Consider the following 115,343-nt stretch of genomic DNA (forward strand, 5'->3'; position numbering starts at 1 on the left):
GTTGTAAATGAGCTGTTTTACTTATAAAAAGAAAAAGCCCCATCTAACGACAGAGCTAATTCATTTCCCCTCTTAAACTAAAACACCACTAAAAGTCTTTATATTTTTCTTGTTTTAATCGAATAACTGACGTGAAGATAGAAAATATAAAATATTTATACAAGCTTTTATCTATCTATTTACATGTCTCGTCAAAAAAATGTAGCAGTTCGTCAATAAAAAAGATAGGTTCATCAACTAAGAGAGGCATGTTACCCATCGTTTTTGCTTCTGCTATTTCAACCAGCGATCGAGCCAGTTAAAGAAGGTCCGATGCCAGAGCAAACCGTTCTGGGGCTTCAATATCCAGTGATTCTCATCGTGATAGAACAGAAATTCAGCCGGAATTCCTTTCATGATGGCACTGTTATAGGCAGCCATTCCCTGGGTGTAAGGAATGCGGTAATCGTTGGCACCATGAATAACCAGAATAGGCGTATCCCACTGTTCTACAAAGCGGTGAGGTGAAAACTCATACGAACGCTGTGCTGTTTTATTTTCCTTGTCCCAATAGGCACCGCCCAAATCCCAGTTCACAAACCACATTTCTTCGGTCGTTGAATACATCTGTTCGAAATTGAATATGCCGGCATGCGAAACAAAGGCTTTGAAACGCTTTTCGTGATGGCCGGCCAGATAGAATACCGAAAAGCCGCCATAACTTGCTCCAATGGCTCCCAGTCGGCTCTGATCAACATAAGGTTCTTCGGCTACTGCGTCGATGGCACTCAGGTAATCGCGGATGTTCTGACCACCGTAGTCCGTACTGATTTGCTCAAGCCACTCCATACCAAAACCGGGCAGACCCCGGCGATTGGGGGCCACAATGATGTAATCGTTGGCAGCCATCAGCTGAAAATTCCAGCGGTACGACCAAAACTGACTGACGGTACCCTGAGGCCCGCCCTGGCAATACAGCAAGGCAGGATATTGCTTGTTCTCGTCAAAGCCGGGAGGCAAAATGACCCAAACCAGCATGTCCTTTCCATCGGTGGTTTTTACCCAGCGCTTTTGAACTTCACCGGTTTCGAGCTGATCGAATATAGCCTGGTTTACCTGCGTTACGGCCTCATCGGTCCCCTGCCGAATGTCAACCAGATAAAGCTCATCGGGGTGCGACATCGATTGTTTGCGGGCCAACAAACCTTCGCCTGCCAGTTGAATCGATTTGTAATTGTGAATGCCATCGGTAATGCGTGTGATGTTTGAATTGCTTAACTCAACACGCCAGATTTCGTCGGTTGCCTTGATGTCGCTGATAAAATAAATGCTTTTCCCATCGGGTGCCCAGGTAATGCTGGCTGCACTCTCTTCGAAATGCTCAAAAAGATTCGTACGTTCGCCGCTTTCAACATCGGCAATCATCAGTCGTGCCTGGTCCGATTCATAGCCGTCGCGGGCCATGCTTTCCCATGCCAGCATACTGCCATCGGGTGAAAAAACAGGATGCATATCATAGCCCATTATGCCTTCGGTGAAATTGCTGGTTTCACCGCTTTTCACATGATAGAACCAAATATCCGAATTGGTTGAAAAGGCATAGTCCTTCCCGGTTTTCTTCTTACAGGTATAGGCAATGATGGTTCCATCGGGACTCCATGCCAATTGTTCCATTCCGCCAAAAGGTTCGGTTGGGCTATCGAAGCGTTCTCCGGGCATGATGTCGCTCGCATTATGGATTCCGCTTTCGGAATAATCGGCAACAAACAGGTGATTGTACTTGTAATCGTCCCAGCTGTCCCAGTGCCGGTACATCAAATCGCTTTCGAGTCGTGCATTGGCCTTGGGCAAATCGGGATACAAATCGTTCACTGTTTGGTCCAGTTTCACTTTTTTACTGAAAACCACCTTCGCGCCATCGGGTGAATACTTAAAACCGTTGATGCCGTCTTCGATGAAACTGATTTGTTTACGTTGGCTTCCATCGGGTTCCATTTCCCACAACTGACTGCTACCCGACTCGTCGCTCAGAAAAGCAATTTTTTTACCATCGGGGCGCCAAACAGCTCCGTTTTCATTGATGGCGGTATTGGTGATCCGGCTTGTTTCGCCCTTATTCAGGTCGTAAATATAAAGGTCCTTGTAGCCTTTATCTTCTTCCACTTTATAATAAGTCACTGCATACAGCACCTTCGACTGGTCAGGCGATACGGTTTCACCCCCAATGCGTCCAAGCTTCCAGAGCAGGTCGGGTGTAAGCCTTTTACTCCCGAGTTGCGGTACTTCGGGCGTATAGCCCTTTTCAGCCTCAGCAGGCTGTTCACATGATGTTAGCATAATAAAAAATGAGATTAACAAATAAAGGCCACTTCGTTTCATCAGCGTATATCTTTTTTGGTTATTCACTATTGAGCATAAAAGCCAGACAAATTTATTGTTTTTTACCAAAGTTAATATTCATCGTTTGCTAAGGCTATGAACATTGTGTCTTTCTTCCCTTTTTATCATGTTCGATGCGAATGCGTGCATCAACCGCCACAATCGAGTCGCCTTTGGCCAAAAGCGGGTTGATATCCATTTCCCTGATCTCGGTTGCAAAGCGGAGCATGCCCGACAGCCTCACCAGCAGTTCGGCATATACCGTTTTACTTACCGCCTCGGTGCCTCTAAAACCGTCGAGAATACGCCTAGCTCTCAGGTTTTTAATCATCGACATGGCCTCGTCCATACTGAGCGGTGCCAGGCCCGATGTAACATCCCGCAGGGCTTCAACAAAAATGCCTCCCAGGCCACAAAGCATAATGTGGCCGAAGGTGGGTTCATATTTGGCGCCGATAAAAAGCTCGGTACCCGATAGCATTTCGGCCATTAAAACCGAAGTGCAGCCCTCTATTTTCATCAGTCGCCTCAATTCACTTCGAACAGTTTCAAGCGATTTAATGTTCAAACTCACCCCGCCAACGTCGCTTTTATGTACCGGGCCAATTACTTTCATCACCAAAGGAAATCCAAGTTTCGAAGCCGCCTGTACCGCTTCTTCCTCTGTTTTCACCTCCAACTCGCGGGCAACAGGTATTCCGGCTGTTTTCAGCAGAAGCTGAACAACTTCGGGTGGCTGATAGCCATCACGGGTATGGTCGATGATCTTTCTCACTGCTTCCACATCCACTTCTTTTAAAAATTCGGAAGGTGGCGACGGAGGCGCTGTTTGATAAACCTTTGTAAGTGCTCTGCCCAGCAAAACTTCATCGGGAAAATTTACATTACCATGCGAAATAAAATAGGCCACATCTTCCTGTACATTCACCACCGAAGGCAGAATGGGATAGATGGGTTTACGGCAGGTTTTCATTTTCTTATCGAGGGTATTGTACACCTCCCGAACCGGGAAAAGCCCGGGGCTGCCATAAATAACAGCCATGGCGTCGATGTTGTCAAAATCGTTTTCACAGGCATCGATGATGGTTTCGAGTTGTTCGGCATTGCCCGTGGCCAGAAAGTCGATGGGATTCTCGACCGAAGAGCCGGGAAAGAGTTGCTGCTTTAACTTGTCCTTGGCAGCTGAATCAGGAATAGGCGGAATATGCAAGCCTCCGTCTTCCAAAGCATCGGTCAGCATCACGGCCGGTCCCCCTGCATGGGTGATAATGGCGATGTTACGACCCTGCAATAATTTAAGACTGAAAATACAGGCGACGGTGGTGAGTTCTTCCCTTCCGTAGCAACGAACAATGCCGGCTTTACGGAAAAGGGCCTCAACCGCCAGGTCGGAGCTGGCCATTGCACCGGTATGCGACGAAGCAGCCCGGCTGCCTGCTTCCGACGATCCGGCTTTGATGGCCGCAATGCGACAGCCTTTTCGGATGAGCGAGCGGGCATGAAACAGCAAACGATCGGGATTGCTGATATTTTCGATGTACAGTAGCTTTATTTTGGATGATTCAGCAGGATCGAAGGTTTCATCGAGATAGGCCAGCACATCTTCAATGCCATGCTGGGCCGAATTACCCACCGAAATCACTGAGTGAAACTGCAAGCCCTTGGGTATGGCCGATTCCATAATAAATACGGCAGTGGCTCCTGAACCCGAAATGAAATCAACACCTTCCTGACTCAACGATGGTACCGGCGTTGTAAATACACTGGCATGTTTTGGTGCCAGTACGCCAATGCAATTGGGCCCTATCAGGCAGGCCTCGTTGGCATCGGCAATCTCAACCATGGCTTTTTCAAGTGCTTCGCCCCTGGCTCCTTCTTCGCTAAAGCCAGCAGAAATAACGATGAAAGCCTTGATATTTTTTTCTTCTGCCAACACCTTCATGGCCTGCGGGCAATAGGCTGACGGAATGGCCAGGATGGCCAGATCGGCTCCCGGCACATCCTCCACACTTTGATAGCTCACAAGGCCCTGAACCAGTTCCGATTTGGGGTTTACCACCATCAGTTCGCCATCAAAATTGGTATCGAGCAGGTTTTTTATAATTTTACCGCCGGGTTTTTCAATGTTGTTCGATCCACCAACAACAACAATGCGGTCGGGATAAAAAAGTTGATCGTTGATCATTTCTGTCTAATTTTTTACCGAAAATAACCATTTTCAACCGAGGTGCTGATGACATTTAACAGGTGATGCAATTTGTACTTCGATACGAAACTGCCAATGAGCCAAATTGAAGATCAAAGAATCGTGGTGTGGTGTAAACACGACACCATGCTGCAAGCTGCCCTGCTCGATGCGGTGCACCTGTCCATTCAGCTCGAAAAGGAACTTTGTCTCTTCGGCAACTACCAGAACAGGAAACAGAAAAACAGACTGCAACAACGCATTTCAAGCTATGCCAGGGTTATCAAAAAGGATCTTCCCCAACTCGAAATTTCAAGCTTATTGCTCAAAGGCCAACTCGCTAACCTGGTAAAAGAACTCGGAGAGAATTACAATACCATTCTGTTCTGCAGTGGCACCCTGTTTGATCGCGAACTTTTAAAGGCTTTTTACCGTTCGGGTTTTCCGTTTTTCTTTTCCAAACAGCACCATACTGCCGGGCAGCGCTTTAAAAAAGTGGTGATTCCGATCGATTTCAGAAACAGCACCAAGGATGCTACCTTGTGGGGAAGCTACATGGGACGATTTAACCAATCAGACATCAGCCTGTATGTGGCCAACGACACGAAAGCTCCCGAACAACAACAAAGAGTAGACCGAATTGTGGCTTTTGTTCAGCGCTTCTACCGTCAGTTCAACTTCGGCTTCTGCTTTGAAACAGGCAACAAAAACAGCTGGGGCATTCATCGCGAAGCCATGGAAAAAACTAAACCCGATGAGCTGCTGATTTTTACCGGAAGCAGAAATGTGAGCCTGCCTGACCGCCTCATCGGGCCTTTCGAAAAACGAATCGTAAAAAAGGCAACATCGGCCGTATTGCTCATCAATCCGCAACAAGAGCTGTTTGTGCTTTGTAATTAAGGAACTCCCAATCAGCTACTGTACCCTTCACACTAATAAAACTCACTCATCAATAGAATGCATTATTTTATCACAACAGACTTGCTGTTTGTCATAAATAATCGACTACTGAAAGAAATCAAGCCCATGCCGGTCATTACTTGCTTCAGATAACCAAACATGTTTTGTACCTTAGCAGCTGATTGTAAAATTTCTCCTCTCCCCTGTTTTACAATATCACCCTTTAAAAAATGATCACTTCCCTGGTGGTCATTTTTGCTTTCAGTAACTTGTTTTGCTTTCTACTTAAATTCGAAGAGATAAAATTCGACACGCCGGTTTCTTTTCAGCTCGCTGCTGCTTTGCCCCAGGGCAGCCGGAAATGATTCTCCGAAGGCCATGGTATAAATGCGTTCCTTCCCGATCCCTTTCGACACGATGTAATCAACAATGGTGCGCAAACGGGCTTCCGAAAGCTCGGCGTTCAGTTCTTCGGATCCCCTGGGATCGGTATGACCAAAGAGCCACACATTCAATTCGGGATGTGCTTTCAGCATAGCAATCAACTCATCGACATGGCGACGCGAATAATCGGTAAGATAGCTTCCACCGCTTACAAAATGAACCGGCGCCACGTTGAATTCACGCCTCCATTCAGGGCTCAGGTGCTCAACCGGTCAGCCCTTGTTTCTAATGGCTCCCGGCTCATCAGGACACTCGTCGAAGGCATCTGAAATGCCGTCACAGTCGCGATCGGAAGGACAACCCGGACTGAGGGCCAGCGGATTAACAACAGCACTGCCCGTCGCCTGATTCACTGAAGGTGCTTCCGGACAACCAAAATGATCGACCGGCCCAGGTTCATCGGGGCAACGATCGATGTTGTTGGCAATGCCGTCGCCATCGGAGTCGAAAGCCATGCTTTGTCCGGGAGCGATGGAATAAATCTGTGGCGCACCCTGTCCTTCACCCGGATAAACAAAGAAAATATTTACTCCACCCGCAGGCAAAGCCTGATTCGCCGGAGCCGCTGCCTCTTCATGCTGCTTTTCAGCCAATGGGCAGCCTCCGTTCGATTTGGGACCAGCCTCGTCGGGACAACGATCGTTCTGATCGGCCAATCCATCGTTATCCCTGTCGGGGCAACCCTTGGTGGCAGTACCTCCGGCTTCATCGGGGCACTGATCCTGAAAATCAGGAATCCCGTCGCCATCGCCGTCAAGGGGACAGCCGCTTACATCCACTTCAACATTGGCTGGCGTATCGGGACACAGGTCCTGTTTGTCGCCCACCCCGTCGCGATCGCTGTCTTTAAAACTTCCCAGGGCAAACGACAAACCAATATTCATCTGAATGAACTGGTCTTTTGCCGCATCCAGCGTCGATCCGTCCATGCCTACCGCAGTCACCCACAGGTTACTCACATCGGCAAAGGCATCAATGTGATCGCTTAAACGAAGTCTGAAGCCTCCGCCCACCGAATAAATCCAGTCGTTAAGAGGCTGCTCATAATTCTCGTTGCTGTTCATGCTCAGTCCCCAGGTTTTGCCAAACATCTTTCCGGCTCCCAATTTGAAATAAGGTTTGAGTGCAGCATCTTCACGCAGGGTAACTCCGTTGGCCACTTTTAATTCAAGCAAACCCATAATGGTAAGCATATCGCCCTGCATGCTGTACAATTCTTCTTCGGGACCAAAAACGTGCAGGTAATTGTAAGCTCCACGTACACCAAAATTGGCCAGGGGTGAAAGATAACGACTGACATTGATTCCATAGCCTCCCTGCCATTGAGAGAAATCGCCGAACTGATCACCCAGTTCACCACGGTACTCTATGGATCCATAATCGATGTTTAAACCCCAGTTTTTGTCATAGTTTTGAGCACTTACAGTACCCAAAAACATAAGGCACATTCCGAAATAAACGATCAGTCGTATCATGCTTTCGTGTTTTAACAATACCAAAAATATTATTTTTTTCTATGTCAGCCACTTAATCAAACAATTAACCTATTAAAATCATCAATGTTTATTCAAAGCTGAACTTAGCAGGCCAGAGAATACCGGATCACTTCATATTTTTGGTGAACACCATGCATTTCTATTCATCCATTACACTTTTTTAGAATGGTTAATATCTTATAACTATTGATTCGAGGGAACTCAACTACAATGTAAACAAAGCTAAATATCTTTGCTAAATAGCATGCTGATTATGCTCGTTCCATCACATACACAACTGGCCAAATTAAGCTGTATTTATTAAAAAAATGCCACGCATGCCCGAATCCTATTCCGATTACCATCGGAATGCATTCGTGTTTATTTTATTATTCATTTGTAACTAAGTAGTAGCTCTACAAAACGTCCAGGAATCGAGACCCAGGTTTGTTATGTGCCTCCATGCAGACTCCAATGATCTTATAGCTATCAGTTTTATAAATTATACGAGTCATTCATATTCGTGTATTCGTGGCTTTAAACTCATTTTTTGTGTTTGATAATTTATAAAAATAAGTTCATCCACCCTAATCTTAATTTGATCCAAGATACTGCGGGCATTTTTTTGAGGCTTTTAAAAAATAGAAGTTAAATTTGCAGCCTGAAACAGGGGATAAAAAACCAATGGAGAAGAAATTATACATCGAAACCTATGGCTGCCAGATGAATGTGGCCGACAGTGAAGTAGTGGCTGCCGTGATGGCGGAAAAGGGTTATACCATTACCGACGATCAAAACGAAGCCGATGCCATTTTCATTAATACCTGCTCGGTACGCGACAATGCCGAACAACGCATTTGGGGCCGTCTCAGACTTTTCAATTCTTATAAAAAGAAGAAAAAAGACCTGCTGGTGGGTATGATTGGCTGCATGGCCGAGCGCCTGGCCGATGAGCTACTCGAACAAAAAGTGGTGGACCTGGTAGCTGGTCCCGATGCCTACCGCGACCTCCCCTACCTGATCGACAAAGCCCGCGAAGGCGAAGCAGCCATCAACGTGGAACTCAGCACCGTTGAAACCTACGACAGCCTGGTTCCCCAAAGGCTCGATCATGCTTCCATTTCGGGTTTTGTGTCCATTACCCGCGGATGCAATAATTTCTGCACCTATTGCATTGTGCCCTATACCCGCGGACGTGAGCGCAGCCGCGATCCGCACGACCTGCTCAACGAAGTGGCCAATCTGGCTGCCAGCGGCTATAAAGAGGTGACCCTGCTGGGCCAGAATGTCAATTCCTACAAATGGCAGCCCGAGGGAGAAAGCCGCCCCCTTCGCTTCCCCGACCTGTTAAAGCTGGTGGCCGAAAGCCAGCCTGACATGCGCGTACGTTTTACCACTTCACACCCCAAAGACCTGTCGGAACGCCTGTTGAAAACCATGGCAACTGTTCCCAACATCTGCCACCACATTCATCTGCCCGTTCAAAGCGGAAGTTCCAAAGTACTGAAAAGCATGAACCGCAAATACGACCGCGAATGGTACATGCGCCGCATTGAAGCCATCAGGGAAATATTGCCCGATTGCGGCATCAGCACCGACGTATTCTGCGGTTTTAGTGGCGAAAGCGAAGAAGATTTTCAGGAAACCCTGAGCCTGATGGAATGGGCCCGTTTCGATACCTCCTTCATGTTCAAGTATTCCGAACGACCGGGAACCTATGCTGCCAAGAACCTGCCCGACGATGTGCCGGAGGAAATCAAGTCGGAACGGCTTTCCCGCATGATTACGCTGCAAAACCGCCTCTCACTCGAGAGCAACCAGCACGACATTGGCAAAGTAGTAGAAGTACTGGTGGAAGGGACCTCGAAAAAATCGAAAAGCGAACTGGTTGGACGAACTCCGCAAAACAAGGTGGTGGTTTTTCCTGCATTGAAACACCAGAAAGGCGACCGGGTAATGGTGAAAATTGAACGCTGCACACAAACGACCTTGATAGGAAAGAGTCAGTAGTCATTGGGAAAAGTCAGAAGTCAGTAGGAAAAAGTCATTGGTCATTAGAAAAAGGAAAGGGGCATTGGTTAAAAGTATAGTAATTGGGCTTTTGTCCGCCCCATTCAACCTTATTCACCTTATTGTGATTGCTACATTCAATTCTCATCGCCTGATCAAATAAGGTTAAAACATACACTATTCCTCTGGCTACTAAGGTGAAAAAACAAAAATAAGGTTTTTAAGGATAATGTGCGATGAATCAATCCTTCAATAGAACTTAGAAAAAGGTCATTGGTGAACAATTCATCATTGAAACATAATTCCGCCCCATCCAACCTTATTTTTTGTGTCAACCTTAGTAGCCGGCAACATGACGATACAATCCAACCTTATTCACCTTATTGTGATTGCTACATTCAATTCTCATCGCCTGATCAAATAAGGTTAAAACATACACTATTCCTCTGGCTACTAAGGTGAAAAAACAAAAATAAGGTTTTTAAGGATAATGTGCGATGAAGGAATCCTTCAATAGAACTTAGAAAAAGGTCATTGGTGAACAATTCATCATTGAAACATAATTCCGCCCCATCCAACCTTATTTTTTGTGTCAACCTTAGTAGCAGGCTACTGGACTTTTTCGTAAAATATCCCTTACTTTGTTTGTCGGTAAGCCATACACTACCAGGCAACTAAGCATTATCTGTTTTCGCAAAGGCAGTGTAATTGCCACTCATTTTCGGTTCAGGCGCTTAATTTAAAAAACAATGAATCAAAACAGCAAAACCATGAAGACTTTGAAATATTATTTAACAGAAAACCTGCTTACCCCCGATCCATCGGATTACAGAGCACGGGTAGAACTTAGCCGGACTTATACAATGGAAGAGGTAAAAGCCGAAATGCTCAAACGCGGCACCTCGCTCACCATGACCGACATTAACGCCGTACTGACCCTGCTCGATCAGGTGCTAAGCGAACTGATAGCCGAAGGTTTACCATTTAAGCTGTCATTATGCAAAGGGGCACCATCCATCAGCGGGATTTTCGACAGTCCCGACGATGCCTTCGATTCAAAACGTCACCAGGTAAAATACAAGCTGCAACCCGGAGCACTGGTGCTCGAAGCCCTTAAAAAAATCAAAACAGAGAAGACCGTTGCTGACAAAAAAATGCCCCATATCGGGCAATTTAAGGATGTAAACAGCCAAACTGCCGACCATTTTATCAGTCCCGGGGGCATTGGCGAATTGCAGGGCAGCCTTCTTAAATTCGATGCCAATGATCCGGAACAGGGCATCCGCTTTTTGGCGGAGGATGGCAGCGAAACCAGGGTAAGCACTGTTGTGCTGAACAAACCTTCGAAACTAATTTTCATGATTCCACCCCTGGCTGCCGGTGAATATGAACTGGTACTGAGGGTGAAATTCAAAGACAGCAAACAGCTTCGCCAGGCCATTCTGCATAAGCGACTTACAGTAACAGCATAAGCAGCTAAGCAAGTGCAAGGCAGCCGTTCTGCGGTTCCGCACCGATGAAGCAATACAACACTTCCTCCGGGCAGGCACTGCTCCCGTACCCTGCATACATCGACGCCAATAAGCGGCGTACCTAAACGCCGATACCGGAGCTACTCTAACTCCGATACCGGCGTACATCAACGCTGACACCAGCGCTACACTAACTCCGATACCGGCGTACCTAAACGCTGATACCAGCGCTGCATTAACTCTGATACCGGCGTACCTAAACGCCGATACCAGCGCTACATCAACGCTGATTCCCCAAGCACCTAAACTCCCGTATCAAGCGTAACGCTATATGCTTTCACCTCCTCCAAAACTTGTGTTTCTGCGTGCTGATGAATTCGCGCATCGACCAGCCTGCTACCTGGTTCTACCATCACTTCGCCGGAAGGAGTATCACGAAATTATATCTACTATCCGAACGGAAAAGTTGACGAAATTTCCGAAACAATTGAAACAGGTCAAACAAATAAGGTTACTTTTGTATACGACAGTTATGGCCGTGTGAGCAGTAAAACGTATAACAATACCTATACCGAGGGGTATGTGTACAACAGCTATGGCTATCTCGACCAGGTTACTTTTAACGGCACAGTGGTATACGATGTTAGCACAATGAACACAAGGGGGCAAACAACGGCGGCCAGCATAGGCGGCACATCGGCTAGCTGGGGTTACAACGCCTACGGGCAGCTTACCTCATCGGCAGCTTCGGGGGTGCAGGGCTATAGTTATTCCCCAAACACAACGACAGGTAACATGACCAGTCGGACCAACTCTTTAAAATCTTTATCGGAAACCTTTTATTATGATAACCTTGACCGCTTGGGATCGGTTTCAGGTCCGGGCGGCAGCCTCAATATTGGGTACGACAGCATAAGCAATCTCATTTATAAAAGTGATGCAGGCTCTTTCTTTTACGATAATGGAAAGCCTTACCAGCTATCCAATGTGATTCCTCCTGCTAATTTTCCCGAAATTCCGCAAAATATAAACTATACTGCCTTCGGAAAAATAAGTTCAATTTCTGAAGGGGTCAATAGTGCAACATTTAAATATAATTCGGATAAACAGCGGGTTAAGATGTCGTTCACTACCAGTGGACCAGGTTTTTGGACAAAGTACTACTTTGGCAGCAGCTACGAAAAAGTAGTTGAGGCATATACGACCACCGAGTATATATGGATAGGCGGCAGCCCTTATACTGCTGTAGCGGTAGCTAAAATTGTAAATGGCGGTACCCCTCAGGTATGGGCTATATTTCGGGATCATTTAGGTACCATTACCCATTTGAAAAACGGCAGTACCATTTACGAGTACAGTTTTGATGCCTGGGGCCGGCGCCGTGACAAAGACAACTGGAGCTACACCCTTAGCGGCGAACCCGCCCTGTTTGCCAACCGCGGCTTTACCGGCCACGAACACCTGACAGAGTTTGGCCTGATTAACATGAACGGAAGGCTTTATGACCCACTTGTTGGCAGGTTCCTCTCGCCAGACAATTATGTCCAAAGTCCTGATTTTACCCAGAACTTTAACCGGTATGGGTATTGTTTGAACAACCCGCTGAGATATACTGACCCGGATGGGGATTGGTTTCTCATTGATGACGCTGCAGAATTTGTAATTGGCGGTACAATTAATCTTCTTATGAATGCAGATAAAGTTGATAATTTTTGGGAAGGTTTAGGCTACTTTGCATCAGGTGGAGCTGGCGCATGGGTTGCAATACAAAGTTTTGGTTTAGCAGCCCCTGCTGGTGCTGCAATTGCAAGTTTTGGAAATTCCATGTTAGAGACTAATTTTTTGACAGAGGAGAATAACTTCAGCTTAAAAAGCATTAATAACAAAGAATGGGGAACTATTGGAAAAAGTACAGTTATTGGTGCAGGTGCAGGTTTAATCGGAGGTTGGGCAGGAGACAAATTATCAAATGGATTAATTAACAAGTTTGGTATTAAAACAACTTTTTGGCAGAACGCAACTAAAAGTATGAGCTCTATGAGTATCGGTATGTCATTAGAATTCTATGCAAATTCTACCTGGATTGACGGAAATAAAATGTATTCAAAAGAAGCTTTTGGGCAATTGGGAATTGGATTTGGTTCTGGCTTAGTTGTTGGATTTGCCAACACTTACCTTGTTGAGAAATGGGCAAAGCCCGAATTAGAAAATTTTAATGGATTTTTAAGTGTTAAAAAAACACAAGTATGGAACAATATGAATAACTCATACAACCCATTAATAACACCTTATCCCTTAATCACACCTCCAGCACCTAAACCTATTTGGCTACCAAATTTTAATGATTAACAATAAGCAAATGAAAAAAAAAGGGTTTATTAAATCGAATTATAAGATATTGGTATTTATTGGTATTATTATCGTTGGTTATTTTATCAACAAATCAAGCCAAAGTATTGATGATGAGATAAAACAAAATGGAAAATACGCAATAGGTACTTTTAAAGAATTTTCGATGTCCTTTGGACATGCTGGAGGCAGGAGTTTGGAATATTTTTATTATGATAATGTAGGAAAATATGAAAATGGTTCAAATTCTAATATTTTTCCTGATAAAGAAAAACGTAAAACCATATTCGAAGGTGATCAATTCTTGGTATTGTATGATAATGACGGTAGCATGATATTCTTTGAATGTCCGATAAAAGACAGCACCGATTTTAAACGGTACGTAAAGGAGTTTGAGGAAAAACGCAAAAAACAGAACAAGTAAATACCAACCAGCCCCGCCCTAAAAGCGGGGCTGGTTTAAATTGTCCGACCCCGAAAAAACGGGGCAGGCTATGATTTTCTTGATTATTTGATTCGTATGATTAAATTTGAGAATGTAATTTTCAGCATTTGAACCAGTTCTAGTCGGGATATGCGTAAAGTTTGCAGCAGCTGGTGGTGATTTGCAATCACCGCCTTTCAGATTCAGGATTTGCAATCCTGTTTAAATGATTGCTTGATTTGCTTCGGGATTGCAAATCCCGAAGAGCCGGGGACTATAATGTGCCAACTATCAATTCATCTGCCAATTCATCATTGAAGCAAGGTTCCGACCCATCCAACCTTATTTTTTGTGTCAACCTTAGTAGCCGGTAACATGACGATACAATCCAACCTTATTCACCTTATTGTGATTGCTACATTCAATTCTCATCGCCAGATCAAATAAGGTTAAATCAAACACTATTCCTCTGGCTACTAAGGTGAAAAAAACAAAAATAAGGTTTTTAAGGATAATGTGCGATGAAGGAATCCTTCAATAGAACTTAGAAAAAGGTCATTGGTGAACGAATGCTGTGAATGACCGATCCGGAACTACAATGTGCCAACTATCAATTCATCTGCCAATTCATCATTGAAGCAAGGTTCCGACCCATCCAAGCTTATTTTTTGTGTCAACCTTAGTAGCCGGTAACATGACGATACAATCCAACCTTATTCACCTTATTGTGATTGCTACATTCAATTCTCATCGCCAGATCAAATAAGGTTAAATCAAACACTATTCCTCTGGCTACTAAGGTGAAAAAAACAAAAATAAGGTTTTTAAGGATAATGTGCGATGAAGGAATCCTTCAATAGAACTTAGAAAAAGGTCATTGGTGAACGAATGCTGTGAATGACCGATCGGGAACTACAATGTGCCAATTATTAATTCATCTGCCAATTCATCATTGAAGCAAGGTTCCGACCCATCCAACCTTATTTTTTGTGTCAACCTTAGTAGCCGGTAACATGACGATACAATCCAACCTTATTCACCTTATTGTGATTGCTACATTCAATTCTCATCGCCAGATCAAATAAGGTTAAATCAAACACTATTCCTCTGGCTACTAAGGTGAAAAAAACAAAAATAAGGTTTTTAAGGATAATGTGCGATGAAGGAATCCTTCAATAGAACTTAGAAAAAGGTCATTGGTGAACGAATGCTGTGAATGACCGATCCGGAACTACAATGTGCCAACCATCAATTTATTTGCTAATTCATCATTGAAGCATAATTCCGCCCCATTCAACCTTATTTTTTGTGTCAACCTTAGTAGCCGGCAACATGACGATACAATCCAAGCTTATTCACCTTATTGTGATTGCTACATTCAATTCTTATCGCCTGATCAAATAAGGTTAAATCAGATACTATTCCTCTGGCTACTAAGGTGAAAAAACAAAAATAAGGTTTTTAAGGATAATGTGCGATGAAGGAATCCTTCAATAGAACTTAGAAAAAGGTCATTGGTGAACGAATGCTGTGAATGACCGATCCGGAACTACAATGTGCCAACCATCAATTTATTTGCTAATTCATCATTGAAGCATAATTCCGCCCCATTCAACCTTATTTTTTGTGTCAACCTTAGTAGCCGGCAACATGACGATACAATCCAAGCTTATTCACCTTATTGTGATTGCTACATTCAATTCTTATCGCCTGATCAAATAAGGTTAAAACATACACTATTCCTCTGGCTACTAAGGTGAAAAAACAAAAATAAGGTTTTTAAGGATAATGTGCGATGAAGGAACCCCGTGCTAGTCGGGATATGCGTAAAGTTTGCAGCAGCTGGTGGTGATTTGCAATCACCGCCTTTCAGATTCAGGATTTGCAATCCTGTTTAAATGATTGCTTGCTTTGCTTCGGGATTGCAAATCCCGAAGAGCAGGATAAATATAAAGCAGCTTGCTTATCTTTGCGAAAAAAAAGATCATGGGACAACTCGTAGAAGAATTCAATGCTTACCGTTCGAAGATGAACGAAAAAATACTGGCCTCCGACAACAAGGTCATGAAACGCATTTACAGTCTCGACACCCTCACCTACCAGGAAGGAGCACTTTCAACCAGGGTTAAGGAAATGCTGGGTCTGGCCACCTCGATGGTACTGCGCTGCGACGACTGCATAAAATACCATTTGGAGAAATGCCACGAACAGGGCGTCACGACCGAAGAAGTATTCGAAATATTCGGCGTAGCCAACCTGGTTGGCGGAACGATTGTTATTCCACATACCCGCCGGGCGGTAGAATACTGGGAAGAACTGATGCAGTAAGGCAATACACCGGGCCGATTTTAGCCAATAAGCAAGCTGTATGCTAAAGCCGGCCTGTTGTCAATTGCTGTTTTGCATCGAAATCGTTAATTTAGGATCGAATTTAAAACCTGATTCATGCGAAACATCTTTATTCCTTTACTGGCGCTCGTTTTACTGACGGCATGCAGCGACCGGAGCAAACAAAAAACCGATGAAGCGGTCACCTTTGTGAGCTTTCCCGATTTCTTCAACTTTGATGTACCAGAACCCTGGCCCCGCTGGGACGATGCCGTCGACTTCTTTCTTGGCAAAGTAAAAGAAGAAGGGCCCGACTTTGTGATGATTGCCGGCGACCTGGTCAACGGTCACTGGTGGGACAGCCCGCAATGTGTCGAACAAATGGGCACCCTGTATTATTCGGGCTGGAAACGCCGAATGGATAAACACCAGCTCAAATATTACACCGCGGTTGGCGATCATGAGTTGGGCGATGATCCCTGGCCGGCCGAAAAACTGGAACTGGTTCCGCACCTTGAACAAACCTACGCCAGCCTGCTGAACATGCCACAAAACGGACCGGACAACAAAAAAGGACTGGCCTACTTTGTACGCGAAGGTGACCTGCTGATGATTACCGTTGAAACCTTCGAAGTAGTGGGCGATACCATGGTTGCCGATGTCCGCGGCGAACAACTGCAATGGTTCAAGCAGGTACTGAAAGAAAACAGCGATGCCCGCTTCATTGTGGTTCAGGGCCATGTCCCCATCTGGGGCGAGATCAGGGCCCGCTCGTCAAGCAGCATTATGTTGCACGACGGCAAGCAAAACGAATTCTATAAGTTAATGAAGGAATTTGGAGTTGACCTCTACCTTTGCGGCGAATTTCACGATGTGACCGTGCTCGAGTCGGACGGCATCTGGCAGGTGGTGCACGGATCATCGTGGGGACGCGAAATTGTCAATACACAGGATTACCTGGTGGCCAAGGTCAGCAACAACAAATTACATGTTGAATTAAAACGACTTTATATGGAAGTGGGCGACGGCTACATGTGGAACCTGCATAAAAACAAAGGCCCGCGTGAAGAAGTCAGGATTGCAGCGCAATCGCTCGAAAACGGCCCCGAAAGCACCGGTACCCTGGTGATTGAATACCTTAACGGGGAAAAACAAGTCACCGAAAAAACCGGCTATTTCGACTTATAACACATTACAAAGCACATAAAATAAAACCAAAATGAAAGAGAAAAGCATTGAATTATTAAACAAGGCTGTAGCTGATGAATTGGCTGCAGTACATCAGTACATGTATTTCCATTTCCACGCCGACGACCAGGGTTACGATCTGCTCGCCTCGCTGTTCAAACAAACGGCCATTCAGGAAATGATCCACATTGAATCACTGGCCGAGCGCATTCTTTTCCTCAAAGGAGAAGTTGAAATGACCGCAGCCGGCGAGGTACAAAAAATTCACGACGTAAAAGGCATGCTGCAAATGGCTGCCCAAATGGAAGAAGACAGTGCCAACGATTACAACATTTGGGCCAATGAATGTGCACAGAATGCCGATTCGGCCACCAAAAAGATTTTCGAAGCACTGGTCGAAGACGAAGAACGTCACTTCGACCGCTTTGATGTTGAACTCGATAATCTGGCTAAATTTGGTGACAATTACCTGGCCCTGCAATCGATCGAACGCAGTAAAAAAATGTCGGGCCACCCGGGTGCTGAATAAATAATTGAAGTACTATAGGAAACAAGGATGCATCGCCACGTATGAAGCATCCTTGTTTTCTTTTCAACTTTGTTCGGTAAATGACAAAGAGTTGGCAATGCTTTAAAAATCCTGCTCAAAACACTGATTACCAGATTGGGCTAAAGCCCAAATTCATAGATCAATATAAGGCACCCCGGGCTGAAGCCCGGGGCTATTGAAAACCCTATAAGCAGGGCTTTTAGCCCAATCTAAATAATTTTTACCGTACAACAATGTTTTCTTTTAACCCTTAACCTCAATTTTTCGGCAAGTGCAGGCAACTTCCGGGTACACTGCTTCGTCTGTATTGTGTAAAAACCAAAGCACCAACGAATGAAAAATACCCCAGGCAGATTGATCCGCAATCTCTTCCTCCTCTTCATTGGATTAACGCTGCTCCGACTGGTCAGTGGCTGCATTTTCCGTTGTTCCTGCCCCGAAACCGAAGTAGTCGACATCACTTACAACAAAGCCCTGATTAGCGGGATCGACAATTCCGACGGTTACACCTGGTACCACCAGCTGGCCGACAGCATTCCGGCCGGAGCCATTGGCTTCAACATTGTATTGTGCGACAGCAATTACTTCGAAAATCCAGCGTATTATTTCGTACAAAACAAGGCATATTTTCAACCCTTTATCAAAGGAGCTTATGCCATGCAGGAATGCATTTGCAATCAGTACGACTTCAAAGCCGAAGACGGGATCAGAACCCTTAGTATAAGCACCCGTTATGATTTCTCGGACGACTATCCTGCGGGAAGTGACCTCACCCACCTTTTGGTAGCACTGGTTCCCAATTACCCGGTCGACCTGCAGGGAATGTATTTATCTTTCGACGAGCTGCTTGAATGGCTTCAAAAGCTCGATGTGCTCGATTTGCCCGAAACCGAAATGGATCTCTTTTTAAAGGAAGCGCCCACCAACGACAGTCTTCAGTTGGTATTCAGTTTCGAATTCGACGATGCCTCCTGTTTGGCCGCCAGTTCTCCGGTAATTTATCCCATCAACTAATCCTTCTGAGCCATGTTGTACCAAAAAACCAAGCTCTTTCTCTTTCTTCTGGTATTCATCACCGTAGGCCAGCTGCATGCCCAAAGCATTGAAAAGTATGCTGTCGATTTGTTTTTTGGCGGACACGCCACCACCTTCGACCGCATCCCTTCCAATCAGCTCGATTTTATGAACTATGTGAATGCCTACGACGAGTACCTGGTCGATGAAGCCTACCTGGCCCTTTCAAGCCATTTTTGGCTACAAAACCAGTGGGAGCTTGATTTTAAGCTGGGTGTTGAAAGTGATTTGATTCCGGTAATTTTTGATTTGCGTGCCACCCGGGAGCTGACTTCCGGCCTGGGTTTAAACCTGGGGCTTGAACACCGTCCTTTTTTCATCAACAATGCCGAGAGCCATTACAGCAGTCTGGCCGAAAACTATACCATCAACAGTCATCCCTCGCTGGATTACAGTTATTTTCAGTTCAACCTTTTTCTTTTTGGTCCCTACACCGGTATCAACTATGCACTCGACTGGAAAAGGCTTCGCGTGCAGGCCGCCATCAATGCCGGTATCTTCTTTAATAATAAGAACCAGTTGAAAGTAGTTTTAAAGGAAAAGGAAGGAAATTACTTGTGGTCGGAAGAATATGCCCTCCGTTCAAGTCCTGGCCCGTGGGTGAATCCGGAGCTCAAACTGGCCTTTACCCTGCTCGATGGTGCAACCATGCAGTTGGGTGTGCGCATCGGTGCTTCGTATTTCATCAGCCGGCAGGCCCTGCCCTACGATTTTACACGTCGCGAATGGACTTACAACAACAGCGAAACGAGCTACCGCCAAATGCCATCGCACCTGCTGAAGCAGGCCGGTGTCGATTTTGGCCTGTTTATCCTGAAAAAGTAAAGCCCTTCCAAAACGAAAGGGCTTACTGTATTTTAATTTGAATTTTGCTTATTCCACAATGGCTTTCATGGCTGCCATGGCGCCGCGCAGCTTGGCTCCCACCACTTCAACCGGATGTTGTCTCAGTGATTTGTTCACAGCGATCAGCTCCTGATTGTCGACATGGGCATCTTTGCCTTCGTTGAAGTTCTTTCCAATCACCTCAACTGAAACCCCTTGCATGAAATCAGCCAGCAGGGGACGGGCTGCATGATCGAACAAATAACAGCCATACTCAGCGGTATCAGAAATCACACGGTTCATCTCGTACAACTTTTTACGGGCGATGGTATTGGCAATCAACGGAGTTTCGTGCAAGCTTTCGTAATAAGCCGATTCGGCTTTGATTCCCGACTCGGTCATTACTTCGAAGGCCAGCTCAACACCTGCTTTCACAAAGGCCACCATCAAAGTACCATGGTCGAAATACTCCTGTTCGCTGATGGGAGCTTCGGTGGCCGCTGTTTTTTCAAAGGCTGTTTCAGCCGTTGCAGCACGCCAGGTAAGCAGGTTCTTATCGTCGTTGGCCCAGTCTTCCATCATGGTCGATGAAAAATGGCCACTCATAATGTCGTCCATGTGTTTTTCGAACAGCGGACGCATGATGCTTTTCATTTCATCGGCCAGCTGATACGCTTCCACCTTGGCGGGATTGCTGAGGCGGTCCATCATGTTGGTGATACCACCCCATTTGAGGGCTTCGGTAATGGTTTCCCATCCGTACTGTACCAGTTTGGAAGCATAAGTGGCTTCAATGCCCTGCTCCACCATCTTGTCGAAACACAAAATGGAACCGGTTTGTAATACGCCGCACAGAATGGTTTGTTCGCCCATGAGGTCCGATTTTACTTCGGCCACAAATGATGAATGCAGCACGCCTGCACGATCGCCACCGGTACCGGCAGCATAGGCTTTTGCTATTTCGAGCCCGTCGCCGTTGGGATCGTTTTCGCGGTGAACGGCAATCAGGGTAGGAACACCAAAACCACGCAGGTATTCAGCCCGTACTTCCGATCCGGGCGATTTGGGTGCCACCATGATCACGGTAATGTCGTCGCGAATCTGCATGCCTTCTTCCACAATATTGAAACCGTGTGAATAAGCCAGGCACGAACCTTTTTTCATGAGGGGCATCACCTTTTGAATTACCGGTGAATGCTGTTTATCGGGAGTCAAATTCAGTACCAGATCAGCAGTAGGCAACAGTTCTTCAAAAGTTCCCACCTTGAAACCATTTTCGGTAGCCGAAATGTACGAAGCTCTTTTCTGTTCAATGGCTTCGGCTCTCAGTGCGTACGACACATCCAATCCGCTGTCGCGAAGGTTCAGTCCCTGGTTTAGTCCCTGGGCACCACAACCCAACACTACTATTTTTTTTCCTTTCAGGTAGTCAACACCATTGGCGAATTCACTCTGATCCATGAAGTCGCACTTTCCCAGCTGCTCTAACTGCAGGCGCAGGGGAATTGAATTGAAATAATTTGCCATTTTCTATCTTTTTATTTGTTCTTGTTTCAATTTGTAACTTTTCACTTTACAAAGCAAGTAAATTATAAGAAGAAAGCCCGGTAAAAATGCATCAATTTTAGGCATTTTTCATGGATTCCGCTTTCGGGCCTTTCAAATACTCCGGATAAAGCACCTTCAACAACAGCCATTTAAAATGGAAATACCAGCCGAATAAAAAGGCTTATTTAATAGATGCATTGCGGTAAGCCACCGGAGTTATCCCGGTTTCCCGTTTGAAGAAACGGGTAAAATAGCTCTGGTCGGGAAAGTTCATATGATGGGCAATTTCACTTACACTCAAACTGCTGTGAACCAACAATCGTTTAATCTCGAGCAATTGTTTTGCTTTGATAATTTCGTTGGATGTCTGGCCGGTAAGCTGCCTGATGGTTTGGGTGAGGTGATTGGGTGTTACCGCCAGCATGGCTGCAAAATTGGCCACTCCCAGATTGCTTTTAATGTGCTGTTCAACCAGCTGGTAGAATTTCTTTACCAGCAAATGCCCTTTCCCCTTGTTCTTCAAATGATCATCGACAGGGTAAACCGAAGCACAAAAGGTGAGCAGTAAATCAAGAATCGAGCGCAGCAATTCAAGCGAAACACTTTCTTCTTTTCCGCTTTCATCGATTCCTTTTAGAAATAATTGTCTTAAGAATTCAACATCTTTCTCCTCTGTGAGATGCACAGGAGGATTGGTTTGCTCAAGGGAATAAAAGAACGGGAATTCGATCAGACGGTTCTGATTGCTTTTATTGATCAGATAAAAATCAGGGGTAAAAATAAAGATGTAGCCGTAAATATCGTGCGAAAGCTTTAGCTTGTGCGCCTGCCCGGGTGATAGAAAGAACACACAGGGCGGCTCAATTTCGTACTCATTGTTATCGATTACATGCAGGCCCGAACCTTCGAGCAGAAAAAGCACCTCGAAGAAGTCGTGCCGGTGTGGATAACTCACCTGAAAATGACGTTTGGCATCGAATACTTCGATCTGGTATTGTTGCCCCACGCGTCCGGGCGAACTGAAGTTTTGCAGGCTGTATACTGGTATGTTTTTAATCATGATGAATTTACATGGTCCAGGGAGCTGCCTTCCTATCGAGCTCATCGCTCCAGCGGTATTGCAACTTAACAATCTGGTCAACAATGTCGTACGGCAGCGATTCAATGCTTTCGGATGCCATCAGAAACTCCTGTAAGTTTTCAGCCTTTGCCGTAGAACCAACAGTCGCTCTTACCTGCGAGAAACTGTGTGCAAAACGAACACAGAATTCGGTCCAGCTCCCCACTCCCGAACGTTCAAAAACAGGTGCCACTTCGGCTGCCCTTTTCTGCAGGTATTCCTTCCATGCAAAACCGGGTTCATCGCGCAGGCGGTGCACCGGTCCACCGGCAACCGTTCGCATGGCAACAATGGGTTCACTTTTTTCACGCAGTAAATCCCAAAGCTGATTGCTGGCAAAACGCTGCAGCGGATTGAGGTAGAAGATGAAGCCATCGATCAGTCCTTCGGTAAACCCGCGACTCAAGGCCTTGTAGGCGATGTCGGAAGTCCAGGGAAATACTTCAAGTACAAAGTGTTTTACTTTCCCCGATTTTTTAAGTTCTTCGAATGCCCTTACACTTTTTCCTCCCCGGGCAAAATCATTGGCCAGATCTCCACCAAGGCAGAGCTGTCCGAGATCCAGTGAATCGAGTCCCAGTGGATTCAAATTATGGTCGACATCGGCCAACAACTCTTCAATGCTTTGGCCTTCGAGCTTTACCAGTAATTCGGGAACTTTTCCCCGGTCGTTGTCAAAAGCCTGTCGGAGCACCTGCAATGCATCACCGTACATCCGGCTGGTATGAAACCACACCCCGGTATCGATGGCTGCCTTTGCAATTTCGACCCGTTCATCAAAAGGAATTGTTTCGTCACCCAACCGGGTCGTTCCATATACATAGGGAGAGATGTCGGTCAGCAGCACCGATTTTTCTGAGAAGTTCTGGACATTCATCGTATCTTGTTTTCGGTTATTGTTAGTCATACGCAAGGTGCGAACATAAAATTAATTAAAAAAAGAAAACATGACGTATAGCGGGGGACTGAATGTTATAAGTGTTTGAAGATACAAATTACTTTGGAATGAATAAAACGAGAACAGACAGGACTGCAAAACAAAACCACAGCACTGCTGACAAAAGGAGTTTAGCTGAGCAATAAGGACAAAGGGGCTGACAAGATAAAAATTGTAAGTTTAGTCGGATGAATCCATTATATTTAGGGCTGCAAGTGAACAGTAAAATTTTCAAAACCAAGCAAAGACCTGGCATTCATGAATCAAATTATTGCAACAAGCGACTGGATCATCATCGTTCTCTACCTGATCATCAGCATCGGCATCAGTATTTACTTATCGAAACGTGCAGGCATCAACACCGACAATTACTTTCTAAGTGGCCGTAAACTGCCATGGTACATTGCAGGAACCAGCATGGTGGCCACCACTTTTGCTGCCGATACCCCACTGGCAGTAACCGAACTGGTTTCGGAAAACGGCATAGCCGGCAACTGGCTGTGGTGGAACATGCTGCTTGGAGGCATGCTCACGGTTTTCTTTTTCGCACGCTTGTGGCGACGTGCCGGAATACTTACCGATGCTGAATTTGTTTCGATACGCTACGAAGGCAAGGCTGCTCGTTTTCTGCGGGGTTTCAGGGCCATTTACATTGGCATCGTAATGAATGTGGTGGTGATAGCCTGGGTGAACCTGGCCATGGTAAAAATATTGCAGGTCATCTTTCCCGACTTCACTTTTTTCGGAGCCACCAGTATCAATTTCCTGGGATTGGAGCTATCATCCCACCTGTTGCTGATGGCTTCCATCCTGCTTTTTGTGGCGGTCTATTCTTCGCTTTCAGGTTTAATGGGCGTTTCATTAACCGATTCTTTTCAGTTTGTAATGGCCATGACCGGCAGCATTGCACTGGCCGTCATCGCAGTGCGTCAGGTTGGCGGCATCGATGCGCTGAAAGCACAACTCAGTGATCAAAGCTGGTTGTTCGATTTTGTTCCGGTTCTGGATAAAGCGTCGTCGACCCCGTCGACTGGAGGTGGAGGTATACTCAAAATGGGCGTTACAGCCTTTGTGGCCTACCTGGGCGTACAGTGGTGGTCAAGCTGGTATCCGGGCGCCGAACCCGGTGGTGGCGGTTACATCGCCCAGCGCATGATGTCGGCCAAAGATGAAAAGCATTCACTCTTGGCCACCTTATGGTTTCAGATAGCTCACTACGCCCTGCGTCCGTGGCCCTGGGTGCTGGTAGCGCTGGCCACCCTGGTACTCTACCCCGACGAAGCCGACCGTGGTGCCACCTACGTGATGATGATCAGGGATTACCTGCCGTCGGGTTTGCTGGGACTCCTGCTGGCTGCATTTCTGGCTGCCTACATGTCGACCATAGCTTCGCAAACCGTATGGGGCACCTCGTACATCATTAACGATTTGTTCAGGCCCTTTATCAAAGCCGGCGCTTCGGAAAAATACTATGTAAAAATATCACGCATTACCACCTTCCTGCTGATCTTCTTTTCGATACTGCTAACTACCCAGTTCAGCAAAATCAGCGATGCCTGGAAATTTGTACTGGCCATGAGTGCAGGTATCGGACTGGTGCTGATCCTGCGCTGGTTCTGGTGGCGCATCAATGCCTGGAGTGAAATTTCGGCCATGCTGGCACCCTATCTGATTTTCCCGGTTTTAAAATACGGACTGGGACTCGACCCTATCGCCAGCGATTTTGAACTTTCGCTCATCATCATTGTGATTTGGTCGACTTTCGTTTGGCTGCTCGTCACCTTTCTGACCCGGCCCACCAGGGATGAAAAGCTCAAAGCCTTTTATAAAAAAGTACATCCGGGAGGATGGGGATGGAAACGCATTGCTGCCAAAATGCCCGAGGTGAAACACGACAGCGGCTACAAATACCTTTTTATGAATTGGATTTTAGGTTGTTTGCTGGTTATTTTCACCTTGTTTGGCTTCGGAAAGATGCTGTTTCACGAATATGCACGGGGTGGAATTTACCTTTTCATCGCCGCCATTTCGATCGTTTTCATCCTTTACAACATGAACCAACTGGGGTGGAGAAAATTGAAATAAACAGCTGTATTATTTTTACCTGTATTTGTGCATTCTTTTATTAAGCATCGCATACTATCAAATAATATGGATTAATTTTACGCAGGCTTAATTCACCAAAGACAATGCATCAAAACAGCGGTAAATACATCTTTTTAGTCTTGCTGATAAGTTATCTGCTTACGGTAAGCCATGTATTTTTCAGTGAAGTTGCTCATTGTTTGTCCCATCTGGTTGAGAACCTTTATGGCGATGAGCACCATCAGCCTCACCACCACATGCATGAGTCAGGTGATCATCATCATCATCTTATTGACACATTCAATAAAATTTTTGAAGAACAAAATGCTGATCATGAATCACAACAAGCGAAACAGCTACAATCAGAAACTGATAAATATTTAGTCTGCCTTTTTGCATTGTTGCCTGAGAATGTTTCTCGTGAAACTGCCTTACTAAAACGCGTGTTGAACCAACAGCAATATGATGCCTATATTTCACTCATTACGCCTCCTCCCAGAAAAACCTGCCTGATTCCATCCATATTATAGTTTCATCACAATTTTAATGCGTGCCAATCTGCTGTTTAAAAACAAACGATTCATTGAATTGGCACAAGCTACAAAGTAAAAAAAATGAAGAAATACCTATTTGCAGGCATGCTAATGCTACTTGCAACATTTGCTTATGCCCAACAATTATCTGGTTATATTTTTGACGAGTCCCAAATGGCAGTTGAGGGTGTTAACATACAAAACACCAGCCAGTCAACTCATACACACTCTAATGAAGAAGGCTATTTTTCGTTGGAAAAAATACAGCCCGGAGACTCCCTGCTATTCAGCCACACCTCATTTAAAACAAAGAAGATAGCCATTGCAAAGGCCGACACCCTGCTTCGAATAATGCTAGTTCAGAAACGCTTATCAATTAAAGAAATAAGCATTTCACCTGCCTTAAACGCCCTCACGGTTTTTAGTGATATTGACTTGCGCACGAGTCCGGTAAATTCATCACAGGAAATCCTGAGAAAAGTACCGGGACTGATAATAGGACAACACGCCGGAGGAGGCAAGGCTGAGCAAATTTTTCTCCGTGGTTTTGATACCGATCATGGAACCGATATCAACATTACTGTTGATGGCTTGCCTGTTAACATGGTTTCACATGCTCATGGACAGGGATATGCCGACTTGCACTTCATCATCCCGGAGCTAATCGATGAAATCGACTATGGCAAAGGCCCTTACTATGCAGGCAAAGGTAACCTTACCACTGCTGCTTATGTTGCATTTAAAACAAAAGAGCGCCTTAATGAAAGCGAGATAAAAACTGAAATAGGCCGTTTTGGCACAGCCCGCACCTTAGGAACATTCAATTTGCTCAACACACAACAACAATCGGCTTATCTGGCTTCTGAGTTATTGCTAAGCAACGGGCACTTTGAAAGTTCTCAAAACTTTAGCAGAATCAACATGGCAGGAAGGTATACTGCACATTTTAATGACAACGACAAGCTTTCTGTTGGCCTCTCACTCTTCAGAAGCCAATGGGATGCATCGGGACAAATCCCCCAGCGGGCAGTCGACAGCGGGCTGATCAGTCGCTTTGGTGCGATCGACGATACGGAAGGTGGCTTCACCGGACGTAAGAACCTCAATATTCAATACAATCGTTACCTGAATGATCAAAACTGGATCACCACTCAAATTTATCATACTACCTATGATTTTGAGCTGTATTCTAATTTTACCTTCTTCCTGAATGACCCTGTAAATGGTGATCAGATCAAACAAAAGGAAGCCAGGAAAATATCCGGATTCGAAAGCATTATCAACCGTCATTACAACAATACAATGTACCAGATGGCCATTGGAATGCGTAATGACGAAATTAATGGAAGCGAGCTATCACATACCCTTCATCGAAAGCTTATACTTGATCGGTTAAGTCTGGGTAATGTAAACGAAACCAACATTTTCACATATTTAAATGTAGAATTCAAAAAGGAGCGATGGTTGATCAATCCTTCGCTAAGATTTGACTGGTTTAACTTCATCTACACCAACCATCTGGCAGAAAGTTACAGTACTGAATCGCTTAGCAAAACCATAGTAAGTCCAAAGATTAACGTACTGTACAACCAATCAAACAGCTTGCAATGGTACTTTAAGGCTGGAAAAGGCTTTCACAGCAATGACACCAGGGTAGTAATTGCCCAAGATGGTCAATCGATTTTACCAGCAGCTTATGGCACCGATCTCGGTTTTATCTGGAAACCTTTACCAGGCATCTTGTTAAACACTGCACTGTGGCAACTATTCATGGAACAGGAATTCATTTATGTAGGCGATGAAGGAGTGGTTGAAGCCGGGGGGCGTACCAGCCGGGCTGGTCTTGACTTTGGCTTCAGAATACAGCTGCACCCTTCGGTGTTCATACAAAATGATATCAACTATGCTTACGCACGCAGCATCGACGAAGCTGATGGAGAAAACTACATCCCGTTGGCTCCCGATCTGACCATGACCGGCGGAATTAATTACCTTCCGCAAGGTAACAAAGGCTTCTTTGGAAGTTTACATTACCGGATGATTAACAAACGCCCCGCCAACGAAGACTATTCAATTGTTGCAAAAGGATACACCATTGTCGATTTTAACGGCGGATATCAATGGAATAGAATAAGAGCCGGACTGATCGTCAATAATTTATTAAATAGTGAATGGAATGAAACTCAGTTTGCCACTGAAACCAGACTGGCCAATGAAAATGAAGCTGTAGAAGAAATACACTTTATTCCGGGAACTCCATTCTCATGGCGAATAAGTCTTAGTTATATTTTTTAAGCCGTAACAGAGCGAAAGCTTACCAGCCGCTTATTTTTTTCGTCCCACAACCTGAGTTGCAATGACTTGAGTGCGGAGAAAAAGGTAAGCGGTTTTTCAATATGAAAGTCGCTGTTCTCCTTGTAACATCTTTCGAGATAATAATTAGGAATACGCGGGCTTAAATGATGAATATGGTGAAAGCCAATATTTCCGGTAAACCATTGCAGTACCTTCGGTAACTTAAGAAAAGAGCTTCCCTCGAGTGCCATGGTCTTATAGTCCCATTCTTCGCTTCGGGCCCATTTCACATCTTCGTACTGATGCTGTACATAAAAGAGCCAGGTTCCGTGTACTGCAGCAATGTATAAAACCGGAATTTGAATCAGCAGATAAGGCACCAACCCGATCCATAAGGACATACCTACTACCATGCCAACCAGTGCAAGGGTTGAAAGATGGGTGTAGAGCTTTTCTTTCGCCGGCCTGTCGCGACGAGGAAAACGAAACAAAACGGTAAACAGGAAAAAAGGAGCAATGATCAGCAATACCACCGGATTGCGGTAAATACGGTACCAAATGCGCTGGCCCTTCGACATGTTCCGGTATTCTTCAACCGTGAGTGTTTTCACATCGCCCACTCCGCGTTTATCGAGGTTTCCAACCGTTTGATGGTGAATCATGTGATCGTGGTGCCATTTATGATAAGGAGTAAAAACAAGCAGACCAAAAGGTACACCCACTATTTTACTCAAACGGGTTGACTTAAAAAAGGAACCGTGACCGCAGTCGTGAAAAATAATAAAGATACGTACAAGGAAACCCGCAGCAAAGACGGCCAATAACAGGGTTAACCAGTAAGATACGGCCAGTGAATAATACATGGCCACCCATAATCCCAAATAAGGAACCAGGGAATTAATTACCTGCCACCAACTGCGGATGGCTTTAGGTTGGTTGTACTTTTGTACAATTTGCATCCAGGAGCGACTGTTGCTCCGGGTGTCTGAAACATTTTTATTCATTCTCTATTCTAATATTAATACCATAACCATCCACATAAACAACATGAAAAGCAGGCTAATGTTGAAAAAAGAATTAAAAACACAGCTATTTAGAAAAGTGATCATCAGCCTGTCCTTACAAATGATTCTTTTTCTGACGACTACTCATAGAAAACCCCGCCAAAGCTGGCAGGGTTTTAACAATATATATGCTAAATAATTCAGTCTTCCTGCTTCGAAAGTACTGCATCGCGCTCTTTCAGAAATTCTGAAAGGCGTTCGATGGGTGAACGCGTAATGGCAATTCGTCCTGAACGAATGAACTGCATAACTTTAAACTGATTCAGATCGTCGAAAAAGGCCTGTGTTTCGTCTTTATGACCTGTTTTTTCGATCACGGTGTATTCTTTGGTGATCTCCAGTATACGTGCGTTGTGTTTTCTGATCAAGCCTTCTATCTGGTCACTTTCAGTAAGCGCCTCTGTCGAAACCTTGTAAAGCGCCACCTCCTGATAAATCATTTCATCGTTGGTGTGATAAAAGGCCTTAAGTACCTCTACCTGCTTTTCAATTTGCTGAACAATTTTGGCCACCAGCTCCGGCGTTGTATTGATTACAATGGTAAATTTGCTGATGCCCTTAATTGCCGACTCACTAACCGTCAAACTCTCAATGTTCACTTTCCGGCGGGTAAAAACGATGGTGATGCGGTTAAGCATTCCAATGTGGTTTTCGGTAAATGCCGATATGATATATTCCTGTTTCATTATTTTTATTTTTAGTTGTTTGAATAAGCATACAATGCCGACTCATTCAATCTTTTATTTTCAACTCACTAAACAGATAAGCTCAAAAACCGCCTGCTAACTTTTTCAGGCTTTCGGCCTTTCGAGCAAAATTTCGGAAACACTGGCTCCGGTTGGCACCATGGGAAATACATTGTCTTCTTTTTCCACAAGTACTTCAAGCACATAAGGTCCGTCGGTTTGTATCATTTCTTCGATGGCTTGTTCGAGCTCGCTTCCTTTCACCACCCTTTGGGCTGGAATACCAAAAGCACCTGACAACTTGATAAAATCGGGGTTCACCAGTTCGGTAAACGAATAGCGTTTGTCGAAGAACAATTCCTGCCACTGGCGAACCATTCCCAGGAAATTGTTATTCAGGATGACCACCTTCACCGGAATTTTCTCCTGTGCGATGGTTCCCAGCTCCTGCATGGTCATCTGAAAGCCACCATCACCGATAAAGGTTACCACGGTACGATCGGGGGCGCCCATCTGAGCTCCTACCGCCGCAGGCAGGCCAAATCCCATGGTTCCCAATCCGCCTGAAGTTACAACACTGCGGCTCTTGTTAAATTTGAAATACCGGGCCGCCACCATTTGATGCTGACCCACATCGCTAACACAAACGGCATTGCCATTGGTTTTTTCTGAAACGATGCGTACCGCTTCTCCCATCGATATTTTTCCGTTATTCCGGTAAATATCGCGTTCGATCACTTTTTGGTATTCGATTTCGTAAAATTCCTTGAATCGATTGACCCAATCCGTGTGTTTGTTTTCCTTAACAAGAGGAAGGAGTTTTTTCAAAACCCTTCTGGCATCGCCCACAACGGGATACTTTGTATCTACAATCTTATTGATTTCGGCCGGATCGACTTCGATGTGCATGATGTCGGCCTGTTTGGCATAAGCATTTACTTTTCCGGTAACCCGGTCGTCGAAACGCATGCCCAAACCAATCAACAGATCACATTCGTTGGTCAGCAAATTAGGTCCATAGTTTCCGTGCATACCCAACATGCCCACGTTCAAGGGATGATCGGATGGAAGTGCCGAATTACCCAGAAGGGTCCAGGCAGCGGGTATGCCTGTTTTTTCGAGGAAGCTTTTCAATTCTTCTTCGGCCTGAGACAAAATTACTCCCTGACCAATCAGCAGGAAAGGTTTTTTTGCCGCATTGATGGCTTTGGCAGCAGCTTCAATCTGTTGATCATCCATGGGATGGTAAGGAATGTAGCTTCTTATTTTTGTACATTTTTTGTATTCGAAATCGATTTCAGCAAACTGAGCATCTTTGGCAATGTCGATAAGAACCGGGCCGGGACGTCCGCTGCGTGCGATATAAAATGCTTTGGCCATGACCTCGGGAATTTCTTCAGCATTGGTAATCTGGAAATTCCATTTGGTTACAGGCATGCTGATGCCTACTATGTCTGACTCCTGGAAGGCATCGGTTCCCAGCAGCGGTGAGGCTACCTGACCGGTAATACACACCAGGGGTGTTGAATCGATCATGGCATCGGCAATTCCGGTGATGAGGTTGGTGGCACCGGGCCCCGAAGTAGCCATACAAACACCTACTTTGCCAGTTACACGGGCATAGCCCTGCGCTGCATGTACAGCACCCTGTTCGTGGCGGGTTAATACGTGCTTCAGTTTTTCACGATGATCATACAAGGCATCGTACACCGGCATGATTGCTCCTCCCGGATATCCAAATATGGTTTTAACTCCCTCTTCTAACAAAGAGCGAATCAGTGCTTCTGATCCTGTTACTTTTTCAGCCATACTATTTAATTTTTCTTTGTTGTTAACAATTTTGTTTTAATCGATCATACGAACAGCTCCTTTATCGGCCGAGCTCACCATGCTGGCATAAGCCTTTAGTGCTTTACTCACTATGCGCTCACGTTGTGGCTGATAGGCTCCTTCTCCCCTGGCTTCTTCTTTGATTCGCCGGGCAGCCAATTCTTCGTCGCTGATCAGCACATTTATTTTTCGTGCCGGAATATCAATCTCGATGGGATCACCGTTTTGCACCAGGGCAATGGCACCTCCTGCGGCTGCTTCGGGCGAGACATGCCCGATCGACAGTCCCGAGGTTCCTCCTGAGAAACGTCCGTCGGTTACCAGGGCACAAGCCTTATCAAGGCGAACAGCCTTAATGTAAGAGGTAGGATACAACATCTCCTGCATGCCGGGACCACCCTTAGGGCCTTCGTACAGAATAAATACCACATCGCCGGCCTGCACCTCATCACCGAGTATGCCATTCACTGCTGCTTCCTGGGAATGAAAAACCTTTGCCTTTCCATTGAAACGGAACACCGAAGGATCAACTCCGGCAGTTTTGACGATGCAGCCGTCGCTGGCAATGTTGCCAAACAAAACGGCGAGTCCTCCTTCAAGGTTATAAGCATGTTCCAAACTACGGATACAGCCATTCTGGCGGTCGGTATCCGCTTCGGTATAATAGCTTTCCTGCGATCCCATCACCAGGTTGGGACGGTTGCCGGGTGCAGCCAGATAACGCTGGCGCGCCTTATCGCTAACTGTACTTCGCATGATGTCGAACTCATCGAGGGCCTCTGCCAAAGTCTTCATGTCGGCACGTTTCGTTGTTGTGTCGAGCAATCCGGCCCGGTCGAGTTCACCCAGTATTCCCATGATTCCACCTGCCCGGTTAACATCTTCCATGTGATAGCTCGAACTCGGTGCTACCTTACAAATGTTTGGAATTTTCCGCGACAGCTCATCGATGTCCTTCATGGTGAAATCAACTCCTGCTTCGTGGGCAATGGCCAATAAATGCAGAATGGTGTTGGTGCTGCCTCCCATGCCAATATCAAGTGTCATGGCATTCATAAAGGCTTCGCGTGTTGCAATCGATCGGGGCAATACATCGCTGTTGCCTTCAAAGTAATAGGCCTCGGTCATTTTAACGATGAGTTCGGCCGCTTCTTCAAAAAGTTCTTTGCGTTTGGCATGTGTGGCCACAATGGAACCATTTCCTGGGAGTGCCATACCGATGGCCTCTGCCAGGCTGTTCATTGAGTTGGCCGTAAATAATCCCGAACACGATCCACAGGTTGGACAAGCATTTTGTTCAACACGGGTAATCTCCTCTTCCGAAACTTCGTCATCAACAGCCAGCACCATGGCGTCCACCAGGTCGTATTTATTGTCATCGACTTTACCGGCTTCCATTGGACCACCCGAAACAAAGATGGCCGGAATATTCAAACGCATGGCAGCCATCAGCATTCCGGGTGTAATTTTATCACAGTTCGAAATACAAACCATGGCATCCACCTTGTGGGCATTGCACATGTATTCAACACTGTCGGCAATCAAATCGCGCGAAGGAAGTGAATACAGCATGCCGTCGTGCCCCATGGCAATTCCATCGTCGATGGCGATGGTGTTGAACTCAGCGGCAAAACAGCCTGTTGCTTCGATATGTTTTTTCAGGGTCTGACCTACCTGATGCAGGTGAGCATGCCCGGGAACCATTTGGGTAAACGAGTTCACAACAGCAATAATGGGTCGCTGAAAATGTTCTTCCTTCATTCCATTGGCACGCCATAAGGCACGGGCTCCGGCCATCCGGCGGCCCTGGGTTGTGGTTGCACTTCGTAATTTACTCATCGTTCAAAAATCTTTTATAAATAAAAAAACCATCCTCGCTGTGAGAATGGTTCATCAAATATTTTTTTTGCTTACATACAAACCATTCTCATTTCATCGAAATGACGACCACGAGTACGACTAGAATGGAAATGTTATGTATGGTTTGCATTTGCTATCAAATTATGGGAACAAATGTAGAAATAATATTCATATTTCAAAACCTGAAGAAAAGTGAAAAGCACATTTCACTATAAAAATCACAATTTTCACAGGTTTTATGTTTCATTTTAAAACAAAACAGTCGATTCGTTTAAAAAATACTTAGCTTCTTCATCAAATGAAATAAACATCATTTAAGGAAGAATTTAAGCTATTGATTGTAAAATTTTGCAAATTCACATCATCAATACAAGCGATTTTTAACTTTATAGCACAAAGAGCCAACCATGGAATTACTCAATAGCAGTGAACTGTTTCCCTCGCAACCCAGAATGAAATATTTTGGAGGAGCAGCCTTTGCCCGCTTCATGATGCATCTGTTGAGGATGAAGAAAGTGAACCGACTCTATACCGAGTTGGCCAAAGAAAGCGGAATCGATTTCATCGACAAGCTCATCGAAACACTTGAACTTAAATTCACTTTCGACGAGCAACAACTGCAGCGAATTCCTGAAACAGGTCCCTTTATCATCGTTGCCAACCATCCTTTTGGCGGGCTCGACGGGATCCTGATGATAAAAATCATCAGGATCGTAAGACCTGACCTGAAAATACTGGCCAATGACTTTCTACAAAAAATAAAACCCTTGAATGAATTTTTCATTGGTGTTGAAGGAGATGACAAAGATGAAGCACACGACAGTGCCTATGCCTTATCGGCCGCACATCTTGAAGCAGGAAGTGCACTGGGGATTTTCCCTGCCGGCGAGGTATCGGGTTACGATCAGTACTACAATGTGATGGATAAAACCTGGCAGTATCCGGTGATTAAACTGATAAAAAACACGTCGGTGCCGGTTGTTCCTTTTTATTTCAGTGGTTCAAATTCGCGTTTGTTTAACCTCCTGGGCATGATCAATCCACGGCTTAAGATGGCCAAACTTCCCTCAGAGTTTTTCAGCCGGAAGAAAAAAGAGATTAGCATCAGCATTGGCCATCCCATCCGAAAAAACGAAATCGCCCAATTCAGCGACATTCACCAGCTGGGACGCTTTCTCAGGGCCAAAACCTATTGTTTGGGAGCAAGCCGCCACCTGGAAGTCCGTAAGTTTTTCAAAACCAATCCCATTAAAAAGAAAACGAAGGTTGAAGCACTGGCCGTCGCCATTGAGCGGGATCTTTTGTTACAAGAACTGGAAAAAATTAAGGCAGACTATGCGCTTTTCAGTATTAAGAATTACACCGTTTATTGCGCTCCCACTCGAATGATCCCCAACTTTTTAAATGAAATTGGTCGTTTAAGGGAGATCACTTTTCGAGAGGTGGGCGAAGGAACCAATCATGCCACCGATATTGATGAATACGACTTGTACTATCATCAGCTTTTTATCTGGGACAATGAAGAAAGTTGTGTTGTTGGGGCTTATCGTCTGGGGCTGGGCAATGAAATCATTCAGCAATACGGCATTCATGGTTTCTACATTAAAAGTCTTTTCCGTATTAAACCTGCCATGAAGGAGGTATTGAGTCAGTCGATCGAACTGGGCCGTTCGTTTGTAATTAAAGCCTATCAGCGCCGGCCACTCCCCTTGTTCCTCCTGTGGAAAGGCATTCTCTATTTCCTTTTGAAAAACCCCGAATACCGTTACCTCACCGGGCCGGTTAGTATCAGCAACAATTATTCCGACGTTTCGAAGGACAGCATCATCAGGTTCATCACCGCCAATTATTTCAACCACCAACTGGCTCGTTACATCCGGCCTCGCAAAGCCTATCAGTTTATCAGTGAAGATGAAAACATCAACCTGCTTCTTGAAAATGCCGGCAGCGACCTGAATAAGTTCGACCGCATTATTGGCGACATCGACAAGGTAAACAATGGCATTCCCGTGCTATTAAAAAAATACCTGAGCCTGAATGCCAGTATACTGGCCTTTAATGTCGATCCAAATTTCAACAATTGCCTCGACGGACTTATCATTCTCGATATTTACGATGTACCTCAAAACACCATTGAATCGTTATCGAAGGAAGTAAACGACGGATCGATACTCGAACGTTTCTATTCAAGCAGGGAATTAAACAGAAAAGAAGAACAATAAGCGGAGCTGACCGTTATTCTACATAATGTAAACCATAAAAACAAGCAATATGGAAACACCCAAAATTGCAGCAAAACAACCGGCAGCCGTCGAGCTTGAACCGGGAAAATATTTCTGGTGTGCCTGCGGGCAAAGTAAAAACCAGCCTTTTTGTGATGGTTCACACAAGGGAACTGAATTTACACCGCTACCCTTCGAGGTAAGCGAAAAGAAAACCTACTATTTGTGCCAGTGCAAACACAGCAACAACAAACCCTATTGCGACGGCACGCACAAAACACTTTAAGAAAAAGTCAGTAAGAAGGAAGAAGTCATTGGTCAAAAAGAAGGAAAAAGTCATTAAGTCATTGGCCATTAAGAAGGAAAGAGTCATCGGTTACCGATCCTCCTATTTTCTTAAATGACTTAATGACTTTTTCCTAAATGACTTAATGACTTCTTCCTCATCAGGCTTCCCTGAAATATTCTTTGGAAGCACTGCAGATGGGACATTTAAAATCGTCGGGGATGTCTTCAAAGGGTGTTCCCGGAGGAATGCCCATACTGGGCTCTCCTACTTCGGGGTCGTAAGTATAACCGCAAATAATACAAACAAACTCCGACGCGGCACCACCTGCATCCTTTTCTTCCTCTTTTGAATCTTCTTCTTCTTTCAACAAATCGGGATCGATGTAGGTAGGTGCATTTTTGGGCGCCAGCATTTTGTAATGCTCGTGGTAGTATTCGTAGGTTAATGGCGGCTGATCATTTAGCTGTTCGGCATGTTTCACCTCACTCACAAAGAGAATGTGCGTACCACAGTCGACTTCGTTCAGTACCTCGCATTCGAAAGCAGCGATGCACGATTCGGTAACAACAGGAATACCCAGTTGACCGGTTTTGTGCTCATGTTTTGAGAACTTGTCGATGGCGCGGGTCGACTGAAAGCCGAAATCGCCAATTATAGAGGTGTCGAGGTCTTTCTGCAAAACCGAAAGCGAAAACTTACCACTTTTCTGAATCAGTTCGGTGGTGAAATTTTCCTTGTTACTGCTAATGGCAATGGTTGAAGGACTGGAGGTGACCTGGAAGGCTGTATTCCCGGCATAACCGGCTTTTTTCCCTTCAAACTCAGTGGCTATAATGTACAATCCGTACGATAACTTGTGGAATGATTTAAAATCGATCATATTAGTAACTAGCTGGTTAATGATTAAATTTTCAATTTCAGTTTACAAAATACAAATTTAAGTGCTTGAAACAGGCAATTTCAATCGACAAACTTTCAATTATTATTTTCTGTTTTGAGTAGACGACGACCCTTCGATCAAATCATCCAGGGCCGACTCAATTGTTGGAAAACTAAATTCAAAGCCTTCATTCAGGAGGCGTTCGGGATATACTTTTTCACCGTTGATCATGATGTTGGCAGCCGCTCCATATAAAATTTTCAGTGCCCAGGCAGGTACCGTAAATATACCCGGTTTATTCAGGCGTTGCAGCAATGTTTTGGTAAAGTACTGATTGCTCACCCAATGGGGCGCAACCATGTTGTAAATGCCCTTTGCCTGTTTATTTTCAATAAAAAACTGTACTGCAGCCACCAGGTCGTCGATATGTACAAAAGACATGGCCTGCTTTCCGGAAGCAATTTTGCCACCCAGCCCTCGTTTGAATAGCGGTAAGGTTTGCCTGAGCAGGCCTCCTTCGAGTCCCAGCACCACCCCGATCCGCATGTTCACCAGCCGGGTATTGCTGTTGTTCAACTGATTGGCTTCGTGTTCCCATTGCTGAACCACCTGTGACAAAAAACCGTCCCCTGTTTCATAATCGTTTTCGGTCATCACCTTCTCCCCCTTGTCGGGATAAATTCCAATAGCCGATGCCGAAATGAGCAGTCGCTGGCGCTTCGAATTCATGCCATTCAGAATTGAAACAAGCCGACGGGTAGTATTTACACGGCTATCGAGAATTGACTGTTTGTTTCGCGTGGTCCAGCGTTGAATCACCGAAGCACCGGCCAGGTTAATGATTACATCGGCCGACATAATGACCCGTTCCCATGCTTCGTCTGAGACATCGCGCTTTAAACTCATCCAGACGGTCTTTTCGGGCCATAGTCCTGCTCTTAATTTAGATGCGATAAATCCGGACGCACCGGTAATTGCTATATTCATGCTGCATGTATTTCTAGTTGAAACCACAAGTTAAAAAGATTGTTCTCAAAAAGGGCCAAGATTAATCAAATTGTACCCAATGAGAATAATCATCGTGAAAAAAACAATATTTTGGTTTTTTGATTCTTTTTTTACGAAATTGAGTGCATGTTAATGAAAGCAACTATTATAAATGCCACATAAGGCTCTTTTGTAAAACACACTAAGGTAAAAAAGTTAACAGGCACGATGAATAGCTAAGGCATTCATGCAAAACAATATTCGATTTTTATAATTGAAGATGCAAGAAGCAAAAAAATCCTTCACCCATATTGTGGATCAGTTCCACCGCTGGCAAATCAACCACCTGGGCACCAAAAGGCTCATTATCATGCTGAGCATTGTTGTTGGAATCACTGCCGGATTTGTTGCCGTCATTATCAAGAATGCCGTAAAGCTGATGGAACGCCTGATGAATTTTCTATTCAATGAAACCGTTCATCATTATCTCTATTTCATTTTTCCCCTTCTGGGTATTGCCATCACAGTTGTGTTCATCAGATACATCCTCCGGAAACCAGTCCGACCCGGGATTCCCAATGTTCTTTATGGCATTTCAAAACGAAAAGGATTTATTAGTCGTCACAACCTTTTTTCTTCCATTGTAACTTCAGCCATCACAGTGGGTTTTGGCGGATCGGTAGGACTGGAAGGCCCCACGGTATCAACTGCATCAGCCTATGGTTCTTTCATCAGTCGTTTTTTCCGCCTTGAATACAAATACGTGGTACTGATGCTGGCCTGTGCTTGTGCCGGATCGATGGCTGCCATCTTTAAGGCGCCCATTGCCGGAATTGTTTTTGCCGTTGAGGTTATTATGATCGATTTGACCACTTTCTCGCTGATCCCCTTACTGCTGGCTTCATCGGCAGCTGTGCTCACCTCGTATCTATTCCTTGGAATGGATGTACTCTATCCCTTTGAAGTAAAGAGTGCGTTTGCAATGAACGAACTTCCCTGGTACATTCTGCTGGGCCTGGTTTCAGGCCTGGTTTCGGTCTATTTCTCGAAAACCTATACCGGAATCATCCGGCGTTTTCAGAAACTAAAGAAGAAGAACACCCGTTTGTTGCTTGGCGGGCTCACCATCGGGGTCATCATTTTTGTTTTTCCCTCATTGTATGGCGAGGGTTATCATTCGATCAATCAGGGGCTGGCAGGCGACATGAGCTACCTTTTTCACAACAGCCCGTTTGAAACGCTGCCACACAATACCTTAATTATTATTGTTCTGCTGGCCTTCATTGTTTTTTTTAAAGCCCTTGCCACATCGCTTACGATTGGTGCAGGAGGCGTTGGCGGCATTTTTGCCCCCACCCTCTTCATGGGAGTAAATACAGGACTGCTGTTTGCAAGCCTGATGGTGTACCTGTTCGATGTAGCGATTAATGTCAACAATTTTGCCCTTATCGGTATGGCTGGACTCATCACCGGGGTGTTGCATGCTCCGCTTACCGGTATTTTTCTGATAGCTGATATATCGGGCGGGTACAAACTATTTGTTCCCCTGATGATTACTGCAACCTTTTCCTACCTCACCGTCAGGGCTTTCAATAAAAATTCGATTTATACCTCAGAGCTGGCACAGCGAAAACAACTTTTCACCCATCATAAAGACAAACAGGTATTATCGATCATGAATGTTCCGGAATTACTCGAAACAGATTTTGTAATTTTAAAAGCTTCTGATAAATTGCGCCAGCTTATTGAAGCCATCTCGGTATCGCATCGTAATCTGTTTCCAATAGTTGATGAGCAGGGTATGATGACCGGCATGCTGAAACTTGACGATGTTCGCCATCTGATTTTTAAGCATGAACTGTACGACAAGATAACACTTAAAGAACTGATGTACATGCCAGAGCACTGGATTTCACCCCGAGACTCGATGGACCAGGTGGTCAAAAAATTTGAAGAAAGCGGCCGTTTCACCCTGGCTGTTATTAAGGATGGAAAGTATCTCGGTTTTATATCACGAGCCAAGGTATTTACGAATTACCGGAAACATGTAGCACATTTTTCGCACGATTAATGCTAAAAAAAGATGGCATACAAAGGACATTGGACAATAGACATTAGACTATAGATATTAGAAAACAGACCATAGATATTAGATATTGGAAGTTAGACATTAGCGCTTAGACTGATTGTATTATTTTGATCAACTGATTCCTGACACGTTCAACAACTTACTTTTAAACAAGTAACAGGCAATAAATTAAAGAAACACATGAGACTTTTGTTATCAAAAAAATAATTTTAACATAATTAATAAAATGAAACCAACATTATTAATCCTTGCTGCCGGGATGGGCAGTCGTTACGGAGGGTTGAAACAACTCGACGAAGTAGGTCCCAATGGAGAAGCCATCATCGACTATTCGTTGTACGATGCCATCAGAGCAGGATTCGGAAAAGTAGTCTTTATTATACGTCGTGATTTTGAGACTGCATTCAGAGCCCGCTTCGATGAAAAACTGGAGGGAAAAATTGAAGTTGAATATGTTTTTCAGGAGCTGAATGACCTTCCCGAAGGTTTTTCCATCCCCGAGGGACGTGCAAAACCATGGGGCACCGGTCATGCCATCAGAGCTGCCCGCAAGGCAATTAGCACACCTTTTGCTGCCATCAATGCCGACGATTTTTACGGGCAGGAAGCCTACCAAACCTGTGCCACTTTCTTAAAAGAACAGATTACCGAGAAGCTATACAGCATGGTTGGCTACCGTCTCGACCGCACCCTGTCAGAGAATGGCTCCGTTTCACGCGGGCTTTGCATTACCGATGCCGAAGCACACCTCGAAAATATTGAAGAGCTGACTAAAATTAGCACAAGCGAAGAAAAGATCGTTTACGAAAAAGATGAAAAACAATACAGTTTAAAGGGTGACGAAACGGTATCGATGAATTTCTGGGGCTTTCATCCTTCACTTTTTCAGCACCTTGAAGAAGGCTTCATCGATTTCCTTCAAAAAGAAGGCAAAGAAATGAAGTCGGAGTTTTACATCCCCATGCACATCGACGATCTCATTAAAGCTGAAAAGGTAAAAGTAAAAGTATTAAAGAGCAACGCCAGCTGGTTTGGAGTGACCTACCAGGAGGACAAACCTACAGTTATTGAGCGAATCAATCAGCTCACTCAAAAAGGCATTTATCCGTCAAAACTTTGGTAAGATACACAACAGGGCATCCATCAGGCTGCCCTGTTCTGTTTATCAAAAAGCGATGGTTAAAACAGATGCACCGGAACTGGCGTCCGCTTACACCTCATTTTAGTCGCAATTGAATCGCTTTTCTTTCTTCTTTAAAAATTTCGATACATTCTGACATCAGCTTTCTTCAAAACAATAATTTTTGTCATATTTGCGAATAAATTTGGGATACACTTAATTAAATTCAGAAACTGATGAAAGTTTTTAAATTTGGTGGTACTTCAGTAGGATCACCTGAAAATATGCGGTCGGTAATGCAAATAATAAGCGATGGCGAGCCTAAAGTTGTCGTGTTGTCGGCCATGTCGGGTACAACCAATGCCCTGGTTGAAATCAGCAATTATCTTTACGAAAAAAATACAGAGAAAGCCCGGGAAGCCATCACCGAACTTCGCTTAAAATACAACAAGGTTGTTGCCGAGCTATATAAAAGTGAAGATTTTAAGAAGAAGGGACAGGCAGTGGTTGACCAGCATTTTGAAACCCTTCTGGACCAATGCAGGGAGACTTTTGATCTGAACAACGAGCAAATAACGCTTGCCCAGGGCGAATTGATCTCAACTGCGCTGGTCACTTTCCTTTTACAGGAAAACGGATACCGGGCCGCACTGCTTCCGGCACTCGACTTTATGCGCATCGACGAAAACAAACAGGCCGATATGGCGGCCATCCAACAACTGGCACCTCCCGTTATTGAAAAAGCCGGCAAACAGGATATTTACATCACCCAGGGCTTTATCTGCCGCAATCACGAAGGAGCCATCGACAACCTGCAGCGCGGTGGAAGCGACTACACAGCCACCCTGCTTGGAACTGCTATACAGTCGGAAGAAGTACAAATATGGACCGATATTGACGGAATTCACAACAATGACCCGCGCTATGTCGAAAACACATCACGCATCGACAATCTGCTTTTTACCGAAGCAGCGGAGCTGGCCTACTTTGGTGCCAAAATACTGCACCCCTTAACAATATTGCCCGCTCGTACGGCCAACATTCCGGTACGACTTAAATACACCATGAAACCCGATGCCCCCGGCACCCTCATCTCGAACGATAAAACCATTTCGGGACTAAAAGCGGTAGCGGCAAAAGACGGGATTACTGCCATCAAAATCAGATCGGACAGAATGTTAATGGCCTATGGCTTTTTGCGCAGGGTTTTCGAGATCTTCGAAAAATACAAAACCGCCATCGACATGATTACCACTTCGGAGGTCGCCATCTCACTCACCATCGACAACGATACTTATATTAACCAAATTGAAGCCGAACTGAAAACCTATGGTGAAGTTGAAATTGATCGTGATCAAACCATTGTTTGCATTGTTGGCGACATGATTTCGGAAGAAAAAGTGTTCTCAAAACAAATTTTTGAAGCTCTCGAAGGAATTCCGGTACGCATGATCTCCTACGGTGGTAGCCGTTATAATGTGTCTGTATTAATCAACAACAAATACAAAAAGGAAACACTGCAACACCTAAGCAAACACCTGTTTCACAACTAAAATATCAGCATAACAGTAAAGCGCCCTTGTTACAATGGCGCTTTTTTATTTCCCACGCTTCAAACAATATGTTAATCAAACATTATCAGTGAGCCATCATTTAATTGATCTTTTGAAAAAAATGCGATAATAAATATTTGTAAAAAATATATTTTTTAAATTCACACCACCAATACTAACCACTTATTTAAACCGAGAGTATCACAATATCAATTAAGCGAAATAAACAACCGAACCAATACTACTATGAGCCAGATTTTAGGATTTATTTTGATTGTATTTGCAGTAATGTTTGCTGTATTCATTTCGAGCTACATTTTTTACCGCCGTTCAGTTGTATTAATCATGGGATTAATAGCAACCAACATTGCCGGATTAACTGCCATTTTTGCCTACATTATTGCCATCAAGGGGCTCAATCATCTGATATGGGTCATCCCTTCCATCGGACTTGTTTCGGTTTTTAATTTCTACATGATGTACCTGCATCTTAGTAAGCCGGTCGTTTCGTTAATGAACGACATTGTTGATAAGCTTTCGAACGGAATGCTCGATTTCAATTTTGACGACAAGGTACTGGCCAAGAAGAATGAATTTGGAGCAATTGCCAGGGCCCTGGCCAAAATGCGTAAACAGCTGATGCTGATTGTTTCTGAAATTCAAAAAATAACTTCCTTTATTGAATTATCATCGACACAGCAAAGTGAAGCTGCAATGGAAATTTCGTCGGGAGCCAGCGAACAGGCTTCATCGACCGAAGAGATTTCGGCCACGGTTGAAGAGATTTCGGCTGCCAATCACCAGAATACCGAAAATGCTCAGCAAACTGCTCAACTATCCAAAACGGCATCATTAAGCATGGGAGAAATGGGGCAGTCCATCGACAGAAATGTCAGGGCCATCAAGCACATTCTGGAAAAAATCAAGGTGATCAACGACATTGCTTATCAAACTAACCTACTTGCCTTAAATGCATCGGTTGAAGCGGCCAGGGCAGGCGATGCAGGAAAAGGATTTGCCGTGGTAGCCGGCGAAGTGAGAGCACTTGCCGAAAGCAGTAAGCAGGCCGCCGATGAGATCAAACAACTTTCGGATCTTACCATGAAAGAAACCAACGAATCGGCCGGATTTATCAAACAACTGATCAGCCAGATTGATTAAACAGCCGGACTGGTAGAGCAAATCAGTCTTGCCAACATCGAACAAACCAGCAGCACCGATCAGATCAACAATGCCATCCAGCAACTGAATCAGGTTTCGCAGCAAAATGCGGCTTCATCCGAAGAACTGGCTTCAGGCTCTGAAGAACTTTCGACCCAGGCAAAAAAGCTGGGCCAACTGATTACTTTCTTTAAAACCGACCGACACGAAGCAGCAAATGCCCGTGAGGAAGTGAATGCAGAGCGGTAGCCCTTAGCGTATAATACTTTGAAGTATGCTGCCCCTGGCATCGTCGGGAGGTACAATTCCCAGCACTTTGCAAAGGGTAGGCACAATGTCGGTCAGCTCAACGGGGTCATCATTCACCACAGGAACAATGTTGCGGCCGTAGAAAAGTAAGGGAACCCGGTTAACGGTGGAATAATCGACCTGGTGATAGCGGTAGGCCGGATACCAGCCTTCGTCGAGCACCAGCATAACATCGCCCGAACGCTGAACACTGTAGCTGTTTTCGAGTGCGAGAAAACGATGATTATTCAGGTTGCCCTGTTCAATTACATGTGCCGGCACAGCTGCCTTTACGCCGGTAAACTGGTTAAGAAAGGAAGCCACCTCGTGACGCAGGTCGTTCAACTTTACTCCTTTCCTTTCGATGAGCCGGTGGTTCAGATAAATTTGCTCTTCATTATAATGAGCAAGCCATTCACCTTCGCCATAAACAATATTCAAATAGGCTTTTAAAAGTGCCAGAGCACTTTGCGGATTGAACGCTCCTCCTTCAAAGTTAAACTCATCTTTCAACACATCAACCGGATAACCCGAAGTAGAAGCGGCCGTCATAAATACCAGGTAATTGTCTTTTCCCAGCCGTTGATCGAGGTAATTGAGCAAGGAGGCAATTTCGATATCGAGCCGAATATAACTTTCCTGCATTTCGACCGATTGAGGGATAAACCATTTATTGGCATAGTCGAGGCTTGAAAAGGTAATATTCAATAAGTCGGGGATTTCATCTGAACCCAGTTCTTCATGATCGATCAAATGAACGGCGAAATCGTGGAGCATCCGGTTGCCAAACGGAGTGGCCTTAATCAGTTCGAAAGGAAATTCCTGGTCTGCGGCAATGCGCTCAAGCTTATATGGAAAAGTATTCCAGCGCTTCCAGAAACCCTGTTCCAGAAGGTAATCATCGGCATAACCTGCCTTATAGCTACTTTCGGGGAGTAATAATTCCCAGTCGCGCTGAAGATAATCCGAAGCAAATTTTTTCTCATTAAACGAGACGACCCAATCGGGGAACTGATCAAGATAGTAGGACGATGAAATGAAGTTTCCGTTGGTTTTATCGTACCAGAATGCTGCATTGGCTGCATGTCCGGCTGCCAGAACAGCCGCTTCGGCATTCAGGGCCAGAGAATAAACCTTCGACTTAAAATTCGTTTGTTGCCTGAGCACATCACCAAGCGTAAGTTCCTTTAGTTTACGTGCCGATACGGCACCTTCGTCTGAATCGCTGCCAACGGTCAGGTAATAATCATCGCTCACGGCTTCGACCAACTGGTCGCTCACCTGCTTGTACCAGCGATTGCCAACAATGCCGTGCTGCGAAGGATAAGTGCCTGTGTACACCGAAGGCACCACTGTTGCTGCTTTGATATTATGAATGTCGATGCGTGCCTGGCTGAATACAGCACCTCCCTTTGCCAGTCGTTTAAAACCATCGTTCTGAAAACTGTCCCAGTAGCGATCAATATAGTCGGCTCGAAAATGCTCTACAGTAATTCCAATCACCAGTTTAGGAGTGTGATTATTAAAATTCTGCGCCTGCAGCACATTGAAAACTATAAGAGAAATAACCAAAATGGCAGCTGTTCTTCGCATAATCCTTATTTAAAGGCTCAAAAGTAAAAAATTGAATTGTTTGATAAACAAGAAATTATTATTATTTTTGCGCGCTCAATCCGCTGAATCCACGTAAGCGATTTATTTACCGGTCGATTACGCGGGTTGAAAAGAGAGAAATAATCGATTAATTAAATTTCTAAAAGGTAAATTTTTATGATTAACCAGTACGAAACTGTTTTTATCGCCACACCTGTATTGTCGGAAGCACAATTCAAGGAAGTGGTTGCTAAATTCAGCGGTCTTATTTCCGAAAACGGAGGTGAGATCATCCATGACGAAGATTGGGGCCTTAAAAAACTGGCATATCCCATTCAGAAAAAATCTACAGGCTTTTACCATTTGATTGAATTCAAAGCAGAAACTTCATTCATTCAAAAGCTGGAAACTATGTACCGTCGCGACGAGCGCATCATTCGTTTCCTTACTTTCCGTTTGGACAAGTATGCCAGTGAATACAGTGAGAAACGTCGGAAAAAAGTTAAAGCTAAAGCAGAGGAGAAATAATCATGGCATCAAATCAATCAGAAATCAGATACTTAACTCCGCCATCAGTGGAGATTAAAAAGAAAAAGTATTGTCGTTTCAAGAAGAATGGCATTAAATATGTCGACTACAAGGATCCTGAATTCCTGAAAAAGTTCCTCAACGAGCAGGGAAAAATTTTACCCCGCCGTATTACCGGTACCTCGTTGAAGTACCAGCGTAAAGTATCGCAGGCAGTGAAACGTGCACGTCACATTGCATTGCTGCCATACGTAACCGATTTAATGAAATAAAAAAGGAGGACTACAGATGGAAATCATACTGAAACAAGATGTCCAGAACCTTGGTTCGAAGGACGATTTAGTAAGCGTAAAAGACGGTTACGGACGTAATTATTTAATTCCGCAGGGTATGGCCATTATTGCAAGCGAATCGGCTAAAAAAGTACTCGCAGAAAATACCCGTCAGCGCGCACACAAGGAAGCTAAACTGAAAGCCGAAGCTCAGCAACTTGCTGAAAAACTGGCCGAAGTTAAAGTGACCATTGGTGCAAAAACAAGCACTACCGGAAAGATCTTTGGATCGGTTAACAACATTCAACTTGCTGAAGTTATTGCAGCTCAGGGAATCGAAATTGACCGTAAAAATATTACCATCTCCAAAGAAGGTGTTAAGGAAGTTGGCAAACACACTGCCAAAATTAAATTACACCGCGAAGTGGTAGTTGACTTCGAATTTGAAGTCGTATCAGAATAAAAGTATTCAAAACACTTTCGAACATTTTTTCAAACAAACATAAAATCCACCTCTCTCCGGGGGTGGATTTTTTATGTAAAAAAAGTCAGTGGTCATTGGTCATTAATGACTAACTTATTGACCAATGACTTAATGACTTTTTCCTTCTGACCTATTTTACTGCCACAGTTTCAATCTCGATCAAAACACCCAGTGGTAATTCTTTCACTGCAAAGGCTGCTCTTGCAGGCTGGTTTTCGGGATAATAGCGGGCATACACTTCGTTCATTGCCTTGAAATTGGCCATGTCGCTCAACAGGCAGGTCGATTTTACCACATCCGAAAAAGCATAGCCTGCTTCTTTCAATATGGCGGCTATATTTTTCATTACCTGTTCGCTTTGTCCTTCAATAGTGTTTGCCACCACTTTTCCGCTTGCAGGATCAATGGGCACCTGGCCCGAAATGTAAAGTGTTCCGTTTATTTCAACGGCCTGACTGTAGGGACCGACTGCCGCCGGCGCTTCACTGGTAAAAATTATTTTTTTCATGAGTGTTGTTGTTTAGTCAACTAGCGTTGCATTGTCAGTCAAAGATGCGAAAAATGCAAAACACATTTTAAAATAATACTCAAAAAATGAAAGGCACGATTAGAAATCGCGGTCGGATTTGTTCACCTTAAGGTCTTTCAACATCGAGGCATTGGCCCGCAAAGTAAAAGCATAATATTTGCCCTGTCCAATGGGCACAAAGTCGAACGACATGGTCCAGCAGTGCAGGTCGCGTACTATCGAAAACATGGTACGGGTCATCTTCATGGCGACCAGGTCAAAACCACTGTTAAAGGTAGTTTTCCACTTTGGAGTTAAGTCAAAGCCACCATTGATACTCACCGATTGTCTGAAAACCGCTTTTCCTGCATTGTTGGTATAGCCAAACGAATAATTGGCACTAACACGCCAGGGCATGTCAAAGGGAGTATAAGTAAGTGGAACAGGTGGTTCTCCCTCCTTCTCCTTCTTTTCAGTCTCCCCCTTTTTTTCCTGTAATTTCTTTTTTAGTTTATCCGAGCTGTAGTTAAAGCTAAATCCGGTACTTACCGAGGTAAGCCGGCCCAGTTTGGAAAGCCCCGTGGCTGTGGGCAAATTCCACATGTATTCGTCGTAGCGCCTGCCATTTTTATCGAGCGCATAAGGATCGAGCGTACCGGTAATGGTAATTGAATTGCCTGCAATTTTGGTGCGGGCCTGCAAACCAATGGTCGATAATTTCATCGAATCGGCAGCCAGGTTGTACGATCCGCTAAAACCCAGGTTATCGAAAATGGCCACCTTTTTGAATTTTTCGTTCGTCGTGGTATCGTTCACATTGGCCAGTTTCATTTCGATGTTGTTGTTTAAGCCAAAATTAATCGAACCGCTTTCGCCTGCGCCGGCAGCACGGTACATGGCATCTTCAAAAATATCGTAACGCTGGTAGCTCCCCAGCGAATCGATCTGCACCATCTCGTAAAAACCAAATTTTTCCTGAGCAAAATCGGGATGGTAGGAAAAGCCGATTCGCGGATCAATTTTATGCCGAATGGCCTTTAAGCGCCGGTTGGGATTTCGCATGGTGTACATACCATAAAGCGTTGTGGATGCACTTACCCCGTAATTGTAATTGTAATTACGCTTAAATGAACTTTTCTGATTTTCTTCAACATGGCCTTCAACCCAGTGCTGTATACCGGTTTGCGGGTCAGTCACAAAATACCCGTCGACCCAGTGCTTGGTGGTATAGCTAAAGTTCCAGCTTTCGCTGTAGTTAAACGATGGCACTACATTAATATGGTTGAACAACTGAAACGAAGGCAGGGTAATCGGGATGTTGTGTTTTACTCCTTTACGCCAGTCGGAATAAGGGGTAGTCAGTAATTGATCTTCCTTCACCTTAATACTGCTTTCAAACTGGGTACTGTACGAAAGTTTAAAGTCTTCATAGAAGCGTTTCTTCCCCACCCTGTTTTTCCGTCGGAAGGGATAAATGCTGTTCATATTAACATTTAATGAAGGAAGCGTAAGGCTGACGGTTGAGTCACGCGTATTCTGATTGGCCCTTATATTGGCAGATAAAGAGATGGGCAGGTTTTGAAAATTTTTTCGGTACGAAATGCTAGATGTTTTGCTGTTGGTCATGTAGCGGTCTGCGTCGGTGTACTCGTTTTCCCTGCTGTGTCCGCTTGATGAGAAATCGACGGAGGCCGAAAAAGTTTGGGTTGGATTGGCTTTCCCGTCCTGAGAATGATTCCAGCGGATGCTGTAGTTAGGTGTTACTGTTTGGTTAACACCCCGCTCTCCGGTCACCGAACGGCTGTAACTCAGTGCCAGTCCCCCTCCAAATTTGTAACGCAGTTTATAATTGGTATTCATGTTGAGCCCCCACTTCCCTTTTGAATACACATCGCCGGTAATTTTGAAATCGAAATAATCGCTGGCGGCCCAATAAAATCCACCATCACGCAAATAGAAACCATAACGACTTTCTTCACCATACGACGGAATAATCACCCCCGATGAATAGGATGAATTATTGGTAGGGATGTAGCCGTAGGGCAAAAATGGAAAGTAAATGGGAAAATCTTCGAGTACCAGGTACGAACGTCCGGTAATAATTGCCTTGTTGCGGATCACTTTTCCCTTCACCATTTTCAGGTAGAAATGCGGATGTTCGGCCGTGCAGGTCGAATACTTTCCATCGACCATGCAATACACATCCTTGTTCATCATTTTGGCTTTACCGCCACGCACCAGACCGTCCTGCTGCTCGGTAACCACATTCACCACAAAACCTTTTCCGGTAACGAAATTATAACGCAGCGATTCACAGTCAAATTCTTCGCTTCCTTCAGCAAAATGGGGTTTACCGGTGAGCTCACCGGTTGAATCGGGAAGACCGCTGGCAAAAATTTCTTTCTTTTCAAAGTTAACAGCAATGTAATCGGCCTGCAATTCGATGGTGCCATATTTTATATCGGCCTTACCATAAAGATGCACAATTTGTTGTCCATCCTCCATCGACACGGCCATCGAATCGAACGAGTTGTAATTAATGGGCGCATCAATCACAGGCTTTTGCGCAACATCGGTAGTATCCTCTTCGAGCAGGGTAAATGACTGTTCACGCACAATAGAATCGGACACCGCAGCGTTGTTTTGAGATAAGCCACTAAGTGTCAAAACCAAAAACAAAGAAATTATGTATATGTACCTGATAATCTTCAAGGGTTAAAGAATTAAGGCTCAAAAATAATGTAATTATCGTTATCGGTATTATCATTAAGAGGTTTTTCGCCCTTTCAAAGTTGCTTGATATAAAAATGTAATTTAGCTTTGTCGCGACTCATCTGTTAAACTATAACTTAAGCTGTTTATTATTGCATAAGCTCCAAAAAATGTTAAAAATATTTCAATTATTCCTAATCACCCTGATGCTGATTCCTCTTCAGCAGCTAGTGGCACAAGAAAAGCCCAATCAACTGAAGAAGGTAGTAATTGATGCGGGCCACGGAGGAAAAGATCCAGGTGCTTTGATCGGTAAGGTAAGAGAGAAACATATTGTACTTGATGTTGCCTTGCGTACCGGTGAGCTGATAAAAACACAGTTTCCACAGGTGGAAGTGCTGTACACCCGCGACAACGATGTTTTTGTCCCTCTGGCAGAACGGGCCGAAATTGCCAACAAGAGCAAAGCCGATCTTTTTATTTCGATTCATGTAAACTACTTCAAATCGGAACACATTTATGGATCTGAAACCTATATTCTGGGAAATCATCGCACAGAAGAAAACCTGAAAGTAGCCCAAATGGAGAACTCCGTCATTCTGCTCGAAGACGATTATAGCACCCGCTATGAAGGGTTTGATCCCAATTCGGCCGAATCGTACATCATGTTTGAACTGATACAAAACGAATTTTTGGAGCAAAGCCGTTTCTTTGCCGATCAGGTTCAACAAAGCTTTATCAGCACTGCACAACGCAAAAGTCGCGGAGTACGCCAGGCCGGCTTTCTTGTGCTCCGCAGAACCAGCATGCCATCGGTACTTGTCGAACTGGGTTTTATCAGCAACAAAAACGAACTGCAGTTTCTTATCAGCAATCAGGGAAGACAACAGATGGCTCAATCGATTGCCGATGCTTTTGCCCACTACAAAATGCGGGTTGATGCGCGCTCGGGTGTATTGCTAAGCAACACACAGGAAACAAGTACAGCAAGCCAACAAGCCCCGGCTGTCGAGACAGTACAACAACAAGTCAACACTCAGCCCATCCTGACCGAACAGCCTGTAAAACCTGCTTCAACCGACAACAATGACCTGCTTTCGCTCACGCAAAACGGAACCTGGTATTCGATTCAAATTATGGCCAGTAAAACCCGCCTGAATCCCGACCATCCGGTTTTTAAATCGGAAGTCCCTGTTTATGTATATAACGAAGATAATTGGTTCAAATATTGCAAAGGGCTGACAACTCATCTCGATGAAGCAAAAAAAATTCAGCAAAAACTCAAGCAGGAACATGGTGGTGCCATTTTAATTCGTTTAGTAAACGGGAAAAAGGATAAAGTTGTCAGCTACTAAAAAATGAATGCCGATATGTTCAACAACATAATTTCGACCTCTGCCTTGATGAGCTATATATGACTTATTGATTTTTCATTACTATGAACTCACCAATTAATTACCTTGTTAAAAACTTTGCAGATTCTTAAAAAATTGTTAAACGAATATTGATTAAAGAAAAAATCGCGAAAGATATTTATTACTGTATTGTAAACACACTGGGGAAAATGAACCAGACATTGGTCAGGAACAATTCTATTCAATTTATCGTTATTTGCATATCTAATATTTTTTATTTAGTATTGCAATGTATGTATTTTTGTTTTAAAGATTTATTATCCGCAGGTGTTTATTGCGAACAGGGTGAAGCGATGTCAAGCCTTTACAAAATAGATTGCCTATCAATCACTTAAAACTCCGAAGAACACATATCTTGTTGTATATCTGATAGATATATCAATCAACAAGAATTCAAAAAAAATCCCAACTGACTCACAAGTGCTTAAAAACAATCGTTAAAAAACAAGCGTAATTCAATTTTTTTTTCAGGTTTTTTTTCACACTTTTGTGTAAGCCTTACGGCTCACCCAAATTATTAATAACAGAACTTAAACTCAAATCACCCGTAATGAATAAGAATCATCACCAAATATGGAATGATTGTTTATCAGTTATCAGAGATAATGTTCAGCCAATCAGTTTCCGTACTTGGTTTGAGCCCATTAAACCATTAAAACTGGAAGGAAATATCTTAACCATCCAGGTTCCTAGTCCGTTTTTCTACGAATACCTCGAAGAGCAGTATATCGATATATTGAGAAAAACTTTAAGGAAGGTAATTGGCACCGAAGCCAAACTTGAGTACAACGTGGTAATGAGCGATCATCAGCAGCAAAACAACGCGCTTACCGTAAATTACCCAACCAACAACAACAGCAAACTGAACAACAGACCGGTATCGGTACCTGTGAGGAACGATGCCTTAACCATTAAGAACCCCTTTGTAATTCCGGGCATTCAAAAGTTGCACATCGACCCGCAACTAAAGAAAGACAATACCTTTGAAAATTTTGTAGAAGGAGAATGCAACCGGCTGGCTCGCTCGGCTGGCTATGCTGTGGCCCAAAACCCGGGTGGCACCGCTTTTAACCCGTTGATGATTTATGGAGACAGTGGCCTGGGGAAAACCCATTTGGCCCATGCAATCGGGATTGAAGTAAAAGAGCGCTACCCCGAGAAGGTAGTATTGTATGTCAATGCGAACAAATTCATCACACAATATTCAGAAGCAACACGTAACAACACCCGAAACGACTTCCTGCACTTCTATCAGATGATCGACGTGCTTATTATCGACGATGTTCAGGAATTTGCAGGAAAGGAGAAAACCCAGGAAACCTTTTTCCACATTTTTAACCACCTGCATCAACTCGGAAAGCAGCTGATCCTTACTTCCGATAAATCACCAATCGAAATCAAGGGAATTGAACAACGTTTGCTTTCGAGGTTCAAATGGGGGCTGACTACCGATTTGCAAAATCCGAGTTACGAAACCCGGCTGTCGATTCTCAAAAAGAAAACGTACAAAGACGGACTTAGCATGCCTGATGATGTTCTGGAGTACATTGCCCAAAACATCAGCACCAACGTAAGAGAGCTCGAAGGCGCACTCATCTCCTTACTGGCTCAGTCAACGCTGAACAAGAAAGCCATAACGGTTGACCTGGCCATCGAGCTGATCAACAAAATTGTAAAGCAAAGCAAACACGAAATCACCATCGACTACATCCAGAAAATCGTATGTGATTACTTCAAGATGCCAACCGATGCCCTTCAGTCGAAAACCCGAAAAAGAGAAATTGTACAGGCACGTCAAATTGCCATGTACTTTTCCAAAACCATGACCAAGTCCTCACTCGCTTCTATTGGAGCACAAATAGGTCACAAGGATCATGCAACCGTGTTGCACGCCTGTAAAACGGTGAACAACCTGATCGATACCGACAAACAGTTCAGGGGCGATCTGGAAGAAATAGAAAAGCGATTAAAAGTTTAAAAATACTACCACAAAGCAGGTCATCACGATCTGCTTTTTTTATCTTTAAGCATGATCTTTCTTTGGTTAAGCATACTGAGCTCAACAGGAATTTATTTCATCTTCAAAATAAGAGAAAGGCTAAAAGCCAGGCTGTTGGGAATTATTATCATCAACTACCTGGTGGCTGCAACACTGGGGCTGCTAAGCAGTAACACAGACCTGGCTGGAACACAGCTGCTTTCATCTGGCTGGCTTCCCATTGCCGGCATCATTGGTTTTCTGTTTGTAGTAATGTTTTTCCTCATCGGGCATTCAACTGCCAAGGCCGGCATGTCGCTAACCACCATTGCCACCCGCATGTCGATGATTTTTCCTATTTTCTTTTCACTTTTTCTATTCGACGAACAAATCAGCCTGTTGAAATTAGGTAAAATAGCCTTTACACTGGTAGCTGTTGCTTTGGCCATTTACCAGCCACCACGAAAAAACATCAAAACCCTGTACACCTTTCTACCGCTGATTCTGTTCATTGGTTCGGGCAGCGTCGACACTTTGGTTAAAACGGCGCAACATCGGTTTGTACCCGACCACCAGATACAGCTCTTTTCTTCGGTCCTGTTTGGCACCTCACTTTTGGCCTCGCTCCTTTTCATTCCCTTCACCCGCGAAAAGCTAAATATTTTTTCTTTCAGGAGTCTTCCACTGGGAATTGCCCTGGGTTTGGCTAACTTTGGATCGCTTTTCTTTTTAATGAAAGCACTCAATAATAGTGGTCTCGACAGTTCGCTCGTATTTGGTATTAACAATCTGGCCATTGTTTGCTTTTCGCTCTTGCTGGGTTTCTTCCTTTTCAAAGAACAGCTCAGTAAATTAAACCGAATCGGTGTTGTACTGTCCTTGATTGGCATCATCCTTTTAACTCAGTTGTAATGGAAATCAACGACACTTATAAAACCATAGGCAGCAATGCCGAAGGAATGTTCAAGGACAAGGGAAGCAAGTTTCTTGCCTATGCATTTCCGGTTGAAACAGAAGATGAAATAAAAGCACACCTTAACGAACTAAAGAAAGAACATTACAGTGCACGCCACCATTGTTATGCTTACCGCCTGGGCAAAGATGGCGAGCACTACCGGGCCAACGACGACGGTGAACCCTCGGGTACGGCAGGCAGGCCCATTCATGGCCAGTTGATGAGCCACGAACTGACCAACCTGCTGGTTGTTGTTGTCCGCTATTTTGGAGGCACCCTGCTGGGAGTAAGCGGTTTAATCAACGCATACAAAAATGCCACCATCGATGTACTGTCGAATGCCAAAATAATAGCAAAAATCGTTACCAACAGCTACCAGCTCCGGTTTGAATATCCGCTTCAAAACACGGTAATGCGCATCCTTAATGAATACCAGGTTGAAACACTTGAAGCAGAATACACCACCAACTGTCAACTAAAAATTGGCATACGATTGAAGCAGGAAGAAGAAGTTAGCAGCAAACTGGAAAAAATCGAGGGACTGATTGTCAAAAAGTTAGAAGACAACAATTGATAAACGCAGATCATTGTGAATGAATTGTTCAAAAATAATTGTGTTAAGATGCAAATTAGCATGGCATTGAATAGCTTTTATTCTTACTTTTAGACTTTAATGAAAAGAACGCAAACATTAGCACCAATTACATACCGGGTGTTGTGTATCAATACCCTGAAATTTCAATTGAGCAAAGCATTTAAACCAGCAGTGTAGTACTGTTGGTTTTTTTTATGACCAAAACCAAGCTCCTTTAAGGAGCAATAAATACACGACCTATGCATCCAAAGAACTTAATTTCAATTACCGATTTCAGCAAGGAAGATTACCTGCGAATCATGGAGCTTGCTGCCTGGTTTGAAGAAAACCCCAACCAAAACCTGCTTAACGGGAAGGTGGTTGCTTCGTTGTTTTTTGAGCCATCGACACGCACCCGCCTAAGCTTCGAGACAGCAATCAGCCGGCTGGGTGGACGAATTGTTGGCTTTAGCGACTCTTCTTCGTCGAGTGTTTCCAAAGGCGAAACACTGCACGACACCATCCGCATGGTGAGCAATTATGCCGACATGATTGTAATGCGCCATCCGCTCGAAGGAAGCGCACGTTATGCCAGCGAAGTATCGGACGTACCGGTAATCAATGCCGGCGACGGGGCCAACCAGCATCCCACCCAAACCTTGCTCGACATGTATTCCATTATGAAAACACAGGGCCGCCTCGACAACATCAACATTTTCATGGTGGGCGACCTGAAATATGGAAGAACAGTGCACTCGCTGCTGCAGGCACTTTCGGTTTTTGAAAATCCGATTTTCAATTTCATCGCTCCGCCCGAACTGGCCATGCCACGTGAATACAAGCAATTTCTTACCAAAAAGGGAATCAGGTATTTCGAACACAGTGAGTTCAACGACATCATTTCGGAAGCCGACATTATTTATATGACCCGTGTTCAGAAAGAACGGTTCAGCGATCCAATGGAATATGAAAAGGTGAAGAACGTTTACATTCTGAAGAATAAAATGCTGAAAAACACCAAGGATACCATGAAGATCCTTCATCCCCTGCCAAGGGTCAACGAGATTCACACCGATGTTGACACCAACCCAAAGGCCTACTACTTTACACAGGCGCTCAATGGGGTATTTACCCGACAGGCAATTATTTCACACATTATGGGACTCAAATAAAAAAGCGAATCATGGATAAAGCATTACAAGTTAGCGCCATCAAAGATGGAACCGTTATCGACCATATACCAGCCAGCCGGCTTTTCGACGTGATCACCATTCTCGAACTGGATAAGGGACAGGACATGATCACCTTTGGTACCAACCTCGACAGCAAGCAATTGGGACAAAAGGGAATTATTAAGGTAGCCAATCGTTTCTTTCAGGGAGATGAGATCGACAAGATTGCCCTTATTGCGCCACATGCCAAACTCAACACCATCAAAAACTATGAGGTAGTTGAAAAACGTGTGGTAGAAATTCCCGATGAAATTATAAGCATTGCCAGGTGTTTCAATCCAAAGTGCATTACCAACCACGAAGCAATTACCACCCGCTTCACCGTGCTTTCGGAACAGCCCATTGAGTTGAAATGCCAATACTGCGAGAAAATAACCAGTGAGGACGAGATCGTTATCAAATAGGTTTTCAATACAATGTTTATATTTTTGTGGCAAATACCAATAAATTGCAAAAATGAACATCGAAGAAATACTGAATAATGTTGACGAGCTGATCATTTCGGGAGAAAACCGGGATGAAGTGTTGCTGGCTATTTGTCAGCTACTCAAAAAAGAAGTTTACCATTACGACTGGGTTGGTTTCTATCTTTTAGACAAGGAAAGCCAGATTTTGCACCTTGGTCCTTATGTTGGAAAAGCCACCGATCATACTCAAATTCCTGTAGGAAAGGGCGTTTGCGGGCAGGTGGCCGAAAACAAGGAAACGATGATTGTGCAGGATGTAAGCCAAATGGACAACTACATTGCCTGCAGCCTTGATGTACAGAGTGAAATTGTTGCTCCGGTATTAAAAGACGGAACGTTTGTTGCCGAAATCGACATCGACTCCCATTCGGCCGCCCCCTTTACTGCTGCTGATCAGGAGCTGCTTGAGGCCATTGCCGAAAAAATAAGACATTTGTTTTAAGCAACTGAACACCAAAAAAAAGCCCTGGAGAAGATCTTGTTCCAGGGCTTTTTTTCATCGCGCACATTATTGGCATTTTGCCTTTAGCCACACCTTCATTTTATTGGCTCCACGATTATTCCACACATAATAAGGAATGGCCCGGAACTGCTCATGAGGGTTGGTAGCTTGGGCATTGAGTACTGTAACACCCCCGAGCAAACTCTCTTCAAGTGTAACAGCGAAAGATGTATGACAACTAAGTGACAATTGATCGATTTCAGGGTTATCCGCTCCTTCAACACAGTAAACAACAGGGCCGCGCTCGATGGCAATTTTTCCCCGGTTATCCTTCACTTTATCGTTGGCTTTCACTTTTCGCACCTCCATTGGAAGTTGGTATTCGATGACGTCGCCCATGTTCCACTGCCGTTTGATGACAGCATATCCATTTTCCTCAGTAAAACTGACTGACTCACCGTTCACTTTAAGCGAAAAATCATCATGCAGTTCATCGAGGTAGGTATACAAATCGCCAGAAACGGGCTGCTTGCCCAACCATGCCGGAACGCGCAGCCTGACTGCAAACTCATGCTCCGACGCCGGATTGACTGCTAGTTTAATCGTCCCCTCCCATGGGTAATTTGTACTCAGTTCTAGTTGTACGGGAATCCCATTGGGATTTACGGTAGTGGTGCTCTGCACAAACAGGTTAACGTAAACATTTCCGCTGTCTTGAGCATACACATAGCCAGGTATCGAAGGCATGAAGCGACACATATTCGACGGACAGCAGGAGCAGTCGAACCAGGGTTCACGGGTCAAGCTGCCTCCACTGTTGAAATGATAATGCATATCGCACTCGAGCGGATTGGGATAGAAAAAGGTTTTGCCATCAATCCCTACACCCGAAATCACCCCGTTGTACAAACTGCGCTCCAACACATCGATGTATTTTGATTCGCCATGAAGCAGGAACATACGATAATTCCAGTACACATTGGCTATGGCTGCGCAGGTTTCGTTATAAGCCGTGAGATTAGGCAACTCATAGTTTTCGCCAAAGGCTTCACCCTCGTGCCGCGAACCAATTCCGCCTGTAATATATAGCTTTTTATTTACCACATTTTCCCAAATTTTATCAACAGCATTTGTATAGGACGAATCGTTGAAAAGTGCTGCAATATCGGTCATTCCGGCATACATGTACGCTGCTCGCACCGCATGCCCGACTGCCTCCTCCTGCTGAATGACAGGGATATGATCCTGATTATAGGGCCCCCATGTTTCTCTGATGGAACTGTTACCACGGGTATCGAGAAAATATTTGGCTAAATCGAGGTATTCTTTTTTATGGGTTAACAGGTACAACTTGATCAGTCCGGTTTCAACAATTTGGTGACCCGGTACCTGTTCGAGTTGACCCTTACCAAAAACGCGAACCAGTAAATCGGCGTTTTTTGTTGCAATATCCAGTAAATTAGTTTTACCGGTGGCCCTGTAGTGAGCTGCAGCAGCCTCAAAAAGGTGTCCACTGTTGTAAAGCTCGTGACTGGTAGCCAGATTTTCCCACCTTTCGCCCGGAGGCGCCCACGATGCCGGAGATACAGTAGGGTCAATGGTTTTCCAGGTGGTAAGGTAACCGTCTTTCTCCTGCCCAGTTTTAATAATGGCAATGATGGAATCGACATAAGCATCCAGTTCTCGATCGGGATGAGTGCTTAAGGAATACGAGGCTCCTTCGATGATCTTGTACACATCGGTATCATCGAAAGGCATTTCACCTTTGGTTTTTCCTTCCATTACACCGCCAGCAATTAAGAAATTGTCCATGCGCCCCATTTCTTCACATTTGGCAAACGAAGCAGGTATGGTCACAGTGCGGTTGGTTTCGATTTTCGGCAACCAAAAATGATCGGTAATCTGAACCTCATTAAATGGAATACCACTGATGGCATAATCTGCCACATTCTTTTGCTCTGTTTTTTTTCCTGTACAACTCACTATGAGTAGCGACAGGCTTAATAATATCAGATAATAAATTCTCATTGCTTTTTAACACTTAAATTTATGTTGAAAGTAATTACATACTTATTTCATATATACAACGGTCATTTCCTCTGTGAATTGATGAAATAACCCTTGCTCTTACCGGCTTCCCTGTTACCTTTGAAAACATCAATTCAGCAAAGCCTTCCGAACAGTAACAAAGTGCAGGATACTTTACTTTTTCTCCGGGTTTCAATAATGGACAAACACAATAGGATTTATTCTCATCGGCCAGCAGAATTCCTTTTTCTTTTTGATAAGCTATTTTCCACCCCCATTCCTTTTCAATCAATTGATTAAATTCTTCAATATTTCCCTGGTAAGGCTCCAGAAACTGATCCATTTTCAACTGTTTGAAATGATTCACAGCACATCCCTTAATTAATTGACGCATTACTGCCTCATCGCCGATATCTTCAACATTTTTCAATAAAGTGGAAATCCATTGCCGGGTAATTTCAGTATCCTTGCTTTTCTCCTCATCCGTTTCTGGATGATTTGCCCTGATCAGTGCCGGGAAACCACAAAAGCATGCACCAGTCATACAAGCTTTCGTCAAAAACTCTTTCCGTGTAGACATAGGCTAGTAAATATAAATTCGTTTGTAACTTCGGCTGCTCTGATTGCAACACTGCAAAAGATAAACTCCTTTGTTCATACTGCTGGTTTCTATTACATAACTCCGATAAAATTGTCCTGTATGAATCAGCCGGCCGCTGATATCATATAAACCGAAAGTCGATACGTATGCTTCATTCACCACATCCAAAAGAATTTCACCCATTCGAACCCTGACAGAGAAACTGGATGCTTTGAAAGAAGGATCAAGATACGATTGTGTTGCCTCGGACTTTAACAGTCGCAGATAGAACACACCACCAGCATAGTTCCCAGCCCTGGCTCTGAAGCTTACCTTTATCATCTCCTTGTCGGCTAGCAAATGATCAGGTATTTCATATTCCACGTTGATGAAATCGTTCAACTGCCATTTTCCTGAGATGTTTTCACTTGCAATGATGCTGCCATCAACGAGGATATCGAAGCTGCGATTTCCCCATTCATTTCCCCAGTACCTCACCATCAGCAACAAACCGGTATGTCTGCCACTTGACATTTCGTAGCTGAAGTAGCCGCCATTGCGCGCATCACGATAATATTCATCATTGTGCACCCCGGTGTAGGTTTTATCTCCCTCCATGGCATGATCGGCATCGGGCTGCTGCTCTCCTGTTGCTACTTCGTCAACCGTACGACGATCGAGGGCCAGCTCATCCTGTTCTTCCTCTTCCAGTTCTTTTATCGTTTTCTCATATTCTTCGCGGCTTACCGACATCCAGTACATCATGTAACGTGCATCGTGAATGCGTGCAAAGGGCATCCACTCTATCGAGCGGTGTTCAGGCTGATCAGGGAACAATTCGGGTGCAGTAAATGTCAATGATTTACTTTCTACAGGTTTGAAGTAAGTGACAAGAGAATCACGATTGCCTTCGAGTACCGGTGCTTTATTCAGTGCTTCGAGTTCACCACCTGCAATATGTGCCCAGCGACCAGCATCGGCCACCAGTCCATCGAGCCCTTGGGTGCCTGTTTTAGCACCCATTAAAACCGGGCCATACAATAGTGCGATGTATTCGGGTACATTGGGCAATGTTTCATAAGTAAAACGCATGGGCAAGTCAATCGCAATGATGTCGCCTGCATTGAGAGTTCTATTCAGCATCACATACGATCCCGGTGAAGAAACAAGTTCCAGCTTTTCACCATTGATTGTAATTTGAAAATCAGCCTCTGCCACCCACGACGGATGGCGAACAAACAATTTAAGATCGTCACCATCGGCTTTTTGCACAAGCAATTGAGTTGATGCATCATCAGGAAAATTGCTGCTTTGTTCAATGACAAGTCCCCGCTCGCTCCAGTTCAGTTCCGAAGGAATGAAAAGATTGACAAAAAGGGAATCAGTTCCAAAATGCGAATAGATCATTTGATTATATTTTCCATGATTCTCCATACCACTTCCCACGCAGCACCACATGGCTTCATTTACATCGGAATAAACGCGGTAATGCCGAGGCCTTGCCGGGGTAAAGTAAACATATCCTCCATGATCGGGATGCTGGCTTGAAAGTATGTGATTGTAGAGTGCCCTTTCGTAATAGTCGGTATATTTTGCCTCGGGCTTCATGGCGAACAACATGGCTGTAAGTTTGAGCATGTTGTAGGTATTACACGTTTCGGGGCCCTCACGGCTGGTTACATAATCGGTACAGGCAGCAGCCGAAGGAAAATGTTCCTGTCGGCTGTTGCCCCCCAGTGCAAGTGATCGCTTATTAACAACTGTTTCCCAAAAGAATTCAGCTGCTTTGGCATAGTTTTCTGCCAACGGGTCGAGTTGTGCTATGCGTGCAAAGCCTACCACTTTTGGAATCTGAGTATTGGCATGCATGTTATTAAGATTGTCGATCCCGGCTGCCAATGAATCGAAAATCGATTGGTGGGTGAAACGTTTGGCGGCGTTTAAATATTTTGTGTCACCTGTCAAATGATAAGCATCGGCATAAACTTCGTTCATTCCACCAAATTCGGTATCGAGCATTTGCTGCATTTGCGCTTCAGACAGGCCAGAAATGATATCAATTCCCCAATCACATAATTCAAGATACATCTCTTTGGCCTGTTCATTGTTCGTGTATAACCAGGCATCGCGTAAACCCGCATAAGTTTTGTGCACATTGTACCAGGGCACCCATGCATTCCAATAACGCTGAAAATTCCCGTTTTTCACATCGGTCCAAAGTTGCCTGCTGTTGGAGACGCCACCAAGATAGCCGTTTCCATTAGCAATCTGACAACGCTTTAACTCTGCAAGCATGTAAACGAGCCGGTCATTGCAGTCCTTATTACCGGTATTGGCATAATTCATCGCCAGAGCCGAAAGATAGTGCCCGCCAACATGACCAGCCAGCCCATCCCAGTTTTCAAAACGCTGGCCTTTGGGATTAAGTCCGGCTTCGGTCAAAAAGGGTTCAAGCAGGCGATCGGTATCGTACTGCAGCAAAGTTTGGATATTCAGATCCATGGCATGTTTAAATTCCCCTTCCATAAGTAAAACAGCATCGGCTGAAAATTCATGCTCGTAAAGTATGTTTTGAGCCACGAGGCCGGATACCTGGAGAATAATGAAAAGCAACAGTAATGAATTCTTAAAAACTAAGCTCATAGCCGGATGATTATTTTCTAACGATTTTTTTTATTAAAAGAGTAACGCGATGCTCAAAACGAACCTCCCGCTACTCTCCTTTTTTCTGTGGAATTGAAATTAATAATTCAGTGTTATTTAACTAAAACCTTTTTCACCATTCCATTTGACTTAAGCAAATAAAGTCCATTTTCAAGTTGCTGATTATGCGGCATCTTTCTTCCACGGATATCATACACTTCGTATGTTTTTGCACCTTCAACTGAAATTATCCGGTTGTTGACTCCTATTTTGAGCTCATTGGCGAAATTTTCATCCACCGAGGTTTTTTCAAGCAGCGTTAAAGTAAAGTTATCGACTTTAAACCAGCCCCAACCTGATTGATCGGCTTCGGGAAATGAAAAGGCATGTTGCGACAAAGTTCCATTGGTTTTTACTCCCAATTTCAAAGTTCCGTCGCTTACTTCCGTTTCAACGGTACAGGTGAGGAAAGGGCCATTTTCGACTATACTCACTTCATGGCCGGCATAAGTAATCGTTTCGCCCAAATCGTTGGTTAAAACAGCAATATTGCCTTCAGAATAAGCCGATTCATCACCGTATAAAACACTACTGTTGTTGGCAAATATTCGCTGAGTGGTTAATCGTTGTCCGGGTGTGGCATTAGTAACCCCAACAGTAAAGTCGGCTGTAACACGATACATTCCGTTTTCGAGACCTGTTAACGTCTGAGTTATTGCCTCATCAGCAAACTCAGGATTCCACAAGCCGCAAATATTATTGCCATCCTTCGTTTCATCCCCATCGGTATTGATAAGATTCCAGACAACCACATCGGCACCTCCTTCGTAATCCCATCCTATTGCCATTGCATCAACATTGTCTTCAAAACTGGGATTAGCCAGCTGATGGGTCAAATCGGTTTGTGCAAACACACTAACAGAAGCGAGTATAACTAAACTCAACAACATGAGTAAAAATTTAAGTTTCATAATAAGTTTATTTAATGGTTCAATATTATTTTTTAAAATATAGCATCCCTTAATGCATTATAGATTAACGAAATGTACAAAATAATTGAATTGAAAGGACTCCGGTTTTCTGGCCGAAATCCTTTCGTACTACTATTCACTACGAAGAATTAATACCCGGGGTTTTGCGTCAGATTTGAATTGGTTTCAATGCGCCCCCTGGGTATGGGATAAATTGCACGGTAATCACCGTTGGGTGAATGCGAGAACCACGATTTGCTGGTGTAAACACCAAAACGGATCATGTCCTGCCGACGACGTCCTTCCTGGTTAAACTCCCAGCCCAATTCGTCGAGAAAACGGCCAAACTGGATATCGTCACCGCCTTCATTGGTGGTTTCAAGGTGGTTGCGTAAACCGTAATCGTAAACAGATCCCTGAAGTAGTTCATCGCCAGTAACTGTGGCTTTTGCCTGATCGTCGAATGCACGATTGCGTACCTGGGTAACCAATTCGGCAGCTCCATTGGCATCTCCCTTACGAAGAAGGCATTCAGCCTTCATCATTAATACATCGGCATAGCGAAACAAGGGAAAATCATTATTGAGGATATTTGATGATCCAAGGGCAATTTCAAATTTACCAAAGCGGTAACCATGGATTTCTTCTGATTTATCAATTCCAGGAACCTCATTGATAAAAGCAAGTGGCTGACCTTTTAAACTACCCATGGTACAATAGAGCGAATCGCCTTTCGAAGTGTACTGCTGACCCATGATGAAGTTTTCGGTGAGCCTTTTATCTGCCGGATCGAAAGTACTGACAAACTGCGGAATGGCACACATTCCGCCCCATGGAGTCATTTCCAAATCATAAGTAGCCTGGTTGGATGGCTGCAGGGTTTGCATGTGAATATCGAACTGGTTCCATTCACGGGTGTACTGATCGTCGATTGACAAACCAAAAATAATTTCCTTGGAAAACTGGTTTTCGGTAATAAACACATTCTTCTGATCTTCCTCGAGCCCCAGTCCGTTATCACCATTAATAATCGCATTGCATTGCTCTATACACTGGTTCCATTGAGGAGTTCCGCTGTAAACCTCTGCATTAAGATACATTTTTGCCAACAGCGTACGGGCAGCCCAGACATTAAAACGTCCATAGGTAATCATGTTGTTTTCAACAGGCAAATGCTCAAGACTTTCGGTGATTTCTTTTACAATAAAATCGTACACTTCCTTGCGGCTGCTTTGTCTTGGAAGGAAACCTTCAGGCACATTAAAGTCGGTCACGATGGGTACGTTGCCATAAACATCGCATAAAATGTAGTAGTAACTAGCACGAAGAACACGCAACTCGGCAATCACTTCATCGCGTGTTTCTGCAAGCGGAAGAAAACCAGATTCAATCTGATAAATCACCCGGTTACAATTTGAGATTCCGGCATAGGTCCGATCCCAGGTTTGATAAACATTGTCATCGTCGGTAGTAAAACGGTGCTCGTGAATACGGCGGAAAATACCACCATCGACCCAGCCATTCGGTCGGGCTGGAATTACAATCTGATCTGCACCTACTTCCTGTACCCTCCAATAGCCATTCCACAGGAGCATTATATTTCTCCAGTTTCCGTATGCAGAACCAACAATAGCCACAATGTCCTCTTCGGTAGGTTCAAACTGTTCGGCAATGATTTCGCTATAACTTTGATCGACCAGTTCTGTACATGACGAAAATACAATCATCATGGTCAGAATAAAAATCGATAATGTCTTTATATTGATAATTCTCTTCATGATCTTCATTGTTTTAGATTAGAAATTTACTTTAACACCAAAGGTAAAGGTCCTGGTTGTAGGATATTTATCACGGTCGTCGTTGCCGGGAGACAAACCTCCCCGGTTAACTTCGGGATCAATTCCCTGATAATTGGTCAGGATAAAGGTATTCAAGGTAGCGGCATATACCCGCACCGATTTCATGTACCTGATGTTGGGATCAAAAGTATAACCCAAGGTAACATTGTCGATTTTCCAATGATCTCCGTCTTCAATGTAGTAGGAGTTGTACTCAAGATCGACCTCCTCGCTCAGAACAGCTTTGTCAAAAACTTTTTCATAAGCCGATTCCAAGCGGTTGTATTGTATCGACATGGTGTTTTCAAGGTACATGCGTTCATAATTAAGTATTTGATAACCAAAAGCTCCCCGCATGGTAACACTAAGGTCGAAATTTTTATATTGAAGCGTATTGTTCCATCCTGCATAAAATTTTGGTAATCCGTTACCCAACACGTGCTTGTCTTCAAAAGCATGCTCAAATTCATCGTAAGGAACGGCTTCACCTTCCTGATTTTCGTAAATCCATTTTCCCTCTTCATCAATGTCGATCACTTTAAAACCATAGAAGTTTCCAATTTTATCGCCTACATCAACGCGGTGAGTAAAAGTTTGAATGGGTTCGCCGGTATAACCGGTGGTGAAATATTCCTGAGTTGCCTGATAAAGATCGTTTGACAGGCTGATGAGTCGGTTGCTGTTGATCGAGAAATTAAAGTTGCTCAACCAGCTAATATCTTTCTTACTTACCGGCATAATATTAATCAGGGCTTCAATCCCCTTGTTTTCCATTTTACCCACATTGGCACGCGTCGATGTTACCAGATTTGGAGGTACCGGAACAGTGTAGTCGTAAAGCAGACCATCGATAGTCCGGTTATACAGATCGACGCTACCACTCAGGCGGCTTTTAAACAAGGCAAAGTCGAGACCAATGTTGGTTTCCTGTTTTTCTTCCCAGCGAAGGTAAGGATTGGGGTTTCGGGTTGGAGCCAGTGTTTGTTTCCATTTTCCGTCGGAATAAACCGATCCGGTATAACCAATGGTGGCAACCCCAAGAAACTGATTACTTGGCTGTGTACCAGTAACACCATATCCTGCACGTAATTTCAATTCGTCGACAAAATCAACTTGCTCCATAAATGCTTCTTCATTGATTCGCCAGCCCAACGAAACAGCCGGGAAGGTTCCCCATGGATCCTGGGTTCCATACAACTGACTGGCCGCCTCATAACGTAAACTGGCCATCAACAAATACCTGTTATTGAAGGCATAATTCATTCGTCCGAAAAAACCAATCAGGTTGGTTTGAGTACGACTACTTCCAATGCCCGATGATGTGCCACCTTCTTTGATGCCAGTACCAATTTCAACATTGTCAGCACCAAATAAATCGGTAGGAAAATCCTGGTTGGTAATGGTCAGGTTGCTCCAGTCGTTATCCTGGTAGCTGTATCCTCCGAGCAGAGTGAAGCGATGATCACCAATTGACTTTGCGTATTCGGCAGTAAGATCAGTCAAACGATCGACCGACTCAACAGCATCAAGTGAAGCATAGCCATTTAAACCTGCCCGTTTGGTCGAGATATGATTTTTGGTTTCGTAAAATGTTCCTTTCGAATTGTACTTCGAATAGCTTATCAAGGCTTTAAGGGTCAGCCCATCAACAGGGTTAATCACAATGGTTCCGTTTACCCTTGACCACTGAGAGCGGGTAAGTCCGTCACTTTCTTCGATGCGCGCCATGGGATTGTCATAGTTGAAGGCACCTACATCTTCAAGCCAGTCACCATTTTCATCCCTGAGAGGAGATGTTGGATTGTAAATCAGTGCCTGACGATAGGTATAGCTTGTACTTGATACATTCGAATGCGTGATATTACGTGACAGTAGACCAAAATTCAGTTTTACCAAACCATCGAATAAAGTATGGTTCACATCGGTACGTGCAAAGAAACTCCGCTTGTCGGTTTTCAGAAAAATACCTTCGGTATTGTTGTAGTTCACCGAAGCCAAATAGTTCGTCAGATGATTTCCACCCCTCACGGTTAAATTGTGAACGTGACTTAAGGGAGTACGGGTAATCTCGTCAAGCCAGTTGGTGCTGGCTCCCAAATCGTAGGATTCATGACGGATACCATCGGCGATTTGCTGACGATAATCATCGGCATCGAGCATGTCGAGCTGATTCGCAATGGTTTGTACATTGGTATAGCCTGAATATTCAACGGTGGCATCGTATACTCCGCTGGCACGCTTGGTAGCAATCAGGATTACCCCGTTGGTCCCGCGTGTTCCGTAAATCGCTGCGGCCGAACCATCCTTCAATACATCAATCGATTCAATGTCCTCGGGAGCTACTGAGTTAAAATCGCCGGGAACACCATCGATCAAAACCAGCGGATTACTGCTGGTTCCGAAAAGGGTGGTATTTCCCCTGAGGCTGATGGCTGTATTCGACAAGGGATCGCCACTTGACGAGGTAATGGTTAAACCTGCTACCTTACCCTGAATCAACTGACCAATGTCTTTTACACCACCTTTGACAAAATCGTCGGCTTTTACTGATGAAACAGCGCTGGTTACATCCACTTTTTTCATGGTTCCATAACCAATGGCAACAATTTCTTCTAAACCGATCACGTCGTCGAGCAAAGCCACGTTAATTTCAGACTGACTTGCCAGTACTTCCTTTGATTGCATTCCCATAAAGGAGAAAACCAGGATCGAATTGTCAGTCAAATCGTTCAAACGATAGCGCCCATCGGTATCGGTAATGGTACCTGTTGTTGTACCTTTCACAATCACTGTTGCCCCGGCAATAGGCTCATCAAGAATATTCGTTACCTGACCGTAAACACTTCTTACGGTTGGCTGCTGAACAGCAAAATCGCCCAGTTGATTAGATAACACAATGTGCTTGCCCTCTACAACATACCTCACATCGGTACCTCTGAATAGATCTTCAAGCACCATATAGATGTTTTGATTCTCTGCATTAATATTCACCTTACGGTCAACATCAATCAATTCACTGTTATAGAAGAAATTAAATTCCGATTTCTGCTCAATCTCGTGCAATACATCCGCAACACTTGCTTCAGAGAAATCGAGAGAAATCCTTGTCTTTTGTGCATAGGCATCGATGGCATACACCTGACTAATGGTTAGCAGAAAAATTAGAGCAAAGGCTTTCATAGTCATCAGAATTTTTCGGTTTTGCATAATCATGCATAACCGCTTAGGTTCCAACTTTTTTTTCATAGTTTTGTAATATTAAATTAGACTTGTGCTTATACATTTAAGCATTTTATTTACAACTGAGGATGTTGCCGCATCCTCAGTTTTTTTTTAGGTTTATCGGTCGACGGTATTAATTTTAATAAGCATTCTTTTATAGTTGTCATTGTTGTCTTTTTCGGGTATCATGGGCTCAAATGTAATTGGAGTTGTGAGCTCAATGCAATAAAGAATCTGGCGTAAATCTTCGCCTTCGAACGTACCTGTAAATGAATAGGACTTTCTTAAGCTTTGGTCGTATTCAAACGATACGTTGTACCATCTTTCTAGTTTCTGAATCATATCACCAAGCTGATCGTTCTTGAAAATGATCTTTCCATCTTTCCAGGCAACATATTTTTCAGGATCGACTGATACAACATTCATCTTTCTGTTTTTCAAATCGAAGCGTGCAAGTTCATTCGGCTTAAGTGAAGTAAGCATTGGTGCATCATTTTCCTTTTTAAGGTAGAGGTCAACACTCCCTTCGGTTAGCAATACTTCCTGCTGTTTATCGCCCTGATATGCAACAACATTGAACGCTGTCCCTGTAGCTTCAATCAGCAACTCACCGGCTTCTACCCTGAATGGCTTTTGCTTGTCTTCGGCCACTTCAAAATAAACCTCTCCACTTATCTCAAGTCGGCGTTCATCAGCGCTAAAAGCTGCCGGATATTTCAACAACGAATTACCATTCATCCAGACTTTGGTCCCGTCGGGTAAGGTGAACGTCGAACGCAGTGTCGGAGGTGTTGTCAACTCATTATATACCACTGGTTGAACATTCTGTTCACCGATCATATTCTGGGCAAGAATAAAAAAGAGTAGCGGCAGAAATAGTATTGCTGCTACCCTTTGAAAAATTGCACTCCATTTTCTAATCTGATTTACCTTCCTATATTTAATTTTTTTTAGGGCTGCCTCCGAATCGATTGACTCCATTTGCTTCAATAATACAATTTTCTCATCAAGCATTTTTGTAAACCCTTTCAACTCCACAGACTCACTTCCCTGACTATCTGCATATTCCATTCCCATTCTCTTTTCTGCTTAAATTTTTTAATTACCAGCGTTCTATCATCTATAATTAAGACGAGAAAAAGTGATTTAATACGTACAACTATTTTAAATTTTGGATAGTAGTTAAATAAAAGGTAGCTTCTTCAGGCCGAAAACAAAAGCAGTTCAATAAAAAGTGATGGAAGATAGGGAGAAAGATATTTCCGCATGAGTTTCAAGGCATTGCCAATTTGCTTCTCAACGGTCCTTTGCGATAATCCTTTCCTTTCAGCAATTTCAGCAGCTTTTAAACCTTCTAAACGGTTCATAACAAATATCTCCCTGCAAGCTGGCGGTAGCTTTTCGATGGCCATGTTGATCAGTTCTTTCAGTTCGGCTTCTACCAGTAAGGACTGTGGATTTAATGGTACCTCTTTATCAGCTTTGCTTTCATCTTCTTTGATACCATTTCTGTTTTCCCTACGCAGATAATCAATGCAACGGTTTCGTAAGGCCGAAAATAAATAAGCTTTCAATGAAGTACTAATGGTGATTTGAGTGCGTCGAGTCCAAATTTTGAAAAAGATGTCCTGAACCAGGTCTTCAGCCAGAGTTCTGCTCTTGGTGTATTTCATGGCAAACACCACCATGCCCGAATAGTAATAATGAAAAATGTAATCGTATATTTTCACATTACCTTCGATTAAACCTTCAATCAGAATCTGTTCGTGCGTGCCTGTTATCATTTCGGATAAACAATATGCTGGTTCACTTTAGCCGCATACGACCATATTTTAAACACAAGCATTGTAAGCAAATTTGCTAAATTTTTTTACAAAATAAGGATAATATGGTTTCCTCTGGTAGATTATTGTGTTTATAAAAAAAAAAGATTGTGCACCATTCCGGCTTTTTACACAAGCAAATAAGGGGATTGCAACGTGCTTGCAATCCCCTTATTATCATTTTTTTTGATCTATTATTACCTGATCCGGTCGACCGATCGTACAAGGGCTTCATCTTTTCCAATTGCCCTGATGGCAAGGTACTCGAGTATGGCAGCCACCACCGGAAATACCATGGCCATTTCGAAGCCAAAGGTTCCATCTCCGATTTCTTTTAGTGAGGAATGCACAAAAAACCAGCCCACTGCCACCATACCAAACATCAGCAAAATGTTGTAGGTGGCTATTCTCATCTGGCGCACCCGCTTTTTATAGCTGAAAATGATGATTATTTGCAAGAGCTCGATAATTCCAAGCAGCGCCATCAAGGGCCAGCCATTAACAATCGTTTCTCCGCTTTGGCTGGCAAATACCCCTTTGATATTAAACACGTAAAGGTTGGTATCGGAAGCAATCTGCCCCAAAGGCAACCATGCCATAAATCCCAGCAGTATCAGTGCCAGCGCCAGGTATACTGTTTGAATGCGTTGAATCATTGGATTAAATTTTATGCAAAAATAATTGAATCATGAAAGCTTCCAAGGTTTCAATATGCATTTGGGCTTAGTTATTCCCTAAAATTAACGGCAAACCGTCTTCTCCGCCGCCAACTACTACCACTTTTGCGTTGGGCGATGCGGCCAGTTCAAGGGTTGCATCAATCCCTTTTTGCTTCAATATGTTGGTAGTCAGGCTTCGGCTGATGATCTCGTTGTAATCGGAAATACCCTGTGCTTCGATGCGCTTACGTTCGGCTTCGCTTCTTTCGCGGTCGAGCCGGAACTGATATGCCAATGCTTCCTGTTCCTGCTTCAGTTTGTTCTCGATGGCACCTTTAATTTGCTCAGGCAGGTTGATCGAACGAATCAACAATGCACGCATCTGGATATTGTTTTCCTCCAAAACCTTGCCGGTTTCATCAATGATCGATTTTTCAACTTCATTGCGTTTGGTCGAATAAATTTCTTCGGCAGTATAACGACCGGTTACCCGCCTTACCGACGAACGCACCTCGGGAATAACCAGGTTATTGACATAGGCCCCCCTAAACTGCTCGTGCAGGTAACCGACGCGATCGGGGATGGGCAGAAAACGTACCGTGATGTCCATGATGACCGACAAACCGCTTTTATCCAGCACATCCATTCGTTCCTCACGCTGTTGTTCGGCTACTTCGTACTTAATGACCCGGTTCCATGGAGCAATGATATGAAAACCCGGTTCAAAAACACGATCTTTATCAAGACCAACACTAAAGGGTTTAAACGTTACTGCCCGTTCAGTTTCACGAAGAATGATGAAGGTACGATTACCAAATACCAGTAATAAAATCAGGGCTGCTACCCCGATTACAATTGCAATTGTTTTTTTGTTATCCATAATTTAAATATTTATTCCTTTTAAAATTATTTCATTTTCAGGCCACTATTAAGTTATATTTTTCTCATTAACTCCTTGTCACATAAAGTAGAAGTCTGATTATTTTCTATGGTTCATCCATGCGTATCAATGAACTAAACCCGTTTTGAATATGATCGTAATAAAGCACTCCATTGATATGATCGATTTCGTGTTGAAAAATTACAGCAGTGAAGCCTGAAATTTCTTCATTTTGTTTGTTGCCCTGCTCGTCGGTATATTCGAGTACAATGCTTTGTGCCCGTTCCACCATTCCCCGGTAGTGAGGAATACTAAGGCAGCCTTCCCTGCCTGATATAATACTGTCGCCATAAGCAAGAATTTCCGGGTTGATGTAAAACCCGAAAGGTTCACCTGCTTTGTCAAGTCGCTGAACAGCTATCAGGCGAACACTTACACCCACTTGCGGTGCCGCAATGCCAACACCACGATTGAGCGAATCATTCACGGTTGCGAGCATTCTTGACTTAAGTAAGCTAAAGGTCTCACTGTCGAGGTGTCGTTTTTTTAAACGCCTTGCATCCTGCCTCAGCAAAAGTGAATCGCCGGTATTATCGATGATAAACAGCCTCAGCATTTCATCGGCTGCACCTGCATTGATCAGCTGATATTCATTGGCTTTAAATCCTTGCCTGTTGCATCCTGCAGCGATAAAAAGAATGAATAGTAAAAACAGTAGGGAATTGCTTGCTCTTTTCATGTTTTTAATTTTACCAAAATTAGTTCAAATAATCCCGCTAAACAAAAAGCCTCAACGCTTTCGGTGCTAAACATTCAAATTAATTGAGTACCATGTTAACAATCGGGCGTATGAATGGTTTTTGTACCTTTGATGTCCATTAAGATTAAATTAAAAATAAAAAATATGATTCAAGCTTCAGAATTAATAATCAATCCCGACGGATCAATTTTTCACCTTCACCTGAAACCCGGACAAATTGCCGACACAATTTTACTGGTTGGAGATCAGGGACGTGTTGACATGATTGCCTCCTTTTTCGACGAAATTGAACACGAAGTACAAAACAGGGAGTTCAAAACAGTTACCGGCTGGTACAACGAAAGACATCTTTCGGTACTTTCTACAGGAATAGGAACCGACAATATCGACATCGTGGTGAATGAGCTCGATGCGCTGGTAAACATCGACTTTAATACCCGCCAGCCCAAAGACATGCTCACATCACTGAATCTGCTTCGAATTGGCACATCGGGTAGCTTGCAGGCAGCAATTCCGCTCAACTCCTATGTCGTTTCGGAGCTGTCGATCGGATTTGACGGCTTACTGAATTTTTACGATGGCCGCGACATTGTGTCCGACAATGAATTTGAGCAACTCTTTATGCAACACATGCAATGGAACAAAAAGCTTGCTCACCCTTATGTAGTCAGTTGTTCCGAAACGCTTTTAAATGAAATTGACGGGGAAGAAATCATACGCGGTATCAACATTTCATCGCCTGGTTTTTATGGTCCGCAGGGAAGAGTACTGCGTTTGCCACTGATCGATGCACAACTGAATGAAAAAATAGCCAGCTTCGATTTTATTGGAAAGAAAATTACCAATTACGAGATGGAAAGTTCTGCGATTTATGGCTTGTCGAAACTTTTGGGGCATGAAGCCCTCACCGTTTGTCTGATCATTGCCAACAGGCCGTTGGGTAAAGCCAATCAGCAATACCATCCCGAAATGAAGCAACTTGTAAAATACCTGCTCGACCGCTTGGCCGAGGCATAAAAAAAAGGGGCTTCGGCCCCTTTTTTTTATGCAAAATTTTGCCTTATACTATTTCGAATAACTCATTTTTCATCTTCCTCACCTTGGCTGCAAACTGTGTTTCATCATCTGCTGAACGATAGCCCACTGCTGCAACTACTGCTGCTGACAAGCCTTTTTCGTTTAGGCCAAGAATTTCGTTGTAGGCCGCTGCATCAAAGCCTTCCATCGGACAGGCATCAATTTTAAGCTCGGCACTTGCAGTCAGCAAATTAGCCAGTGCAATGTAGGTTTGCTTCGACGTCCATACCTGAAGATCGTCTTCAGAACGACTGGTCAGACTGTTTTTAAGAAAATCGGCATAGGGTTGCAGACTTTCACTGCCAATGCCTTTTACGCCTGCATTCAATGCAATGAATTCATCGATTACCTGATCATTGATCTGCTTGTAGTTACAGAACACAAACAAGTGTGAGCTATCGGTAATCTGAGGCTGATTCCACGAAGCTGCTTTCAGTTGCTCTCTCACAGCTTCATCTTCAACAACAAGCACTTTATAAGCCTGTAAACCATACGACGAAGCCGATAAACGCACGGCTTCCATAATCTGTTCCAGTTCGTTTTGACTTACTTTCCTTGAAGTATCGAATTTTTTGGTGGCATAACGCCATTGTAAATTTTTTATTAGTTCCATCTAAATTATTTTTTCAGGGTGATCAATTATTAATGGTACAAAAATAGCGGGTCTAAAGATTTCCCGCCATGGAAGAATCCAAATAAAAGATGTCATTATCCGTTATTTTATCCTTTGTAAAAAAAAAGACCATCCGGAGCGGACAGTCTTTTCTGTATCGTTGATAAAAATTTACTTGGCGTAACTCACAGCACGGGTTTCCCTGATTACGGTTATTTTCACCTGACCGGGGTAAGTCATCTCGTCCTGAATTTTCTTGGCAATATCGTAGGAAAGTTGTTCGGCTTCGACATCCGAAATCTTTTCACTTCCCACAATGACCCTTAGTTCACGACCTGCCTGGATGGCGTACGTTTTGGTTACTCCGGGATATGACAGCGCCAGATTTTCAAGCTCATTGAGGCGCTTAATGTACGATTCAACCGCTTCGCGACGGGCACCGGGACGGGCGCCTGAGATGGCATCACAAACCTGCACGATTGGTGCCAGCAGGGTTTGCATCTCTACTTCTTCGTGGTGCGAACCAATGGCGTTGCAAATGTCGGGCTTCTCCTTGTATTTTTCGGCCAGTTTCATACCAAGCACTGCGTGTGGCAATTCCGGCTCGTCGTCGGGTACTTTTCCTATATCGTGGAGCAAACCGGCGCGCTTGGCTTTCTTTGCGTTCAGTCCAAGCTCCGAAGCCATAATGGCACAAAGGTTGGCAGTTTCGCGTGAGTGCTGCAGCAGGTTTTGACCATACGATGAACGGTATTTCATTTTTCCAACCAAACGAACCAGTTCGGGGTGCATTCCATGAATACCCAGGTCGATACAGGTACGCTTACCGGTTTCAATAATTTCTTCTTCAATTTGCTTGCTTACCTTGTTCACCACTTCTTCAATGCGGGCAGGGTGAATGCGTCCGTCGGTTACCAGCTGATGCAATGCCAGGCGGGCAATTTCACGACGTACGGGGTCGAAAGCCGAAAGCACGATGGCTTCGGGCGTATCATCAACAATGATTTCGACACCGGTAGCTGCTTCCAGAGCGCGGATATTTCTACCTTCACGACCAATGATACGGCCTTTGATTTCGTCGTTTTCGATGTTGAAAATTGTTACTGCATTTTCGATGGCTGTTTCGGAAGCTACCCGCTGTATCGATTTTACAATGACTTTTTTGGCTTCGCGGTTGGCATTCAGTTTGGCTTCGTCCATGATTTCCTGAATGTAGGACATGGCTTCCGACTGGGCTTCATTTTTCAGCGATTCAACCAGTTGGGCTTTGGCTTCTTCGGCCGACAAACCCGAAATGGTTTCGAGCTGCTCAACCTGCTGACGATGCATTTTTTCCAGTTCTTCGCTTTTCTGTTCCACCACTTCCAACTGATGCTTCAGGTTTTCGCGAATGATGTCGATTTCTCTTTTCTCGGTTTCAAAATCCTTTGTCTTGCGATTCAGTTCATCTTTACGCTGTAAATAGGCTGTTTCCTTTTGTTTCAAACGGGTTTCAACAACAGCCAGTTTGTTGTTTTTTTCGTTGATGTACTTTTCGTGTTCCGACTTTAACTGAAGAAATTTCTCTTTAGCCTGGAGAATTTTGTCCTTTTTTAATACTTCGGCTTCGGCTTCGGCCTCTCTCCGCATTTTCTGCTTCTTTCCTTTCAAGGCCCTGTCCCATACCAGATACGATATTGGGAAACCTGCAATGAAGGCAGCAATTATTAATATATATGTCCATTCCATTGTTTAATAATTAAGTTGATAAAAAAAATCCGCAAACTAACCCAGCTGTATGCTATACAAACAGCAAAAAGTCAAGATGCGGCGATTTATAATATTTTTTAGAACGTCAAATTTTTGTCAGGTAGCGGGTCAGTTCCTGATTAATGTCTTCAATCTGCTGTATGGCCGGGTCAATTGCTTTTTGCTCCGTCAAGTCGAGCAGTTCTATTACAAACTGCAGGGTGGCCATTGCCATGAAATCCTGGTATTCTTTTCCCGCATAACGCTGCTGATATTGCAGAATCCGCTCGTTGATAATTTTAGCGGCCTTACGTATCTTTTCTTCCTCACTACGTTTTATCCTTATCGGATATCGCCTTTCGGCGATCATGATGTTTATTGTAAACATTTCATCCATAGCATCCCGTTTATTGGTTTAAAAGGGCGATGCATTTGTCGACCTCACGAATGATTTTGTTGATTTTAAGTTTTGCCGCCTGATGATCAGGATCGCCTTCGGCCAAAACTTTTGCCACCTTCAAATTTTCATATCGCTTATTCAGTGCCTCGTATTCTGTTTCGTACGATGCCAACCGGAGTTCAAGGCCTTTTTTTTCATCCCTTAGCTGCTCCAGTTCATCTTTACATTGTTCAAGGCCATCGATTAAACGCCTGATGTTCTGTTTTAGTTCATTAATCAGGTGCTGATCTTTCTCTGTCATTACAGGATGATTTCTGCACAAAAATAACATTTTTAACAAATTGTGAAAACAAGTGAGCCCTTTTGATACTTGTAATTGCTAAAGGAAATCGTAATTTGGCATTTTATTTTTTGAAGAACACCACATGAAAATTTTATCCGTTTTATTAATTGTGCTTACATGCAAGATGATAGCAAGTGGACAGGAACCCGAATTTGCATCACCGGTAAATATTCCAATAGTTTTGAACGGAAATTTTGGAGAACTCCGTTCGAATCATTTTCATGCCGGGATTGATATTAAAACCAATGGAAGAACCGGATTACCCATCTTTAGCATTGACGACGGTTATGTATCAAGAATTGTGGTGGCGCCAACAGGTTACGGGCGTGCCATTTACCTTAATCACCCCTCGGGTTACACTTCGGTATATGCTCACCTTGAGGCATTTGCCCCGGCCATTGAGGAATGGGTAAGGGCTCAGCAATATGAGAAGGAACAATTCAAAGTGAATCTATTTCCACCTTCAACACTTTTTGAAATAAAGAAAGGACAAGAAATTGCACTTTCGGGCAACAGTGGCAGCTCGGCCGGCCCTCATCTTCATTTCGAACTACGCAAAACGGCCAGTGAAAATCCGGTCAATCCACTGTTTTTCAATTTTCAGATAGAGGACAAGGTGAAACCGGTGGCAGAGCATCTCTTTGTTTACCCTGTTGGCGATTCAAGTCATGTTGAAGGAAAAACAACAGGTCGAATGCAAATACCACTGGTATTTTACGGCGGATCGTATCACCTCAAAGGCATGCAGTCGATAGGGCTTTACGGCAAAACAGGCTTCGGTGTTGATGCCATCGATTATATCGACAACAACTGGATCAAATGTGGAATTTATCAGCTTGAATACTGGGTCGACAACCAGCTGATCAATGCTTTTGAGCTCGATGAGCTCAGTTACAGCACCATGCGTTATCTCAACAGTCATATTGACTATGCAGCCTGGGTAGAACAACGCAGGCGCATTCACAAAACCTACATCGATCCGGGGAACCAGCTCGACATTTACCGCCAGACTTACAATGGCGGATTGTTTAATTTCGACGATGGGGAACGACACAAAGTGCAAATCATACTTTACGACGTAAGCATGAATGCTTCCACCATTGAGTTTTATGTCGAATCGACCAGGCCCCTTAAACACCCTGCTCCAACCGGAACCCGTTTCAGCTATTATACATCGAACCACTTCGAAACAGACAATATTCGTCTCGATTTGCCAGTCAACGCACTCTATACCGACATCGACTTTCAATATCAAAAAGGACTGGTTCCCGAAGGGGCATTGTCGGCACTGCACCGGGTTCACAATAGCACCACAGCGCTGCATTTACCAGCCGAACTAAGCATAAAAGCAGAAAACATCCCCGGGCATCTTGAATCAAAAGTGCTAATTGCTTCTTTCGACATTCCTACAAAAAAATACAGTAGTTGGGGGGGGCAATTTGAAGAGGGCTGGGTTAAGACCTCCACCCGTAATTTTGGTGATGTATGTGTTGTTGCCGACACCATTGCCCCTCAGGTAAGATCGCTTAGCATAAAAAACAATACTTTGCTTGAGGCGGACCGGATTCGTTTTAAGATTGATGACGAACTTTCAGGAATCAGAAGCTACCAGGGAACCATCGATGGCCAATGGGTATTATTTGAATACGATGCGAAACGCGACTTGTTGTTTTATCAGTTCGACGAGAAAATAAAGAAGGGTAAAAACCACAAATTGAGGCTCGTAGTTGCAGATGAAAAAGAAAACACCAACACATTTTCCGCATCATTCTACTATTGATTGGATCTTAAAACATTCTTTTAAAAAACAATCAAAAAGCAGAATGGCCACCATGAAGCTAGCCAGCGTTAAAGAACTTCATTCCCGCTTTGAGTTTATTGGCGAGTAGGGCCAGTTCATCTGCATTCGCTGCTAATTCTTCCGATGAAGCTGCATTTTGTTGTGCCACCTGATTCAGGTTTTGAAGGGCATTGTTAATCTGATCGGTACCATTGCTTTGCTCAAGGCTGGCTGAACTGATCTGACCAATAAGCATCGATGTTTGTTCTATTTCATCAAGGAGGGTTTTAACAAATTCATTGGCTTGCTGATTTTTACTGATGGTGAGTTCCGACAGGCCATGAATGATTTCAGCTTCCACCCTGCTGTCTTCGGCCAGCATCTTAACCTGATTGGCCACCACTGCAAAGCCTCTGCCTTCTGCTCCCGCACGGGCAGCTTCTACCGAGGCATTCAACGACAGGATATTGGTTTGGTAGGCAATTTCGTTAACCACCCCAATTTTTTCGATAATGTCACTGACCGATTTCAAACTTTCTGACGATACTTTTTCCAGCTGGATCATGCGCTCAACCACGGTTTTCATGATACCGGCTGTTTCTCCGGCATTTTCACTGTTTTGATGGGTGGTTGAAGCAATCTCCTCAACGGTGGCCGATATCTCCTGGGTTGATGATGCCTGTTCGCTTGCACTTGACGAAATCGACAAGGCCGCATCGTTTTGCTGAGCCGATGACAAGACAATCTCCCTTGATATTTCATTGATATGACTGGTTGCCTTCTTTAATTCGTGCTGCATATTGAGCATGGCCAAAGCAATTGCTCCGAACTCATTCTGACGATTGATTAAACGGCTATCGAACTCGAAGTTGAGATTTCCCTGTGCCATATTCCCAACGATGTCTCTTTTAAGCAGTTGAAATGGCAGGCTTAATTCACGGTGCATCACATAAAAATTGACGATGGTTATACCGCCCAGGGCAGGGAGCACCCACAAAAGCTGATCGATACCCTTTGATGCGATGATGTAAGTAAAGATGGCAGTAAGCCCGGCCATATTGTTTGCAATCACCCCTGCAATAATGACAATTGATTTTTTATAAAACAGAAGACTTCCAACAAAAACTGTAAACATCACAGCAATTACAATCAATGAAAAATGCAATACTGAAATCATAGCGAAACAGGTTTAATTAGTCAGGTTTGGTTTCGACAGTATTCCCATGCAACAAATGGCAGAAAACCAGCTGTACAAAAGATTTTCAAGATAAGAAAAAAGAGCTTACAGTTATAAAAAAAATTAAGAAGTAACGAAGTATAACTAAAAACAAATGAAAAGCTGTACTGCCTATTGCCTTCAAAACTGAATTCACTGGAACTTAAGGTAAAATATAGAAAATAAAAAAACCCTGTCTTTCAAAAAAAACAGGGCTGTTATCATTAACAAAAGAATTGTTAGCGACGAATTTTTTCCTTGATACGGGCTTTTTTACCTGTAAGTTTGCGGAAATAATAAATACGGGCACGACGTACTTTACCTACTTTGTTAATTTCAATCTCCTCGATAAAAGGAGATGACAGCGGGAAAATACGTTCAACACCAACGTTACCCGACATTTTACGTACTGTAAAAGTAGCGCTTACACCGCTTCCCTTGGTTTGAATCACTACACCACGGAAATTCTGAATACGTTCTTTGTTTCCTTCTTTAATTTTGTAGTGAACAGTAATGGTATCACCCGAATTAAAAGCAGGATGTTGTTTTGCTTCTTCGTTTGCAAAAGCGTTTTCTGCAATTTTAATAGCATCCATCATCAACAGTTTTATTTGTTTCTATGCGCAATATTACCTGATAGCTATGTTAGTAAGAGATTGCGACTACCTTCTTCTTAAAGGCGCGGCAAAAGTAGAAATTTTTTTCCACACCATAAAATATTGCCTTTAAAAAAACTTCTAAAACCGAAGGCAGTGTCCTTCTTTCTTATTTTAGTGTGCTGCTTCTCCGGTAACTTTCAATTTTTCACCATTTTGCTTCACAACACTGCGGTACCACTCCTGCGGATACCCCGGCTGATCGGGGCTGGCTGGCATTCCGGTTTCTGTTCGTACAAAACGACCATTTTCCTCCTTCATTACATTTCCGTCTTTGTACTTAACGAGCAGGTATTGTGCCAGTTCTTTCCAGCGTTTTACTGTATTATCTCCGGCGTTAACTGAATAGTCGGTCAGAAAATCAATGGCCAGCTCACGGTTTCCACTTTCCCATAATGCCAGGGCTGCCGCGTCAACTGCCGGTATTTTTTTGATAAAGTCACCTTCGAGTTCCTGTTGCAGCTCAACAACATCCTTAATCATGTCGTCGTAGCGCAGGTAGGCAAAATTAGTTACCATATTAAAGGTCCAGAAAGCAGAAGTTTCACTGTAGGTAAGTAAATCGCCGTTGCCTACTGCAAACGATTCAGGCACCTCGGTAATCCCACAATACATCGGAACGTAACAGGTGCTGTATGTATCATCGACACCAAACCAAAGGATGCCGCCAATGGGATCGGGTAAAGAACCACGACTTTGCGTAACAAACGAAAAACCTGTTTGCTGGGTTGAAATTGCTCTTTCATTAACGTACTCCACTGAATCGACAGTGAACGTCATCGGGCGCCAGCGATAAGGCAGCAAATGCGGACCTGCACCCAGGTCGGTGGTCATATCCATGGGCGTTCCTTCATAATGATCGCGCATCATTCCCATCACATCGGCCACGCTCACTTTTCCATCGGGTTTAATCCAAAGGGGCATACGGTTGGTGGCAAAGCCATGTTCTCCGTATTCAACTTTTCCCATGGCATAGTCGGTGTATTGATCCATTCCGCCAGTTACCTTCCGGAACCCTGCCCAAACACGGGCATCGCAAAAACGTGCTGCACCAAAATCAACAGGAGCATATACATCTGAGAAACTAAAATCCTTATTCAGTCCGTCGAACCAGCCCTTGCGGTGAGCAAATGAAATAACGTCCTTTGAATAGATGCAATTTTGCGGGTCGTTAAGCGGAAAAGTAGTAATACGTGCCTGGTTGGCATGTCCGCTGATGTAGCCATCGGGGATACGGCGTGCAACCCACACGGCACCTTTTTCACCTTCACCTTTTCCAATCATTTCTAAAATCCAAACTTCTTCGGGATCGGAAAGTGAGAACGATTCACCCGAGCTGTAATATCCATATTTTTCAACGAGTCCGGTCATCACTTCAATGGCTTCGCGGGCCGTTTTTGCTCTTTGCAAGGTAATGTATATCAAACTACCATAGTCCATTATTGCCCCGGCCTGGCTTGAAAGCTCCTTGCGACCACCAAAGGTGGTTTCGGCTATTGCCAGCTGGTGTTCATTCATATTTCCCACAACACTGTAGGTATGAGGCACCTGTTCAATTTGTCCGAGGTATTTACCGGTATCCCACTCATAAACATCGAGCATCGATCCGATCGGATGATCAGCTGCCGGTGTAAAGTACAACTCGCCATATAAAACATGGGAATCAGCCGCATAGGTAATCATGGTTGAACCATCGGAAGAGGCGCCCCTGGTTACTAAAAAATTGGTACATGCCAGGCTGTAAACCACCGTGGCGAACAGTAAAACTGTTGTCAGAACTTGTTTTCTCATATTGAATTTTCTTGTCGTGTAAACGGATTAAACTTGCTTCTGTGCAACAAAAATAATAAAACTAATGAATTCACTTTCAAAAGTGAAAGCAGCTATTCATTATCCGCTTTCAACTGTTGAAACACCTTGTGAATTAAATTGAAAGTGTTTTCAATATCGTGATCGAGCCCAACCGAGAACCTGACAAGACCTGCTGATAAGCCCATCTCTTTCTGAACTTCTGGAGGAATTTCCGATGAGGTGCTTTTCCCTGAACAACTGAAGAGCGTTTTAAAATATCCAAGACTTACTGCGAGATAACCCACCCCTGCATTTTGCATTTCCTGCATAAACAGATCAGCTCTTTCAGTTGTTTCCAAATCAATGGTCAACATGCCACCAAAACCAAAATCCTTATTCATCAGCTTTTTATGCAATGTATGTTGCGGATGGCTTTCCAAACCGGGATAACGCGTTGCAAGGCCCATGCTTTCAAGGCGGCTTGCCAAAAAAGCTGCGTTTCGGCTATGTTGTTGCATTCGAATATGCAAGGTGTGTATATTCTTTAAAATCGACGATGAACGTAACGGATCGAGAACCGGTCCCAGCAACATCGCTGTTCCATCATTCACATTCGACAAATCCTCAATGAATTGATTATTGCCACAAATTGCACCGGCCACGCAATCGTTTTTCCCATTAATAAATTTGGTCATACTATAAACAACCACATCGGCACCTAAAATAGCCGGAGAGAATATCATCGGGGTAAAAGTATTGTCGACAACCAGCTTAATATCATGCTCATGAGCCAGCGCCGACAACTCAGGTACATCGGCTACCTGAAGCAAAGGATTTGTAAGCATTTCAGTATAGATAACCCTGGTATTCGATTTGATTTCTGCCTTAACACTTTCAAGATTGCTTATATCCACAAAACTTACTTCAATATTAAAACGAGGCAACCAGTTTTTCAGAAAAGCATAGGTTCCGCCATAGCTTGTTATACTGGTTATTATGTGGTCGCCGCTTTTACAAAGTTGCAATAAGGTGCAGGTAATGGCAGCCATTCCCGACGAGGTAATCCATGCGGTTTCTGTATTTTCCATGGCCGCCAGCGCTTCGGCCAGGTATTTATTGGTCGGATTCCAGTGACGTGAATACAAAAAGCACCCCTCGGTATGCCCGTGAAAAGTTTCTTCCATATCGTGAGCATGCATGAAGGTGTAGGTCGACGAGTCGGTAATGGAAGGATTTACGCCTCCAAACTCGCCAAATTGTTTTAGAAACTGCACATTTGATGCCGGATCATGTTTCATAGTTTTATCAGTTTTAAAGTTCATGAACAAGTTAATCCTACATTGCCGGCATAAAAATGATATTTGTTGGCATGTCATTTCATGAACTAAAACAAAGTTTAACACATCCGGGGGAAGCAACAAGCTTCATTGGATGCAAAAAATGCACCCCTCAATAATCAAAATCACCCCATATACGATACAAATACCGCAGAAATAATGCATCAAGCATACTATTTTTGCATCTTTCTGTGCTAACAGCAACTTTGAAACTGATCAAACAAAAGGATGCCGTCAGCTTTGAAAACAAAAGCCGAAACAATCGGTGCTTCATTCATTTTTAACAACAACTATTTATGGCAAAGCATTTCGACTTACCCGTTTTAAAAAAAGTATTTAAACTCCAAAGATTCAGTACGACTGTATTCCTTATGGCTTTTATTGCGCTTTCGTGCAGTACCGCCGAAGAAAAAGCGCCAGAAGATACAAGCTACAGGTTTGATCCCCGCTATGAATCAAGCATCGACAGCCTGATTGCACAAATGACCCTCGACGAAAAAGTTGGCATGTTGCATGGAACAGGAATGTTTGTGTCGGGTGGTGTCGAAAGGCTGGGAATACCTGAGTTTCATTACACCGACGGCCCCAACGGCGTGCGTGAGGAGCTCGAAAGACACTCATGGAATCCGCTCAATCTGGCCGACGACTCAGCTACCTTTTTCCCAAGCGGTTCGGCCCTGGCAGCCACATGGAACAAGGAACTTGCAAGAAAATACGGTGAAGCACTGGGACTCGAAACCAGAGCACGAGATAAAGACATGATCCTGGGACCTGCTGTGAACATTATGCGTACACCCATTGGTGGACGGACTTTTGAATACTTTTCTGAAGATCCCTATCTTAATTCCCAAATCACGGTTGAATATGTGCGTGGTGTTCAAAGTAAGGACGTTGCGGTATGCGTAAAACATTTTGCAGCCAACAATCAGGAATTTGAACGCAACAGTGTGAGCATTGAAGTGAGCGAAAGAGCCCTCAGGGAAATTTATCTTCCGGCATACAAGGCTGCTGTGCACGACGCCGACGCCATGGGCATGATGGGCGCCTACAACCGCTTCAGAGGAGAATATCTCTGCCAGAACGATTACCTGAACAATCAGGTACTTAAAGGCGAATTTGGATTTCAGGGAATGATCGTGAGCGACTGGGGAGCCACCCACAACACGGTAACCGCAGCCCTGGGCGGTCTCGACGTGGAAATGGGCACCCATACCATCGATCAGAACTACGATCAGAACTTCCTCGGGCATCCCTTGCGTGATTCGGTGCTGGCCGGTGTGGTTCCCATGTCGGTAATCGACGATAAGGTAAAACGAATTCTAAGAGTCAGCCTCAATTTGAATAAAATGGAAGGCGAAAGAGTGCAAGGAGAACTGGTTTCTCCACGCACCACTCAAACGGCCTACGATGTGGCCTCGGAAGCCATCGTGCTTTTGAAAAACGACAAGCAGCTTTTGCCTCTGCGACAGGACAAAATTGAAAGTATCGCCGTAATTGGCTTCAATGCCGACCGCTCGCAGGCTAAAGGTGGATTTACTGCCGGTGTAAAACCTAAATACGAAATTAGCCCACTCGAAGGCTTACAAAACAAACTGGGCAAATCGGTTCAAATCAATTATGCCCTGGGTTACCGGCAAATGTTTGAAGAAAAAGGAAACTGGCGTACACCGGCAGTAAAAACGCCCGACGAACAGTTAATCGACGAAGCAGTTGAAGCCGCCATGCGTTCGGATGTGGCGGTGATTTTTGCCGGTAATACACGTGAAATTGAGACCGAAACCCTCGATCGTGCTTCGCTCGACCTGCCTTTCGGCCAGGATGAACTGATCAGGGCGGTGGCGGCAGCCAATCCAAATACAATCGTTGTCGTAGTTGCCGGTGCTCCAGTTAATCTCAATGTTTCAAAGAACCTGGTACCTGCCATTTTATACGGATGGTTCAATGGCTCAGAAGCCGGTACTGCCATTGCCGACGTACTGTTTGGCGACGTGGTACCTTCGGGAAAGCTGCCTTTCACCATCCCCGAGAAACTGAGCGATGTGGGTGTTCATGCACTCGATGCTTATCCTGGTGCAAACGGGGTAATGGAATACAAAGAAGGCATACTGGTTGGTTACCGCTGGTTCGATACCAAAAATATCAGTCCGGCTTATCCTTTTGGCCACGGTCTCTCCTATGCCAATTTTAGCTACAACAATCTGAAGCTGAATGCAGCTGACTTTACTGCCTCCGATCGCATCGAACTAAGCCTTACACTTAAAAACGAAAGTGCTTACGATGCCAAAGAAGTCGTTCAGTGTTATGTTCGTCATAACAACAGCCAGATCATGCGGGCCGATAAGGAGTTAAAAGCTTTCGGGAAGGTGATGATACCAGCCGGGGGTAAAAAGAATGTCGAATTGTCATTCGACGCTAGCGACCTTGCCTACTACGACGAAACAGCAGGCAGCTGGGTGCTTGAACCCGGCACATACACCCTGATGACAGGCAGCTCTTCGCGCGATTTACGTGCTGAAGCAACATTTACAATTCAATAAGAGAATCAACTATTCTAGAGAAAGCGACAATGGAATGCAGCTTCCATTGTCGCTTTTTTTGCTTTAATAGCTTAATGAAAAGACTTCTTTTCCCAACTTTTTATTCAAATGGAAAACAATTTGGCTTTGCTAATTGTATTTTTCTTTTATATTTGAAGAAAGCTGAAAACGGACAACAGCGCATGCTGTTTTGCTAATACAAAGTTAACCAGCCCTTAATATAGAAATGAAACATACAATGTAGCTTTGAAGCGTGAATAACAAACCACAACATATCGCCTTTTTCGACATCGATAAAACCATTTTGAAGATCAACAGTGGTGAGGCTTTAATACGCCAGGCCTATCGTCGTGGACTGATGAACACACTTGGCATGATTAAAGCAGTTTATGCTGCAATTCAATATAAATTCGAGCTCAGGGACACCCATCAGATCATCAGTAAAATGGGAAGCTGGCTGAATGGTTTATCCGAAGACACCTTCAATAAAATATCAAAAGAAATATTTCATACCGAGTTATTGCCCAATATCAGGCCCAACATCATCAAGGAAATAAAGCGGCTGAAGCAACAGGGCACCGAAGTGGTCATACTGTCATCGGCCATTCAGTCAATATGCATGCCCCTGGGTAAGCATCTTAATGTAGATGAAGTGATATGCACCGAACTGGAAGTGATCGATGGTGTATACACCGGCAAACCTGTTGGAAGATATTGTTTCAGAGATGAAAAGCTTAAACGGCTCACCGAATTTTGTCGGCGTAAAAATTATCAGCTCAAGGATGCTGCCTATTATGCCGATTCAATCGATGACCTTCCGGCCCTCGAGAAAGTGGGTTTCCCGGTGTGCATTGCTCCTGATAAAAAACTCAAACGGATTGCACTGAATAAGGGCTGGCTCATTCACTTGTGGTAAACTTCATTCTGGTAATCAAACAGGTCACAGGCTGTCAGCTTATCTTAGAAGCATTCAATATTAGCTTACTGATGTAAAACAGTGAACAGCTTATGTTCAAATACTGATTTTAGTACTATTTATTCAGTCGTTTTATCGTTAAATTAGGGGCAATTTTTATAACCCTTAAAAAGCAGGACGATGGCGTTGATTTCGAAGGATAAAATGTTTTCAAAGCGATGGTTACGCGATTATTTTTTCATTGTTACGGGAGCCTTTATTCTGGCAGCAGGATTTGTGTACTTTATTACACCGCATAAAATTGTTCCCGGAGGTGTTTATGGTATTGCCATTGTAGTTCATTACCTTTCGAAAGGCTTTTTTTCCTTCTGGCCCGAGGGTATTCCCATTGGCTTGTTCGGATTGATACTGAATATACCACTTACCTGGGCAGGTATCAAAATACTGGGTCCCCGTTTTGGTGTCAAAACAATTACAGGTTTTGTGCTCACTTCGGTATTTATGGATGGTATTACCTACCTGCGTCCCGACAGTAGTTTGCCGCTGGTAGATGATGTACTGCTCTCGTGCGTTTTTGGTGGCGTCTTGCTTGGTTTCGGTCTGGGACTGATTTTTAAATCGAGAGCTACCTCGGGAGGTTCTGACATCATTGCCATGATCATTGCCAAATTCACCAACCTGCAGTTAGGGCAATTAATGATTTACGTCGATTCGGCAATTGTATTGCTGGGCTTGCTGGCTTTTCAGGATTGGAAGATTCCGCTTTATTCATGGCTGGTTATTTACATTACCGGACGCGCCATCGACCTGACCCTCGAAGGAGGCAACTATCACAAGGCGCTTTTCATCATATCGAATGAACATGAAAAAATAAAACACAAAATACTGGTTGATCTTGAACGGGGTGGCACCTACTTTTCGGGTAAAGGAATGTACACCAACGAAGAAAAGCAAATTATTTACACGGTGGTGAGCCGTCGTGAGGTAGCCATACTGGAGCAATACATCCACTCCATCGACGAAAATGCATTCATTACTGTAATGGATACCCGCGAAATACTGGGTGAAGGCTTTCAATCACTTAATCAAAAAGTAGAATCATAATGCAACGAATCACACTGATCATATTACTGATAATTACTACAGTTACAGCTCCTGCTCAAAAAGTGGGGCTGGTGCTCAGTGGCGGCGGGGCTAAAGGACTGGCCCATATCGGTTTGATAAAAGTGCTCGAAGAACATAACATTCCCATTGACTATGTTGCCGGAACATCGATTGGTGCCATCATTGCAGGGCTATATGCTTCGGGCATGAGCCCCGAAGAAATGATAGAACTGTTTAACTCAGACGACTTCAGGCTATGGTCAACCGGCCGGATGGACAAGGATGATCTCTATTACTTTAAACGCAACGATGAACATCCCGAATGGCTGAAGGTTGATATTACAAAGAAAGAAGACGGAGTAAAACTGATTTTGCCCATTAACATTGTTCCCGAGCGACAAATGGATTTCGCCTTCATGCAACTAACAGCCCAGACATCGGCCGTATGCCAGGGCGATTTCGACCAACTGTTTGTTCCTTTCCGTTGTGTTTCAACCGACATTTATCACAACAAGGCAGTCATTCATCGCCATGGTGATGTAGGTGAAGCCATCAGGGCCTCGATGACCTTTCCGCTGGTGTACAAACCCATAGAGAAAGACGGCGTTCTGCTCTTCGATGGCGGTATTGTTAATAATTTTCCGACCGACATCATGCAGGAAGACTTCAATCCCGATTTCATCATTGGTCATAAAGTGGCTGCGGCCTGGGATAAACCCGACGCAGAAGATATTTTCAGTCAGATTGAGGCCATGGTAACCCAGATAACCAACTACGAAATCGCCGATTCGGTGGGCATTTTACTTGAAACCGAACTCAACGATGTAAGCCTGTTGGACTTTGCCAAGGTCAATTACATTTACACGCGCGGTATCGAAACAGCACTAGGAAGTATCGATTCAATAGAAAACAAGGTACAACGGAGGATTAGCAAGGAAGAAGTTGATCAAGGTCGTAAAGAATTCATTATGAGAAAGCCTGAACTGATATTCAACAACATTCAGGTAGAAGGCATAACCGACAATTCACAGCGCCGGTACATCATCGAGTCAATAAAATCGAAAGAACGCCTGATTGACATTGAAAAACTAAAAGATTCCTACTTCAAACTAACGGCCGATGATCAGATAAAATCAATTCAGCCGCTGGCATTTTACAACCGGCAAACAGGCTACTTCGATCTGCACATGAAGGTTGAGCCCCGAAAACCGCTCGATGTTGAATTTGGAGGCCACCTTTCGACCCGTTCAAACACCTTTGGTTATTTACAGGCCAATTATAAAACATTTAAAAACAGGGCCTATAAATTATCGAGCAACCTCTACTTTGGAAGGTTCTACAACTCATTTATGCTGGGTGGCCGAATCGACTCTCCTACCCGGCGTCCCTTCTATATTTCAGGTTATTTTACGCTCAATATCTGGGATTATTTTGCCACCAGTACCGATTTAATATTTACAGACATTCGGCCTTCGTACCTGCGCCAAACCGAAAGTAACTTCAAATTCGAAGCGGGTATGCCCTACACCAAAACAGGCCTGATCGACGTTGGAGTTGCCCAGTCGAGTTCGTTCGATGAGTATTACCAAACCAGGGTATTCAATGAAAGCGACGAACTGGATGCAACCACTTTCAAGGCTTATTCAGCGCATATCAGGATTGACAAAAAAAATTACGACTTTAAACAGTACCCCACCGAAGGAGGAAGGAAATTATTTACCATGCGCTACATCACCGGAACTGAAGATTTTAATCCGGGCACCACTGCCCCCGTTCCCGAGCGCATGTCGCAACGACACAATTATTTTCAGATAGAAGCACTGTACGATCAATATTATTCACTGTCGAAATACACTACCGTGGGAATAATGGCACAAGCCATCATCAACAACAACACCTTGTTGAGCAACTACACCTCGTCCTTACTGAATGCCCCTGCATTCACTCCTACCCCTAACAGCAAATCGATGTTCATTGAACATTACAGGGCCAATCAGTTTTTTGCTGCCGGTGGAAAATTTATTTATAAATACAACGACAACCTGCACTTCAGAAGCGAGTTATACACCTTCTTCCCAATTCAAAGCCTGCTGGCACAACCCTTGAACCGGGTCAGTTATTCTGAGGAAATTTTTCCCAAAATACATCTCATGAGCATGGGTGCTGCCGTTTTTCACACACGCTTGGGACCTCTGAGTATTGAAATGAATTATTATGACAAACCCGGACAAAAATGGTTTTTTTCGGTCAACATGGGCTTCATGTTGTTCAACCAACGTGCTTTTTAACCCATCGGTAAATTTCTGCTAAAAACATAACTATGCAATACACATCTCTAAAACCAGGCTTACTGTTGATCGCATTGGGCTTATTTTTTACCATCAAAACAGCAGCACAACTACCGGACACTAATGCAACTGAAATTATTTTCCGGGGCGATTTCAACGACGATTTTGGAAGTGAGAACTGGAAGAAGAACTGGGGTATCGAATGGCTACAGGGAACTGAAAGAAGCAGCATTGTATACGATGAAAAGTTGAAAAAAAGCGTACTAAAAGTCGCTTATCCGCAAACGGGAGTCGGTCCGGGGGAAAGCGGAGCACAATTTCCGCTGGTTTTTAGAAATTTGCCCGGAATTACAGAAGGACACTTTCAGGAACTGTATTTACGTTACTATCTCCAGTTTGAACCAGGTTTTGATTTCAGGCTGGGCGGCAAGCTTCCGGGTTTAATGGGTGGCGGTGATTCGTGGTCCCGTTCGGGTGGCGATCAGCCCGATGGAACCAATGGCTGGACTTTAAGACTGATGTGGCGCAAACAGGGTCAACTGGTTGTTTATGCCTATTTACCCAAAAGCAGCAATGGAAACTATGGCAGTGAAACCTGGGGCCAGGATCTCGATCTTGACTTTGCAGCCAGACCGGGAGAATGGATTTGCATTGAACAATATATAAACACAGGCACTCCCGGTAACGACGACGGAAGACTGAAAGTATGGATTAACGGAAACCTGCAGTTGAACAGAAATGACATTTGTTTTCGCCATACAGCAAACCATAACGGACTAATTGGCGGATGCTATTTCTCCACCTTTCATGGCGGTAATACCCCCGACTGGGGACCGTTGCATAACAGTTATGCCCGCTTTTCAAACTTTCATATTGCTAAAACACCTTTAAAGTGCAAACAAGAATAGCAGCTTAACGTTTGCGAAAGCAACGAATCCAGTCAATATCCAGGCGGTGTGGTAAATTGCCTGTTTCTTTAATTACTTCCGTTTCGATACGTAAACCCAGCGGTGTATGCGGAATATAAGAAGTAGTGGAACCCATCACCTTATTGTTAACACTCCATTCAAGTTTCTCGGGTGTCCATGTCAGTGCAACAATCATGTATCCTTTCGATGGTGTTTTCAGTTTAACGGGGTCGAAGGATTTTGAAAGCTGATCGGTTACAACAACGCCACCCTGCACTGCATTTGCCTGGGCTGTATAAATACGAATACAGGTTGTTTCATCTTCATCGACCAGCGAAACAGAGCTGATTACCCCCTTTATTTTAGATGCTTTCACTTTCACCTCAAAGTGCCCGTATTCCTGTTGAAATCCTTTTAGCGAATGCAACAAGCCCGTCGCATAGGAAAAACGCCTTGGAACAAAACCAAACTGTTCATCCCAATACAGGCCGTCAACGCTTTCCTGTTTGGTTTCAAGGGTCAGTATGCCATTTTCCAGGTCAAAATTGTCATCATAATTCGCGTAATGAAGCTGGTCATTCATACTGAAATTCCTGCCGGGGCCTTTACTGGCTACTGGAGATACAAAAGACCAGATGGGATCGAACGATTCGAATTGCTCTTCGAATGTTAGTTCCCATTCTCTGAAGAATTTGAAATCGTCGGTATCGTTATAATTCAGATAAAGTTGAATCTCCTGGTCAGCCTCAAGCGTTTTAAACTCTGAGAGCTCTTTAAAATCGTCCGTCTTTTCATAGCGCGTCGCATCCTCGAGATAGGCTTTGCGCTCTTTAAATTTTTCAGATTCAATCTCTTCTTTCAGGTCGTTGTACTGATTCAGAAGGTAGGAATCATCCATTCGTAAATAATTCTGATAGGCTCGCGAACGTTGAAAGCGATGCATGAAAATAAGATCGTCCGATTTTCTAAGGCTTTCATACTTTGACTTCTTTGCAAAAGCATCGCTTTGTTCCCAACTTTCGGCAAATTCCTTGTCCCGCTTCTTACGTTGTTTGAAAGCTTTTTTTGCAGCCTTGAAAGTACCCCGTTTTACATACTGTTCCAACTCCTTAAATTCTTCAACAAGGCCTTGTTTTTGAATCGATTGAAAGCGTGAAAGATCGGCCCCGGCCAACACCTGAAAGTAAAGTTTTATTTTACGGTTTTTATTCAGTTTCTGGTATTGTTTCAGCAGTTTTTCTTCGGGCGATCCTTTAAAGCGAAGCGCTTCTATTTCGTCTTTCGTTTTCTGAAATGGTTTCGATTCTACCTTTTCCTTTAAACTGAGATAGCGTTTCAGTTTCTCCGATTTTTCAACCTGCAGATAAAGCTGATAGTCGCGCCACAACTTTTCGTACTGCTGCTCAATGGTTTCTGTATCTTTCAATCTGGCCATGAAATCGATTTAAGTGAAGATTTTCTAAAAATAAGAAATTGTACGATTACATTGGCAAAGGAAGAAAATATTGATTAAAAAAATTGGCAAATGCAAAATAACAGGCAGTAATTTTGCATTTGCCAACAGCTGCTTGTTTTATTTCAACAGGTCGTTCACTGCATGCACTAAAAATAGATAACTCATCGACATGGGAATTACATATTCGTTTTCACCCCACAGGAATGGCCAGTCCTCTTTATTTTCGGGGAAATCTGGTGGTAAGATCAACACACCGGGAACCACTCCGCCTGCAATGAATGAATAATCGGCCCGATTCATTCCATAAGCCACCTTCTTCGATACCGTTCCAATGCCTGACACAAAAGACAGGTTGGATGCCGGGTGACAACCCAGAATATAATTCAGCCCGTCGAACACCGCCTCGTTTGAAACCAGATCGGGATAAGCCTTGTGCAGCAGATAGTTATTAATGGCATAGCCCATAACAGCACCATTGCCAGCCCAGCCTCCACGGGTAATCGGCACATTAAACGGATTATCAAATTCAGGTTGATTCTCCATCCAGGTCACCACCTTGTTTCTTAACGCTTCATTGAATTGTTCATCCATTTTCGGTCTTGCTTTTACAAAGAGCGAAGCATAGCGGGAGTAGGCATCGCTTTGTTCTGACAATACTTCCCGGATATAAGGCTGGTACTTATCATCTCCGGTAGCAAGCAGCAATTCAATCGCCGCTTTCAGCTTTTCATGTGTGAGTTCGCCGCCGGTAGTGTTTCCCACATGAAACAGATCGGGTTCCTTGCTTCCTTCTTCTTCCCATACACTACGGGCAAGGCGTAAACACTCGGCTGCCAGGGTATCGTTATACCCGGCCAATACGCGGCTTGCTGCGGCAAGTGCTGCGGCCGAACCATAATTGAGCGGAGTTGACCGGCTGGTAAACGCCCAGCGATCGTCAAACTTCCCACTTTCGAAACCATTGCTTTCATTTTCACCCAGCTCAGGATTATAAATCAGGTTATCGGTCATGGTGATGGCATCGCCCAAATGGGTATACTGAGAAATATCGCCTACAATGATACCTGGAATGGCATGACCGCACGAATGATATTGAGCGACCAATGCCAGCACACCATGTTCAATTTGCTGGAGAAGGTCAGCCTTTCCGTCGGGATGATGCAGATCGACATAGCGGGTGCTTTGGTCAACCAGTGTTTGATCCCGGTCAATTTTAAAATGCTCCCAGGCATCTACCATGGTTGATATGGTATGATAATGAGTTTGAGTACGAATATCGTAGTCGCCCGCATCGAACCATCCGCCAACATTTAAACCTGGAATATGTTCGCCCGGTTGATAAGGGGTATCGGTGGTTGGTCCTTGTGCGTAAAGATCAAAATGAGTGTGATTTACAGGAGCCTGCAGGGCATCGTCCATGTGCGATAATCCGTGCCAGACCCTGTAGGCTTCATTCACCATCATGTGGTCCATTTGCACCGGCAGGTAAATGTCGAGCGCAGGTTGCCACGCGTCCAGGTAGATATCGTCTGCAATTCTGAAAGGAGTTGTAATGCTTTCTTCAAGCTTAATACAATATAAACCGGAGCTTGTTACTTCGCTGAAATCGAAAGTTCCGTAACGGTAACGCAAATAGCTGCCGGCATCGGTGAGCATCGCTTTTTTTACAAGAATTCTTGTTCCACTGGCATCAATCTGATACAATTCAGCTTCCTTTTCAAGGTGATCGCTGGCATCCAATTCTACCCTGGCGACTTTTTTCTGTGCCGGATGATAGCCCAGCTGCGAATATGCGATCATGGGTTTTCGCATCCATCCCTCAATTGAGTTGGCCGTGATTGTCCAGCGAATTACTTCACCCGATAATCCCGAAGGAATCAGGCTGCGAACAACATACCATCCGTTTTGCGCTTTATTACGGCCATCGAAGAGCATGAGTTCTCCTTTTTCAGCTTCAATAGTCACCCTGCGTTCGTCATCTTCGGGAGCCAGTACAAGCCTGCGACCATTTGCCAGCGAGAGTGCTTCTGTCAGTCCTTCATCATTAATTTTCATTGGCCCCGACGGATAGAGGGGAAAAGCTCCAGGTTTGTCATCGGCTAAATAAGTCTTTTCGAAATAGGCTGCCGGAAGAAATTCCATATTGAAACCGGCTTTCCCAACCAGCTGTTCAGGAAGCGCCTGATCGATCAGAACCGAAACAATCAATTGCTCACCCTTTGCTTCTGAACGGATGGTATAGGCAAAGTTGTGCTCGGGATATTCAAGCCTGGCTTCAATTACTCCCTTTTCACGATCGACCTTCCTTTCGATAAAGCGTGGAACCGGATCCCATTGTTCGGGTGTTGGCATCATTCGCACATCACCATTGGTTACCGTTCGTACTCCGTGATGGATTAATTCGACACCGCTCGTTTTTTCATCACCAAAAAGTCCGTTATACCAGTTGGTAAAAACCAAAAAGTTAACACCTTCAACCTGATAATACTCTTTTTCGTTTAGCACAAGGCCTTTGCTATCGGTCTCCCGGGCCGATACGCACAAAGTGCCCAAAAAAAACACCAATAGCATTAAGATGCTCATTTTAAAAAACTCCTTCATTCGTTCTCCTTTTAAATTATTGAACACGGGCACTTTCTGGTGGTCCCAGGTAAGTGTATTTGTTATAGTCACTATTGCTTAAAACCAACTTCTGGATGACCACTCCCGGATCAATCATCCAAACCTTCAGGGTATGATTACCCGGAGTATCGATTGTAAGCTTGCAGCCAGTGTAAAGGGTATTGTTACGCAATGCTTCTTCCCCGTCGCGGAAAGAAAATTTTTCGTGCATATTAAGAACAACGGGCTCCTGATCATCGATCGACACAGCAAATTCAAGCCCTTCATCGTTGTAAATATTCAGTGTTGGCGACAAATGCGTCTTCAATTCATAAACACCACTGTTACGGGTAAATACATCGTATTCAAGCACAGCCTGGTCAAGGTCGGAAGCATAGTCAGGCAACAAATTAACCGGCACCGGATGCATGGCTCCGAGCGTACGTCCCAAACCAGGAATCAGCTCCCATTGTGCATTACTTCCATTTGTATTTCGTGAAAAATTGGGTGCTTCGATTGCAATGTATCCGTTACTCTCAACAAAGCCCTTCATTGCATTCAATTCATCATCGGCAGGATTGTATACTGTGGCAAGTACGGGGAGTGTATTTCCCTGATCATCGCTGACCTCGATCAGCGAATTCACGGTACCTTTGGGAGCAGCAGCCCAATCAATTGTAACGATTACCTCAGACTGCTCTTTCACTTCACCGCTGCCGGGGTTCAGTTTGATCCATCCGTCATCGGCCTTTACCGTAAAATTAAAAGGCATGGCACCCCTATTGAAAACCTCGATGGTATATTGTTGCCGGTTAAAACAGTCGAACTCGGGCAGTACGGCCCTTCCTCCTTCACCGGGGATCCATCGTTCCGATCCAGAAACGGAAAGCCCCATCGCTGCTTCGTTGGGAAGTCGGATGGTTTTTACCTCGGGCATATAATTTTTATCGGGCTGCTGCCAATAGGTATAGCCAATGTGGGTTTGATTCATCATGTTATTCCATTTTCCGCCAGCCAGTTCGGTATGATAATATTGAGTGATGGCCGCATCGCGATCAAACAAGGCCTTTACCTTATCGGCATAGGTATTGGCGGTGGCTCTGCCCTGTTTGGCATAGTAACGGTTTTTGGCAGCTGCCACGTACATCTCATTCAGATTCGAACAGGCCTCAATGGGATGAAGTACCAGCTGGTAATAAGCATCGGCATATTTTTCAGGTAATTTTTTACCCAGTACGTATGCTTCGGTATAAAGCTGGGTGTATTCCTTTACATAGTTTTGGGCCTCGTTAAAATGAACCAGACTGTAGGTGCCGGGTTCAAGCAACTCGGGCTTCCGGCGACCATTAAACTTGGTATATTTCTTCATAAATTCTGCAATCAGTGCTGCATTCTCGGCACCAAACTGTTCGCCCGACCAATTGATGGCGTATTGTTCCAGGTCGTTGGCGCTGATTTTCTCGGGATTCCATGCGAAATCGAGCCAAAAAGTAATGGGATATTCCATTGGTTTCAGATCGCCCACGTTCACCAGCCAAAGTTCTTTCACACCATGCTGGTAAGCCAGATTCATCTGCTCCCACACACGAGGAATCGGACTGGTATTTAACCACTTGTAACTTCTCGGACCTCCAACATAATCGAAATGATAGTAAATACCATAGCCCCCCGAACGAATGGCTGAACCAGGCTTGGGCAGTTTCCGGATATTACCCCAGTTATCGTCGCAAAGGAGCAGGGTCACATCATCGGGAACCCGCATGCCCTTATCGTAATACTCCTGTACCTCTTTATAAAGGGCCCACATTTGTGGTGTTTTTACCTTTGCTTCTCCCCTTACTTCTTCAATAATTTTGCGCTGATCGGCCACAATGCGCTCAAGCAGGGCTATGTTGGTTTCCTCGCTCATGGCCATATCACCATCGCCACGCATGCCCATATTAATTACCACCTCACGTTCTCCAATCCGCTCAATACCTTCGCGCCAGAACTGACGCAATTCTTCAGCATTGCTTTCGTAGTTCCATGCCCCCTTGTCCGTTTTGGCTTTCCATTCGGCATGTGCCCGATCCATGGGTTCGTGGTGCGAGGTTCCCATCACAATGCCCATCTCATGTGCCAATTGACGGTTCATGGGATCGTCGGTATTAAAACTGGCCCACCACATGGCCGGCCACATATAATTACCCTTGAGCCGCAACATCAGTTCAAACACCTTTTCATAAAACTGATGATTGAATCCTCCGTATTTTTCTACAGCCCAACGTCCAAGTGCCGGTTCTTCATCATTCAGAAAAATACCCCGGTATTTTACTTTCGGCTCACCCAGGTCGAATCGTCCTTCCTTAATAAAAATATGCTCATGTTGGTCGACAGGTACATCGGCCCACCAATACCACGGTGAAACACCCATTTGCCTTGAAATATCGAAAAGTCCGTAATAAACTCCCCTTTTATCGCTACCGGTAACAACCAGGGCACTTTCAACGCCTTCGAACGGATTTTGCACCACCTCGATAAGCGAGTTTTCCCATTTTCCCTTAATTTCAGCCACATCCAGCTTACCAGCTTCAATTAGTTTTTTAATCAGCGAACTTTTCTCAAGCGACCCGACAATTACCAGGTGTTTTCCGACTGGTACTTCATCGGCAAGAACGGTTGGCCGAACACCGCTAACCATCTCAACATCCTTGCTAAAATAGGACAGAATGCGTGGTAAGCCGGCTTCATCACTGCTATCGTATATCACCGTAGCAGCCTTGCCTTCCTCAACCAGCGGAAAACCTGAAACTCCTGCTTCAGTGATCACATAGTTGTTATCAAACATTTGAAGTGTTCCTGTATTGCTTTCATCGCCAGCTGAGGGACGCATACATGACATCATCAGCACAGTGATTGCGATGAAGGTGATTGGCAGGTAATCTTTCACGGAAAGTTGTAAATAATTCATTTCTGATTTTTTTATCATCGGTTTTTATTCCGGAAGCAAAGCGATTCTTGCTCCTGGAACCAGAAACAAAATAACGAAATGGAAATGAAACAAAAGGGGTAAATTTTTGGTATTCGGAGGTAATATTTTGCCCATAGCAGGCCTGACTGCTGGTTTTTGACGACTAATAAAACAAATGCCCCCCTGCCTTCTTTCAAATCAAAAAATAAGAACAACAAAAATCTACTTCCAACTTGGCCAGCGTATCGATTGATAAATATCAACTCAAATAAAGAGATAAGTCAGTCAGCCACTTGCGATATTTTTCAAATTAGATTAAACCTCATCGAAGTTTATGTGTTTTCCTGTAAATCGTTTTTTTCTGATTAAAAAAAATATACTTTTGGTCTTCACTAATAAATAAGCGTCTGTGTTTCTAATTGGAATAATGTCATCACCTTTGCTTTACCTGCTGATAGCTTTTGCCTATTTGCTGGTATTTAGCACCGGTTTTTTCTCTGAATCAGGAGAAGATGCAGGAAAAGATGAGCTTGCTTCCAATATAATTAATTATGAGACACTTGATACGGGAGAGGTCGAACTTGAAGCGGATGACCGGCTTGTACATTTTATGGATTTTACTGAAAAGACAGAGATTAAGCAAAACGAGTCAACTGTCCAAAATGACAAGTCCGGTACCAATAAACTGATCGCACCAAACTATTCTCCCCCCATTTATTCCGAACACCCATCTTTTGCAAAATACACTTCTGAACTTTTTAACAGACCACCTCCTGCCATCGTAGCCTAAGCAAAGGGCAGCAATTCATCAAATTCATCAAACTGGTTTTTATACATCTTGCAAAAGAAAATTATGATTGGCTTAATAGGCATTAGTTATAAGACTGCACCCATAGAAAAAAGGGAACAATTTTCATTTTCACAGGACGAAATTTTACCATTTGCCGATTTTCTGCAAAAGGAAACCGGAATTTCTGATCTGGTATTGCTTTCAACCTGCAACCGAACAGAGCTCTATATTTCACAAACTTCGCTCGACAGGCTTAGCGCCAGCGAAAGAATTGTAGAAGCCATTAAGAAATTCAAAGGTGCTGAAGGACAATGCTCCCGCTATTTCTATCATAAATTTGACCTGGAGGCTGTAAAGCATTTATTCAAGGTAGCCTCCGGCCTCGAATCAATGATTATCGGTGAAGATCAAATTATAGGACAACTTAAAGATGCCTATGTTTATTGTACCGAAAACGCTCTTACCGATGCTGTATTGATGCGACTTTTCCAGAAATCGTTTGAAGCCGGAAAACGTGCGCGAACCGAAACCGGTATCAAGCTGGGCAACCTTTCGGTTAGCAGTACCGCTGTAGAGTTGTGTTTACAGGAAATGGGCTGTCTCAACGATAAGTCGGTATTGGTGGTCGGTGCCGGAGATACAGGCAGTCTTACCCTTCAGAACATGTACAAAAGAGGAATTGGGGCTTCAACCATCATCAACCGATCAGCCTCAAAAGCTCAAATTCTGGCCGAGAAGTTCAACTCAAAAGTTTCATCCTTTCTAAAACTCGACAAGGAGCTGAAGTATCACGATGTGGTGGTAGTGGCTACCAGGGCACCTCATTATGTAATTACCAGGAAGATGGTGGAGAAAGCAAGGCAGCAAAGCGGAAAACCAGTAATAATGATTGATCTTTCGGTACCACGGAACATCGATCCTGAAATAGCTCAGGTTGAAGGTGTAAAAATGTATGCAGTTGATGACATGCAGAAAGTAATCAGCGAAAATACCGAAAAACGAAAAGAAGCCGCCCAAAAAGCAGAAGCAATAATTGAAGAGGTGGCCAACGAATTCAACGACTGGATGATTAGTCGCTCATTGCGTCCGGCCATTAAAGTGATATCCAACAACCTGGAAGGAGTTTATCGTCAGGAGCTCGAAAGCTTTAAGAACATCGATTCGGAAGAAATTAAGCATGCAGTCGACGAATACACCAAACACATTGTACAGCGATATACCCGTTTGCTGATTAAAAATCTGAAAGACCTAACCGATAACGGTAGAAATACCGATTCGCTGCACATCATCAACGAGCTGTTTAAACTCGAAGACAACAACAGGCGCAAATAGCCGCCTGATGATCGACGAGTAAGAGCTGGGGGATGTAGTGTAATTCAAACCGAAAACGGCCATTGGAGTGTTTTGGCACAGGTATTCACTCACCCCTCATTTAGTGCGGTTGCAAGTGCAATGGCTACTCACTGAACCCTATTTTCAGCTAAGTTACAACACGACCAGGTTACTACATTAAAGAATTTACTTCTAAATATAAGAGATGAAAAAACAAATCATAATTGGAACCCGCGGAAGCCAGCTGGCCTTATACCAGGCCGAGAAAGTAAAATCGGAGCTTGAAGCTGCCCACCCGTCACTTCATGTTGAAATAAAAATAATACACACCAAAGGTGATAAAATATTGGATGTCGCCCTATCAAAGATTGGGGACAAAGGTTTATTTACCAAAGAAATTGAAGAAGCACTTTTAAACGGGGAAGCCGACCTGGCCGTTCACAGTTTGAAGGATTTACCCACTACACTACCCGAAAGTTTAATGCTGGGAGCCGTGCTTGAGCGTGGTGAGTTTCGCGATGCGCTGGTAAGCCGTAATGGCAAGAAACTGGACCAACTCACAGCCAATGACGTGGTCGCCACTTCGAGTTTGCGTCGTCAATCGGCCCTGCTCAACCAAATCCCTTCCTTACAAATAAAAGACATCAGGGGCAATGTACAAACCCGCCTTCGCAAAATGGACGAAGGATATTGTGATGCCATGATTATGGCTGCTGCCGGACTTCAACGCCTGGGACTCGAACACTACATTAGTGAAATTATTGATCCCAAAGTGGTAATGCCGGCTGTGGCACAGGGAGCGATCGCCATCGAGGTACGTGAAAACGATGAGGAAATCATGCAACTGATCCAAAAAATCAATCATCAGCCTACCTGGAATTCCATTCTTGCTGAACGTGCATTCTTACGCACACTCGAAGGTGGCTGTCAGGTACCCCTGGGTTGCTACAGCGAAACCAACGGCGACGAAATCACCCTTTACGGCTTTGTGGCTTCGGTCGATGGCAACGAAATGGTAAAGGATTACCACAGTGGCAGTATCACCAGTCCTGAAAACTGTGGCAAAGAATTGGCCAACAAATTGATCGAACGTGGTGCAAAAAGCATTTTGAATCAAATCAAAAAAAATAACAGTGGGACACAGTCTGCAAAATAAAGTACTCATTTCAACCCGCCCGCTGGGGCAAAATACCGAATTGAAAAATCTGCTTGAGAAAGAAGGAGCTGTTCTGCTTGAAATGCCTACCATCAAAATAGAAAGTGCACAGCTGAAAGGTTCAGAAAAAGCGATTCTTAAGGAGTTGCGTCAATTTACATGGATTGTATTTACCAGCCCCAACGGGATCCATTTCTTTTTTAAGCAGATTAAAATGATTAATGGGAATTATCGACTCCCCGCCTCGATAAAAATAGCAGTGGTTGGCACAAAATCGAAAAGTGTGCTTTTAAGCTATGGATACGAAACATGCATTGACAACAGTGGAAATACCGGATTTGAACTGGCCAATGAGCTGTTACCAGCCATCAACAATAGCGACCACATCCTGTTTCCCGAAGGCAACATTGCACGTGGCACCATTGCTAAAATACTTTCTCAAAAAGCAAAATGCACCTCACTGGTGGTATACAATAACCAGCAACCTGAATCGGTCAACACGGATATTCTGAACAGGGTCCTTGAGAACAATTACGATTACATCATTGTCACCAGTCCGTCGGGAATTAAGCATCTGCTAATGCTGCTTCCTCCTGAATTCAAGCCAAAACAACTTCGCCTTATCAGCATTGGCACCACAACAAGCGATGAGGCCCTTTCGCTGGGAATTGTACCACTTAGCACGGCTAAAATGTCGAATGCTTTTGGTATTTTTGAAGCTATACAACAAATCGAAAAGGTGTAATTAAGAAATAAGCAACAATCAGTTAACCAAAAAATACAAGAATATGGCTTTTCCAACAACACGACTCAGAAGATTGCGCACTTCGCCGGTTACCCGTAACCTGATGCGCGAAACCATACTTACCCGCGACGACTTAATCATGCCGCTGTTTGTTTGTCCGGGAACGGAAGTTGAAAACAAAATCAGCAGCATGCCGGGCAACTCGCAATTGTCGGTCGATCTGTTGGTGGAAAAAACCAAGGCCCTTTACGACAAAGGCATCCAGGCAGTGCTCCTGTTCGGAATTCCTGAACACAAGGACGAACACGGGCTGGTGGCCTGCGAGCACAACGGCATAGTGCAGCAAGCCGTCAGAGCCTTGAAAAAAGAAGTCCCCGGTATGTACCTCATTGCCGATGTGTGCAATTGCGAGTACACCACCCACGGCCATTGCGGCACCATTGTGAACAACGATGTTCACAACGATCTTACGCTCGAAACGCTGGCCAAACAATCGGTTTCACTGGCGCAGGAAGGGGTCGACATGGTGGCTCCCAGCGATATGATGGACGGACGCGTGGGTGCCATCCGTAAAGCACTCGATGGCAGTGGTTTTTACAATACGCCCATCATGGCTTACTCGGCCAAATATGCTTCGGCTTTTTACGGTCCCTTCCGCGAAGCAGCCGAAAGTGCCCCAAAATTCGGCGACCGCAAAACCTATCAGATGGATCCCGCCAACAGCAACGAAGCCATGCGCGAAGTAATGGCCGACATTGAAGAAGGTGCCGACATTGTGATGGTGAAGCCCGCATTGAGTTATCTCGACATCATTCACAGGGTTCGTACCGAATTCAACATGCCGGTTTGCGCCTACAATGTGAGTGGTGAATATTCGATGGTAAAGGCAGCCGCTGCAAAAGGCTGGATCGACGAAGAGCGGATCACCCTCGAAATCCTTACCTCCATTAAACGTGCCGGCAGCGACATGATCATCAGCTATCATTCGCAGGATGTAGTAGATAAATTGTAAGCCTTGCCCACCGCCTCCACAAGAGGGGAATGTACAACTGAAACCTGGAAGTTTTATATTCTATAAAGAAAAAGTGAAAACAATCAAATCAATTACAGATTAATAAAATTTGGGGTAATTTTATGGAAATGCAAATTTGACAAATGGCAAATGCAAGTTACAATAGCACACTCGAGTTAATCAAATCAGAAATACAATCTGCCAAATTTCAAGTTGTTAAATCAATCACAAGGGAACACATCGGTCTCTATTGGAGAATTGGAAAGATAATTATGGAGAAACAACAAGAACAAGGCTGGGGAAAATCTGTTGTGGAGAGAATCTCGAAAGATTTGCAAAGTAATTATTCCGAGAGTAGCGGATATTCAGCAAGAAATTTGTGGGATATGCGACGATTTTATGCCAGGTATGCAACAAATGAAATACTGCGACAGCTTGTCGCAGAAATTCCATGGGGTCAAAATTTGTTAATACTCACAAAAATTAAAGATGACAAAGAGGCCGAATTCTATATAAATGCCACACGCGAATACGGATGGAGTAGAAATGTATTGTTAAATCAAATAAAATCGAAGGCTTATCAAAGAACACTATTCGGAAATAAGTCCCATAACTTCAAAACAGCATTGCCTGAATATTTATCGGAGCAAGCCGACGAAGCGCTAAAAAGTGAATATAACCTTGAATTTTTAGGACTAAAGGAAGGGGTTAAAGAAAGCGAGTTGGAAAACAAAATGATAGCAAAAATCCGTGACGTCATTATGGAATTTGGAGCAGGTTTTGCTTTTCTTGGTAATCAATACAAAATAAAATTAAGCAAGAAAGAATATTTTATCGACCTGCTATTTTTTCACCGAAAATTACAATGTTTGGTTGCAGTTGAATTAAAAATTGGAGAATTTAAACCTGAATATGCCGGAAAATTAAATTTTTATCTGGAAGTTCTAGACAATACTGAAAGAACTGAAAATGAAAATCCATCCATAGGTATTTTGCTCTGTGCTGAAAAAGATTCGTTGGAAGTAGAATATGCGCTTCGAACTACGAATAAACCAATTGGAGTTGCAGAATATCAACTAACAAAGGACTTGCCATCAGCGTATAAAAAATATTTGCCTGATGATAAATTGATTATGAAAAGGATTAAAGAATAGACAATAAAATATCATTCGAATGAATAGCTATAAAAAAAGTATACAAGCTTTCGCCGAAGCTCAAAAACACATCCCAGGCGGAGTGAATTCACCCGTTCGGTCTTTTAAAAGTGTGAATGCCACACCACCGTTTATCGCCAGCGCTGCCGGTTCAACGGTGAGCGACATCGATGACAATACCTACATCGACTATGTAGGCTCGTGGGGACCCATGATATTGGGACATGCCCACCCCGATGTGGTAAAAGCCATTGCCGAAACAGCAGCCAAAGGCGCCAGCTTTGGAGCCCCTACCCTGCTCGAAACCGAAATGGCCTTGCAAATCAAAAAAATGGTCCCATCGATCGACTCGGTTCGCATGGTGAACTCGGGAACCGAAGCCACCATGAGCGCCGTGCGTCTGGCCCGTGGCTACACCGGCCGCGACCTGATCGTCAAGTTTGAAGGCTGCTACCACGGGCATCACGACAGCTTCCTGATCAAAGCCGGATCGGGTGCACTTACCCTTGGGCAGCCCAACTCACCGGGCGTTCCAAAAGGCATTGCTGCCGGAACCCTTACCGCCAAATACAACGACCTGGAAACCGTTCGTCAGTTGTTCGAGAAACATGGCGAAAACCTGGCTGCCGTTATTCTTGAGCCGGTAACCGGGAACATGGGCGTTATTCTGCCAAGCAAAGAATTCATCACCGGCCTGCGCGATTTATGTACAAAATACGGAACCGTACTCATCTTCGATGAGGTGATGACCGGCTTTCGCCTGGCCAAAGGCGGTGCACAGGAAATATTGGGAATCAAACCAGACCTCAGCACTTTCGGAAAAATCATTGGCGGTGGTCTGCCAGTGGGTGCCTATGGTGGCAAGCAGGAAATCATGGACCAACTGGCCCCCAAAGGACCGGTTTACCAGGCAGGGACCCTGTCGGGCAATCCGCTGGCCATGGCTGCCGGATTGACTACCCTGAAAATTCTGGATGAAACACCGGACTTTTACGCTTTGCTGGAAGAAAAATCAGCCAGGCTTGAAAAAGGCTTGCTGGACGCGCTCAAAACCAGTGATGTTCCCGGGGTCATTAACCGTGTAGGTTCCATGTTTACCCTCTTCTTTACCGAAGAAGAAAGCGTGAATTCGTTCGACGATGTATGCAAATGCAACAATGATCACTTTGTAAGTTTCTTCCAATCGTCGCTCGATGCGGGTATTTACCTGGCACCATCGCAGTTCGAAGCCGGCTTTATGTCCATTGCCCACAGCAATGCCGATATTGACCGAACCATTGAAGCATCGCATCAGGCATTCAAAGCCTTATCATAGCCATTAGCAGAAAGCATTACCGACCAATTCGAAATAATGTCTTTCCTATTCATACAAAAGCTCTGGCCAATGACTCTTTGACTTATTGACTTAACTTTTTGACTTAATGACTTTTTTAATATGGATTCAATACTCTTAAATACCCTCAAGGGGAAAAGTACCAGCCGGCCACCCATGTGGTTTATGCGCCAGGCAGGTCGCGTACTGCCTTCGTACCTGAAAATCAAAGAAGACTACACCTTCTGGCAAATGATGAAGAACCCCGAAATAGCGGCCAAAGTGACGCTGTTGCCCATTTACGACCTGGGCACCGATGCAGCCATCCTCTTTTCCGACATTCTGGTGATTCCTTATGCCATGGGCATGGGCCTCGATTTCAAAGACGAAGGACCTGTATTTGAAAAACCGCTGGCTTTCAGGGAAAACCCGCTGAAGGATTTGCATCCCGATCCGTCGAAACTGAATTACATTTACGATGTTTGCGACGAAATTATCAGAACACGCCCCGACAACATTCCGCTGATTGGTTTCTGCGGCGCACCACTCACAGTCCTGCTTTTTATGTTGCAGGGTTTGGGCCGCAAGGGCGAGTTCCCCGATGCCACCAAATTCATTTACGAAAACCTGGAAACCACCCAACAACTGGTCGACGAAATTACCGACCTTTCCATCACCTATGCGTTGGGACAAATCGAACACGGGGTAGAAGTCTTCCAGTTGTTCGACACGCACGCAGGACTGATTCCCTTTGATCTGTATCAAATGCTATTCATGCCGGCTACCAAAAAAATATATGCAGCCATTCGGGGAAAAGGTGTCCCCTTTATTTTCTTTCCCAAGGGAATCGGAGCAGGCATTGCCGAAATCAAGCCCGACAGTTGCGACTACCTGAGCATCGACTGGCAAACGCCCATCCAACTAGCGCGCAAACTGGTACATCCCAAGATTGGCCTACAGGGGAATGTTGATCCACGCCTCCTGTTTGCACCACAAAACGAAATTGAGAAACAACTTCAGCCACTGGTAGAATTTGGTAAAGAAAACCACAACTGGATCTTCAACCTGGGTCATGGTTTTATGCCCGGATTGCCCTACGAGAACGCCAAATTCCTGGCCGACTGGGTGAAAGCCACCGACTGGGGACGCTAAAATTTGAGCCTTAAGAATGGAAATGAATGGTGATCCTTCGTGTTGTACTTTGTGTCCCTTTGTGGTAAAAGTTAACCACTAAGCACACTAAGGATTCACAAAGTCTCTCGAAGCAATTCATTTGAAAAACAATATAGAAGATGATTACTAAAGAATTACTGGAAAAATACAACATACCGGTCCCCCGGTATACCAGCTATCCGCCGGCCAATTTCTTTACGGAAGAATACAGTTCTGAGCAATACGAGAAAGCTGTGCGGGAATCCAACCAATGGAGTCCCGATTACATTTCGTTCTACTTTCACGTGCCTTTCTGTAAAAAGCTGTGCTATTTCTGCGGATGCAATTCCTACGGCATGCGCAAACTCGATGCGGTGGATTACTACATGAAGGCCATGATCAAGGAGCTTGAAATGGTCATCAGCCGCCTCGACAAGAACCGACTGGTTTCGCAGATCCATTACGGCGGAGGTACCCCAAATGCAGTTCCCGAAAAGTACCTGCAGGAAATCAACCAGCTCATCTTCGACAATTTCAAATTCATTGACAATCCCGAAATAGCCATTGAGTGCAATCCGGCCTATTTGGATGAAAAGCAAATTGTGGAATTAAAAAAGGCCGGTTTCAACCGCTTCAGCCTGGGCATACAGGATTTCAAACAGGATGTACTCACAGCGGTCAACCGCGAAGAACCCTTCATGGAACTGGGAAAGATCATCGACTTGCTGAAAGCCGATGCCCCCGATTTGAAGGTGAACCTCGATTTCATTTACGGCTTACCCAAACAAACGGCCGAGAGCTTTGCAAAAACCATGGAGATGGCTGCTGCCTTGAAACCCGACCGCCTGGTCACTTTCTCCTACGCCCACGTTCCGTGGGTGAGCAAAATTCAGAAGAAACTGGAAATTCACGGTCTGCCCGAAAACAACGAAAAGGTCAAGATGAACGAAGAAGCGCTCCGCGTGATGACCGAAAACGGTTACGAGCCCATTGGCATGGACCATTACGCCCTGCCCGACGACGAGTTGTGTGTGGCTCAGCGCGAACACCATCTGCACCGCAATTTTCAGGGCTACTGCACCCGTCGTACCACCGGCCAGGTATATGCCTGCGGGGTAACCGGCATCAGTCAGCTCGCAAAGGTGTATGCCCAGAATACCAAATCGATCGATGGCTACATCGATGCCATTAACCGCAACGAGTTTGCCACCGTGAAAGGTTACGAATTAACCAACGACCAGGTACTGGTGCGCGAAGCCATTACCGAACTGATGTGCAACCACCGCATTGTGTGGGACGATTTGGCCAAAAAACTGAATGTTCCCAGCGAACAGCTGAAAGCCGCCATGGCCAGCCGGCCCGAAAAAATGGAAGACCTGGCCAAAGATGGCATCATCGACCTTGAAAACGGGAACATCCTGATGAACACCGATGGTGCCCTTTTCCTGCGCAACGTAGCTGCTGCCCTCGATCCGCTCTTTGGAACTGCCGGAAAGAATTTTTCAAAACCGGTGTAAAACAGTTAATCTGGAAAGTGATGAAGCTGTCTCAATAGGCACTCTGTGTTACTCTGCGACTTCTCTGTGGTCCTCAGTGTAAATCGTATTTTATTGTTACACAGAGGACCACAGAGAACACCCAGAGAGCCACGGAGAGAAAACTTAATTAATTGACTTTTGAAATAAAACCATCACTCATCCATTAAACAAAAAATCCACGCACAATGAGAAACCACTTCCCCCTATTCAACCTGCTCCTTGCCTTTGCAACATTGAGCGCTTGTTCGGCCGTTGAATTGAAAGTACCTGCCAATTCAGAGGCCATTCACTACATGGGTCGCATTGAGCACAGCGATACCGCATCGGTGTTTTTCTGGTCGGGCACTTCGGCCGAAATCAACTTTGAAGGCACTTCAGTAAAAGCCATTTTACAGGATGAAAGGGGTGAAAACTATTACAATGCCATTGTGGATGGCGACAGTGTGATCATGATTCGCACCACAGCCGGCAAGGAAAGTATTACCCTGGTTGACAAGCTGCCGGAAGGAAAGCACAGCATTCAGCTTTTTAAAAGAACCGAATTCGACCGGGGCAAGACCTGGTTTTACGGTTTTGAGCTGAACCCCGGCGCCAGACTGCTTCCTTCGTCACCCAAAAGTGAACGCAGCATTGAGTTTTACGGCAACTCCATTACCTGTGGTTATGCGGTGGAAGATACAAGCGGCAAAGACCGCCCCGACAGCATTTATACCAACAACTACCTGAGCTATGCTGCCATTACGGCAAGGCATTACGAAGCAGAATATCACTGCATTTCAAAAAGTGGCATTGGGATCACCATCAGCTGGTTTCCCTACATCATGCCCGACATCTACAACCGGCTCGACCCGCAGGATGCCAGCAGTACCTGGGACTTCTCGCGCTTCAGCCCCGATGTGCTGGTGATCCACCTGTTGCAAAACGACTCGTGGCTGGTGAACATGCCCGAACACGAATCGTTCAAACATTTCTTCGGAACTGAAAAACCTTCAGAGGAATTCATCATTTCGGCCTATCGGAATTTTGTGAGCCAGCTCAGAACACATTATCCGGCAGCACAAATCATCTGCACCATGGGCGGCATGGATGCCACACGCGAAGGATCGCCCTGGCCCGGTTATGTCGAAACAGCTGTGAAGCAGTTGAACGATCCGAAGATTTTTACTTATTTCATGCCTTACAAAAATACAGGAGGACATCCCTCGAAAGCAGAACAGGAAGTGATGGCCGAAGGACTAATTCAGTATATTGACGAAAATATTCAATGGTAGGTAGAACATGAAAACGATTCAAAAAGACGTCATCATCATCGGAGCTGGTTTAACCGGACTCACGCTGGCATTTTATTTAAGAAAAGCCGGAAAATCGGTAGCGCTAATTGAAAAAGCCGCTCGTACAGGCGGAGTCATCCAGTCGCATACCGAAGAAGGATTTCTGTTTGAATCGGGGCCCAATACCGGGGTGCTTTCCTACCCCGAAGTGGTGGAATTGTTTGACGACCTGAATGGAAAAGCCCAACTCATCACAGCCGATCCCGAGGCCAAGCGCCGCCTGATCTGGAAAGGGAAACAATGGCATGCCATTCCCTCGGGCCCAATTTCTGCTATCACTACTCCTCTATTCACCTTTGGCGATAAAATTAGGGTGTTGGGTGAACCCTGGCGCAAAGCGGGCACCAATCCCATGGAAAACCTGTCGGATTTTGTGAAGCGCCGCCTGGGAAAAAGCTTTTTGGATTATGTGGTCGACCCCTTTGTTTCGGGCGTATATGCCGGCAACACAGACTACCTGATTCCCAAATATGCCCTGCCCAAACTCTACAATCTGGAACAGGAATACGGCAGCTTTATCAAAGGCAGCATGGCCAAGGCGAAGGAAAAGAAAAACAATCCACGCTTGCAGAAAGCCACCAAGGAAGTTTATTCCGCTGAAGGGGGCTTGCAACAACTCACCGATGCCATGACCGAATTGATCGGGCAGGAGAATTTCTGGCTGGAAGCCGATCAAACCAGCATCCAGCCCGCTGAGAAAGGCTACACCGTTCAAACCAGCTGTAAAGGAGAACCTTTCCTCTTCGAAGCCGGAAAGGTCGTCAGCACGGTTGGTGCCCATGCACTCAGTGCATTGCTGCCCTTTGTAGCCAAAGAAGCGCTGGAGCCCATCACCAAATTACAATATGCCAAAGTGGTTCAGGTGATTCTGGGCTACCGGAAATGGACGGGTACCAACATCAAAGCCTTTGGCGGATTGGTCCCCTCGAAGGAAAAGAAAAAAATACTGGGTGTACTGTTTACCTCGTCGTTTTTCAAGGGCCGGGCCCCCGAAGGCGGTGCCTTGCTGTCGGTGTTCCTGGGAGGCATCCGTCGTCCTGAGCAGATTGAAATGAGCGATGAAGCCCTTGTTGACATGTTGAAACAGGAGTTGCCCCCCATGATGGAATTGCCTGAGCTGAAGCCCGATCTGATCAAAATCTTCCGCTATCCCTATGCCATCCCACAATACGGGGCCGACTCAAAAGAGCGCTTCGAAAGCATTGATAGGCTTCAGGCTAATTATCCCGGATTGATTTTAGCCGGAGGTATCCGCAACGGCATTGGCATGGCCGACAGGATCAAACAGGCCAAAAGCATTGCTGATGAGCTGAGCGCATAATTCACATTGAGCTAAAGCCCCATATATTTTTGATTATCCAATCCGTTGGCTGAAGCCAACGGCAATTCAGAAGCCAACGGCAATTCATTGATATTTGCTAAAGCCAAGGGCAATTCAGAAGAGCAATTTATGAATTGCCGTCCGATTTATCGGACGGATAAAAATATCACATGGGCTTTAGCCCAATTCATCACATTTCATTAAATTGCATGATTTATTAATTGAAAACTAATAAATTATGTCATACACAAAAATCTATCTCCATTGTGTGTGGAGTACTAAAAACAGGGAGTGCATCATACCCCACTCTTTCAGGCCGGCTTTACTCAAGCATTTTAAAGAATATTGCCCATCAAAAGATATTTTCCTCGATTTTGTTAATGTTCATCTAGATCACGTCCATGCTTTAATAAGTTTAGGCAAACAGCAAAATATTGCAGAGGTGATGCATTTAATAAAAGGAGAAAGTGCACATTGGATCAATAAAACGAAAATGTTGCCAAGCCACTTCATGTGGCAAGATGATTATTATGCTGCCTCAGTAAGTTTCTCACATGTGAACAAGGTTCGGGATTATATCAAAAATCAGGATGAGCACCACAAAAAAATGACATGGGCCGAAGAGCTGGAGCGATTTCTGATAAAGAATGGTTTTGAAAGGGGTTTGGGCTAAAGCCCGACTCCTATTGTGTTAATGTTGTCCGTTGGCTGAAGCCAACGGCAATTCAGAAGCCAACGGCAATTCAGAAGCCAACGGCAATTCAGAAGCCAACGGCAATTCATTGTTATTTGCTAAAGCCAAGGGCAATTCAGAAGAGCAATTTTTGAATTGCCGTCCGATTTATGAATTGCCATCCGATTTATCGGACGGACTGTATGCAAAACAAAACACGGGCTTTTGCACAATTCATTTTCTATCTTCCCAAAAATCTACTCCTAATCATAAAAATCATTTCAACCTTTACCGCGCTGGCTTGTTTGTATGGTAATTGTAAAAAACCAAGTTTTCTTTTGATGTTGAAAAAATTCAAAGCCAAATGGAACATCGAATCCGACTGGCAACTGATTGTTATTTTTGTTGTTTTTTCGATTACCGGTAGTGCCGCCATGGTGGTACGTAAGCTGGTTTTTGGATGGATGGGCATTGGCCCCGACACCAGTCTCTGGATTAAAATCCCGCTTTACATTGCCATTCTGCTTCCGGCTTATCAGCTGCTGTTGCTGGTGATTGGCGGCCTACTGGGACAATTCCGCTTTTTCTACGAGTTTCAAAAGAAGAACTTCCGTTTCATGAACCGAAAAAGAGATTGACCATGCATACAACCAAAGTGGCAGCGCTTTACCGCGAACTCCAGCAGGAAGTACTGGAAATACTGGAAGCGGCCGACGGAAAGGCCCGTTTTGTGCAGGACGCATGGACCAAAGACATTGGCAGCGGACTCACCTGCGTGATGCAAAACGGGAACATCATTGAAAAAGCCGGAGTGAATTTTTCGCAGGTCGAAGGCCCCTACAGCGATCAAATGGCCCGTTTGCTGGGCGAAGGGAAAGATGCCAAACGCTATGCAGCCACCGGCATTTCGTCGATTCTGCACGCGGGAAATCCCTTTGTGCCCACCATTCACATGAACGTGCGCCACTTCAGCCTCGACGATGGTACCGAATGGTTTGGCGGCGGCATTGACCTTACGCCCACGTACGTGAATGTGGACGAGGCGAGAGCCTTTCACCTTGAGCTGAAAAGCATTTGCGACCGTTACGACAGCCGTTTTTATCCCGATTGGAAAGCCTGGGCCGACGACTACTTTTACCTGCCCCACCGCAACGAAACCCGGGGTGTGGGCGGTATTTTCTTCGATCGGATCAAACCGGGACAGGACATTGATTTTGAAAGCATGCTGCAACTGACGGCCGATTTAACCCGCGCTTATCCACGCATATACAGCCGGTTGATGAAGGCCAACGGATCGCGCACTTACACCGCCGAACAAAAACAGTGGCAGAAAATCCGACGAGGACGTTACGTGGAATACAACCTGATTTACGACCGTGGCACCAAATTCGGGCTCGAAAGTGGTGGCAATACTGAATCGATTTTGGTAAGTTTACCAGCCGAAGTGGAATTCCACTACAAACACCAGCCAATTCCAGGCAGCCCTGAGGCACAAAGCCTGAGCTGGCTGAGAAAAGGGCTTGACTGGACAGCAGAATCAAGTATAAAGACACAAGACTAAAGATGGAAGATGGAAGATGAAAGATGGAAAATGTAGGATGCTGAATGCGCTAAGTGAATTGAAAAACTGAATTTGGGTATCAGGTATCAGGTATCAGGTATCAGGTATCAAGACACAAGACTAAAGACTGAAGACAAATGAAAATAAGTAACGGTCAGGCTTATGAACTCAGGAACTCAATCCCAATGTCTTTTTTCCTTAATGACTTAATGACTATTGACTTTTTCCTTAATGACTATTGACTTTTTGACTCAATGACTACATTCTCGAAAACCGCCATTTTACTGGTAAACGTGGGTACGCCCGATGAACCGAAGGTGAAGGCCGTGCGTCGCTACCTGTTTCAGTTTTTGAACGACCGCCGGGTAATTGACCTCCCGTGGTTGCTCCAAAAAATCCTGGTGAACCTGATCATCGTCCCATTCAGGGCGCCCAAATCGACCAAGTTGTACCAGCGCCTTTGGACCAAAGACGGTTCGCCGCTTTTGTACCATTCGCTGCAATTGCAGGAAAAACTGCAGAAGAAACTGTCCGACAGGGCCGATGTGTTCGTTGCCATGCGCTATCAAAACCCGTCGATTCGCAAAGCCACCGAGGCCATCCGCAAGGCTGGCTACAAAAAGATTGTGGTTCTGCCCATGTTTCCGCAGTATGCCTCTTCGACCAACGGAACGGCCACCCAGGCGGTTTGGGACGAGCTGCGAAAATGGAACACCCTGCCCGATGTGGTAGCCATCAACCAGTTTTACGATCATCCGGCCTTTCTCGATGCTTTTGCTGAAAAAATAGCCTCGTACCAGCCCGCAACCTACGATCACCTTATTTTTACTTATCACGGGCTACCCAACCGGCAACTTGACAAAACGCATCCGGGCATTTCGCACAGCACCTGCACCTGCGAAACGGCCCTGCCCGAACATGGAAAACTTTGTTACAAAGCCACCTGCTACGAAACCACCCGCCAGCTGGTGAAGCGACTGGGGCTGAAGGAAGGCACCTATTCCACCTCGTTCCAGAGCCGCCTCGACAACAACTGGATGACGCCATTCACCGACAAAAACCTGATGGCACGTGCCGAAGCGGGTGCCACCAAAATGCTGGTTGCCGCCCCCAGTTTCGTGGCCGACTGCTTGGAAACCGTGGTGGAAATTGGTTTCGAATACAAGGAATTGTTCGTGGAAAAAGGAGGCAAAGAACTCACCATGGTCGAAAGCCTCAACTCCGACGATCGCTGGGTAGATGCACTGGCAGAAATTTTGGGCCCCAACCTGAATTAAAGGGTTTCAGGCTAAAGCATTCATGCCTACTCACAGGTATTTGGAGTGTATGCACAACAATAGCAGAACATTAAATAAAAAAAACGCAGCGGATCAACTGAAACAGTTTCCTCTGCGTTTTTCTTTTGCACTTAGCCAGGCAGCAGGTGCATCGAATATTGTTTATCGGCGAACCATCATTTTAATGACTGCCACCGACTGTCTGTTTTCAACGGCAAGCAGGTACATTCCGTTGTTCAGACCGGAAACATCGAGTTGTCGTGCATTAAAACCTGCCGAAGCATATTCATAGGGTGTGGTCAAAACGGTTCGACCGTTTAGATCACGCAGCACCAAACGGGTATCGGCGGCGGCGTTCAGTTCAAATTGCAGGGTGACCCTGTTTTGTGCAGGATTGGGGAAAAGCTGAAGCTCGCTGGCCATTTGAACCGCTGAAACACCCACTTTTACCTCTTCACCCAACAGTCCATTCAAATACAGCTCAAGCACGGTGGTGCCATCGCTAAGCAAGGTATTGCCATCGTCGGGATTGTTCTTATCGAACCCCTTTTCATCTTCCCAGGCGTCGGGCATGCCATCGTGATCGGTATCGGCA

Annotated in this window: 91 protein-coding genes (1 of these 91 only partly in view); 52 read left to right on the top strand and 39 right to left on the bottom strand. The window is 44.4% G+C overall.

Features of this window, described 5'->3' with window-relative positions; genetic code table 11:
• Positions 1-273: 273 nt before the first annotated feature.
• Both FHS86_RS05150 and FHS86_RS05155 read right to left on the bottom strand, forming a co-directional pair.
• Positions 274-2,316 (bottom strand): S9 family peptidase, encoded by a 2,043-nt coding sequence (locus FHS86_RS05150; protein ID WP_429411825.1) that lies wholly within the window; start codon positions 2,314-2,316, stop codon positions 274-276.
• 136 nt (positions 2,317-2,452) lie between these two features.
• Positions 2,453-4,543: an acetate--CoA ligase family protein gene (locus tag FHS86_RS05155; RefSeq protein WP_429411827.1), complete on the bottom strand. Its 2,091-nt coding sequence runs from the start codon at positions 4,541-4,543 to the stop codon at positions 2,453-2,455.
• A 96-nt stretch (positions 4,544-4,639) separates the two neighbouring features.
• Here FHS86_RS05155 and FHS86_RS05160 point away from each other — a divergent pair, with 96 nt between their 5' ends.
• Entirely contained in the window at positions 4,640-5,443 is an 804-nt protein-coding gene (locus FHS86_RS05160) for a hypothetical protein (RefSeq protein WP_429411829.1), read from the top strand.
• A 281-nt stretch (positions 5,444-5,724) separates the two neighbouring features.
• Here the strand turns inward: FHS86_RS05160 and FHS86_RS05165 are convergent, their stop codons facing one another.
• Both FHS86_RS05165 and FHS86_RS05170 read right to left on the bottom strand, forming a co-directional pair.
• Positions 5,725-6,057, bottom strand: coding sequence for an OmpA family protein (locus FHS86_RS05165; RefSeq protein ID WP_429411831.1), 333 nt, complete (start codon positions 6,055-6,057; stop codon positions 5,725-5,727).
• A gap of 42 nt (positions 6,058-6,099) precedes the next feature.
• On the bottom strand, positions 6,100-7,362 hold the full coding sequence (locus tag FHS86_RS05170; RefSeq protein WP_429411833.1) for a thrombospondin type 3 repeat-containing protein: 1,263 nt from the start codon (positions 7,360-7,362) through the stop codon (positions 6,100-6,102).
• Positions 7,363-8,046: 684 nt separating this feature from the next.
• Here FHS86_RS05170 and miaB point away from each other — a divergent pair.
• The 9 genes from miaB (at position 8,047) to FHS86_RS05215 (ending at position 19,582) form a co-directional block, all read left to right on the top strand.
• Positions 8,047-9,372 (top strand): tRNA (N6-isopentenyl adenosine(37)-C2)-methylthiotransferase MiaB, encoded by a 1,326-nt coding sequence (gene miaB, locus FHS86_RS05175; protein ID WP_429411835.1) that lies wholly within the window; start codon positions 8,047-8,049, stop codon positions 9,370-9,372.
• A 770-nt stretch (positions 9,373-10,142) separates the two neighbouring features.
• On the top strand, positions 10,143-10,844 hold the full coding sequence (locus FHS86_RS05180; RefSeq protein ID WP_429411837.1) for a DNA-binding domain-containing protein: 702 nt from the start codon (positions 10,143-10,145) through the stop codon (positions 10,842-10,844).
• Positions 10,845-11,426: 582 nt separating this feature from the next.
• Positions 11,427-13,193, top strand: coding sequence for an RHS repeat-associated core domain-containing protein (locus FHS86_RS05185; RefSeq protein WP_429411839.1), 1,767 nt, complete (start codon positions 11,427-11,429; stop codon positions 13,191-13,193).
• 10 nt (positions 13,194-13,203) lie between these two features.
• Entirely contained in the window at positions 13,204-13,617 is a 414-nt protein-coding gene (locus FHS86_RS05190) for a hypothetical protein (RefSeq protein WP_429411841.1), read from the top strand.
• Between the two features lie 1,986 nt (positions 13,618-15,603).
• On the top strand, positions 15,604-15,945 hold the full coding sequence (locus FHS86_RS05195) for a carboxymuconolactone decarboxylase family protein (protein ID WP_429411843.1): 342 nt from the start codon (positions 15,604-15,606) through the stop codon (positions 15,943-15,945).
• Between the two features lie 117 nt (positions 15,946-16,062).
• A complete protein-coding gene (locus tag FHS86_RS05200) occupies positions 16,063-17,133 on the top strand; it encodes a metallophosphoesterase family protein (RefSeq protein WP_429411845.1) in 1,071 nt (356 codons plus the stop codon).
• Positions 17,134-17,164: 31 nt separating this feature from the next.
• A complete protein-coding gene (locus FHS86_RS05205; protein WP_429411847.1) occupies positions 17,165-17,662 on the top strand; it encodes a ferritin-like domain-containing protein in 498 nt (165 codons plus the stop codon).
• Between the two features lie 354 nt (positions 17,663-18,016).
• Complete coding sequence (locus FHS86_RS05210; RefSeq protein WP_429411849.1) at positions 18,017-18,697, top strand: hypothetical protein; 681 nt, start codon at positions 18,017-18,019, stop codon at positions 18,695-18,697.
• A 12-nt stretch (positions 18,698-18,709) separates the two neighbouring features.
• Entirely contained in the window at positions 18,710-19,582 is an 873-nt protein-coding gene (locus FHS86_RS05215) for a hypothetical protein (protein WP_429411851.1), read from the top strand.
• A 48-nt stretch (positions 19,583-19,630) separates the two neighbouring features.
• Here FHS86_RS05215 and ilvC read toward each other — a convergent pair whose 3' ends face one another.
• The 3 genes from ilvC to FHS86_RS05230 form a co-directional block, all read right to left on the bottom strand.
• Positions 19,631-21,109 (bottom strand): ketol-acid reductoisomerase, encoded by a 1,479-nt coding sequence (gene ilvC, locus FHS86_RS05220; protein WP_429411853.1) that lies wholly within the window; start codon positions 21,107-21,109, stop codon positions 19,631-19,633.
• A 202-nt stretch (positions 21,110-21,311) separates the two neighbouring features.
• Positions 21,312-22,190, bottom strand: a complete 879-nt coding sequence (locus FHS86_RS05225; RefSeq protein ID WP_429411855.1) for an AraC family transcriptional regulator — start codon at positions 22,188-22,190, stop codon at positions 21,312-21,314.
• A gap of 7 nt (positions 22,191-22,197) precedes the next feature.
• Positions 22,198-23,127 (bottom strand): aldo/keto reductase, encoded by a 930-nt coding sequence (locus tag FHS86_RS05230; protein WP_429411856.1) that lies wholly within the window; start codon positions 23,125-23,127, stop codon positions 22,198-22,200.
• 318 nt (positions 23,128-23,445) lie between these two features.
• Here FHS86_RS05230 and FHS86_RS05235 point away from each other — a divergent pair, with 318 nt between their 5' ends.
• The 3 genes from FHS86_RS05235 to FHS86_RS05245 all read left to right on the top strand — a co-directional run bounded on the left by FHS86_RS05235 (position 23,446) and on the right by FHS86_RS05245 (position 28,100).
• Positions 23,446-25,272, top strand: coding sequence for a sodium:solute symporter family protein (locus FHS86_RS05235; protein WP_429411858.1), 1,827 nt, complete (start codon positions 23,446-23,448; stop codon positions 25,270-25,272).
• A gap of 104 nt (positions 25,273-25,376) precedes the next feature.
• Positions 25,377-25,802, top strand: a complete 426-nt coding sequence (locus FHS86_RS05240; protein ID WP_429411861.1) for a hypothetical protein — start codon at positions 25,377-25,379, stop codon at positions 25,800-25,802.
• Positions 25,803-25,886: 84 nt separating this feature from the next.
• Positions 25,887-28,100, top strand: a complete 2,214-nt coding sequence (locus FHS86_RS05245; protein WP_429411863.1) for a TonB-dependent receptor — start codon at positions 25,887-25,889, stop codon at positions 28,098-28,100.
• Here the strand turns inward: FHS86_RS05245 and FHS86_RS05250 are convergent.
• The 4 genes from FHS86_RS05250 to ilvD all read right to left on the bottom strand — a co-directional run bounded on the left by FHS86_RS05250 (position 28,097) and on the right by ilvD (position 33,519).
• Positions 28,097-29,104: a fatty acid desaturase gene (locus FHS86_RS05250; RefSeq protein ID WP_429411865.1), complete on the bottom strand. Its 1,008-nt coding sequence runs from the start codon at positions 29,102-29,104 to the stop codon at positions 28,097-28,099. The two genes, FHS86_RS05245 and FHS86_RS05250, sit on opposite strands and share 4 nt — an antisense overlap.
• Before the next feature lie 200 nt (positions 29,105-29,304).
• On the bottom strand, positions 29,305-29,850 hold the full coding sequence (gene ilvN / locus FHS86_RS05255) for an acetolactate synthase small subunit (protein WP_429411867.1): 546 nt from the start codon (positions 29,848-29,850) through the stop codon (positions 29,305-29,307).
• A gap of 105 nt (positions 29,851-29,955) precedes the next feature.
• Positions 29,956-31,659 carry a biosynthetic-type acetolactate synthase large subunit gene (ilvB, locus tag FHS86_RS05260; RefSeq protein ID WP_429411869.1) on the bottom strand — a complete coding sequence of 568 codons (1,704 nt, stop codon included), beginning with the start codon at positions 31,657-31,659 and terminating at the stop codon, positions 29,956-29,958.
• 36 nt (positions 31,660-31,695) lie between these two features.
• Entirely contained in the window at positions 31,696-33,519 is a 1,824-nt protein-coding gene (gene ilvD / locus FHS86_RS05265) for a dihydroxy-acid dehydratase (RefSeq protein WP_429411871.1), read from the bottom strand.
• 428 nt (positions 33,520-33,947) lie between these two features.
• Between ilvD and FHS86_RS05270 the strand changes: the two genes are divergently transcribed.
• Together FHS86_RS05270 and FHS86_RS05275 are read left to right on the top strand one after the other, a co-directional pair.
• Entirely contained in the window at positions 33,948-35,762 is a 1,815-nt protein-coding gene (locus FHS86_RS05270) for a lysophospholipid acyltransferase family protein (RefSeq protein ID WP_429411873.1), read from the top strand.
• A 49-nt stretch (positions 35,763-35,811) separates the two neighbouring features.
• Positions 35,812-36,048, top strand: coding sequence for a CDGSH iron-sulfur domain-containing protein (locus FHS86_RS05275; RefSeq protein ID WP_429411875.1), 237 nt, complete (start codon positions 35,812-35,814; stop codon positions 36,046-36,048).
• A 160-nt stretch (positions 36,049-36,208) separates the two neighbouring features.
• On the opposite strand, the gene FHS86_RS05280 is transcribed toward FHS86_RS05275, so the two are convergent.
• Both FHS86_RS05280 and FHS86_RS05285 read right to left on the bottom strand, forming a co-directional pair.
• Positions 36,209-36,931 carry a flavin reductase gene (locus FHS86_RS05280; protein ID WP_429411877.1) on the bottom strand — a complete coding sequence of 241 codons (723 nt, stop codon included), beginning with the start codon at positions 36,929-36,931 and terminating at the stop codon, positions 36,209-36,211.
• Positions 36,932-37,033: 102 nt separating this feature from the next.
• Positions 37,034-37,918, bottom strand: coding sequence for a TIGR01777 family oxidoreductase (locus tag FHS86_RS05285; RefSeq protein WP_429411879.1), 885 nt, complete (start codon positions 37,916-37,918; stop codon positions 37,034-37,036).
• Positions 37,919-38,198: 280 nt separating this feature from the next.
• Here FHS86_RS05285 and FHS86_RS05290 point away from each other — a divergent pair, with 280 nt between their 5' ends.
• The 4 genes from FHS86_RS05290 to FHS86_RS05305 all read left to right on the top strand — a co-directional run bounded on the left by FHS86_RS05290 (position 38,199) and on the right by FHS86_RS05305 (position 43,841).
• Entirely contained in the window at positions 38,199-39,989 is a 1,791-nt protein-coding gene (locus FHS86_RS05290) for a chloride channel protein (RefSeq protein ID WP_429411881.1), read from the top strand.
• Between the two features lie 244 nt (positions 39,990-40,233).
• The gene (locus FHS86_RS05295) at positions 40,234-41,130 is read left to right on the top strand and encodes a nucleotidyltransferase family protein (protein WP_429411883.1); all 897 of its coding nucleotides are present in this window, start codon (positions 40,234-40,236) and stop codon (positions 41,128-41,130) included.
• Positions 41,131-41,363: 233 nt separating this feature from the next.
• The gene (locus FHS86_RS05300; protein WP_429411885.1) at positions 41,364-42,680 is read left to right on the top strand and encodes an aspartate kinase; all 1,317 of its coding nucleotides are present in this window, start codon (positions 41,364-41,366) and stop codon (positions 42,678-42,680) included.
• 714 nt (positions 42,681-43,394) lie between these two features.
• A complete protein-coding gene (locus tag FHS86_RS05305) occupies positions 43,395-43,841 on the top strand; it encodes a methyl-accepting chemotaxis protein (protein WP_429412107.1) in 447 nt (148 codons plus the stop codon).
• Between the two features lie 252 nt (positions 43,842-44,093).
• On the opposite strand, the gene FHS86_RS05310 is transcribed toward FHS86_RS05305, so the two are convergent.
• Complete coding sequence (locus FHS86_RS05310) at positions 44,094-45,722, bottom strand: alkaline phosphatase family protein (protein ID WP_429411887.1); 1,629 nt, start codon at positions 45,720-45,722, stop codon at positions 44,094-44,096.
• A gap of 177 nt (positions 45,723-45,899) precedes the next feature.
• Between FHS86_RS05310 and rpsF the strand changes: the two genes are divergently transcribed.
• From rpsF to rplI, 3 genes are read left to right on the top strand one after another with little or no spacing between them, the layout of a single operon-like run.
• The gene (gene rpsF, locus FHS86_RS05315; protein ID WP_429411889.1) at positions 45,900-46,250 is read left to right on the top strand and encodes a 30S ribosomal protein S6; all 351 of its coding nucleotides are present in this window, start codon (positions 45,900-45,902) and stop codon (positions 46,248-46,250) included.
• A 2-nt stretch (positions 46,251-46,252) separates the two neighbouring features.
• Positions 46,253-46,522, top strand: coding sequence for a 30S ribosomal protein S18 (rpsR, locus tag FHS86_RS05320; protein ID WP_429411891.1), 270 nt, complete (start codon positions 46,253-46,255; stop codon positions 46,520-46,522).
• Positions 46,523-46,538: 16 nt separating this feature from the next.
• Positions 46,539-46,985: a 50S ribosomal protein L9 gene (rplI, locus tag FHS86_RS05325; RefSeq protein WP_429411893.1), complete on the top strand. Its 447-nt coding sequence runs from the start codon at positions 46,539-46,541 to the stop codon at positions 46,983-46,985.
• A 151-nt stretch (positions 46,986-47,136) separates the two neighbouring features.
• On the opposite strand, the gene FHS86_RS05330 is transcribed toward rplI, so the two are convergent.
• Positions 47,137-47,514: a RidA family protein gene (locus FHS86_RS05330; RefSeq protein ID WP_429411894.1), complete on the bottom strand. Its 378-nt coding sequence runs from the start codon at positions 47,512-47,514 to the stop codon at positions 47,137-47,139.
• A 99-nt stretch (positions 47,515-47,613) separates the two neighbouring features.
• On the bottom strand, positions 47,614-50,145 hold the full coding sequence (locus tag FHS86_RS05335; protein ID WP_429411896.1) for a putative LPS assembly protein LptD: 2,532 nt from the start codon (positions 50,143-50,145) through the stop codon (positions 47,614-47,616).
• Between the two features lie 251 nt (positions 50,146-50,396).
• Here FHS86_RS05335 and FHS86_RS05340 point away from each other — a divergent pair, with 251 nt between their 5' ends.
• From FHS86_RS05340 to FHS86_RS05370, 7 genes are all read left to right on the top strand, one after another.
• Complete coding sequence (locus tag FHS86_RS05340) at positions 50,397-51,581, top strand: N-acetylmuramoyl-L-alanine amidase family protein (protein ID WP_429411897.1); 1,185 nt, start codon at positions 50,397-50,399, stop codon at positions 51,579-51,581.
• Positions 51,582-52,191: 610 nt separating this feature from the next.
• Positions 52,192-53,619 (top strand): chromosomal replication initiator protein DnaA, encoded by a 1,428-nt coding sequence (dnaA, locus tag FHS86_RS05345; protein WP_429411899.1) that lies wholly within the window; start codon positions 52,192-52,194, stop codon positions 53,617-53,619.
• Between the two features lie 135 nt (positions 53,620-53,754).
• Positions 53,755-54,531 carry an EamA family transporter gene (locus FHS86_RS05350; protein WP_429411901.1) on the top strand — a complete coding sequence of 259 codons (777 nt, stop codon included), beginning with the start codon at positions 53,755-53,757 and terminating at the stop codon, positions 54,529-54,531.
• Positions 54,531-55,148 carry an IMPACT family protein gene (locus FHS86_RS05355; RefSeq protein WP_429411903.1) on the top strand — a complete coding sequence of 206 codons (618 nt, stop codon included), beginning with the start codon at positions 54,531-54,533 and terminating at the stop codon, positions 55,146-55,148. The genes FHS86_RS05350 and FHS86_RS05355 overlap by 1 nt, the downstream gene beginning before the upstream one ends.
• Positions 55,149-55,408: 260 nt before the next feature.
• Positions 55,409-56,320: an aspartate carbamoyltransferase gene (gene pyrB, locus FHS86_RS05360; RefSeq protein WP_429411906.1), complete on the top strand. Its 912-nt coding sequence runs from the start codon at positions 55,409-55,411 to the stop codon at positions 56,318-56,320.
• A gap of 11 nt (positions 56,321-56,331) precedes the next feature.
• On the top strand, positions 56,332-56,784 hold the full coding sequence (pyrI, locus tag FHS86_RS05365; RefSeq protein ID WP_429411908.1) for an aspartate carbamoyltransferase regulatory subunit: 453 nt from the start codon (positions 56,332-56,334) through the stop codon (positions 56,782-56,784).
• Positions 56,785-56,836: 52 nt separating this feature from the next.
• Positions 56,837-57,289, top strand: a complete 453-nt coding sequence (locus FHS86_RS05370) for a GAF domain-containing protein (RefSeq protein ID WP_429411910.1) — start codon at positions 56,837-56,839, stop codon at positions 57,287-57,289.
• A 66-nt stretch (positions 57,290-57,355) separates the two neighbouring features.
• Here the strand turns inward: FHS86_RS05370 and FHS86_RS05375 are convergent, their stop codons facing one another.
• The 11 genes from FHS86_RS05375 to def all read right to left on the bottom strand — a co-directional run bounded on the left by FHS86_RS05375 (position 57,356) and on the right by def (position 72,672).
• Positions 57,356-59,317, bottom strand: a complete 1,962-nt coding sequence (locus FHS86_RS05375) for a glycoside hydrolase family 127 protein (protein ID WP_429411912.1) — start codon at positions 59,315-59,317, stop codon at positions 57,356-57,358.
• Between the two features lie 34 nt (positions 59,318-59,351).
• A complete protein-coding gene (locus FHS86_RS05380) occupies positions 59,352-59,861 on the bottom strand; it encodes a DUF6144 family protein (RefSeq protein ID WP_429411914.1) in 510 nt (169 codons plus the stop codon).
• A 39-nt stretch (positions 59,862-59,900) separates the two neighbouring features.
• The gene (locus tag FHS86_RS05385; RefSeq protein ID WP_429411916.1) at positions 59,901-62,540 is read right to left on the bottom strand and encodes a beta-L-arabinofuranosidase domain-containing protein; all 2,640 of its coding nucleotides are present in this window, start codon (positions 62,538-62,540) and stop codon (positions 59,901-59,903) included.
• Positions 62,541-62,653: 113 nt separating this feature from the next.
• A complete protein-coding gene (locus tag FHS86_RS05390; RefSeq protein ID WP_429411918.1) occupies positions 62,654-63,511 on the bottom strand; it encodes a hypothetical protein in 858 nt (285 codons plus the stop codon).
• A 149-nt stretch (positions 63,512-63,660) separates the two neighbouring features.
• Positions 63,661-65,289 (bottom strand): RagB/SusD family nutrient uptake outer membrane protein, encoded by a 1,629-nt coding sequence (locus tag FHS86_RS05395; protein WP_429411920.1) that lies wholly within the window; start codon positions 65,287-65,289, stop codon positions 63,661-63,663.
• Between the two features lie 18 nt (positions 65,290-65,307).
• Complete coding sequence (locus FHS86_RS05400) at positions 65,308-68,529, bottom strand: SusC/RagA family TonB-linked outer membrane protein (RefSeq protein WP_429411922.1); 3,222 nt, start codon at positions 68,527-68,529, stop codon at positions 65,308-65,310.
• Between the two features lie 159 nt (positions 68,530-68,688).
• The gene (locus tag FHS86_RS05405) at positions 68,689-69,642 is read right to left on the bottom strand and encodes a FecR family protein (RefSeq protein WP_429411924.1); all 954 of its coding nucleotides are present in this window, start codon (positions 69,640-69,642) and stop codon (positions 68,689-68,691) included.
• A gap of 131 nt (positions 69,643-69,773) precedes the next feature.
• Positions 69,774-70,355 (bottom strand): RNA polymerase sigma-70 factor, encoded by a 582-nt coding sequence (locus FHS86_RS05410; protein ID WP_429411926.1) that lies wholly within the window; start codon positions 70,353-70,355, stop codon positions 69,774-69,776.
• Positions 70,356-70,591: 236 nt separating this feature from the next.
• Positions 70,592-71,050: a DUF4293 domain-containing protein gene (locus FHS86_RS05415; protein WP_429411929.1), complete on the bottom strand. Its 459-nt coding sequence runs from the start codon at positions 71,048-71,050 to the stop codon at positions 70,592-70,594.
• Positions 71,051-71,117: 67 nt separating this feature from the next.
• Positions 71,118-71,933 (bottom strand): prohibitin family protein, encoded by an 816-nt coding sequence (locus FHS86_RS05420; RefSeq protein ID WP_429411930.1) that lies wholly within the window; start codon positions 71,931-71,933, stop codon positions 71,118-71,120.
• A 106-nt stretch (positions 71,934-72,039) separates the two neighbouring features.
• Entirely contained in the window at positions 72,040-72,672 is a 633-nt protein-coding gene (gene def / locus FHS86_RS05425; protein WP_429411932.1) for a peptide deformylase, read from the bottom strand.
• A gap of 165 nt (positions 72,673-72,837) precedes the next feature.
• Here def and FHS86_RS05430 point away from each other — a divergent pair, with 165 nt between their 5' ends.
• Positions 72,838-73,710: a nucleoside phosphorylase gene (locus FHS86_RS05430; RefSeq protein ID WP_429411934.1), complete on the top strand. Its 873-nt coding sequence runs from the start codon at positions 72,838-72,840 to the stop codon at positions 73,708-73,710.
• A gap of 43 nt (positions 73,711-73,753) precedes the next feature.
• Here the strand turns inward: FHS86_RS05430 and FHS86_RS05435 are convergent, their stop codons facing one another.
• The 4 genes from FHS86_RS05435 to FHS86_RS05450 all read right to left on the bottom strand — a co-directional run bounded on the left by FHS86_RS05435 (position 73,754) and on the right by FHS86_RS05450 (position 76,812).
• Entirely contained in the window at positions 73,754-74,383 is a 630-nt protein-coding gene (locus FHS86_RS05435; RefSeq protein WP_429411936.1) for an NAD(P)H-dependent oxidoreductase, read from the bottom strand.
• Between the two features lie 171 nt (positions 74,384-74,554).
• Positions 74,555-76,111, bottom strand: coding sequence for a ribonuclease Y (gene rny, locus FHS86_RS05440; RefSeq protein ID WP_429411938.1), 1,557 nt, complete (start codon positions 76,109-76,111; stop codon positions 74,555-74,557).
• 106 nt (positions 76,112-76,217) lie between these two features.
• The gene (locus FHS86_RS05445) at positions 76,218-76,508 is read right to left on the bottom strand and encodes a cell division protein ZapA (protein WP_429411940.1); all 291 of its coding nucleotides are present in this window, start codon (positions 76,506-76,508) and stop codon (positions 76,218-76,220) included.
• Positions 76,509-76,518: 10 nt separating this feature from the next.
• Positions 76,519-76,812: a hypothetical protein gene (locus tag FHS86_RS05450; protein ID WP_429411942.1), complete on the bottom strand. Its 294-nt coding sequence runs from the start codon at positions 76,810-76,812 to the stop codon at positions 76,519-76,521.
• Between the two features lie 124 nt (positions 76,813-76,936).
• Here FHS86_RS05450 and FHS86_RS05455 point away from each other — a divergent pair, with 124 nt between their 5' ends.
• Positions 76,937-78,634 carry a M23 family metallopeptidase gene (locus tag FHS86_RS05455; protein ID WP_429411944.1) on the top strand — a complete coding sequence of 566 codons (1,698 nt, stop codon included), beginning with the start codon at positions 76,937-76,939 and terminating at the stop codon, positions 78,632-78,634.
• Between the two features lie 58 nt (positions 78,635-78,692).
• Here FHS86_RS05455 and FHS86_RS05460 read toward each other — a convergent pair whose 3' ends face one another.
• The 4 genes from FHS86_RS05460 to FHS86_RS05475 all read right to left on the bottom strand — a co-directional run bounded on the left by FHS86_RS05460 (position 78,693) and on the right by FHS86_RS05475 (position 83,595).
• Positions 78,693-79,811: a methyl-accepting chemotaxis protein gene (locus tag FHS86_RS05460; RefSeq protein ID WP_429411945.1), complete on the bottom strand. Its 1,119-nt coding sequence runs from the start codon at positions 79,809-79,811 to the stop codon at positions 78,693-78,695.
• A gap of 278 nt (positions 79,812-80,089) precedes the next feature.
• Positions 80,090-80,446: a 50S ribosomal protein L19 gene (rplS, locus tag FHS86_RS05465; protein WP_429411947.1), complete on the bottom strand. Its 357-nt coding sequence runs from the start codon at positions 80,444-80,446 to the stop codon at positions 80,090-80,092.
• Positions 80,447-80,620: 174 nt separating this feature from the next.
• Complete coding sequence (locus tag FHS86_RS05470) at positions 80,621-82,297, bottom strand: dipeptidase (RefSeq protein ID WP_429411949.1); 1,677 nt, start codon at positions 82,295-82,297, stop codon at positions 80,621-80,623.
• Positions 82,298-82,389: 92 nt separating this feature from the next.
• Positions 82,390-83,595 carry an aminotransferase class V-fold PLP-dependent enzyme gene (locus FHS86_RS05475; RefSeq protein WP_429411951.1) on the bottom strand — a complete coding sequence of 402 codons (1,206 nt, stop codon included), beginning with the start codon at positions 83,593-83,595 and terminating at the stop codon, positions 82,390-82,392.
• A 335-nt stretch (positions 83,596-83,930) separates the two neighbouring features.
• Between FHS86_RS05475 and FHS86_RS05480 the strand changes: the two genes are divergently transcribed.
• From FHS86_RS05480 to FHS86_RS05500, 5 genes are all read left to right on the top strand, one after another.
• Positions 83,931-86,171 (top strand): glycoside hydrolase family 3 C-terminal domain-containing protein, encoded by a 2,241-nt coding sequence (locus FHS86_RS05480; RefSeq protein WP_429411953.1) that lies wholly within the window; start codon positions 83,931-83,933, stop codon positions 86,169-86,171.
• A 253-nt stretch (positions 86,172-86,424) separates the two neighbouring features.
• Entirely contained in the window at positions 86,425-87,087 is a 663-nt protein-coding gene (locus tag FHS86_RS05485; RefSeq protein ID WP_429411955.1) for an HAD family hydrolase, read from the top strand.
• Between the two features lie 180 nt (positions 87,088-87,267).
• Positions 87,268-88,191 carry a YitT family protein gene (locus FHS86_RS05490; protein ID WP_429411957.1) on the top strand — a complete coding sequence of 308 codons (924 nt, stop codon included), beginning with the start codon at positions 87,268-87,270 and terminating at the stop codon, positions 88,189-88,191.
• Entirely contained in the window at positions 88,191-90,479 is a 2,289-nt protein-coding gene (locus tag FHS86_RS05495; RefSeq protein WP_429411959.1) for a patatin-like phospholipase family protein, read from the top strand. The genes FHS86_RS05490 and FHS86_RS05495 overlap by 1 nt, the downstream gene beginning before the upstream one ends.
• A 32-nt stretch (positions 90,480-90,511) precedes the next feature.
• Positions 90,512-91,387: a polysaccharide lyase gene (locus tag FHS86_RS05500; RefSeq protein ID WP_429411961.1), complete on the top strand. Its 876-nt coding sequence runs from the start codon at positions 90,512-90,514 to the stop codon at positions 91,385-91,387.
• A 4-nt stretch (positions 91,388-91,391) separates the two neighbouring features.
• Here the strand turns inward: FHS86_RS05500 and FHS86_RS05505 are convergent, their stop codons facing one another.
• From FHS86_RS05505 to FHS86_RS05515, 3 genes are all read right to left on the bottom strand, one after another.
• Positions 91,392-92,822, bottom strand: a complete 1,431-nt coding sequence (locus FHS86_RS05505) for a glycoside hydrolase family 16 protein (protein WP_429411963.1) — start codon at positions 92,820-92,822, stop codon at positions 91,392-91,394.
• A gap of 138 nt (positions 92,823-92,960) precedes the next feature.
• A complete protein-coding gene (locus tag FHS86_RS05510; RefSeq protein WP_429411965.1) occupies positions 92,961-95,444 on the bottom strand; it encodes a glycoside hydrolase family 9 protein in 2,484 nt (827 codons plus the stop codon).
• A gap of 16 nt (positions 95,445-95,460) precedes the next feature.
• Positions 95,461-98,394, bottom strand: a complete 2,934-nt coding sequence (locus FHS86_RS05515) for a glycosyl hydrolase 115 family protein (protein ID WP_429411966.1) — start codon at positions 98,392-98,394, stop codon at positions 95,461-95,463.
• Positions 98,395-98,803: 409 nt separating this feature from the next.
• Here FHS86_RS05515 and FHS86_RS05520 point away from each other — a divergent pair, with 409 nt between their 5' ends.
• The 16 genes from FHS86_RS05520 to hemH all read left to right on the top strand — a co-directional run bounded on the left by FHS86_RS05520 (position 98,804) and on the right by hemH (position 114,748).
• Entirely contained in the window at positions 98,804-99,184 is a 381-nt protein-coding gene (locus FHS86_RS05520; RefSeq protein WP_429411968.1) for a hypothetical protein, read from the top strand.
• Between the two features lie 63 nt (positions 99,185-99,247).
• Positions 99,248-100,516, top strand: a complete 1,269-nt coding sequence (hemA, locus tag FHS86_RS05525; protein ID WP_429411970.1) for a glutamyl-tRNA reductase — start codon at positions 99,248-99,250, stop codon at positions 100,514-100,516.
• A 205-nt stretch (positions 100,517-100,721) separates the two neighbouring features.
• On the top strand, positions 100,722-101,672 hold the full coding sequence (gene hemC, locus FHS86_RS05530) for a hydroxymethylbilane synthase (protein ID WP_429411971.1): 951 nt from the start codon (positions 100,722-100,724) through the stop codon (positions 101,670-101,672).
• Positions 101,650-102,417 (top strand): uroporphyrinogen-III synthase, encoded by a 768-nt coding sequence (locus tag FHS86_RS05535; protein ID WP_429411972.1) that lies wholly within the window; start codon positions 101,650-101,652, stop codon positions 102,415-102,417. The genes hemC and FHS86_RS05535 overlap by 23 nt, the downstream gene beginning before the upstream one ends.
• Positions 102,418-102,460: 43 nt before the next feature.
• Positions 102,461-103,429 (top strand): porphobilinogen synthase, encoded by a 969-nt coding sequence (gene hemB / locus FHS86_RS05540; RefSeq protein WP_429411973.1) that lies wholly within the window; start codon positions 102,461-102,463, stop codon positions 103,427-103,429.
• Positions 103,430-103,572: 143 nt separating this feature from the next.
• Complete coding sequence (locus tag FHS86_RS05545; RefSeq protein ID WP_429411974.1) at positions 103,573-104,583, top strand: PDDEXK nuclease domain-containing protein; 1,011 nt, start codon at positions 103,573-103,575, stop codon at positions 104,581-104,583.
• 19 nt (positions 104,584-104,602) lie between these two features.
• Positions 104,603-105,898 carry a glutamate-1-semialdehyde 2,1-aminomutase gene (hemL, locus tag FHS86_RS05550; RefSeq protein ID WP_429411975.1) on the top strand — a complete coding sequence of 432 codons (1,296 nt, stop codon included), beginning with the start codon at positions 104,603-104,605 and terminating at the stop codon, positions 105,896-105,898.
• A gap of 120 nt (positions 105,899-106,018) precedes the next feature.
• On the top strand, positions 106,019-107,047 hold the full coding sequence (gene hemE / locus FHS86_RS05555; RefSeq protein WP_429411976.1) for a uroporphyrinogen decarboxylase: 1,029 nt from the start codon (positions 106,019-106,021) through the stop codon (positions 107,045-107,047).
• Positions 107,048-107,187: 140 nt separating this feature from the next.
• Complete coding sequence (gene hemN / locus FHS86_RS05560; RefSeq protein ID WP_429411977.1) at positions 107,188-108,564, top strand: oxygen-independent coproporphyrinogen III oxidase; 1,377 nt, start codon at positions 107,188-107,190, stop codon at positions 108,562-108,564.
• Positions 108,565-108,770: 206 nt separating this feature from the next.
• Positions 108,771-109,856 (top strand): SGNH/GDSL hydrolase family protein, encoded by a 1,086-nt coding sequence (locus FHS86_RS05565; protein ID WP_429411978.1) that lies wholly within the window; start codon positions 108,771-108,773, stop codon positions 109,854-109,856.
• Positions 109,857-109,863: 7 nt separating this feature from the next.
• Entirely contained in the window at positions 109,864-111,237 is a 1,374-nt protein-coding gene (gene hemG, locus FHS86_RS05570; protein WP_429411979.1) for a protoporphyrinogen oxidase, read from the top strand.
• A gap of 238 nt (positions 111,238-111,475) precedes the next feature.
• Positions 111,476-111,910 carry an IS200/IS605 family transposase gene (tnpA, locus tag FHS86_RS05575; protein ID WP_429411980.1) on the top strand — a complete coding sequence of 145 codons (435 nt, stop codon included), beginning with the start codon at positions 111,476-111,478 and terminating at the stop codon, positions 111,908-111,910.
• Positions 111,911-111,941: 31 nt separating this feature from the next.
• Entirely contained in the window at positions 111,942-112,226 is a 285-nt protein-coding gene (locus FHS86_RS05580; RefSeq protein WP_429411981.1) for a hypothetical protein, read from the top strand.
• Positions 112,227-112,251: 25 nt separating this feature from the next.
• Positions 112,252-112,548: a DUF6787 family protein gene (locus FHS86_RS05585; RefSeq protein ID WP_429411982.1), complete on the top strand. Its 297-nt coding sequence runs from the start codon at positions 112,252-112,254 to the stop codon at positions 112,546-112,548.
• 2 nt (positions 112,549-112,550) lie between these two features.
• Positions 112,551-113,471: an oxygen-dependent coproporphyrinogen oxidase gene (hemF, locus tag FHS86_RS05590; RefSeq protein WP_429411983.1), complete on the top strand. Its 921-nt coding sequence runs from the start codon at positions 112,551-112,553 to the stop codon at positions 113,469-113,471.
• 254 nt (positions 113,472-113,725) lie between these two features.
• Positions 113,726-114,748: a ferrochelatase gene (gene hemH, locus FHS86_RS05595; protein WP_429411984.1), complete on the top strand. Its 1,023-nt coding sequence runs from the start codon at positions 113,726-113,728 to the stop codon at positions 114,746-114,748.
• 162 nt (positions 114,749-114,910) lie between these two features.
• Here the strand turns inward: hemH and FHS86_RS05600 are convergent, their stop codons facing one another.
• Positions 114,911-115,343, bottom strand: the end of a protein-coding gene (locus FHS86_RS05600; protein WP_429411985.1) for a T9SS type A sorting domain-containing protein. The gene runs 1,220 nt beyond the window's last position; 433 of the gene's 1,653 nt are visible here — the last part of the coding sequence; its start codon lies off the right edge, out of view; its stop codon occupies positions 114,911-114,913.

The sequence above is a fragment of the Roseimarinus sediminis genome (genome assembly GCF_050433125.1).
In the GTDB taxonomy this organism is placed as follows: domain Bacteria; phylum Bacteroidota; class Bacteroidia; order Bacteroidales; family Prolixibacteraceae; genus Roseimarinus; species Roseimarinus sediminis.

Coding starts and splice junctions, on each gene's coding strand:
- FHS86_RS05150 (WP_429411825.1), bottom strand. CDS start 2,316: ATGCTAACATCATGTGAACAGCCTGCTGAGGCTGAAAAGGGCTATACG.
- FHS86_RS05155 (WP_429411827.1), bottom strand. CDS start 4,543: ATGATCAACGATCAACTTTTTTATCCCGACCGCATTGTTGTTGTTGGT.
- FHS86_RS05160 (WP_429411829.1), top strand. CDS start 4,640: ATGAGCCAAATTGAAGATCAAAGAATCGTGGTGTGGTGTAAACACGAC.
- FHS86_RS05170 (WP_429411833.1), bottom strand. CDS start 7,362: ATGATACGACTGATCGTTTATTTCGGAATGTGCCTTATGTTTTTGGGT.
- miaB (WP_429411835.1), top strand. CDS start 8,047: ATGGAGAAGAAATTATACATCGAAACCTATGGCTGCCAGATGAATGTG.
- FHS86_RS05180 (WP_429411837.1), top strand. CDS start 10,143: ATGAAGACTTTGAAATATTATTTAACAGAAAACCTGCTTACCCCCGAT.
- FHS86_RS05190 (WP_429411841.1), top strand. CDS start 13,204: ATGAAAAAAAAAGGGTTTATTAAATCGAATTATAAGATATTGGTATTT.
- FHS86_RS05195 (WP_429411843.1), top strand. CDS start 15,604: ATGGGACAACTCGTAGAAGAATTCAATGCTTACCGTTCGAAGATGAAC.
- FHS86_RS05200 (WP_429411845.1), top strand. CDS start 16,063: ATGCGAAACATCTTTATTCCTTTACTGGCGCTCGTTTTACTGACGGCA.
- FHS86_RS05205 (WP_429411847.1), top strand. CDS start 17,165: ATGAAAGAGAAAAGCATTGAATTATTAAACAAGGCTGTAGCTGATGAA.
- FHS86_RS05210 (WP_429411849.1), top strand. CDS start 18,017: ATGAAAAATACCCCAGGCAGATTGATCCGCAATCTCTTCCTCCTCTTC.
- FHS86_RS05215 (WP_429411851.1), top strand. CDS start 18,710: ATGTTGTACCAAAAAACCAAGCTCTTTCTCTTTCTTCTGGTATTCATC.
- ilvC (WP_429411853.1), bottom strand. CDS start 21,109: ATGGCAAATTATTTCAATTCAATTCCCCTGCGCCTGCAGTTAGAGCAG.
- FHS86_RS05225 (WP_429411855.1), bottom strand. CDS start 22,190: ATGATTAAAAACATACCAGTATACAGCCTGCAAAACTTCAGTTCGCCC.
- FHS86_RS05230 (WP_429411856.1), bottom strand. CDS start 23,127: ATGAATGTCCAGAACTTCTCAGAAAAATCGGTGCTGCTGACCGACATC.
- FHS86_RS05235 (WP_429411858.1), top strand. CDS start 23,446: ATGAATCAAATTATTGCAACAAGCGACTGGATCATCATCGTTCTCTAC.
- FHS86_RS05240 (WP_429411861.1), top strand. CDS start 25,377: ATGCATCAAAACAGCGGTAAATACATCTTTTTAGTCTTGCTGATAAGT.
- FHS86_RS05245 (WP_429411863.1), top strand. CDS start 25,887: ATGAAGAAATACCTATTTGCAGGCATGCTAATGCTACTTGCAACATTT.
- FHS86_RS05250 (WP_429411865.1), bottom strand. CDS start 29,104: ATGAATAAAAATGTTTCAGACACCCGGAGCAACAGTCGCTCCTGGATG.
- ilvN (WP_429411867.1), bottom strand. CDS start 29,850: ATGAAACAGGAATATATCATATCGGCATTTACCGAAAACCACATTGGA.
- ilvB (WP_429411869.1), bottom strand. CDS start 31,659: ATGGCTGAAAAAGTAACAGGATCAGAAGCACTGATTCGCTCTTTGTTA.
- ilvD (WP_429411871.1), bottom strand. CDS start 33,519: ATGAGTAAATTACGAAGTGCAACCACAACCCAGGGCCGCCGGATGGCC.
- FHS86_RS05270 (WP_429411873.1), top strand. CDS start 33,948: ATGGAATTACTCAATAGCAGTGAACTGTTTCCCTCGCAACCCAGAATG.
- FHS86_RS05275 (WP_429411875.1), top strand. CDS start 35,812: ATGGAAACACCCAAAATTGCAGCAAAACAACCGGCAGCCGTCGAGCTT.
- FHS86_RS05280 (WP_429411877.1), bottom strand. CDS start 36,931: ATGATCGATTTTAAATCATTCCACAAGTTATCGTACGGATTGTACATT.
- FHS86_RS05285 (WP_429411879.1), bottom strand. CDS start 37,918: ATGAATATAGCAATTACCGGTGCGTCCGGATTTATCGCATCTAAATTA.
- FHS86_RS05290 (WP_429411881.1), top strand. CDS start 38,199: ATGCAAGAAGCAAAAAAATCCTTCACCCATATTGTGGATCAGTTCCAC.
- FHS86_RS05295 (WP_429411883.1), top strand. CDS start 40,234: ATGAAACCAACATTATTAATCCTTGCTGCCGGGATGGGCAGTCGTTAC.
- FHS86_RS05300 (WP_429411885.1), top strand. CDS start 41,364: ATGAAAGTTTTTAAATTTGGTGGTACTTCAGTAGGATCACCTGAAAAT.
- FHS86_RS05305 (WP_429412107.1), top strand. CDS start 43,395: ATGGAAATTTCGTCGGGAGCCAGCGAACAGGCTTCATCGACCGAAGAG.
- FHS86_RS05310 (WP_429411887.1), bottom strand. CDS start 45,722: ATGCGAAGAACAGCTGCCATTTTGGTTATTTCTCTTATAGTTTTCAAT.
- rpsF (WP_429411889.1), top strand. CDS start 45,900: ATGATTAACCAGTACGAAACTGTTTTTATCGCCACACCTGTATTGTCG.
- rpsR (WP_429411891.1), top strand. CDS start 46,253: ATGGCATCAAATCAATCAGAAATCAGATACTTAACTCCGCCATCAGTG.
- rplI (WP_429411893.1), top strand. CDS start 46,539: ATGGAAATCATACTGAAACAAGATGTCCAGAACCTTGGTTCGAAGGAC.
- FHS86_RS05330 (WP_429411894.1), bottom strand. CDS start 47,514: ATGAAAAAAATAATTTTTACCAGTGAAGCGCCGGCGGCAGTCGGTCCC.
- FHS86_RS05340 (WP_429411897.1), top strand. CDS start 50,397: ATGTTAAAAATATTTCAATTATTCCTAATCACCCTGATGCTGATTCCT.
- dnaA (WP_429411899.1), top strand. CDS start 52,192: ATGAATAAGAATCATCACCAAATATGGAATGATTGTTTATCAGTTATC.
- FHS86_RS05355 (WP_429411903.1), top strand. CDS start 54,531: ATGGAAATCAACGACACTTATAAAACCATAGGCAGCAATGCCGAAGGA.
- pyrB (WP_429411906.1), top strand. CDS start 55,409: ATGCATCCAAAGAACTTAATTTCAATTACCGATTTCAGCAAGGAAGAT.
- pyrI (WP_429411908.1), top strand. CDS start 56,332: ATGGATAAAGCATTACAAGTTAGCGCCATCAAAGATGGAACCGTTATC.
- FHS86_RS05370 (WP_429411910.1), top strand. CDS start 56,837: ATGAACATCGAAGAAATACTGAATAATGTTGACGAGCTGATCATTTCG.
- FHS86_RS05375 (WP_429411912.1), bottom strand. CDS start 59,317: ATGAGAATTTATTATCTGATATTATTAAGCCTGTCGCTACTCATAGTG.
- FHS86_RS05380 (WP_429411914.1), bottom strand. CDS start 59,861: ATGACTGGTGCATGCTTTTGTGGTTTCCCGGCACTGATCAGGGCAAAT.
- FHS86_RS05385 (WP_429411916.1), bottom strand. CDS start 62,540: ATGAGCTTAGTTTTTAAGAATTCATTACTGTTGCTTTTCATTATTCTC.
- FHS86_RS05390 (WP_429411918.1), bottom strand. CDS start 63,511: ATGAAACTTAAATTTTTACTCATGTTGTTGAGTTTAGTTATACTCGCT.
- FHS86_RS05395 (WP_429411920.1), bottom strand. CDS start 65,289: ATGAAGAGAATTATCAATATAAAGACATTATCGATTTTTATTCTGACC.
- FHS86_RS05400 (WP_429411922.1), bottom strand. CDS start 68,529: ATGAAAGCCTTTGCTCTAATTTTTCTGCTAACCATTAGTCAGGTGTAT.
- FHS86_RS05405 (WP_429411924.1), bottom strand. CDS start 69,642: ATGGAATATGCAGATAGTCAGGGAAGTGAGTCTGTGGAGTTGAAAGGG.
- FHS86_RS05410 (WP_429411926.1), bottom strand. CDS start 70,355: ATGATAACAGGCACGCACGAACAGATTCTGATTGAAGGTTTAATCGAA.
- FHS86_RS05415 (WP_429411929.1), bottom strand. CDS start 71,050: ATGATTCAACGCATTCAAACAGTATACCTGGCGCTGGCACTGATACTG.
- FHS86_RS05420 (WP_429411930.1), bottom strand. CDS start 71,933: ATGGATAACAAAAAAACAATTGCAATTGTAATCGGGGTAGCAGCCCTG.
- def (WP_429411932.1), bottom strand. CDS start 72,672: ATGAAAAGAGCAAGCAATTCCCTACTGTTTTTACTATTCATTCTTTTT.
- FHS86_RS05430 (WP_429411934.1), top strand. CDS start 72,838: ATGATTCAAGCTTCAGAATTAATAATCAATCCCGACGGATCAATTTTT.
- FHS86_RS05435 (WP_429411936.1), bottom strand. CDS start 74,383: ATGGAACTAATAAAAAATTTACAATGGCGTTATGCCACCAAAAAATTC.
- rny (WP_429411938.1), bottom strand. CDS start 76,111: ATGGAATGGACATATATATTAATAATTGCTGCCTTCATTGCAGGTTTC.
- FHS86_RS05445 (WP_429411940.1), bottom strand. CDS start 76,508: ATGGATGAAATGTTTACAATAAACATCATGATCGCCGAAAGGCGATAT.
- FHS86_RS05450 (WP_429411942.1), bottom strand. CDS start 76,812: ATGACAGAGAAAGATCAGCACCTGATTAATGAACTAAAACAGAACATC.
- FHS86_RS05455 (WP_429411944.1), top strand. CDS start 76,937: ATGAAAATTTTATCCGTTTTATTAATTGTGCTTACATGCAAGATGATA.
- FHS86_RS05460 (WP_429411945.1), bottom strand. CDS start 79,811: ATGATTTCAGTATTGCATTTTTCATTGATTGTAATTGCTGTGATGTTT.
- rplS (WP_429411947.1), bottom strand. CDS start 80,446: ATGGATGCTATTAAAATTGCAGAAAACGCTTTTGCAAACGAAGAAGCA.
- FHS86_RS05470 (WP_429411949.1), bottom strand. CDS start 82,297: ATGAGAAAACAAGTTCTGACAACAGTTTTACTGTTCGCCACGGTGGTT.
- FHS86_RS05475 (WP_429411951.1), bottom strand. CDS start 83,595: ATGAAACATGATCCGGCATCAAATGTGCAGTTTCTAAAACAATTTGGC.
- FHS86_RS05480 (WP_429411953.1), top strand. CDS start 83,931: ATGGCAAAGCATTTCGACTTACCCGTTTTAAAAAAAGTATTTAAACTC.
- FHS86_RS05490 (WP_429411957.1), top strand. CDS start 87,268: ATGGCGTTGATTTCGAAGGATAAAATGTTTTCAAAGCGATGGTTACGC.
- FHS86_RS05495 (WP_429411959.1), top strand. CDS start 88,191: ATGCAACGAATCACACTGATCATATTACTGATAATTACTACAGTTACA.
- FHS86_RS05500 (WP_429411961.1), top strand. CDS start 90,512: ATGCAATACACATCTCTAAAACCAGGCTTACTGTTGATCGCATTGGGC.
- FHS86_RS05505 (WP_429411963.1), bottom strand. CDS start 92,822: ATGGCCAGATTGAAAGATACAGAAACCATTGAGCAGCAGTACGAAAAG.
- FHS86_RS05510 (WP_429411965.1), bottom strand. CDS start 95,444: ATGAAGGAGTTTTTTAAAATGAGCATCTTAATGCTATTGGTGTTTTTT.
- FHS86_RS05515 (WP_429411966.1), bottom strand. CDS start 98,394: ATGAATTATTTACAACTTTCCGTGAAAGATTACCTGCCAATCACCTTC.
- hemA (WP_429411970.1), top strand. CDS start 99,248: ATGATTGGCTTAATAGGCATTAGTTATAAGACTGCACCCATAGAAAAA.
- hemC (WP_429411971.1), top strand. CDS start 100,722: ATGAAAAAACAAATCATAATTGGAACCCGCGGAAGCCAGCTGGCCTTA.
- hemB (WP_429411973.1), top strand. CDS start 102,461: ATGGCTTTTCCAACAACACGACTCAGAAGATTGCGCACTTCGCCGGTT.
- FHS86_RS05545 (WP_429411974.1), top strand. CDS start 103,573: ATGGCAAATGCAAGTTACAATAGCACACTCGAGTTAATCAAATCAGAA.
- hemL (WP_429411975.1), top strand. CDS start 104,603: ATGAATAGCTATAAAAAAAGTATACAAGCTTTCGCCGAAGCTCAAAAA.
- hemE (WP_429411976.1), top strand. CDS start 106,019: ATGGATTCAATACTCTTAAATACCCTCAAGGGGAAAAGTACCAGCCGG.
- hemN (WP_429411977.1), top strand. CDS start 107,188: ATGATTACTAAAGAATTACTGGAAAAATACAACATACCGGTCCCCCGG.
- FHS86_RS05565 (WP_429411978.1), top strand. CDS start 108,771: ATGAGAAACCACTTCCCCCTATTCAACCTGCTCCTTGCCTTTGCAACA.
- hemG (WP_429411979.1), top strand. CDS start 109,864: ATGAAAACGATTCAAAAAGACGTCATCATCATCGGAGCTGGTTTAACC.
- tnpA (WP_429411980.1), top strand. CDS start 111,476: ATGTCATACACAAAAATCTATCTCCATTGTGTGTGGAGTACTAAAAAC.
- FHS86_RS05585 (WP_429411982.1), top strand. CDS start 112,252: ATGTTGAAAAAATTCAAAGCCAAATGGAACATCGAATCCGACTGGCAA.
- hemF (WP_429411983.1), top strand. CDS start 112,551: ATGCATACAACCAAAGTGGCAGCGCTTTACCGCGAACTCCAGCAGGAA.
- hemH (WP_429411984.1), top strand. CDS start 113,726: ATGACTACATTCTCGAAAACCGCCATTTTACTGGTAAACGTGGGTACG.